The organism is Streptomyces sp. NPDC102514, assembly GCF_055584525.1.
The window spans coordinates 589057-704399 of record NZ_JBVJLW010000001.1; the positions used below are offsets into that span (position 1 = coordinate 589057).

General features: G+C 70.7%; 91 protein-coding genes (2 of these 91 only partly in view). 57 read left to right on the forward strand and 34 right to left on the reverse strand.

Annotated elements, in window-relative coordinates:
* Nucleotides 1–324, reverse strand: the 5' portion of a protein-coding gene (locus ACZ60E_RS02765) for a TraR/DksA family transcriptional regulator (protein WP_469437338.1). Its footprint begins 15 nt before the window's first position; 324 of the gene's 339 nt are visible here — the first part of the coding sequence; its start codon is at nt 322–324; the stop codon falls past the left edge of the window.
* A gap of 306 nt (nt 325–630) precedes the next feature.
* On the opposite strand from ACZ60E_RS02765, the gene ACZ60E_RS02770 reads away from it, so the two are divergent.
* Nucleotides 631–1572 carry a HAMP domain-containing sensor histidine kinase gene (locus tag ACZ60E_RS02770; protein ID WP_384798190.1) on the forward strand — a complete coding sequence of 314 codons (942 nt, stop codon included), beginning with the start codon at nt 631–633 and terminating at the stop codon, nt 1570–1572.
* A 9-nt stretch (nt 1573–1581) separates the two neighbouring features.
* Nucleotides 1582–2247, forward strand: coding sequence for a response regulator (locus ACZ60E_RS02775; RefSeq protein WP_384797080.1), 666 nt, complete (start codon nt 1582–1584; stop codon nt 2245–2247).
* 35 nt (nt 2248–2282) lie between these two features.
* Here the strand turns inward: ACZ60E_RS02775 and ACZ60E_RS02780 are convergent, their stop codons facing one another.
* The 5 genes from ACZ60E_RS02780 to ACZ60E_RS02800 form a co-directional block, all read right to left on the reverse strand.
* Entirely contained in the window at nt 2283–2780 is a 498-nt protein-coding gene (locus tag ACZ60E_RS02780; RefSeq protein WP_384797083.1) for a MarR family winged helix-turn-helix transcriptional regulator, read from the reverse strand.
* Nucleotides 2781–2834: 54 nt separating this feature from the next.
* Nucleotides 2835–3266: an STAS domain-containing protein gene (locus tag ACZ60E_RS02785; protein ID WP_384797086.1), complete on the reverse strand. Its 432-nt coding sequence runs from the start codon at nt 3264–3266 to the stop codon at nt 2835–2837.
* Nucleotides 3263–4396, reverse strand: coding sequence for a cobalamin B12-binding domain-containing protein (locus ACZ60E_RS02790; RefSeq protein WP_469437342.1), 1134 nt, complete (start codon nt 4394–4396; stop codon nt 3263–3265). Before ACZ60E_RS02790 ends, ACZ60E_RS02785 begins: the two co-directional genes overlap by 4 nt.
* A complete protein-coding gene (locus tag ACZ60E_RS02795) occupies nt 4393–6075 on the reverse strand; it encodes a PP2C family protein-serine/threonine phosphatase (protein WP_469437344.1) in 1683 nt (560 codons plus the stop codon). The genes ACZ60E_RS02790 and ACZ60E_RS02795 overlap by 4 nt, the downstream gene beginning before the upstream one ends.
* A gap of 250 nt (nt 6076–6325) precedes the next feature.
* Nucleotides 6326–9772, reverse strand: a complete 3447-nt coding sequence (locus ACZ60E_RS02800) for a CARDB domain-containing protein (protein WP_469437346.1) — start codon at nt 9770–9772, stop codon at nt 6326–6328.
* Nucleotides 9773–10309: 537 nt separating this feature from the next.
* Between ACZ60E_RS02800 and ACZ60E_RS02805 the strand changes: the two genes are divergently transcribed.
* The 6 genes from ACZ60E_RS02805 (at nt 10310) to ACZ60E_RS02830 (ending at nt 21096) form a co-directional block, all read left to right on the forward strand.
* Nucleotides 10310–14596, forward strand: coding sequence for a discoidin domain-containing protein (locus tag ACZ60E_RS02805; RefSeq protein ID WP_469437348.1), 4287 nt, complete (start codon nt 10310–10312; stop codon nt 14594–14596).
* Between the two features lie 91 nt (nt 14597–14687).
* Nucleotides 14688–15701 carry a LacI family DNA-binding transcriptional regulator gene (locus tag ACZ60E_RS02810; RefSeq protein WP_469437351.1) on the forward strand — a complete coding sequence of 338 codons (1014 nt, stop codon included), beginning with the start codon at nt 14688–14690 and terminating at the stop codon, nt 15699–15701.
* 253 nt (nt 15702–15954) lie between these two features.
* The gene (locus ACZ60E_RS02815; protein ID WP_384797103.1) at nt 15955–17373 is read left to right on the forward strand and encodes an ABC transporter substrate-binding protein; all 1419 of its coding nucleotides are present in this window, start codon (nt 15955–15957) and stop codon (nt 17371–17373) included.
* Nucleotides 17374–17447: 74 nt separating this feature from the next.
* The gene (locus ACZ60E_RS02820) at nt 17448–18410 is read left to right on the forward strand and encodes a carbohydrate ABC transporter permease (RefSeq protein ID WP_366783755.1); all 963 of its coding nucleotides are present in this window, start codon (nt 17448–17450) and stop codon (nt 18408–18410) included.
* A 19-nt stretch (nt 18411–18429) separates the two neighbouring features.
* Nucleotides 18430–19305: a carbohydrate ABC transporter permease gene (locus ACZ60E_RS02825; RefSeq protein WP_453790112.1), complete on the forward strand. Its 876-nt coding sequence runs from the start codon at nt 18430–18432 to the stop codon at nt 19303–19305.
* Nucleotides 19306–19479: 174 nt separating this feature from the next.
* Entirely contained in the window at nt 19480–21096 is a 1617-nt protein-coding gene (locus ACZ60E_RS02830) for a glycoside hydrolase family 13 protein (RefSeq protein WP_384797109.1), read from the forward strand.
* 22 nt (nt 21097–21118) lie between these two features.
* Here ACZ60E_RS02830 and ACZ60E_RS02835 read toward each other — a convergent pair whose 3' ends face one another.
* A complete protein-coding gene (locus ACZ60E_RS02835; protein WP_469438313.1) occupies nt 21119–21610 on the reverse strand; it encodes a nucleotidyltransferase domain-containing protein in 492 nt (163 codons plus the stop codon).
* Nucleotides 21611–21708: 98 nt separating this feature from the next.
* A complete protein-coding gene (locus tag ACZ60E_RS02840) occupies nt 21709–22272 on the reverse strand; it encodes a GlcG/HbpS family heme-binding protein (protein WP_469437355.1) in 564 nt (187 codons plus the stop codon).
* A gap of 354 nt (nt 22273–22626) precedes the next feature.
* On the opposite strand from ACZ60E_RS02840, the gene ACZ60E_RS02845 reads away from it, so the two are divergent.
* Entirely contained in the window at nt 22627–23859 is a 1233-nt protein-coding gene (locus ACZ60E_RS02845) for a sensor histidine kinase (protein ID WP_469438315.1), read from the forward strand.
* The gene (locus tag ACZ60E_RS02850) at nt 23856–24488 is read left to right on the forward strand and encodes a response regulator (protein ID WP_453790110.1); all 633 of its coding nucleotides are present in this window, start codon (nt 23856–23858) and stop codon (nt 24486–24488) included. The genes ACZ60E_RS02845 and ACZ60E_RS02850 overlap by 4 nt, the downstream gene beginning before the upstream one ends.
* Nucleotides 24489–24854: 366 nt before the next feature.
* Here ACZ60E_RS02850 and ACZ60E_RS02855 read toward each other — a convergent pair whose 3' ends face one another.
* The gene (locus ACZ60E_RS02855; RefSeq protein WP_469437357.1) at nt 24855–25619 is read right to left on the reverse strand and encodes a FadR/GntR family transcriptional regulator; all 765 of its coding nucleotides are present in this window, start codon (nt 25617–25619) and stop codon (nt 24855–24857) included.
* 246 nt (nt 25620–25865) lie between these two features.
* Between ACZ60E_RS02855 and ACZ60E_RS02860 the strand changes: the two genes are divergently transcribed.
* The 6 genes from ACZ60E_RS02860 to ACZ60E_RS02885 are packed head-to-tail and all read left to right on the forward strand — an operon-like array spanning nt 25866 to nt 31945.
* Nucleotides 25866–27233, forward strand: a complete 1368-nt coding sequence (locus ACZ60E_RS02860; RefSeq protein ID WP_469437359.1) for an MFS transporter — start codon at nt 25866–25868, stop codon at nt 27231–27233.
* A complete protein-coding gene (locus tag ACZ60E_RS02865; protein ID WP_469437361.1) occupies nt 27230–28978 on the forward strand; it encodes a dihydroxyacetone kinase family protein in 1749 nt (582 codons plus the stop codon). The genes ACZ60E_RS02860 and ACZ60E_RS02865 overlap by 4 nt, the downstream gene beginning before the upstream one ends.
* Before the next feature lie 12 nt (nt 28979–28990).
* Nucleotides 28991–29482 (forward strand): ribose-5-phosphate isomerase, encoded by a 492-nt coding sequence (locus tag ACZ60E_RS02870; protein ID WP_469437363.1) that lies wholly within the window; start codon nt 28991–28993, stop codon nt 29480–29482.
* Nucleotides 29482–30261, forward strand: coding sequence for a triose-phosphate isomerase family protein (locus tag ACZ60E_RS02875; protein WP_469437365.1), 780 nt, complete (start codon nt 29482–29484; stop codon nt 30259–30261). The genes ACZ60E_RS02870 and ACZ60E_RS02875 overlap by 1 nt, the downstream gene beginning before the upstream one ends.
* Entirely contained in the window at nt 30261–31070 is an 810-nt protein-coding gene (locus ACZ60E_RS02880) for a sugar phosphate isomerase/epimerase family protein (RefSeq protein ID WP_469437367.1), read from the forward strand. Before ACZ60E_RS02875 ends, ACZ60E_RS02880 begins: the two co-directional genes overlap by 1 nt.
* Nucleotides 31070–31945 carry a phosphogluconate dehydrogenase C-terminal domain-containing protein gene (locus tag ACZ60E_RS02885; protein ID WP_469437369.1) on the forward strand — a complete coding sequence of 292 codons (876 nt, stop codon included), beginning with the start codon at nt 31070–31072 and terminating at the stop codon, nt 31943–31945. The genes ACZ60E_RS02880 and ACZ60E_RS02885 overlap by 1 nt, the downstream gene beginning before the upstream one ends.
* Before the next feature lie 74 nt (nt 31946–32019).
* On the opposite strand, the gene ACZ60E_RS02890 is transcribed toward ACZ60E_RS02885, so the two are convergent.
* From ACZ60E_RS02890 to ACZ60E_RS02935, 10 genes are all read right to left on the reverse strand, one after another.
* Nucleotides 32020–34341 carry a beta-L-arabinofuranosidase domain-containing protein gene (locus tag ACZ60E_RS02890; protein ID WP_469437371.1) on the reverse strand — a complete coding sequence of 774 codons (2322 nt, stop codon included), beginning with the start codon at nt 34339–34341 and terminating at the stop codon, nt 32020–32022.
* Between the two features lie 448 nt (nt 34342–34789).
* Entirely contained in the window at nt 34790–35479 is a 690-nt protein-coding gene (locus ACZ60E_RS02895) for a type 1 glutamine amidotransferase domain-containing protein (protein ID WP_469437373.1), read from the reverse strand.
* Between the two features lie 101 nt (nt 35480–35580).
* A complete protein-coding gene (locus ACZ60E_RS02900; protein WP_469437374.1) occupies nt 35581–36174 on the reverse strand; it encodes a TetR/AcrR family transcriptional regulator in 594 nt (197 codons plus the stop codon).
* A gap of 50 nt (nt 36175–36224) precedes the next feature.
* Nucleotides 36225–37769, reverse strand: a complete 1545-nt coding sequence (locus tag ACZ60E_RS02905; protein ID WP_469437375.1) for a GMC family oxidoreductase — start codon at nt 37767–37769, stop codon at nt 36225–36227.
* Entirely contained in the window at nt 37766–38623 is an 858-nt protein-coding gene (locus ACZ60E_RS02910; protein ID WP_469437377.1) for a hypothetical protein, read from the reverse strand. The genes ACZ60E_RS02905 and ACZ60E_RS02910 overlap by 4 nt, the downstream gene beginning before the upstream one ends.
* A gap of 101 nt (nt 38624–38724) precedes the next feature.
* On the reverse strand, nt 38725–40011 hold the full coding sequence (lysA, locus tag ACZ60E_RS02915) for a diaminopimelate decarboxylase (protein ID WP_469437379.1): 1287 nt from the start codon (nt 40009–40011) through the stop codon (nt 38725–38727).
* A complete protein-coding gene (locus tag ACZ60E_RS02920; RefSeq protein WP_469437382.1) occupies nt 40002–41477 on the reverse strand; it encodes an aldehyde dehydrogenase family protein in 1476 nt (491 codons plus the stop codon). Before ACZ60E_RS02920 ends, lysA begins: the two co-directional genes overlap by 10 nt.
* Nucleotides 41478–41580: 103 nt before the next feature.
* Nucleotides 41581–42822: a metal-dependent hydrolase family protein gene (locus tag ACZ60E_RS02925; RefSeq protein WP_469437384.1), complete on the reverse strand. Its 1242-nt coding sequence runs from the start codon at nt 42820–42822 to the stop codon at nt 41581–41583.
* A 5-nt stretch (nt 42823–42827) separates the two neighbouring features.
* Nucleotides 42828–43274, reverse strand: a complete 447-nt coding sequence (locus ACZ60E_RS02930) for an AtuA-related protein (protein ID WP_469437386.1) — start codon at nt 43272–43274, stop codon at nt 42828–42830.
* Nucleotides 43275–44708, reverse strand: coding sequence for an acyclic terpene utilization AtuA family protein (locus ACZ60E_RS02935; RefSeq protein WP_469437388.1), 1434 nt, complete (start codon nt 44706–44708; stop codon nt 43275–43277).
* Between the two features lie 67 nt (nt 44709–44775).
* Here ACZ60E_RS02935 and ACZ60E_RS02940 point away from each other — a divergent pair, with 67 nt between their 5' ends.
* The 10 genes from ACZ60E_RS02940 to ACZ60E_RS02985 all read left to right on the forward strand — a co-directional run bounded on the left by ACZ60E_RS02940 (nt 44776) and on the right by ACZ60E_RS02985 (nt 57283).
* Entirely contained in the window at nt 44776–46908 is a 2133-nt protein-coding gene (locus ACZ60E_RS02940; protein ID WP_469437390.1) for a S9 family peptidase, read from the forward strand.
* 176 nt (nt 46909–47084) lie between these two features.
* Nucleotides 47085–48638: an ABC transporter substrate-binding protein gene (locus ACZ60E_RS02945; RefSeq protein ID WP_469437394.1), complete on the forward strand. Its 1554-nt coding sequence runs from the start codon at nt 47085–47087 to the stop codon at nt 48636–48638.
* Nucleotides 48639–48687: 49 nt separating this feature from the next.
* A complete protein-coding gene (locus ACZ60E_RS02950) occupies nt 48688–49617 on the forward strand; it encodes an ABC transporter permease (RefSeq protein WP_469437396.1) in 930 nt (309 codons plus the stop codon).
* Nucleotides 49614–50501: an ABC transporter permease gene (locus ACZ60E_RS02955; protein ID WP_469437398.1), complete on the forward strand. Its 888-nt coding sequence runs from the start codon at nt 49614–49616 to the stop codon at nt 50499–50501. Before ACZ60E_RS02950 ends, ACZ60E_RS02955 begins: the two co-directional genes overlap by 4 nt.
* Entirely contained in the window at nt 50498–51484 is a 987-nt protein-coding gene (locus ACZ60E_RS02960) for an ABC transporter ATP-binding protein (protein ID WP_469437400.1), read from the forward strand. The genes ACZ60E_RS02955 and ACZ60E_RS02960 overlap by 4 nt, the downstream gene beginning before the upstream one ends.
* Nucleotides 51481–52464, forward strand: coding sequence for an oligopeptide/dipeptide ABC transporter ATP-binding protein (locus ACZ60E_RS02965; protein ID WP_469437402.1), 984 nt, complete (start codon nt 51481–51483; stop codon nt 52462–52464). Before ACZ60E_RS02960 ends, ACZ60E_RS02965 begins: the two co-directional genes overlap by 4 nt.
* A 59-nt stretch (nt 52465–52523) precedes the next feature.
* Nucleotides 52524–53675: an acyl-CoA dehydrogenase family protein gene (locus tag ACZ60E_RS02970; RefSeq protein ID WP_469437404.1), complete on the forward strand. Its 1152-nt coding sequence runs from the start codon at nt 52524–52526 to the stop codon at nt 53673–53675.
* 82 nt (nt 53676–53757) lie between these two features.
* On the forward strand, nt 53758–54915 hold the full coding sequence (locus ACZ60E_RS02975) for a thiamine pyrophosphate-dependent dehydrogenase E1 component subunit alpha (protein WP_469437407.1): 1158 nt from the start codon (nt 53758–53760) through the stop codon (nt 54913–54915).
* Complete coding sequence (locus ACZ60E_RS02980) at nt 54912–55883, forward strand: alpha-ketoacid dehydrogenase subunit beta (protein ID WP_384797191.1); 972 nt, start codon at nt 54912–54914, stop codon at nt 55881–55883. The genes ACZ60E_RS02975 and ACZ60E_RS02980 overlap by 4 nt, the downstream gene beginning before the upstream one ends.
* A 59-nt stretch (nt 55884–55942) precedes the next feature.
* Nucleotides 55943–57283: a dihydrolipoamide acetyltransferase family protein gene (locus tag ACZ60E_RS02985; RefSeq protein ID WP_469437410.1), complete on the forward strand. Its 1341-nt coding sequence runs from the start codon at nt 55943–55945 to the stop codon at nt 57281–57283.
* 61 nt (nt 57284–57344) lie between these two features.
* Here the strand turns inward: ACZ60E_RS02985 and ACZ60E_RS02990 are convergent, their stop codons facing one another.
* From ACZ60E_RS02990 to ACZ60E_RS03020, 7 genes are all read right to left on the reverse strand, one after another.
* Entirely contained in the window at nt 57345–59621 is a 2277-nt protein-coding gene (locus tag ACZ60E_RS02990) for a family 43 glycosylhydrolase (RefSeq protein WP_469438317.1), read from the reverse strand.
* Nucleotides 59622–59698: 77 nt separating this feature from the next.
* On the reverse strand, nt 59699–61180 hold the full coding sequence (locus ACZ60E_RS02995) for a sulfatase-like hydrolase/transferase (RefSeq protein ID WP_469437412.1): 1482 nt from the start codon (nt 61178–61180) through the stop codon (nt 59699–59701).
* Entirely contained in the window at nt 61177–62154 is a 978-nt protein-coding gene (locus ACZ60E_RS03000; protein WP_384797203.1) for an aliphatic sulfonate ABC transporter substrate-binding protein, read from the reverse strand. Before ACZ60E_RS03000 ends, ACZ60E_RS02995 begins: the two co-directional genes overlap by 4 nt.
* Before the next feature lie 133 nt (nt 62155–62287).
* Nucleotides 62288–63115 carry an ABC transporter ATP-binding protein gene (locus ACZ60E_RS03005; protein ID WP_469437415.1) on the reverse strand — a complete coding sequence of 276 codons (828 nt, stop codon included), beginning with the start codon at nt 63113–63115 and terminating at the stop codon, nt 62288–62290.
* Nucleotides 63112–63930: an ABC transporter permease gene (locus ACZ60E_RS03010; protein ID WP_469437417.1), complete on the reverse strand. Its 819-nt coding sequence runs from the start codon at nt 63928–63930 to the stop codon at nt 63112–63114. The genes ACZ60E_RS03005 and ACZ60E_RS03010 overlap by 4 nt, the downstream gene beginning before the upstream one ends.
* Before the next feature lie 31 nt (nt 63931–63961).
* Nucleotides 63962–65227 (reverse strand): ROK family protein, encoded by a 1266-nt coding sequence (locus ACZ60E_RS03015; RefSeq protein WP_469437419.1) that lies wholly within the window; start codon nt 65225–65227, stop codon nt 63962–63964.
* Between the two features lie 208 nt (nt 65228–65435).
* A complete protein-coding gene (locus tag ACZ60E_RS03020; RefSeq protein ID WP_469438319.1) occupies nt 65436–66326 on the reverse strand; it encodes a formylglycine-generating enzyme family protein in 891 nt (296 codons plus the stop codon).
* Between the two features lie 435 nt (nt 66327–66761).
* Between ACZ60E_RS03020 and ACZ60E_RS03025 the strand changes: the two genes are divergently transcribed.
* The 3 genes from ACZ60E_RS03025 (at nt 66762) to ACZ60E_RS03035 (ending at nt 69157) form a co-directional block, all read left to right on the forward strand.
* Nucleotides 66762–67883: an acyl-CoA dehydrogenase gene (locus ACZ60E_RS03025; protein WP_469438321.1), complete on the forward strand. Its 1122-nt coding sequence runs from the start codon at nt 66762–66764 to the stop codon at nt 67881–67883.
* A gap of 70 nt (nt 67884–67953) precedes the next feature.
* Nucleotides 67954–68514 carry a Dps family protein gene (locus ACZ60E_RS03030; RefSeq protein WP_469437422.1) on the forward strand — a complete coding sequence of 187 codons (561 nt, stop codon included), beginning with the start codon at nt 67954–67956 and terminating at the stop codon, nt 68512–68514.
* A gap of 76 nt (nt 68515–68590) precedes the next feature.
* Nucleotides 68591–69157 carry a type 1 glutamine amidotransferase domain-containing protein gene (locus tag ACZ60E_RS03035; RefSeq protein ID WP_469437424.1) on the forward strand — a complete coding sequence of 189 codons (567 nt, stop codon included), beginning with the start codon at nt 68591–68593 and terminating at the stop codon, nt 69155–69157.
* 203 nt (nt 69158–69360) lie between these two features.
* Here the strand turns inward: ACZ60E_RS03035 and ACZ60E_RS03040 are convergent, their stop codons facing one another.
* A complete protein-coding gene (locus ACZ60E_RS03040) occupies nt 69361–70188 on the reverse strand; it encodes a glycoside hydrolase domain-containing protein (RefSeq protein ID WP_469437426.1) in 828 nt (275 codons plus the stop codon).
* Between the two features lie 264 nt (nt 70189–70452).
* Here ACZ60E_RS03040 and ACZ60E_RS03045 point away from each other — a divergent pair, with 264 nt between their 5' ends.
* From ACZ60E_RS03045 to ACZ60E_RS03060, 4 genes are all read left to right on the forward strand, one after another.
* Nucleotides 70453–70860: a YciI family protein gene (locus tag ACZ60E_RS03045; RefSeq protein ID WP_469437429.1), complete on the forward strand. Its 408-nt coding sequence runs from the start codon at nt 70453–70455 to the stop codon at nt 70858–70860.
* Nucleotides 70861–70866: 6 nt separating this feature from the next.
* A complete protein-coding gene (locus ACZ60E_RS03050) occupies nt 70867–72012 on the forward strand; it encodes an RNA polymerase sigma factor (protein WP_469437432.1) in 1146 nt (381 codons plus the stop codon).
* 124 nt (nt 72013–72136) lie between these two features.
* The gene (locus tag ACZ60E_RS03055) at nt 72137–72880 is read left to right on the forward strand and encodes a TetR/AcrR family transcriptional regulator (protein ID WP_453790076.1); all 744 of its coding nucleotides are present in this window, start codon (nt 72137–72139) and stop codon (nt 72878–72880) included.
* A 108-nt stretch (nt 72881–72988) separates the two neighbouring features.
* A complete protein-coding gene (locus ACZ60E_RS03060) occupies nt 72989–73909 on the forward strand; it encodes an HD domain-containing protein (protein ID WP_469437434.1) in 921 nt (306 codons plus the stop codon).
* 57 nt (nt 73910–73966) lie between these two features.
* Here the strand turns inward: ACZ60E_RS03060 and ACZ60E_RS03065 are convergent, their stop codons facing one another.
* The gene (locus ACZ60E_RS03065; RefSeq protein WP_469437436.1) at nt 73967–75223 is read right to left on the reverse strand and encodes a hypothetical protein; all 1257 of its coding nucleotides are present in this window, start codon (nt 75221–75223) and stop codon (nt 73967–73969) included.
* Nucleotides 75224–75428: 205 nt separating this feature from the next.
* Between ACZ60E_RS03065 and ACZ60E_RS03070 the strand changes: the two genes are divergently transcribed.
* The 3 genes from ACZ60E_RS03070 to ACZ60E_RS03080 are packed head-to-tail and all read left to right on the forward strand — an operon-like array spanning nt 75429 to nt 77711.
* Complete coding sequence (locus tag ACZ60E_RS03070; RefSeq protein ID WP_469437439.1) at nt 75429–76469, forward strand: beta-ketoacyl-ACP synthase III; 1041 nt, start codon at nt 75429–75431, stop codon at nt 76467–76469.
* Between the two features lie 37 nt (nt 76470–76506).
* Nucleotides 76507–76740 (forward strand): acyl carrier protein, encoded by a 234-nt coding sequence (locus tag ACZ60E_RS03075; protein WP_159074146.1) that lies wholly within the window; start codon nt 76507–76509, stop codon nt 76738–76740.
* Nucleotides 76740–77711: an alpha/beta fold hydrolase gene (locus ACZ60E_RS03080; protein WP_469437444.1), complete on the forward strand. Its 972-nt coding sequence runs from the start codon at nt 76740–76742 to the stop codon at nt 77709–77711. The genes ACZ60E_RS03075 and ACZ60E_RS03080 overlap by 1 nt, the downstream gene beginning before the upstream one ends.
* Nucleotides 77712–77819: 108 nt before the next feature.
* Here the strand turns inward: ACZ60E_RS03080 and ACZ60E_RS03085 are convergent, their stop codons facing one another.
* From ACZ60E_RS03085 to ACZ60E_RS03095, 3 genes are all read right to left on the reverse strand, one after another.
* Nucleotides 77820–80099: a M4 family metallopeptidase gene (locus ACZ60E_RS03085; RefSeq protein ID WP_469437446.1), complete on the reverse strand. Its 2280-nt coding sequence runs from the start codon at nt 80097–80099 to the stop codon at nt 77820–77822.
* A 346-nt stretch (nt 80100–80445) separates the two neighbouring features.
* Nucleotides 80446–81462, reverse strand: a complete 1017-nt coding sequence (locus tag ACZ60E_RS03090) for an alpha/beta hydrolase (RefSeq protein WP_469437449.1) — start codon at nt 81460–81462, stop codon at nt 80446–80448.
* Nucleotides 81463–81546: 84 nt separating this feature from the next.
* Nucleotides 81547–81864 (reverse strand): putative quinol monooxygenase, encoded by a 318-nt coding sequence (locus tag ACZ60E_RS03095; protein WP_469437451.1) that lies wholly within the window; start codon nt 81862–81864, stop codon nt 81547–81549.
* Nucleotides 81865–82066: 202 nt separating this feature from the next.
* On the opposite strand from ACZ60E_RS03095, the gene ACZ60E_RS03100 reads away from it, so the two are divergent.
* The 7 genes from ACZ60E_RS03100 (at nt 82067) to ACZ60E_RS03130 (ending at nt 92063) form a co-directional block, all read left to right on the forward strand.
* Nucleotides 82067–83005, forward strand: a complete 939-nt coding sequence (locus tag ACZ60E_RS03100) for an AraC family transcriptional regulator (RefSeq protein ID WP_469437453.1) — start codon at nt 82067–82069, stop codon at nt 83003–83005.
* 180 nt (nt 83006–83185) lie between these two features.
* Nucleotides 83186–83935 carry an SDR family oxidoreductase gene (locus ACZ60E_RS03105; protein ID WP_469437456.1) on the forward strand — a complete coding sequence of 250 codons (750 nt, stop codon included), beginning with the start codon at nt 83186–83188 and terminating at the stop codon, nt 83933–83935.
* A 261-nt stretch (nt 83936–84196) separates the two neighbouring features.
* Entirely contained in the window at nt 84197–84733 is a 537-nt protein-coding gene (locus ACZ60E_RS03110; protein WP_469437459.1) for a hypothetical protein, read from the forward strand.
* A gap of 227 nt (nt 84734–84960) precedes the next feature.
* Nucleotides 84961–86346 carry a Rieske 2Fe-2S domain-containing protein gene (locus ACZ60E_RS03115; RefSeq protein WP_469437461.1) on the forward strand — a complete coding sequence of 462 codons (1386 nt, stop codon included), beginning with the start codon at nt 84961–84963 and terminating at the stop codon, nt 86344–86346.
* Nucleotides 86333–87901, forward strand: a complete 1569-nt coding sequence (locus ACZ60E_RS03120) for a glutamine synthetase family protein (protein ID WP_469437463.1) — start codon at nt 86333–86335, stop codon at nt 87899–87901. Before ACZ60E_RS03115 ends, ACZ60E_RS03120 begins: the two co-directional genes overlap by 14 nt.
* A gap of 71 nt (nt 87902–87972) precedes the next feature.
* Nucleotides 87973–89442 carry an aldehyde dehydrogenase family protein gene (locus ACZ60E_RS03125; RefSeq protein WP_469437465.1) on the forward strand — a complete coding sequence of 490 codons (1470 nt, stop codon included), beginning with the start codon at nt 87973–87975 and terminating at the stop codon, nt 89440–89442.
* Complete coding sequence (locus ACZ60E_RS03130) at nt 89439–92063, forward strand: FAD-dependent oxidoreductase (RefSeq protein WP_469437467.1); 2625 nt, start codon at nt 89439–89441, stop codon at nt 92061–92063. The genes ACZ60E_RS03125 and ACZ60E_RS03130 overlap by 4 nt, the downstream gene beginning before the upstream one ends.
* 98 nt (nt 92064–92161) lie before the next feature.
* Here the strand turns inward: ACZ60E_RS03130 and ACZ60E_RS03135 are convergent, their stop codons facing one another.
* The gene (locus tag ACZ60E_RS03135; RefSeq protein ID WP_469437469.1) at nt 92162–92926 is read right to left on the reverse strand and encodes a GntR family transcriptional regulator; all 765 of its coding nucleotides are present in this window, start codon (nt 92924–92926) and stop codon (nt 92162–92164) included.
* 134 nt (nt 92927–93060) lie between these two features.
* On the opposite strand from ACZ60E_RS03135, the gene ACZ60E_RS03140 reads away from it, so the two are divergent.
* The 14 genes from ACZ60E_RS03140 to ACZ60E_RS03205 all read left to right on the forward strand — a co-directional run bounded on the left by ACZ60E_RS03140 (nt 93061) and on the right by ACZ60E_RS03205 (nt 108342).
* Nucleotides 93061–95004, forward strand: a complete 1944-nt coding sequence (locus tag ACZ60E_RS03140; protein ID WP_469437471.1) for a primary-amine oxidase — start codon at nt 93061–93063, stop codon at nt 95002–95004.
* A gap of 227 nt (nt 95005–95231) precedes the next feature.
* On the forward strand, nt 95232–96899 hold the full coding sequence (locus tag ACZ60E_RS03145; protein ID WP_469437475.1) for an ABC transporter substrate-binding protein: 1668 nt from the start codon (nt 95232–95234) through the stop codon (nt 96897–96899).
* Nucleotides 96892–97809, forward strand: coding sequence for an ABC transporter permease (locus tag ACZ60E_RS03150; RefSeq protein WP_469437477.1), 918 nt, complete (start codon nt 96892–96894; stop codon nt 97807–97809). Before ACZ60E_RS03145 ends, ACZ60E_RS03150 begins: the two co-directional genes overlap by 8 nt.
* Entirely contained in the window at nt 97806–98891 is a 1086-nt protein-coding gene (locus ACZ60E_RS03155) for an ABC transporter permease (RefSeq protein ID WP_469437479.1), read from the forward strand. The genes ACZ60E_RS03150 and ACZ60E_RS03155 overlap by 4 nt, the downstream gene beginning before the upstream one ends.
* 5 nt (nt 98892–98896) lie before the next feature.
* Entirely contained in the window at nt 98897–99586 is a 690-nt protein-coding gene (locus ACZ60E_RS03160) for an alpha/beta hydrolase (protein ID WP_469437481.1), read from the forward strand.
* Nucleotides 99583–100722 (forward strand): ABC transporter ATP-binding protein, encoded by a 1140-nt coding sequence (locus tag ACZ60E_RS03165; RefSeq protein WP_469437483.1) that lies wholly within the window; start codon nt 99583–99585, stop codon nt 100720–100722. Before ACZ60E_RS03160 ends, ACZ60E_RS03165 begins: the two co-directional genes overlap by 4 nt.
* The gene (locus tag ACZ60E_RS03170) at nt 100719–101810 is read left to right on the forward strand and encodes an ABC transporter ATP-binding protein (protein WP_469437485.1); all 1092 of its coding nucleotides are present in this window, start codon (nt 100719–100721) and stop codon (nt 101808–101810) included. Before ACZ60E_RS03165 ends, ACZ60E_RS03170 begins: the two co-directional genes overlap by 4 nt.
* A gap of 6 nt (nt 101811–101816) precedes the next feature.
* The gene (locus ACZ60E_RS03175) at nt 101817–102581 is read left to right on the forward strand and encodes an amidohydrolase family protein (RefSeq protein WP_384797305.1); all 765 of its coding nucleotides are present in this window, start codon (nt 101817–101819) and stop codon (nt 102579–102581) included.
* Entirely contained in the window at nt 102578–103075 is a 498-nt protein-coding gene (locus ACZ60E_RS03180; protein ID WP_469437487.1) for a cytidine/deoxycytidylate deaminase family protein, read from the forward strand. Before ACZ60E_RS03175 ends, ACZ60E_RS03180 begins: the two co-directional genes overlap by 4 nt.
* A gap of 64 nt (nt 103076–103139) precedes the next feature.
* Nucleotides 103140–104024, forward strand: a complete 885-nt coding sequence (locus ACZ60E_RS03185) for a creatininase family protein (protein WP_469437489.1) — start codon at nt 103140–103142, stop codon at nt 104022–104024.
* Complete coding sequence (locus ACZ60E_RS03190) at nt 104021–104653, forward strand: cyclase family protein (protein WP_469437491.1); 633 nt, start codon at nt 104021–104023, stop codon at nt 104651–104653. The genes ACZ60E_RS03185 and ACZ60E_RS03190 overlap by 4 nt, the downstream gene beginning before the upstream one ends.
* Before the next feature lie 2 nt (nt 104654–104655).
* On the forward strand, nt 104656–106155 hold the full coding sequence (locus ACZ60E_RS03195) for a gamma-glutamyltransferase (protein ID WP_469437493.1): 1500 nt from the start codon (nt 104656–104658) through the stop codon (nt 106153–106155).
* Between the two features lie 83 nt (nt 106156–106238).
* Entirely contained in the window at nt 106239–106589 is a 351-nt protein-coding gene (locus tag ACZ60E_RS03200) for a hypothetical protein (RefSeq protein ID WP_469437496.1), read from the forward strand.
* Between the two features lie 157 nt (nt 106590–106746).
* Nucleotides 106747–108342 carry a hypothetical protein gene (locus ACZ60E_RS03205; RefSeq protein WP_469437498.1) on the forward strand — a complete coding sequence of 532 codons (1596 nt, stop codon included), beginning with the start codon at nt 106747–106749 and terminating at the stop codon, nt 108340–108342.
* A 79-nt stretch (nt 108343–108421) separates the two neighbouring features.
* Here the strand turns inward: ACZ60E_RS03205 and ACZ60E_RS03210 are convergent, their stop codons facing one another.
* Both ACZ60E_RS03210 and ACZ60E_RS03215 read right to left on the reverse strand, forming a co-directional pair.
* Complete coding sequence (locus tag ACZ60E_RS03210; protein ID WP_384797325.1) at nt 108422–109300, reverse strand: TauD/TfdA dioxygenase family protein; 879 nt, start codon at nt 109298–109300, stop codon at nt 108422–108424.
* Between the two features lie 74 nt (nt 109301–109374).
* On the reverse strand, nt 109375–115343 hold the 3' portion of the coding sequence (locus ACZ60E_RS03215) for an amino acid adenylation domain-containing protein (RefSeq protein ID WP_469437500.1). The gene runs 3439 nt beyond the window's last position; the window shows 5969 of its 9408 coding nt (coding positions 3440–9408); the start codon falls outside the window, past its right edge — the gene reads right to left on this strand; its stop codon occupies nt 109375–109377.

The window sequence follows — 115343 nt, forward strand, 5'->3', positions numbered from 1 at the left end:
TCGGCAGGGGACGCAGAACCGCGTGTACGGCAGGATCTCCAGTCGCTCGACCGGAATCGGCTTCGCGCAGTCGAGGCAGTCGCCGTAACTGCCCTCCCGGACCCGGGTGAAGGCGTCCTCGACCTCGGCGAGGACCCGCCGGATCGTGCCCTTCTGCGCGGACATCACGTGCTCCTCCACCTCCGACTCCGCGGCCGTCCCCGCCTCGTCGAGGGCCAGCAGTTGTGTGAGGCGGGAGTTGCGTTCGTGTTCGAGGCGTTGGAGGGCTTCGTGCGCCGACAGCCGCTCGGTTCGGGTTACGGGCAGGGGGGTGTCGAGCGACATGGTGGGTTCTCCTTGACGGGGTTGACGAGGTCGACGGGGTTCACGCGGGTCAGGATTTCGGAGGGTTGCTCCACGTCCCACCCTGGCCGGTACGCCGTACGAATCCCATCGGGTGCGATACCCATCCGTGGCCGGTCCCGGAGCCCATCACGCGGTGGGCAGCCCGGATCCGCAAAATGGGCATTGATGCCCATCGACGGTGGAACCGGGAGCAGGCAGGCTTGGGCGGAAGATCGACTCACGAAGCATCGGCACACGATGAATCGGCTCACGAGGAATCAACACACGAGGAAGGGCGTCATCCCGTTGTCCCTGTTCTGGCGGATCTTCGCGCTCAACGCGGTGGTGCTCGGCATCGCCACCGCGCTGCTGCTGCTGGCTCCGGTGACCGTCTCCGTGCCGGTGGTGCTGACCGAGGCGATCATCCTCGTCTCCGGCCTGGCCGTCATGCTGGTCGCCAACGCGGCCCTGCTGCGGATCGGGCTGGCCCCGCTGGGCCGGCTCACCCGGCTGATGACCACCGTCGACCTGCTGCGCCCCGGGCAGCGGCTGCCGGAACAGGGCCACGGCGAGACCGCCGAACTGATCCGCACCTTCAACGCGATGGTCGAGCGCCTCGAACACGAACGGGCCACCAGCAGTGCCCGCGTCCTGGTCGGGCAGGAGGCGGAGCGACGCCGTATCGCCCAGGAACTGCACGACGAGGTGGGCCAGAGCATGACCGCGATCCTGCTGGTCCTCAAGCGCACGGCGGACGAGGCCGACGAGCCCCTGCGCGGTGAGCTGCGTCAGGTGCAGGAGATCACCCGGGGGAGCCTGGACGAGGTACGCCGGGTGGTGCGCCGACTGCGGCCGGGCGTACTGGAGGACCTGGGCCTCATCAGCGCCCTGACCTCGCTGACCACCGAGTTCACGACCCACGCCGGTCTGCGCGTGGTGCGGCGCTTCGACCCCGGCCTGCCCGCGCTGGACCCGCAGACGGAACTGGTCCTGTACCGCGTAGCCCAGGAGGCCCTGACCAACACGGCACGCCATGCCGAGGCAGGCCGGGTCGAGGTGAGTCTGCACCACGTCGGCGGGCAGGTGGTGCTGGACGTCAGCGACGACGGCCGCGGCTCCGGCGTCGCCCGCGAAGGGGCGGGCATCCGCGGAATGCGCGAGCGGGCCCTGCTGATCGGAGCCACGCTGGACGTCACCTCCGAACCGGACGCCGGAACGCAGGTCCGGCTGACCGTGCCCGTCCTCTAGGAAGCAGCCATGACCACGCCCGACACATCACTGATCCGTATCCTCCTCGCCGACGACCACGCGCTGGTACGTCGTGGAGTGCGGCTCATCCTCGACGGGGAACCGGACCTCCAGGTCGTCGCCGAGGCCGGGGACGGCGCGGAGGCCGTCGAACTGGCCCGCACCCATGAGGTCGATCTGGCCGTACTCGACATCGCCATGCCCCGGATGACGGGCCTGCAGGCCGCCCGCGAGCTCGCCGCGCTGAAACCCGGCGTGCGGGTGCTGATGCTGACGATGCACGACAACGAGCAGTACTTCTTCCAGGCGCTGAAGGCGGGCGCCAGCGGATACGTGCTGAAGTCCGTGGCCGACCGCGACCTGGTGGCCGCCTGCCGTGCCGCCATGCGCGACGAACCCTTCCTCTACCCGGGCGCGGTCACCGCGCTGATCCGCAACTACCTCGACCGGGTCCACCACGGCGAGGAGCCGCCCGGCCAGGTGCTGAGCGCACGCGAGGAGGAGGTCCTCAAACTCGTGGCCGAGGGCCACTCCTCGAAGGAGATCGCCGAAATGCTGTTCATCAGCATCAAGACCGTGCACCGGCACCGGGCGAACGTGCTGCACAAGCTCGGCCTGCGCGACCGCCTGGAACTCACCCGCTACGCCATCCGCGTCGGCCTCATCGAGGCCTGAACCCCGCGCCCCCAAACGTGGGAACCCGTGGGCGCTCAGGCGGCGGTGATGCCGCCGGGGACACCGCTTTCGCCGTCGGCCGCGACGAGTTGGGCGTGCAGTGCGGCCAACCCCTCGGCCAGTGAGTGCCGTTCGGTGTCGGACATGGCGTCCATGGCCTGCCGGAGCACGGTCTCGCGCTGCTCACGGATGTGCCGCAGATGGGTTCTGCCCGCCGCGGTCAGCCGGAGGGTGACCTCCCGTCCGCTGGCGGGACACGGCAGCCGCTCCAGGAAACCGATGGCCTGCAGCCGGTCGCAGAGCCGGCTGACCGAAGGGGGCGCGGCGGCGAGCTGTTCGCACACGACCCGCATCCGTACCCCCTCCTCGCTCTCGACGAGGTACATCAGGCGCAGTTGGGAAGGGGAGGCGGGAGCCGCGGCGGTGGTGTGCCTGGTCCTCTCCCACATCAGGTCGAGGAGTTCGGTGACGCCCCCGGCGGAGCGGGCGGCCTCACGCGAGGATCTGCGCGAGGCGATGTCTGGTACTGGCATGGGCTCCCCGTCGGTGTGCGGCTTCCGCGCCGCGGACGGCCGGCGGGAAGGACATCAGGTGGTGCTGTCCGGTCCGGTGGGGCGGGCCGTCATCGCTTCCCCGCTCGTACGGGGATCCTCTCCCGTACCGAGGGAGGAGTTCGCGGTGCCGGTGGGGGACGTCGTGAGGTACTCCAGGCTACCGGTGATGGTCAGCAGCCGCTCCAACGTCGTCGGACGGTCGTCCAGATGCAGCCGGACACCGGCCTGATCCACGCGGCGGCGGATCATCAGCAGGATGGACAGGCCCATGGAGTCGACGTTGTCGAGCCCGGCACAGTGCAGATGCAGGTCGTGCAGCCGCGGGCGCGCGCTGAGGACGGCGGTGGCGGCGGCCAGGAGGCTGTCGGCGGTCTCGTAGTCGAGCTCTCCGTCGAGTTCGATCCGGACCCTGTCCTCGGTGTCGACCGTGGTGAGACGCAGATGGGCGGGGGGCGGCATGGTCATGAGCGGCTCTCGGCGGTGCTGTGGTCGACGGGGGTGAGGGCTTCGGCGCCGCGTTCGAGGACGCGGATGGCCCGCGGGAAGTCCTTGAGCTCACGGGCCAGGACGGCCAGGGTCGGCGGCAGGCTGCTCGCGGGCACGCCGCGGGCGGTGAGGATCTGCGCGGTCCAGGTGAGGAACCCGACGAAGAGGTCCTCGTCACCGAGGTACAGGGCGGTGGCGAGGAACTCCACGATGTGCGCGAGGTCCTCGGCCGTGCGCTCAAGCTGCACTTCGCTGTACGTACGCATGGCCGGAAACGCGTCCTGGAGGGCCGTGAAGACGGCGCGCACCAGCGAGGCGCTGTTGCGGGTGATCAGGGTGTATTCCTGGTCGGCCAGGTGGGGCAGGTCGTCCAGCTGCTGGTGGTCGGCCCGCGGACGGGGCAGCGGCCCCAGGGCGAGCCGGTCGGCCGCGGCGCGGGCGTCGGGCGCCCACGCGTCGGCGTCCAGCAGATGGGCGTAGCGGCCGTCCGGACCGAAGGCCGCGCCTCCGACGAGTACGGGGACGCCGACGGCCTGGCAGGCGGTGATCGCGGCGTGCGCGGTGGGCAGCCGGGTGGCGATCGAGCTGGAGAGGGCGACCGCGTCGGAGTCGGTGCGGTGCAGATGCGCGATGAGGTGCGGGGACGGTACCTGGGCGCCCAGGTAGTCGACCTGCCAGCCGCGCAGGGTCAGCACCTCGGCGAGGAGGCGGGCGGGCAGCGCGTGCCATTCGCCGTCGACGCAGGCCACCGTGATCCTGCCGCGGGTGGGCGTGGTGCGTGCGGCGGGGTGCCGGGAGAGCGCGGCGACGGCCCGTTCGTTGATGGCGGTCGCCGCGTGTTCCTGGGCCACGCCGATACGGTTGGCGGCCCACTCCTCGCCCACCTTGCCCTGTACGCGGGCGATGACGTCCAGCAGCACGCTCTCCGGGTCGACACCGCGGTCCAGCGCGCCCAGCACCACCTCGACGGCCGTGTGCTCGTCGGCCACGGAGACGGCGTCCCACAGTGCGTCGGCCAGCTGCTCGACACAGGGTTCGCCGACCGTCGCGCCGACGGTCGGAGCGACGGTCCCGGTGCCGGGAGGCCGGTGAGGTGTACGGGTGCTCATGCAGTGAACCTGCCCCGGGTGTGGCCGTTCACCGCACTGAGGTGGTGCGTTCGGGGCGCGGAGATCACGACGACGGCCATGTCGTCGTGCCGTCCCTTGCCGACCCACTGGGACGCGAGCATCTGGACGCGTTCCACGATGCTCTCGGACGGCATGCCCACGCACTCCGACAGGACGCGCTTGAGCCGCTCCTCGCCGAACTGGACACCGCCCATCGGCCCGCCCTCCGCCTCCGTGATCCCGTCCGTGTAGAGCACGCACGATTCCCCGGGCGCGAGGGTGAGGGCGGTGGTGTGCGCGGGCGCCTCGGGCATGGCGCCCACCAGGGTGCCCCGGGTCTCGGCCTCCTCCACCGCGCCGCTCGCCCGCACGATCAGCGGGGTCAGATGTCCGGCGCTGGTCAGCCGCAGGTTCACCGCGTTGCCCTCCCGTACGGCGGAGGCCAGGACCAGGGTCACGAACCGGGTGTGGTGGGAGTTGAGCAGCGCGGTGTTCAGCAGACTGATCATCCGCTGATGGTCGTCGGCCAGCGGGAGCAGCGCGTGCAGGGTGTTGCGGATCTTCCCGGTCAGGACGGCCGCTTCCAGGCCCTTGCCGCACACGTCTCCGAGCGCGACCAGCGACGCCTCGCCCTCGACGGCGGCGGGGTGCACGTCGTAGAAGTCGCCGCCCACGCGTTCGTGGTCGGCGGACGGCCGGTAGCCGCCGGCGTAGTCCACGCCCGAGATCTGGTGCAGCGAGGGCGGCAGCAGCTCGCGCATCAGCACTTCGGTGATCGAGGTCTGCTCCGCGTACAGGCGGGCGGCCGACATCGCGGCCCCGGCACGCGCGGCGAACAGGCGGGCGAAGACCTCCTCGCTCTCGGTGAACGCGGCGCCGCCCGAACGGCGCAGCAGGACGAGGGCACCGGCCGGGACGCCGTGGCCGGGCAGCGGGGTGATCACTATCGAGCCGACCGTGCCGAAGCCCTCGGGCACCATCCAGACCGGCGCGGTGGAGGGATCGATCCACCGCGAGGGCACCGGCGGGAACCCGCGCAGCGCCTCACCGAGTCCCGGCACCTCGTCGGGGTCCACCGATTCGTGGGCCAGCACGGGGGTGCCCCCGCGCAGGCAGGTCACCACCGGCAGCCGTCGCCCGTGGGTCGGCGCGATCACCAGTGCCGCGTCGGCGAGATGCTCCGCGGCGAGCTGGGCGGTGACATCCATGCAGCGTCCCAGGTTGAGGGAGGAGAGCAGCGTGCTGGACGCCTCGGCCAGGAACGCGGTGCGCTTCCGCTCCATGCGCAGGGCCTTCTGCGCGAGCAGGTGATCGGTGTCGTCGACCAGCCACCAGGCCACCGTGCCGTCGTCCCGCAGGCTGGGGTGGGCCTCGAAGGTGCGCTCACCGATCACACCCGTCACCGGTGCGTCGTCGGCCTCGGGGGCGACGGGCGAACCGGGTGGTCGTCCGTGGGCCTGCCCGGGTGTCCGCAATGCGTCGTGCGCCGCCGACAGCCAGGCCGGGACCGCGTCCGCGAAGGGAGTGCCGGGCCGGATTCCGGGCAGCAGAACGTCCGCGGCATCATTGAGCAGCACGACCGCGTTCCGGTCGTCAGCGACCAGGACGGGGTACGGGGCGTCGGCCCACAGGGACGCCTGCTGTGCGGCGGCACCGGTTTGCGCTTGGGTGGAGACCAAAAATAGAGGACCCGCTGGGCGAATCCCTCACCTCACAACTCGTGGAAAACATTGCCTCACGGCAACAATCTCCCATGTCGTCGCTCCTGGCAACCACCCATGGTGACGGCCGGGCCGCACGGAACGGGTCTCCGGCCCCTGTCACAGGAGCCGGAGACCCTTTGTTCGGACCTGCCGTTCAGCGGTTCGGCCACTCAGCCGTTCAGCCGTTCGGCGGTCCGGCGGTCGGGCAATTCAGCGGTTCAGAGGTTCAGCGGTTGAGACGGGCGGCGGACGCCCCGACCGGCGCGCCGGTGATGGTGAACTGCGAGCCCGGCTCGATGAGCACGCTCCCTTCGGCCGAGTCGGTGATCGTGACGTTCGTCAGAGCGGCGCTGCCCCGGGCCCCGCTCATCGCGAGGATGCCGGAGCCGTTCTTCGACCCGTCGATCTTCACGTCGGTGATCTTGACGCCCGGCATCGAGCCGCCGCCCGTCTTGAACTGGATGCCGTCGTACGTCGAGTCGTAGATCTCGGTGTCACGGATCGTGACGCCGGGGATGTCCTGACCCTGCGCGAACAAGGTGATGGCGCCGAACTCCTGGTCCTCGTTCCAGAACGCGCCGCCCGTCCGGTGCAGGGCGTTGCCCGCGATGAGGGTCTGCCCGGTGAACGGGAGCGGGTCGTGGTCGGTGGCGAGCATGATGCCGGGGTAGTTCATCGTGTCGGCGATGACGTTGTTCTCGATGGTGTTGCCGTAACCGCCGTACACCGCGATGCCGTTGGCCCGCCACGGCAGCTGGATCGTGTTGTTGCGGAAGTGGTTGTCGTGCCCGATGTCGACCGAGGTGTCCTTCACGTACTTGCTCGACCACACGGCGAGCGCGTCGTCACCGGTGTTGCGGAAGGACGAGTTGTACACGGTGGAGTTACGGGTGCCGTTGGCGAAGTTGATGCCGTCGGCGTAGGTGTTGCGGATGCGGACGCCGGAGAACTCCAGACCGTCGCCGGGGCCCCACAGTTCGGGGATGTTGGAGTAGTCGCGACCGGCCCACACACCGACGTTGGCGTGCTCGATCCACACGTTGGTGATCTTCGTGCCCTTGCCGAAGCGGCCGTTGAGACCCACACCGCCCTCGGCGTTGCCGTCGCCGCCGCGGATGGTGCCCGAGCCGAAGATGGCGATGTCGGAGATCTGGGTGTTGTGGTCGATGTCGAAGCCGAAGTTGCCCTCGTGCGGGTGGTTGATGCCCCCGGCCTGGTGCGGCGGGGTGAGCGTGTAGAGCTGGGAGTGCCACATGCCCGCACCCTTGATGGTGACGTCCCGGATGCCGACCTGGTTGTACTGGCCGCGGTTCAGCGGGTCGTCGGTGAGGATCTTCTGCTCCTGGCGCCACTGCCCGGCCGGGATCCACACGCAGGAGATCGTGCCGTTCTGGTCGGCGGTGACCGCCCGCTGGAGGGCGTCGGTGTCGTCGAGCCCGTCGTTCGGGACGGCCCCGTACTCGGTGATCGAGGTGCAGTTGGCCGGCTTGCTGGTGGCGGGCGCGACCTGCTCCAGGTCGACCAGGTCGATGACGTAGAACGCGGCCGTGTCGCCCGCGTCCCGCTGCAGACGGAACTTGGTGCCGACGGGGTAGGACTGCGCCAGCAGCGCGTGCGACTCGTCGAAGAGCCGGCGGGCGTCACCGCCGGGCGTGTTGGTCAGCCCCTCGGGGTCGTCGGTGGTCCCGTACAGCCAGCTGTGTTTCGACGACAGGTCGAGCTTCTGCACGAAGGTGTCGTCGGCGTACAGGCTGATCGTGGCCTGCGCTCCGCCACCGCTCGCCGCGTCGGGGATCGAGTTGCGCACCACGATCGAGTTGGAGGGCGTGGTCGAGGTGAACTCGACGAACTGGCCGGTGGAGTTGAGCCGGACGGACTTGCGGCCGGAGGACTCGGTGGCGAAGTTGGTGTGCCCGAAGGTCCGCTTGGCGTCGGCGGTCAGGAGGGTGCCCTGGTAGCGGCCGTCCTCGGCCTCCAGTTCGGTGTAGGGGACGGCGGCGCCGCGGCCGACGACGAGGGACTTGGCGAGGACGTTGTTGTTCTCGTTGGTCTCGGTGACGACTCCGGTGGCGTCGGCGGTCGCGGTGAGGGTGGCCCCGCCCGCGGTCGCCGTCCACGTGCCGCTGATGGCCACGTTCACGGTGGCGCCCGCCGCCACCTGGGCGGTCGTGCCGTTGAGCGTGGTGGAGCCGACCTGGAGCCGGGTCACGGAACCGGCCGCCGCGGCGGTGGTGCCGCGGTTGTGCACGGCCACGGTGAAGGAGACGGACGAGCCGACGGCCGGGTTGGCCGGGCTGCTGGTGATGCCGCTGACTTCGAGGTCGGGGCCGGGTGCCTGGCCGACGACCAGCCGGGACGCGGCGGTACGGCTGTTGTTGCTGTCGTCGAGCTCGGCGACCGTGTTGCGCGGGTCGACCACGGCGGAGACGCCGTAGCTGCCGGCCGGCCGGGTGCCCGCGGCGACGGCCACGGTGGCGGACGCCCCCGCTTCGAGCGCGGGTACGTTTCCGCTGCCCGCGACCGTGCCCTCCAGGCTGGCCTCGACGGTCGTGGCGGCCGAGCGTGCCGTGCCCGCGTTGCGGACGGTGGCGTTGACGGTCACCGCGTCCCGCTCGGACGGCGAGGCGGGTGTCCAGTCCAGGCCGGTGACGGTCAGGTCGGGCGCGGGTGCGGCGGTCCCGACGATCTGGAACTCGGCGACCTGGCCGCCGGGCGCCCCGGTGTTGGAGAAGAACCGGAGCCGGACGTCCGACCAGCGGCCGGTGACCGGGATGGTCACCGAGTTGCTGTCCCGGGAGGGGCTGAAGGCGTAGTCGGCGCGGTCGCGCAGCGAGGTGAAGCCGCTCGCCGAGTTCTCCCGGCCGAACACCTGGATGCCCTGGGTCCTGGCGCCCCACGCCTGGTCCGGGTTGAGCTTGACCACCACGGCGGTGATGTCCGCGTCGGCGCCCAGCTTCACGGTCAGGTCGGAGGGGTGGCCCGCCGCCTCCCAGTAGGTGGAGGTGGAGTCGTCGGTGGCGTTGGCGGCCACGTACGACTGGACCGACGAGGTGGCCTCGACCGGCTTGTTACGGGCCAGGTTGGTGCCGGTCGGCGGCGGAGTGGTACCACCGTCGTCGCCGATCACCTCCAGCTCGGAGAGCTGGGCGGCGTTCCAGCCGGTGTTCCCGGTGATGTTCACGCGCACATAGCGGGTCGTGGCGGGGGAGGTGAGGGTGACCGGGACCGTGTTGGCCTGCGCCGGGTTGAACGCCCGGCCCGTCGACGCCGCGAGGGTGCTGAAGCTGGACCCGTCGGTGCTGCCCTGCACGGCGAGCGTCTGACTGCGGCTCTCCCAGGCGGCGGGCAGCTTGAGCACCACCTGGTCGACGGTGCGGGTCGCGCCCAGGTCGACCTGGACCCACTGCGGGAAGGACCCGGTCGGCCCCTCCCAGTAGGAGGCCTGGGAACCGTCGGTGACGTTCCCGGCGGTGTACGAGCCGTTCGAGCCGCCCGCCGTGGCCGGCCGGCCGAGCGCGAGGTTGACGGCGGCTGCCGCCTTCGCGCCCTCGGTGTCGGGGGCGGTGGCGGCCCGGGCGCTCGACGTGAGGGCCAGCGGGATCAGCCCGGTGGTCATGAGCGCGGCTATGACGGCACCGGTCAGTGACCGGCGACCGAGGGGTCTCCATCTCATGGGGGTCCTCTGTTCCGTTGTTCCGTGGGGGAGCTTCGGGGGCTTCGGGGGAGCGGGAACACGGCGGTCGGCCTTGGCACACCGGGCCAGGCACAGGGAGTGCGGGAGAGGGCGGGGAGTGTCCGACGAGGAATGCACCGGCCTTGCACGTAAATTGAGCTGCTCAGTCGATTCTTTGCGGAAACTACGCCCACAGGTTTCTAGCCTGTCTCCACTTTGTCAACGGTCCCGGTACTACCGGTAGTTGACGTGTAAGCGGCTTGCATCGCTTGCGGTCCCACTTGCGTTTTTCGACAGTCCGCACGAAAGCCGCTGGCCCGGTGCCGCAGCAGGTGGGGGCGGGCCGCAGGGTTGCGTTTCGGACATGCTCACGCCATAGACGTACTGCCAGCCGTCTGCAACTCTCTGATCGATCGACGCAAAAGAGAGTGCTCTTCACCGCACATTGAAGCGCGATGCGCCGACCCCCACGGAAACCCACCCACACAGCCGCCCCGGGGCCGCCCACCTCCGGACCGGGACGGAGATCGGGGACATATGAGACCGCAACGCCGGGGATGGCGGGGGATAGCCGCCGTTCTCTCCACCGCCCTGCTCCTGCTGGGCTGGCCGGCGCTGACCTCCGCCGCGGAGGCCGCCGGGCCCAACCTCGCCGCCGGACGGCCCGCCACCGCCAGCAGCGCCCACGCCGAATACGCCGCGAACAACATCACCGACGGCAACCAGGGAACGTACTGGCAGAGCGCCGGGAGCACCTTCCCCCAGTGGGTCCAGGCGGACCTCGGCGTCACCGCCCGCGTGGACGAGGTGGTGCTGCGACTGCCGGCCGGCTGGGAGAGCCGCAGCCAGACCCTGTCCGTGCAGGGCAGCGCGGACGGCACCAGCTTCACCACCCTCAAGACCTCCGCGTCGTACGCCTTCAGCCCCGGCAGCGCCAACACCGTGACGGTGACCTTCCCCGCCGCCCAGGCCCGGCATGTGCGGATCGAGATCACCGCCAACACCGGCTGGCAGGCAGCCCAGCTCTCCGAGCTGGAGGTCCGCGAGGCCGGTGACTCCTCGGCGAACCTGGCCCGCGGCCGTACCCTCACCGCCGCGAGTCACAACGAGACCTATGTGCCGGCCAACGCGGCCGACGGCAACAAGGCCAGTTACTGGGAGAGCCGCAACAACGACCTGCCGCAGTGGATCCAGGCGGACCTGGCCTCTTCCGTGCGCGTCAACCGGGTCGTGCTGCGTCTGCCCGACGGCTGGGGCGCCCGCAGCCAGACCCTGAAGATCCAGGGCAGCGCCAACGGCACCGACTTCACCGACCTGACCGCGTCCAAGGCCTATGCCTTCGCGCCGGGCGACGGCAACTCGGTGACGATCTCCTTCGACGCGACCACCACCCGGTACGTACGCGTCCTGGTCACCGCCAACACCGTTCAGCCCGCGGCCCAGTTGTCCGAGCTGGAGGTCTACGGCCCGGCGACCGGTGACACCCAGGCGCCGAGCGCGCCCGCGGACCTCGCCTACACCGAGCCCGCCACCGGCCAGATCAAGCTGACCTGGAAGGCGTCCGACGACAACACCGGCGTCACCGGCTACGACGTGTACGCCAACAACGAGCTGCTGACCAGCGTCGCGGGCACGGTCACCACCTACACCGACAACCGCCCCGGCAACGCCACGGTCTCCTACTTCGTACGGGCCAAGGACGCCGCCGGGAACGTCTCCGGGAACAGCAACACCGTCACCCGCCGCGGCGACAGCGGGGACACCCAGGCACCCACCGCGCCCGCGAACCTGGCCCTCACCGAACCGGCCGCCGGGCAGATCCGTCTCGCCTGGAACGCCTCCAGCGACAACAGCGGCGTCACCGGCTACGAGGTGTACGCCAACAACAGCCTGCTCACCACGGTCGGCGGCACGGTCACCACGTACACCGACAACCGTTCCGCGAGCGTCACGGTCTCCTACTTCGTGCGGGCCAAGGACGCGGCCGGGAACGTCTCCGGCGACAGCAACACCGTGACCCGCAACGGCACTTCGGGCCCCGGCTCCAACCTCGCGGTCGGCAAACCGATCACGGCCTCCTCGACCGTGCACACCTTCGCCGCCGAGAACGCCAACGACAACAGCACCTCCACCTACTGGGAGGGCTCCGGCCACCCCGCCACCCTCACCGTGAAGCTCGGCGCCAACGCCGACGTCTCCTCGCTCGTCCTCAAGCTCAACCCCGACAGCTCCTGGGGCGCCCGCACCCAGAACATCCAGGTCCTCGGCCGCGAGCAGGACGCCTCCGGTTATACGAGTCTGGTCGCCGCGAAGGACTACGCCTTCAACCCCTCCAGCGGCAACAGCGTCACCGTGCCCGTCACCGCGCGCGTCGCCGACGTGCAGCTCCGCTTCACCTCCAACACGGGTGCCCCGGCCGGGCAGCTCGCCGAGTTCCAGGTGATCGGCACCGCCGCGCCCAACCCGGACCTCGAGGTCACCGCACTCACCGCGTCCCCGGCCTCCCCGGTCGAGTCCGACGAGATCACCCTGACCGCCACCGTCCGCAACAGCGGCGAGGCCGCCGCACCCGCCAGCGCGGTCGCACTGCGGCTGGGCGGCACCAAGGTCGCCACCGCGTCCGTCGCCGCCCTCGCGGCCGGCGCGACACGGACCGTCAGCGCCTCCATCGGGGCACGCGACGCGGGCACCTACCAGCTCAGCGCCGTGGCCGACGAAGCCGACGCCGTCATCGAGCAGAACGAGACCAACAACACCTACACCAGCCCCACTTCACTCGTCGTGCGCCCGGTCTCCAGCTCCGACCTCGTGCCGGTGCTGACCACCACACCGTCCGGCCCCGCGGACGGCGACACCGTCACCTTCAAGGCCGCCGTACGCAACCAGGGCACCACCGCCTCGGCGGGCGGCGCGCACGGTCTCACGGTCACCCTGGTCGACTCCAAGGGCGCCACCGTGAAGACCCTGACCGGCTCCTACGACGGCACGATCGCCGCCGGAGCCACCACCGGCGCCGTCACACTCGGCACCTGGACCGCCGCCAACGGCTCGTACACGGTACGCACCACGGTCGCCGCCGACGCCAACGAACTCCCGGTCAAGCGGGAGAACAACACCGCGAGCCAGTCCCTGTTCGTCGGACGCGGCGCCAACATGCCCTACGACATGTACGAGGCCGAGGACGGCGCGACCGGCGGCGGCGCGGCGACGGTCGGACCCAACCGGACCGTCGGCGACCTCGCGGGCGAGGCGTCCGGCCGCAAGGCGGTCACCCTCAACAGCACCGGTGAATACGTGGAGTTCACCACCAAGGCCGCCACTAACACCCTGGTCACCCGCTTCTCCATCCCGGACTCCGCGGGCGGCGGCGGGACCGACGCCACCCTCAACGTCTACGTCAACGGCACCTTCCGCAAGGCGCTGTCGCTCACCTCGAAGTACGCCTGGCTGTACGGGGCGGAGGCCGGTCCCGGCAACTCACCGTCCGCGGGAGCCCCGAGGCACATCTACGACGAGGCACACCTGATGCTGGGCGAGACCGTGCCGGAGGGCGCGAAGATCCGGCTGCAGAAGGACACGGCCAACACCTCCAAGTATGCGATCGACTTCGTCAGCCTGGAGCAGGTCTCACCGGTCGCCAACCCGGACCCGGCCGCGTACGCCGTCCCGGCCGGTTTCGGGCACCAGGACGTGCAGAACGCCCTCGACCGGGTGCGGATGGACACCACCGGCAAGCTCACCGGTGTCTATCTCCCGCCGGGCGACTACGAGACGTCGAGCAAGTTCCAGGTGTACGGCAAGGCCGTGCAGGTGGTCGGAGCCGGGCCCTGGTACACGCAGTTCCACGCCCCGTCGGGTCAGGACAACACCGACATCGGGTTCCGGGCCGAGAACACCGCGAAGGGATCCTCGTTCAAGAACTTCGCCTACTTCGGCAACTACACCTCCCGCATCGACGGGCCGGGCAAGGTGTTCGACTTCGCCAACGTGTCGGACATGGTCATCGACAACACCTGGACCGAGCACATGATCTGCCTCTACTGGGGCGCCAACACCGACCGGGTGACGATCAGTGACGCACGGATCCGCAACACGTTCGCCGACGGCATCAACATGACCAACGGCTCGACGGACAACCGGGTGGTCAACAACGAGTCCCGGGCCTCCGGCGACGACAGCTTCGCGCTGTTCTCCGCGATCGACGCGGGCGGCGCCGACATGAAGGACAACCTCTACGAGAACCTGACCTCGATTCTCACCTGGCGGGCCGCGGGCATCGCCGTCTACGGCGGCTACGACAACACGTTCCGCAACATCCACATCGCCGACACCCTGGTCTACTCGGGCATCACGATCAGCTCGCTGGACTTCGGCTATCCGATGAATGGGTTCGGCACCTCTCCGACGACCGTCGAGAACGTCTCCGTGGTCCGCTCCGGCGGCCACTTCTGGGGCAACCAGACCTTCCCCGGCATCTGGCTGTTCTCCGCCTCCAAGGTCTTCCAGGGCATCCGCGTCAACGACGTGGACATCGTGGACCCGACCTACAGCGGAATCATGTTCCAGACCCAGTACGACGCCGGCGGGCGGCCCATCAACCCGATCAAGGACACGATCCTCACCGACATCTCGGTGACGGGCGCCCGCAAGAGCGGGGACGCCTACGACGCGAAGTCCGGCTTCGGACTGTGGGCCAACGAGCTGCCCGAACAGGGTCAGGGTCCGGCGGTCGGCGAGGTCACCTTCAACGGCCTGCGCTTCAACGGCAACGCCGTGGACGTACGGAACACCACCTCCACCTTCAAGATCAACATCAACCCCTGACGTGATCCCGGCGAGATAGGGGACGGCGCCCGAAAGGAGGCCCACAAGGCTGGCGCAAGCCGTTTGCGCGGCTTGCGCTAGCCTTGCGCTCATGACGCGACGACTTGCTCAGGTAGCCAAGAAGGTTGGAGTCAGCGAGGCCACGGTCAGCCGGGTCCTCAACGGCAAGCCCGGAGTGTCGGACAGCACCCGGCAGTCCGTGCTCACCGCGCTGGACGTCCTCGGCTACGAGCGTCCCACCCAGCTGCGCGGCGAGCGGGCGCGTCTGGTCGGCCTGGTCCTGCCCGAACTGCAGAACCCGATCTTCCCCCTGTTCGCCGAGGTCATCGGCGGCGCGCTGGCCCAGCAGGGGCTCACCCCGGTGCTGTGCACCCAGACCAAGGGCGGCGTCTCCGAGGCGGACTACGTGGAGCTGCTGCTCCAGCAGCACGTCTCCGGTGTGGTGTTCGCGGGCGGCGGCCTGTTCGCCCAGGCGGACGCGCCGCACGACCACTACCGGCAGCTCGCCGAGCGGCGTATCCCGGTCGTGCTCATCAACGCCCCGATCGAGGGGCTCGACTTCCCGTGCGTCTCCTGCGACGACGCCGTGGCGGTCGAACAGGCGTGGCGCCACCTGACCCTGCTGGGGCACGAGCGCATCGGCGTGGTCCTCGGCCCGAGCGACCACATCCCCTCCCGGCGCAAGCTGGCCGCCGCCCGGGTCGCCGCGGAAGCGGCCGGCGGCTCTCTGCCCGACACGTACGTGGAGCGGTCGATGTTCTCCCTGGAGGGCGGCCAGGCGGCCACCACCCGCCTGCTGGACCGTGGTATCACCGGCGTCGTCTGCGCCAGCGACCCGCTCGCGCTCGGCGCCATCCGTGCCGCCCGCAGGCGGGGCCTCGCGGTGCCCGAGCAGGTCTCGGTCGTCGGCTACGACGACTCCGCCTTCATGAACTGCACCGAGCCCCCGCTGACCACGGTCCGCCAGCCCGTCGAGGCCATGGGGCGGGCCGCCGTGGACCTGCTGTGCGCCCAGATCCAGGGCGCCGAAGTCCAGCCCGGCGAGCTGCTGTTCGAGCCGGAACTGGTGGTTCGCGGCTCCACGACACAGGCTCCTCGGGACTAGTCCGTACGACGCTGAGCCGGCCCTTGCGGCCGAAGCGCGGTGAGGCCGACCCCGGCCTCACCGCGCTTTTGCTTGCGCGCGCACTCCTCCCCTGAGGCTCCCTGAGATCAACCGTATCCATCTTTCTGTCAAACATTTACGAAAGCTGCGCGAGATATTGCGGTCATCTGTTCGCGGTGGTTGAGTGTGCGGCGCCCCACATCGCACCGGCGATGAGGGCGCCTTCCACGTTCATGCCCGAAGGGGACCACCCATGAGAAGAGCTCGGTTCCGCCGCACCCGCCGCGTCGGCGCGGTCACCCTCGCTTCCGCGCTCACGCTGACGGCACTCGCCGCCTGCGGTACGAGCAGCAGCGGCGACGACGGCGACAACGGCTCCGGCAACGGCGCGAAAGCCGATCCCGCCGCACCGCTGGACCCGAAGACGAAGGTGTCCATCTCCATCGACTGCATGCCCCCCGCGGCGAAGGCGGCCGAGCTCAAGCAGTGGAACGAGGACGTCAAGGAGTTCAACAAGAAGTACCCGAACGTCACCGTCAACGGCCGTTCCACGCCGGGCCAGTGTCTGGAACCGCCGCGCTTCACCGCGATGCTCAAGGCGAAGTCCCAGCCCGACGTGTTCTACACGTACTTCACCGACCTGCCCCAGGTCCTCGACAACGACGGCGCCCAGGACATCACCGCGTACGTCAACGACAAGAGCGTCCCGCTGCTGAAGGACATCGACCCCGACGTCCTGGGCTCGCTGAAGAAGGACGGCAAGCTCTACGGCCTGCCCACCAGCAACTACCGCATGGGCCTGCTCATCAACCGCAAGCTCTTCAAGGACGCCGGCCTCGACCCCGACGCCCCGCCGGCGACCTGGGCGGACGTCCGTACCGCGGCCAAGAAGATCGCGGGCCTCGGCGGCGGTGTCGCCGGATTCGGCGAGTACAGCGCGGCCAACACCGGTGGCTGGCACTTCACCGCGCAGATGTACAGCCTCGGGGGCGATGTCGTCGACGCGAGCGGCAAGAAGGCCGCCTTCAACGACGACACCGGCAAGCAGGTCGCCGAGAACCTGCACGCCATGCGCTGGGACGACGACTCCATGGGCAAGACCCAGCTGCTGAAGTGGGGCGACCTCCAGAAGCAGATCGCCACCGACAAGCTGGGCATGTTCCTCGCCGCGCCCGACGACGTCACGTACATGGTCCAGCAACTCGGCGCCAAGTACGAGAACTTCGGCATGGGACCCATCCCGGGCGGAGAGAACACCCTCGCCGGCGGAAACAACTACATGATCAAGCAGGGTATTTCGGCCGACAAGGTCAAGGCCTCCATCGCCTGGCTGAACTTCAAGTTCACCACGGTCGGCAAGGGCCAGTACGACTGGCAGCGCTCCAAGGCGGATGACCTGCCCGTGGGGCTCCCGCAGCCCAACCTGTGGCTGAACGGCTCCAAGTCCAAGGACGACGCGGCCCGCAAGGAGTTCGCCACCATGCCGGTGGAGAACTTCAAGGCCTTCACCGACAACCCCGTCCCGGGCAAGGCCGAACCGCCGAAGGCCCAGGAGATCTACAAGGTCCTCGACAACGTCATGTCGGGCATCCTCACCAACAAGGACGCCGACATCGACAAGCTTTTGTCCACCGCCGAGTCCCAGGTCAACCAAGTCCTCGCCACCCAGTGACCGTGCGGCGGCCGGGCGGGTGACACCACCGCCCGGCCCGCCCGCGCGCCGCCGCAGCACGTCAAGGAGCGAGCATGTCGGCCCCCACCCTCACCAAGGACCCGGCGGTCAAGGACCGCCGTCCCCGCAAGCCCCGCACGGGGGCGCCGCACCTCCCGGACGGCGGGTTCGGCAAGACCCTGCGCCGCAACCTCACCGCCCACGGCTTCCTCATCGGAGCGGTGCTGTGCTTCGCCTTCTTCTCCTGGTACCCGATCGTCCGGGAGTTCCTCCTCGCCTTCCAGAAGACCGAGGACGGCGACGTCAGCTGGGTGGGCTGGGACAACTTCGTCACCGTCTGGAACGACCCGGCCTTCGGCCAGGCCTGGCGCAACACCCTGTGGTTCACGGTGCTGGCCCTGCTCCTCGGCTTCGTCGTCCCGTTCGTCACCGCCCTGATCATCAATGAGTTCCGGCACGGCCAGGGCTACTTGAGACTGCTGGTCTACTTGCCGGTGATGCTCCCGCCGACGGCGTCGGTCCTGCTCTTCAAGTACCTGTACGACCCCGGGTACGGCATGTTCAACGAGATACTCGGCGTCTTCGGCGTCCCCGCCCAGCAGTGGCTCCAGGACCCGGACACCGCGATGCTCTCGGTGGTCGTCGCCTCGACCTGGATGAACATGGGCGGCGCGACACTCATCTACCTCGCCGCGCTCCAGGGCGTACCCGGCGAACTGTACGAGGCCGCCGAACTCGACGGCGCGGGACTGTTCCGCAAGGTCTGGCACGTCACCGTCCCGCAGACCCGGCTCATCCTGCTGCTGATGCTCCTCATGCAGATCATCGCCACCATGCAGGTCTTCATCGAGCCGTTCCTGCTCACCGGCGGCGCCGGCCCCGAGGGCTCCACCACCACCGTCGTCTACCTGATCTACCAGTACGCCTTCAACTTCAACAACTACGGTGCCGCGGCGGCCCTCGGCCTGGTCCTGCTCGTCCTGCTGGCCGGCTTCTCGGCCGTCTACACCAAACTCAACCGCGCCGACCAGGACTAGGACCGGGGGAGACACGCACATGTCCACTCGCACGCTGATCTCACCCGCCCAACTGGCCCGCCCGCGCGGCAAGGCCCTGTACTGGGTGGCCTTCGCGCTCGTCGTCGTCCTGTTCACACTGGCCTTCCTCGGCCCGCTGTACTGGATGGTGTCCAGCGGACTCAAGACCACCCAGGAAGCCGTCCAGACCCCGCCCACCTGGGTGCCGGGCTCCGTCCACCCGGAGAACTACAAGCGCGCCTGGGAGGTGATGGACCTGGCCAAACTCCTGATGAACACCCTCTACTACGCGTTCGGCGCGCTCGCCTTCCAGCTGGTGCTCGACGTCGCCGCCGCCTACTCGCTGTCCAAACTGCGGCCCGTACTCGGCAAGATGATCCTCGGCCTGATGCTCGCCACCCTCATGATCCCGGCGACCGTCCTCGTCGTACCGCAGTACCTCACCGCGCTGGACGTACCCATCGTCCAACGCAACCTGCTCAACTCGCCCTGGGCGATCTGGCTCCCGTCGGTCACCAACGCCTTCAACATCTTCCTGCTCAAGCGGTTCTTCGACTCGATCCCCAAGGAACTGCTCGACGCGGCCTCGATGGACGGGGCGGGCCCCCTGCGCGTCCTGTGGTCCATCGTGCTGCCGGTCTCCCGGCCCATCCTCGGTGTGGTGTCCATCTTCGCCGTCGTCGGCGTCTGGAAGGACTTCCTCTGGCCGATGCTGGTCCTGCCCGACCCGTCGAAACAGACCCTCGCCGTCGGCATCTACTCCCTGGCGACCAGCGTGCCCGAGAACGTCCTGATCGCCTCCCTGACCATCGCGTCCCTGCCCACGCTCATCCTCTTCCTCATCTTCCAGCGCAACATCATGAGCGGACTGACGGCCGGCGGCCTCAAGGGCTGACCGAGCAGAGGCAGTTCACGCACGAGAAGTCTGGGCGCTCCCCGCAGTCCGGGCGCCGTCCACAGCGAACACCACGCAGGTGCCCCCACCGATCCTCCGCCGCCGCCCCGTTCCCGACGCCTCGCTGTCCGGGGCGGCGGCGGAGAACCACCCCTGCCCCGAAAGGACCGACACGTGGCAGCCCCTCAGCCCGCAACGCCCCCCGGACACACCGACGACTGGTGGCGCGGTGCCGCCATCTACCAGGTGTATCCGCGCAGCTTCGCCGACGGCGACGGTGACGGCACCGGGGACCTCGCGGGCGTCCGGTCGAGATTGCCCTACCTCGCCGAACTGGGCGTCGACGCGATCTGGTTCACCCCCTGGTACCTGTCCCCGCTCGCCGACGGCGGCTACGACGTCGCCGACTACCGCACCATCGACCCGGCCTTCGGAGACCTCGCCGAGGCCGAACAGCTCATCGCCGAGGCCCGCGGTCTCGGCATCCGCACCATCGTGGACATCGTCCCCAACCACGTCTCCGACCAGCACGCCTGGTTCAGGGCCGCACTTGCCGCGGGACCCGGCAGCCCCGAACGCAAGCTCTTCCACTTCCGCCCCGGCCGCGGCGAACACGGCGAACTCCCGCCCAACGACTGGCCCTCGCAGTTCTCCGGCCAGACCTGGACCCGGGTCGAGGACGGCGAGTGGTACCTGCACCTCTTCACCCCGCAGCAGCCCGACCTCAACTGGGCCCACCCCGCCGTGCGGGAGGAGCACGAGGAGGTATTGCGGTTCTGGTTCGAGCGCGGAGTGGCGGGCGTGCGCATCGATTCCGCCGCACTGCCCGCCAAGGACCCCGACCTGCCCGAGTTCGTGGAGGGCCGCGACCCCCACCCGTACATCGACCGGGACGACCTGCACGAGATCTACCGCTCCTGGCGGCGCATCGCCGACGAGTACGGGGGTGTCTTCGTCGGTGAGGTGTGGCTGCCGGACTCCGAGCGCTTCGCCCGCTACCTGCGCCCCGACGAACTGCACACCGCCTTCAACTTCAGCTTCCTGTCCTGCCCTTGGGACGCGGACAGGCTGCGCGCGGCCATCGACGACACCCTCGCCGAACACGCCCCGGTCGGCGCCCCGGCCACCTGGGTGCTGTGCAACCACGACGTCACCCGCACGGTCACCCGCTACGGGCGTCAGGACACCGGCTTCGACTTCGCCACCAAGACCTACGGCACACCGACCGACCTGCGACTCGGCACCCGCAGGGCACGCGCCGCCGCCCTGCTCACCCTCGCCCTGCCCGGCTCCGTCTACCTCTATCAGGGGGAGGAGCTGGGCCTGCCCGAGGCGGAGATCCCCCGGGACCGCATCCAGGACCCGATGCACTTCCGCTCCGGCGGCACCGACCCGGGCCGCGACGGCTGCCGGGTCCCGCTGCCCTGGACGGCCGACGCCCCGTACGCGGGGTTCGGCTCGGCGGTCGAACCCTGGCTGCCGCAGCCCGAGGGCTGGGCCGCCTACGCCGCCGACCACCAGGCCGACGACCCCCACTCCATGCTCAACCTCTACCGCGCCGCACTGGAACTGCGCCGCGCCGACCCGGCCCTCGGCGACGGCCCCCTGCGATGGCTGCCCTCCGACGACGGCGTCCTCACCTTCCGCCGCTCCCCGGACCTCCTCTGCGTGGTGAATCTCGCCGACGGCCCGGCCGCCCTGCCGGACCACACGGAGGTGCTTCTCTCCAGCGGGCCACTGGACGCCGACGGCAGGCTGCCCTCCGACACGGCGGTGTGGCTGCGGAGTTGACGGCACCCCGGCCGGCGGCGGGTCAGAAGTGGGTGGCGACGCCGAAGGCCCGCCGTAGCTGAGCCATGTCATGACGGTCGCGGTCGGCCGGCTCGTACCCCTGGTGGAAGTAGACCTGCTGCTCGGCCGACAGACACGGGACGGTCGTCCCCCGGATCGTGCCGCTGACGAAGCACCGGGCGGGGTACGCGAACGGGCGGTGCGGGTCCAGGGAGGCCTGCACCGCGGACCCGTCCGCCGCGAAGACCAGCGGGTGCAGATCGATCTCGCGACCGTGCGGGTCCATGACCACGAACCGCACGGGACGCCAGTCCACCGTCTCGGCGAATCCGGCCTCCGCGAGGGCCGCCACGACCATCCGCTCCTGGTCCGTCCGGTGCATCAGGTCCAGGTCGCGGTGCTCACGAGTCTCTTCCCCGACGAGAGCGTCGATGCCCCAACCCCCGCCCACCCAGACGTCGACGGCTTCCGCACGCAACGCGGCGAGCACGGACAGTACGTCGTCGGCGGTCATCACGCGAGCACGGTAGCCGGTCGACGACCGGGCGGACGACTGGATTTGGGGCCGCCGGAAACCAACCGGCAGTCAGGAGCCCACGGGCAGCCCGGAACCTACTTGTCCAGTGCCGTGACCCCGGCCCGGGCGTACTTCTCGTCGAGGTCGCCCGAGGGCGCGCCCGCCACGCCGACGCCCGCGATCGGCGCGCCCTTCGCGGGGACCGGCGCCCCGCCCGCGAGGAACAGGGTGCCCGGGATGTCCTTCAGGTTCGGGGCCTGCTCCAGGCGCTTGACCAGCTCGGACGTCGGCGCGTTCCACGACACCGCCGTGTACGCCTTCTTCACGGCGGACTCGTACGACTGCGGTCCTGCGCCGTCGCCGCGCAGGGTCACCACGGTGTTGCCGTCGCGGTCGACGACGGCGACGGAGACGCGCTGGTTGTCCTTGCGCGCCGCGTCGAGCGCCGCCTGCGCGGCCCGGCTCGCGGCGTCGGCCGTCAGCCGGGTGGACTGCGTCAGGTTCTTGTTCGAGGCGTCGGCCTTCACCGCTGCCTGGGCGGCGGGCACCGACGTGGCGCTCGCCGACCAGGCGCCGATGCCGCCGAGGGTGACGGCGGCGACGAGGGCGCCGCCGGTGACGACGCGGGTACGGCGGGAGACCTTCTTGACGTGCTTCATGGCTGCCCATTCCTCAAGGTGTGCGGATGGATGTGTAGGGGTGGAGGTGGCGGCCCCTGCTGTGCGGCGGGCCGTCCTTCTCCGTCATCCATCGTGGGTCCGGGCACGGCGCCCGACGGTCGGTGCATCGGCTGCACGCGGCGCGCGGAACGGCCGACACGGGCATCAACCGATCGGTTGACCCCCGGACCGTCCCGTTGGGCAACAATGGAGGTGTTTACCCAGTTCAGAAGCAGATCAGGAGCAGTTCAGGAGGCTCACGTGCGGTCCGATCAGAGCGGTTCGCCCCCGGGGCCGCATCCTGGCGAGGCGGTTCCCGCCGGCGATCCGGACGAGCGCCGGCTGGCCCTGGTCATGCATGTCGTCTTCTTCGTGCTGCTGGCCACCTCCCTGACCCGTTTCGTCCAGCGCCACGCCGAGGAGCCGCGCGCTCCCTGGGTGATCGGTCTGGCCGTCGTACTGGCGGTCCTCTACGCGATCGACACGGTCCTGACCGACGAAGCACCCCGCAGGCCATCTCCGTCGCACGGCCGGGGCTCATGGCCCCCCGCGCCACGGCTGATCCGGCTGGGGGCGGTCGTCGCCACCTGGGCGGTGCTCGTCGTCGGCGCGCCGAGCTTCGCGTGGGTGGCGGTGCCGCTGTTCTACGCCGCGCTGCGCGCCCTGCCGCCCGTCGCCGCGTACCTCCTCGTCGCGTTCCTCACGCTCCTCGTCGTCTCCGCGCAGCTCGCTCTGGCGCCGCGGTTCAGCCTCGACCTGGTCGTCGGGCCCGTGGCCGTCGCCACCCTCGCCACCGCGGTCTTCGTGCACATGCGGCGGCAGGCGGCCCGGCAGCGCGCGCTCATCGACGACCTGATCGGCACGCGCCGGGAGCTGGCGGCCACCGAGCGCCGTGAGGGTGTCCTCGCCGAGCGCCAGCGGCTGTCCATGGAGATCCACGACACCCTCGCCCAAGGGCTGTCCAGTCAGCAGATGCTGCTCCAGGCCGCGCTGCGGACCTGGGACACCGACCCGGCAAAGGCCCGTGAGCACCTCCGTACCGCCACGTCCGTCACCGAGCACAACCTCGCCGAGGCGCGCCGTTTCGTGCACGACCTCGCGCCGGCCGACCTCGCCAGGGGCGGCGGCCTCGAAGCCGCGCTGCGCACGCTCGCGGCGCGTGAGTCGGATGCCGGGCTGAGCGTCCGCGTCCACATCGACGGTGACGACGACCGTGATGGTGATGGTGGCGGTGGCGGTGGCGGACGTACGGTTCCGTTGCCCGACCGCGCGCAGTCCGCGCTCCTGCGGATCGCCCAGGGCGCGCTCGCCAACATCCGGGAGCACTCGGGCGCCACGGCCACCGCGCTCACGCTCACCCGGCTCGACGACCAGGTGGTCCTGGACGTCGCCGACAACGGGCGCGGTTTCGACCCCGCCGCCGTCACCGATGCTCCGTCCGGCGAGCGCGGACACGGGATCCGGGCGATGCGGGCCCGGGTACGGCAGCTCGGTGGCACGCTGACGATCGAGTCCACGCCGGGGGAGGGCGCCGTACTGACCGCCACCGTCCCGGTCGCCCCGCACACCGAGGAGACGCCGCGATGACCGACCTGCCCGTACGCCTCCTGGTCTGCGACGACCACGCCGTCGTACGCGCCGGGCTGCTCGCCCTGCTCGACAGCGAACCCGACATCGAGGTGGTGGGCCAGGCGGGCACCGGGGAGGAGGCGCTCGCCCTGGCCGCGCGGCTGAACCCCGACGTGGTGCTGATGGATCTGCAGCTCGGCGAGGGCATGGACGGCGTGGCGACGACCCGCCGGCTGACCGGCGGGCCCGCCGCCCCGCACGTCCTCGTGCTGACCACGTACGACACCGACGCGGACATCACGCGGGCGATCGAGGCCGGGGCGACGGGGTATCTGCTGAAGGCCGAGCGGCCGGAGGAACTGTTCGCGGCGATCCGCGCGGCGGCGCAGGGGCGTACGACGCTGTCGCCGCCCGTGGCCAGCCGGGTCATGGCCAATCTGCGCACACCGCCGCCCGCGCTGACCGGGCGTGAGCGGGACATCCTCGGGCAGCTCGCCCAGGGGCTCGGCAACCGGGACATCGCCCGTGCGCTGTTCATCAGCGAGGCGACGGTGAAGACGCACCTGGGCCGCATCTACGACAAGCTCGGTGTCGACACACGGGCGGGCGCGGTGTCCGTGGCGAAGGAACGCCGCCTCATCCCGTGACCGGGGGACTGATCGACCGCTTTTCATCCGCGGCCCGACGCTGGCTGACCGCGCAGTTCCCCGCGCCCCTAAAAGCCGGGGGCTGACCGAGGGGTTTTCGTCTGCGGGCTGACGGTGGCTGGTCGCGCAGTTCCCTGCGCCCCTAAAAGCCGGGGGCTGACCGAGGGGTTTTCGTCTGCGGGCTGACGGTGGCTGGTCGCGCAGTTCCCCGCGCCCCTAAAGGCCGGGGGCGCGCCCTTTGAGGGGCGCGGGGGAACTGCGCAATCGTGTACGCCCGCCACGACTTTGCCGTACCCGGGGACGCGCCTCATGGGGGCGCGGGGAACTGCGCGATCCTGTGCGTTCGCCGCAGTGGGGCCGAGGTGACTACGAGGTCTCCGCGTCCACGGACTCCCGGAGCCTGCGGCTGGCCATCACCATGTGGTCGGCCATCGCCCGATCCGCCGCCTCGGGGTCCCGCGCCCGCAACGCCTGCAGCACCGCGTCATGCTCACACAGCGTCCCGCTGACCGTGCCCTCGATGTCGCTGACCCGTTCCATCCACACCTGGAGCAGCGCCCGGATGCTGTGCAGGATGTCGCTCAGCACACTGTTGCGTGCGATGCGGGCCAGTTCCAGGTGGAAGTCGATGTCGGCGTCGATGAAGGCCTTGGCGTCGCCCCCGGCCGCCCGCATGTGCTGAAGATGCTCCTCCAGGCGCGCCAGGTCCTCGTCCGTGGCGCGCTCCGCGGCCAGCCGGGCCGACACCGCCTCCAGGTACGTACGCACCTCCACCAGGTCCTGCGTACGCCGCTGCCCCAGCATCAGTCCCCAGTTGATCGCCCGGGGCAGGAACTCCGACGTGCCCTCGCGCACGTACGAGCCCGAGCCGGGCCGGATCTCGATGATGCCGAGGACGTCCAGCGCGGACAGCGCGCCGCGGACGCTGGAGCGGGCGACGCCGAGTGCCTCGGCGAGCTGGCGCTCGGCGGGCAGGCGCGTACCGGGCTTGATGTCGCCCGCCGACAGGTGGTCGAGGAGCCGCTTGGCGACCTCGCTGACGGAGGACTCGCGCACCACGGGGCGCAGGAGTTGGGCGAGGTCGGGGGCGGCCCCGGAGGTCTGTTCGTCGGGCTGACTGGTCACGGTCACCAGTCAACCAGATACGACGCCCAAGGGGCTGACCAGCCGGTTCTTCAGCGATCCAGCCGTGCCGAAGGACGGGTTTGTCAAGAGTTGCGAGAGGGTCGAAGATGAGACCGTCCTCACATTGGTAAATTGGTGACCAATTTGAGGAGTCGGCATAGCGTGAAACCGTTCCGGTCGGCCGCCCCTGCGGCGAGCCGTCCGGCCTGACCCACCCCGGACGGAGCTGTCCGGGCGAGCCGAGGAGTCGCCATGGTTGCCGACACGCCATCCGCGGCAGTCGAAAGAACTGCCATCAAGAAGGTCTCAGTCCGCCTCGTACCGTTCGTGGCACTGATGTTCTTCGTGAACTACCTGGACCGCACAGCCGTTTCATTCGCCGAGCCGAACGGCATGGGCCAGGACCTGGCGCTCACCGCCGCCCAGTTCGGCTTCGCGTCCGGGATCTTCTTCCTCGGTTACATCGTGCTCGAGGTCCCCAGCAACATGGCCCTGCACCGCTTCGGTGCCCGCCGCTGGCTGGCCCGGATCATGGTGACCTGGGGCATCGTCTCCCTCCTGTTCACCTGGGTGGACAGCACGGGCCAGCTCTACACCCTGCGGTTCCTGCTCGGTGTGGCGGAAGCGGGCTTCTTCCCCGGAGCGATCCTCTTCCTCAGCCAGTGGGTGCCCTCACGGCACCGCACCAAGATCCTCGGGCTCTTCTACCTGGCGCAGCCGCTGACCACCGTCCTCGGCGCCCCGCTGGCGGGCTGGCTCATCGGCCACCACGGACTGTTCGGCCTTGAGGGCTGGCGCGTGATGTTCCTGTTCGTGTCGGTGCCCGCCATCATCCTGGGCGTCATCGCGTGGTTCTACCTCATCGACAAGCCCGCCGACGCGAAGTGGCTCACGCCCGCCGAGCGCGACTGGCTGACCGAGGAGCTCGCCGCGGAGAACGCGCAGAAGACCGGCCAGGACGACAAGCACGCCAAGGGAGACCTCAAGAAGGCCTTCACCAACGGCCGCGTCTGGATCCTGGCGATGGTCTACTTCGGCTTCGTCTACGGCCTGTACGCCCTGGCCTTCTTCCTGCCGACGATCATCGACGGCTTCCAGGAGCAGTACGACACCACGTTCAGCGTGATGGACAAGGCCTGGATCACCGCGATCCCGTACCTGCCCGCCGCGATCGTCCTCTTCTTCTGGACACGCCACGCCACCAAGCACGGCACCCGCGTCTGGCATGTGGCCGGACCCGCCGTGGTCGGCGGTGTCACCATCCCGCTCGCCCTCTACATGGGCTCCCCGGCCGCCACGGTCGCGGTGATCACCGTGACCGCGTGTTCCATCTTCGCGGCCCTGCCCGTCTTCTGGTCCGTACCCTCCCGCTTCCTGACCGGAGCCGCGGCAGCCGCCGGTATCGCCCTGATCAACACCGCGGGCAACGTCGCCGGATTCGCGTCCAGCTACATCACCGGCTGGCTCAAGGACTGGACCGGCGCCTACTACGTGCCGCTCTACCTGGTCGGCTTCTTCATGCTCCTGTCCGCGGTCCTGATGATCTGGCTCTCCGCCCGGGGCGGCACCGCGGAACCGGCCCCCGCAGCAGAGAACAAGCCCATGGAGGCCCTCCGATGACCCGGCTCTTCAACGACCCCGCGGCCTTCGCCGACGAGGCCCTCGAAGGCTTCGCCGCCGCCCACCGCGGCTGGGTGCGCCCCGTCACCGGAGGTGTCGTCCGCGCCGCCGGAACCCCCGCCGGGCAGGTCGCCGTCGTCGTCGGCGGCGGATCGGGCCACTACCCCGCCTTCTCCGGACTGGTCGGCCGGGGCCTCGCGCACGGCGCCGCCGTGGGCAACGTATTCGCCTCGCCCTCCGCCCAGCAGATCCGCTCCGTGGCACGGTCCGCCGACGGCGGCGCGGGCGTCCTGCTGATGTACGGCAACTACGCGGGCGACGTCCTCCACTTCGGACAGGCCGCCGAACGCCTGGCCGGCGACGGCATCGAGGCCCGCACCTTCGCCGTCACCGACGACATCTCCTCCGCCGCGCCGGAGGAGTCCGCCAAGCGCCGCGGCATCGCCGGCGACCTGCCCGTCTTCAAGGCGGCGTCCGCCGCGGCCGAGGAGGGACTGCCGCTGGACGAGGTGCTGCGCACGGCCGAACACGCCAACGCCCGCACCCGCTCCTTCGGCATCGCCTTCTCCGGCTGCACCCTGCCCGGCGCCGACCACCCCCTCTTCACCGTCCCCGAGGCCCGGATGGCCGTCGGCCTCGGCATCCACGGGGAGCCCGGCATCGGCGAGGAGTCCCTGCCGACCGCCGACGAGGCGGCCCGGCTCATGGTCACCGCCCTCCTCAAGGAACTCCCCGAGGGCGTCGGCACACCCGCCGGACAGCGCGCCGCCGTGATACTCAACGGCCTGGGCTCGGTCAAGTACGAGGAACTGTTCGTCGTCTACCGCAAGGTCGCCGCCCTGCTCGGCGACGCGGGCGTGGACATCGTCGACCCGGAGGTCGGCGAACTCGTCACCAGCTTCGACATGGCCGGCGTGTCCCTCACGCTGACCTGGCTCGACGACCGGCTCGAGCAGCTGTGGCGCGCTCCGGCCGACACCCCGGCCTACCGCAAGGGCGCCCCCCTCGCGCAGGAGCCGGCGGCCGAGGCGGCGGCGCCGTACGTCGAGGACATCGACGACACCCGCGTCCCGGACGCCACCGAGGAGTCCCGTGCCTCGGCCGCCCATGTCCTGGCGGCCCTGAACGCCGTCGCCGACATCGTCGACACACACGCCGACGAACTCGGCCGCATCGACGCGGTGGCCGGCGACGGCGACCACGGCATCGGCATGCAACGCGGCACAACGGCCGCTCTGGAGGCGGCAGTTCGCGCCCACGACCTGGGCGCCGGCGCCGGAACCGTTCTCATCCACGCCGGAGACGCCTGGGCCGACAAGGCCGGCGGCACCTCCGGCGCCCTGTGGGGCACCATCCTGCGCTCCCTCGGTACGCGCCTCGGCGACCAGGACGCCCCCACCGCGACCGTGGTCGCCGGGGGAGTCTCCGACGCCTCCGACGCCGTACGCCGCCTGGGCGGCGCCGAGGTCGGCGACAAGACGATGGTCGACGTGCTCGTGCCCTTCGCCGACACCCTCGCCGAGGCCGCGGGCGAGGGCCTGCCGCTCACCGAGTCCTGGCAGCGCGCCGCCGTCACCGCCGAGAAGGCGGCAGCCGCCACCGCCGACCTGCTGCCCCGCAAGGGCCGCGCCCGGCCGCACGCCGAGAAGTCCCTGGGCACCGCCGACGCGGGCGCCCACTCGCTCGCCCTCATCACCCGCGCCGTACACGGCGTCCTGCCCGACCACCCGCTCGACCAGCACTGAGGAAAAGCCGCCATGACCGACAAGCTCCGTATCGTCGTCGGATCCGACGACGCAGGCCACCAGTACAAGGAAGCCCTCAAGCAGGACCTGCTGGGCAGTTCGCTGGTCGCCGAGGTCACCGATGTCGGCGTCGACGCCGACGGCCACACCGCCTACCCCAAGGTCGCCATCGCCGCCGCCGAGATGGTCGCCCGCGGCGAGGCCGACCGCGCCCTCCTGGTGTGCGGCACCGGCCTCGGCGTCGCCATCGCGGCCAACAAGGTCAAGGGCATCCGCGCCGTCACCGCCCACGACTCCTTCTCCGTCGAGCGGGCCGTCCTCTCCAACAACGCGCAGATCCTGACCTTCGGCCAGCGCGTCGTCGGTATCGAACTCGCCCGCCGCCTCGCCGCCGAATGGCTCACCTACCGCTTCGACAAGACGTCCGCGTCCGCGGCGAAGGTCCAGCTCATGAGCGACTACGAGGACGCGTCCGAGGACTCCGAGGCCGGGGCGGCGGCCTGATGCCCGCCCCCACCCGGCCGCCCCTGCTGCTGGGGGTGAGTCTGAAGATGTACTTCGGCCACCACCAGACGCTCAACTGGGCCCGGAAGATCGCCACTCTGGCCGACGAGCACCCCGCCGTGACCTCCGGCGAGGCCCGCCTCTTCGTCCTGCCGGCCTTCCCGACCCTGATCCCGGCCGCCGGAATCCTCGCCCCCTCCGGCATCGCCCTCGGCGCGCAGGACATCGCCACCGAGGACACAGGACCGTACACCGGCGAGGTCGGCGGCCCCCTCCTCAAGGAGATCGGCTGCCGCTACGCCGAGGTCGGCCACGCCGAGCGCCGCCGCCTGTACGGCGAGGGCGACACGGTCGTCGCCGCCAAGACGGCCGCCGCCCTGCGCAACGGCCTCACCCCCGTGCTGTGCATCGGCGAACGTGACCGGGGGACACCCCGGGAAGCGGCCGAACGCACGGTCGCCGAGGCCGCCCGCCTCCTCCACGGCCTGGACGGCACGGTCGTCCTCGCCTACGAACCCCAGTGGGCCATCGGCGCACCGGAACCCGCCTCCGCCGAACACATCGCCACCGTCTGCACGGCCCTGCGGGAGTGGCTGAACACCCGCCCCCGGCACGCCGGTTCACAGGTCATCTACGGCGGCAGCGCGGGCCCCGGCCTGCTCACCCGCCTCGCGGGAGCGGCGGACGGCCTCTTCCTCGGCCGCTTCGCCCACGACCCGGACAACGTGCGCGCGATCCTGGACGAGATCCGCGCCCCGGCCGACGCGGCGGTGGCGTGATGGCCTACGGCATCAGCACGTACGCGTACTTCTGGCGCTTCTCCGGCCGGGCACCCCGGCCGATGACGCTCACCGAGATGCTGCGCGACACCGCCTCACTGGGCGGCCAGGTCTTCCAGATCTGCGACTACGCACCCATCGAGTCGTACGACTCCGCGCAGCTGGCCGACGTACGCGCCACGGCCGACGACCTCGGCCTGCGCCTGGAACTCGGCACCCGTGGCGTCCGCCCCGCCCATCTGCTCAAGTACCTCGACATGGCACGGCAGTTGGACGTCACCCTGGTCCGCTCCATGCTCAACACGGTCGACCACCAACCGGACACGACCGAGGCGGTCTCCCTCCTCAAGGAGGCGGTGCCCTCCTACGAGGACGCCGGTGTGACCCTCGGCCTGGAGACCTACGAGCAGGTGTCGACCGACGACCTGCTGGCTGTCGTACGCGGGGCCGACAGCGAGCGGCTCGGAGTCGTCCTCGACCCGGGCAACAGCGTCGCCCGCCTGGAACGCCCGGTGGACGTCGTGACCGCCACCGCGCCGCACGTGGTCAACATCCACGTCAAGGACTTCGCCTTCACCCGAAGGGACGGCTGGGTCGGCTTCACCTACGCCGGCTGCCCCCTCGGCGAAGGCCTCCTGGACTACGACGCGATGATCGCCGCCGTACGGGCCGCCCGGCCGGACGCGGACGGCATCAACCAGATCGTGGAGCACTGGCTCCCGTGGCAGGACGAGGGCTTCGACGCCACCGCCCGGCTCGAAGACCAGTGGACACAGCACAGCATCAACACCCTTCTGAGGAGCAAGTGATGGCACCCGAGATCCAGACCCAGGCAGACGTCAAGACCGTCGCCGTCATCGGGGCCGCCGGCAAGATGGGCCAGCGCGTCTCCAACAACCTGGTCGAGAGTGACTTCCGGGTGCTCTTCAGCGAGGCCTCGCCCAAGGGCCAGGAGCTGATCCGCGACCTCGGCCGTGAACTGACCGAGTCCGCCGACGCCGTCGCCGAGGCCGACGTGGTCATCCTCGCCGTCCCGGACGTCGTCCTCGGCAAGGTCTCCGAGGAACTCGTCCCGCTGATGAAGCCGGACACGGTCGTGCTCACCCTCGACCCGGCCGCGGCCTACGCCGGACTGCTGTTCAACCGCGACGACATCCACTACGCGTGTGCCCACCCCTGCCACCCGTCGGTGTTCCTGGAGCGCACCACCAAGGAGGAGTGGCAGGACACCTTCGGTGGCATCGCCGCCCCGCAGGAGGTCGTCGCCGCGTACGAGGGTGGCGACGAGACCAAGCAGGAGCTGGCCGACTCGGTCATCCGCGTGATGTACGCGCCCGTGGTCGACGTCCACTGGGTCACCGTCAAGCAGCTCGCCGTCCTGGAGCCGACGCTCGTCGAGACGATCGCCTGCATGGTCGGCGCCCTCCTCACCGAGGCGCTGCACGAGACGGTCCACACGGTCGGCGTCCCGGAGAAGGCGGCCCGCGCGATGCTCCTGGGCCACACCCAGGTCGCCCTGGCGAACACCCTCAAGGGCTCCAACCCGTTCTCGGACGCCTGCCTGATCGCCATGGACTACGGCCGTGAGTCCATCGTGCGCGACGACTGGAAGAAGGTCTTCGAGGACGACGAGCTCGACAAGGTCATCACGCGCATGCTGAAGATCAAGCAGATCAACCGCTGACGCGTCCCGATCCACCGGAGCCGGTGCGGGCCACCTGACGGGCCCGCACCGGCTCCGGCTTGTCCGAACCCGTGTCATATCTCCACGATGCGCCACCGGTTGTCGGCGGTGCCGTCGTCGGGGGACTGGACCGCGAAGGCCCCGAGCGCCGTGGAGTTGCCCGCGACGGCGAGCAGTTTGCCGCTGTTGACGTTACGGATTTTGTGGGTGCCGTCGCCCTGGTCGAGCAGCGTCCACAGGTGGTCCGCGGTGCCGTTGTCCGCCCACTGGAGGACACTCGCGTTGTCCGCGGTGGACATGTCCCGCACCCCGAGGACCTTGCCGCTGTTGACGTTCCGGATACGGACCGCCGCGCCGTCCTCGATCAGCTCCCAGTCGTGGTCCGCGGTGCCGCTGTCGGTCCACTGGAGGGCGAGACCTCCGTCGGCGGTGGACATGTCCTGGATGCCCAGGACCAGACCGCTGGCGACATTGGCGAGACGTACGTACGCGGGGGCGACGCCGCTGGTGTTCCAGTAGACGGTGTAGTTGAAGCCGTGTGCGTCGTGGAAGGGGCCCAGGTCCACGGTGGAGCCGTTCGCGGTCGCGGTGAAGGCGAGTGAACTGCCGCTGCTACGCGTGATGGTGCCGGTGTCCAGCAGCGGCAGCCCGCTCGGTGTGCTGTCGCCGTAGTCGCCCGCCAGCACGACCGGGCCGTAGGTGACCGCGGCGGTGCCCGCGCTGTCGGGGGCGGGCCGCACGACGACCCGCATCGGCAGCCGTACCGTGACGGTGTCGCCGGAGGCCCAGGCCCTGGTCAGGGTGGCGTAGGTGCCGGGGGTTGCGGTGATGTTCTGCGCCACGCCGTTGACACTGACCGTGGCCGCGGTGGTCCAGCCGGGAATGCGGATGCGCATCGCCCACGTTCCGGCGGCGCTGCCGGTGACCTTGAGGGTGGTCGTGTCGCCGGTGGGGAACGTGGTGGTCTGGGTGACGGTGATCCCGCGCTGGGACCAGGTGAGCACCGACGGCACGAACAGGTTCACGGTGAGCGTCGAGCCGCCGTCGTGGAAGTAGACGGAGTCCATGAGCCGGGTGTGTGTCTCCACGCCGGTGCCCTGGCAGCACCAGAAGCTGTTGTAGTCGGTGCTCCACGTGCCGCCGCCCCAGGCCGGACCCACCCCGCGACGGCCGCCCGGATTGAGCGGGGTGAAGTAGGTGACGTGGCCGTGGGCGTCCGCCGGGTTCTGCTGGCCGATCATGTGGTTCAGCCATGCCTGCTCGTAGAAGTCGAACAGCTCGGCCCGGTTCGGCGTCACGGCGAACAGATCCCGGGTGAGCTTGAGCATGTTGTACGTGTTGCAGCTCTCGCAGGTGTCCTGCCGCAGGTACGAGGCGATCGCGTTCGGCGCGCGGAAGTGCTCCGCCTGGCTGTTGCCGCCGATGGCGTAGGTGTGCGAACCGACGGTCATGTTCCATGCGTTGGTGGCGATGTCCCGGTAGCGGGTGGTGCCGGTGGCCTTGTACTCGCGCAGGGCGCCGATCCACTTGGGGACCTGGGTGTTGGCGTGCAGTCCGTTGAGCTGGTCCGAGTTCGCGGCCAGTGGGGTGAACACCGCTGCGTGGTCGAAGCGTTGGGCGACGGTCAGCCAGCGCGCGTCGCCCGTCTGCTGGTAGAGGTCGCACAGCACGTCGTTCATGCCGCCGAACTCCACACCCAGCATCGTCTGCATCTGCTGACCGGTGAGCCGGCCGGTACGGGTGTCGACCCAGCCCGCCAGGGCGAGCAGGACGTCCCGGGCCTGGGTGCTGCCGATCAGACGCCACACGTCCAGCAGCCCGGCGAGCGTCTTGTGGACCGTGTAGTACGGCACGTTGCCGTTGCTCAGGGTGCCCTGTTCGAGGGCGGTGAAGTCCGACTCGGGATAGCCGCAGAGGTATCCGGAACTGAATCCGGCGGCGCTGTTGTTGGCCTGGCACTTGGCCAGCTCCGCCACCGTACGGACCGCCTTGTCCCGGGCGGTCGTGTCACCGGTGACGGCGTACAACTGCGCCCAGGCGGTGAGGAAATGCCCCTGGACGTGGCTGCGGAAGGGGAAATCGGGCGCGTCCCAGCCGCCGTTCGCGGCGGCACCGGCCGTGGAGAGCCTGTGGTTGGCGCGGAAGACGTACAGCAGCCGGTCCACGTCCACGAACCGCAGATACGCGGCCGTACGGTTCTGGTTGTCCAGCCACCGGCTCGCGGTCAGCCGCACCTGACCGAAACCGAAGGAGTACGCGGAGACCCCGACGTCGGCACGGGCGGGCGGGACGGCAGCCTGAGCCGCGGAAGCACCGAGGGCCGGGCCGGCCGCGGAGACGGCGACCGTGGCTCCGGCCGCTTGCAGGAGGCGTCGTCTGCTGAGCGAAGAGGACATCGTGCACCTTTTTCCGATGGGTCGGCGGGCGGGTGGACTGACGGGCGATCGGTGGGCAGGGGACGGCCGGGGCGTGCCCCTGCCGGGGTCGTGATCACGGCGGACATGCCGGATCGGTGCTCACTGCGGGACATGGGTGCGCGCATGCGGCCCTCGGCGCTGAAGCGGATTCCGGTTTCTCGCGGGCGGCTCACCCGCGCACACTGTGCGCTGCTGTTCGTTATATCGAACGATGGTCGACTCTTCGACAAGCACGGATGATAGGCGTGCGAACAACGCCGTCAACACCCTTCGTGCCGCGTTTTTCGCCGTCGGCCGTCAATTCGCTTCATGGAGCGGTGACTGCACGCGACACGGGCGAGGAATGACAACGTCCTCCAACACCCCTTCTGTACGGGGGTGTTGGAGGACGGGGTGGAACCGGCCGGGCCGGATCCCAGGCAGGTGCCTACGCGCCGGCCTTGGTCACCAGCTCCACGAGCGCGTCGGCCGCCGGGCCGGAGGAGGCCGGGTTCTGCCCGGTGATCAGCAGGCCGTCCGTCACCACGTACGGCCCCCAGTCGTCGCCCTTGGAGTAGATCCCGCCCAGGCGCTTCAGCTCGTCCTCCACGAGGAAGGGGACGATCTCGGTGAGGCCGACCCCCTCCTCCTCGGAGTTGGCGAACCCGGTGACCTTCTTGCCCCGCACCAGCGGCGTGCCGTCCTCGTCGACCGTGTGGCGCAGGACGCCCGGTGCGTGGCAGACCACCGCGAGGGGCTTGCCCGAGCGCAGGGTCGTCTCGATCAGCCGCGCGGAATCCGCGTCCTCGGCCAGGTCCCACAGCGGGCCGTGGCCGCCGGGGTAGAAGACCGTGTCGAAGTCGTCAGCCGAGACCGAGTCCAGGCGCACGGTGTCGGCCAGTGCCGCGGTCGCCTCCGCGTCGGACTCGAACCGGCGTGTCAGGTCGGTCTGGAAGTCGGGCTCGTTGCTCTTCGGGTCCAGTGGCGGACGGCCGCCCTTGGGGGAGGCGAGCACGATCTCCCAGCCGGCCTCCTGGAAGCGGTAGTAGGGCGCGGCCAGTTCCTCCAGCCAGAATCCGGTCTTGCGGCCGGTGTCGCCCAGTTCGTCGTGCGAGGTGAGTACGAGAAGAACCTTCATGTCTGCCTGCTCTTTGGTCGGGTGCCTGAGGGGACCGGGTCTGATTAGACCGGTCGTCTAGAAGTGTTCAAAAAAGGGGAGGGGAGTCGGGGTGGTCGGGCCTACAGGTGCAGCAGCTTGCGAGTCATCGCCGTCGTGGTGTCCAGCGGCGCGGGACTGCGGTGGATCTTCGCCATGACGCTGGCGCCGAGCCACATGTCGTAGAGGACCTGTGCCGTGCTGCGGGGATCGCCTTCGATGGTGACAGATCCGTCCGTCAGGCCGTCGGTGATCGTCCGCTCGAGGCGGTCGACGATCGCGTCCGTGCCGCCCTTCAGGGCCAGGCGCATCGGCTCCGACAGGTCGGACACCTCGGCGCCGAGCTTGACCGCGAGGCACTTGCCCTGGCAGTCGTCCAGGCTCTGCGTCTCCCGCCACTGCTGCCAGTAGGCCGTGAGCCGCTCGGCCGCCGACTGGCCGGGCCGCGCGAAGACGCGGTCCATGTCGGCGACGTACTCGTCGAAGTAGCGCCGTAGCAGCGCTTCTCCGAAAGCGTCCTTCGAGGCGAAGTAGTGGTAGAAGGAGCCCTTCGGTACGCCTGCCTCCGCGAGCACCTCGTTGATGCCGACCGCGGAGTAGCCCTTGTGGGCCATGATCCGCTGGGCGGCGTCGAGGATGTTCCGACGGGTGTCGGTGGTGCGTGCGGTGGCTGGCATGTCGGTAACCGTAGCGCATGATTAGACCGGTCGTCTAGCCCGTGAGCCGTTCACGCCGCCGGTCCTGTCCCGAAGGCCGTCGGTCCGGTCATGAAGGCGGCGATCCTCTCCGCGACCACGACGGTCGGGAGCGCCGGGGTGGCCCGCGGGATGTCGGGGAACACCGACGCGTCGGCGATCCGCAGCCCGCTGACGCCGACGACCCGTCCCTGATGGTCGACGACCGTCATCGGATCGTCGGGGACGCCCATGGCGCACGTACCGGCGGGATGCCAGTAGTGCGAGTGGTGACGCCTGATCCAGTCGTCCATGCCCTCGTCGTCCGGCGGGACCGGCTTGTGCAGGGGAGTGCCGAGGTGGCGGTCCATGCGGGGCAGTACGTTCTCGGCCGTCCAGCGCAGACCGTGGCGGACGCTTTCGAGGTCGGCGCCTGCCGCGTCGCTGAAGAAGCGGGGGTCGATGACCGCCCGTACGCCGGGTGCCCGGGACGCGAGCCGTACGGTGCCGCGCGAGCGCGGACGGAGCTGGCTGATGGGCAGGATGCACCGCCAGCCGTACTCCTGCGTCGGATCGGGTTCCACCCACGGATAGACATGGAGGTCGTACGGTCCGTCGGAGACGGGGGAGCGGAGTTTGACGACGCTCTGCTCCTGCGGCAGCCAGCCGCCCCCGGAGAACTCGGCCAGATCCCGTTGCAGTTCGGCGGTGCCGGCGAACTCCAGCAGGGCCGCGGGATGGTCGTGCAGATTGGCGCCGACTCCCGGGCGGTCGCTGACCAGGTCGATGCCCAGGTCCGCCAGATGGGCCGCGGGTCCGATGCCCGAGCGCAGCAGGACCTCAGGACTTCCGTACGCGCCCGCGGTCAGGACCACCTCCCGGGCGCGGATCCTGGAGGTCCGGCCGTGCCGGGTGACCGTGACGGCCTCGACGGCGCCGTCGAGGAACTGGATCCGGTCGACCAGCGCGTCGGCCGCGACGGTGAGGCCGGGCCGGGCGCGCTGCGCGTCCAGGTAGCCGAACGCGGTGTTGATCCTGGTCAGGTCGCGGACGTTCACGGGCGCGCAGCCCACGCTCTGCGAGGCTCCGAGATCGTCGAGGTCGTCCAGGGCCGGTATGCCCGACCGCCGGCAGGCGCGGATGAACTCGCGCTGGAACGGCTGGATCTCCGCCTCGCTGTAGCGGCGGAACCGCAGCAGCTCGGCTGCGGCCGTGAACAGGGGAGCGAGGTCGGCGGCGCCCCAGCCCGGACAGCCCGCGGCGGCCCACGCGTCGTAGTCACCGGCCCAACCGACGCTCTGACTGCATCCGTTGTGTGCGGAACACCCGCCGATGACCCGTGCGCGGTCGTACGTCAATGGCTGCCCGGCCGCCCCCGTGCCCTGGTATCCCCAGTCGTGCGTCGTGGGCAGTTCGGCCGCGTCGAGCAGCTCCGCGGGCCAGTCGCCGTCCGCGAGCGGGCCGTAGTCGGGTCCGGCTTCCAGGACGAGCACCGTCCGCCCGGCCGCGGCGAGCCGCGCCGCGATGACGCAGCCGGCCGTGCCACCACCGATCACGATGGTGTCCGTCCGCTCCGGCAGCGGTCTGACCGAATTCATCGAGGCCTTTCGGGTTCTTTCGTTCCGTCGGAATCGCCGTCGGTGATGCCGTCGGAATTGCTGTCAGGAATGCCGTCGGAAATGGTGTCGGGAATCGGTTCGCTGAACGCGTGGACCACTCCGAGATAGGCGCTCGCCTGGACGGTCCACCCGTCACGGTCCGTCCGCTTGGGAATGTCGGGATGCGTGCGCGAACGCAGCAGATACCCCACGGACAAGGCCTCGATCGCCCAGATCAGGTCCTCCATGGTGCGGTCGGCCCGCAGGCGGCGGCGCGCGTACCGCAGCAGAATGCCCAGCAGGTGATCCGTCGCGTTGACATAGCGTTCGTTCGCGCCCGCCTGGGCGTCCCGCACCATGTCGACCGGGGCCAGCGCCCCCAGCCCGAGGGCCAGGAACAGTTCAGGAGACGCGCTCGTCCACCGGAAATCGGCCTCGCTGATCTGACGGAAGATCTCCTCGGGTGCTTCTCCGTCGGCGACCAGCTCGAATGCGAGCGCCTGGATCTGCCCCGCCCCGGGCGTGGCGATCTCGTCCATCACATGGCTCATCAGTTCCCGCTGGAAAGCGGCCTGATCCTGCCAGATCTGGTAGAAGGCTCCCGTCGTCAGCTTCTTGTCGTCGGGATTGCGCCGGTTCACCTCGACGAGAACGTCGGAGATACGGATGTCCGCGAGGGGATTGTGCAGCTTCGCCGACTCGGGGCGCGTTCGCTCGATGGCGAGGTTCGTCGCCGCGTCGAGCAGCATGGCTCGGGTCTCCTCGCGGGGGCGGTGCCGGCGTTGAGGACGCTTGGGGCCGGTCGACTTCGTGCGCGTCGACTTCGTCGCGCCATCTTTCGGGGTATCCACCATGCGGCCAGCGTACTCCGTATCGCGAGATCGTAAGAATTTTACCATCGGGGGTCGCCGTTCGGCCGGGGCTGTCAGGACCGACCCGGACCTGCGCGTCAGCGTCATGACGCGTCGATCCACTCCGATGTGTCGCGCGCGAAGAAGTCGGTGAGGGTCTCGCGGCGGACCACCTCGCGTGCCTCGCCGTCGGCGCAGAAGACGACCGGTGCCTTGAGCGCCCCGTTGTAGTTGTTCGCCATGGTGTGGCAGTACGCCCCGGTCACGGGTATCGCGATCACATCGCCGACCCGCGGTGCGCGCAGGGTGACGCCGGAACTGATCCGGTCGCCCGACTCGCAGTGCCGCCCCACGATGTCGACGGGCTCACCGCCGCCGACCCGGTCGACCAGGGTGGCCTCGAACCGCTGCGCGTAGAGCGCGACTTCCATGTTGTCCGCCATGCCGCCGTCCACGGCGACGGTCACCCGGTCACCTCGTTTGACGTTGACCACGCGGTACAGGGTCACCCCGGAGCGGGCCACCAGACTGCGGCCGGGCTCGATCATCAGCCGCGCGGAAGCGGGCAGATGACGCCGGGCGGTGTCGACGACCGCGCCGATCCACTCCTCCGGCTCGGGCGGGTGGTCGGTGTAGGTGTAGCGCGCACCCAGGCCGCCACCCAGGTTGTAGGTCTCGAACTCCCCGAGGCCGGCGAGGGCCCGGACGGCGGCGGCGAACGGCTCCACGTCGAGGATCTGGCTCCCGACATGCGTGTGCACTCCGGCCATGCGCAGCTTCGCACTGGCACGTATGCGCTCGATCGCTCGCGGCACCTGGTCCAGGGGGAATCCGAACTTGGACCCCTTCTGCCCGGTGGCCACCGCCTCGTAGGTGTCCGCGCGGACCTCGGGCAGCACCCGCACGAGGACGTCCTGACGGCCAGTCACGGTGTGGTCCAGCGCGCGTTCCAGACGGTCGATGTCGTCGAAGTTGTCCACCACGACCAGGCCGACGCCGGCGGCCACCGCCATCTCGATCTCGGCACCGGTCTTCGCATTGCCGTGCAGGACCAGGTCGCGGCCCTCGACACCCCCGCGGAGAGCGGCGGCCAGCTCACCGAGCCCGGCCACGTCCACGCCGATCCCCGCCTGCGCCATCAGCCGGTACGCGGCCACGCACGGAAAGGACTTGGAGGCGAACACGAGCCGCGAGTCGGGCCAACCGGCGCTCAACGCCTGCTGGTACCGCCGGATCCGTGCGCGCAGACCCGCCTCGTCGACGACGTACGCGGGGGTCGAGAACCGGTCGGCGACCTCGGACAGGGCGACGCCGCCGACGGTCAGGCCGCGGTCCGCCTCGACGGTCGTCCCCTCGGGGAACAGCTCCAGGATGCCGGGGTTCACGCCCATGCGAGCATCACATGCTTGATCCGGGTGTAGGCCTCAAGACCGTACAGCGACAGGTCCTTGCCGTCGCCGGTCTCCTTGAAGCCGCCGTGCGGCATCTCGGCGGCCGTCGTGATGTGGGTGTTCACCCACGCGACGCCGAAGTCGAGCGCGCCGGTGACACGGAGGGCGCGGCCCACATCTCGCGTCCACACACTGGACGCGAGGCCCTGACGTACGTCGTTGGCCAGGGCGATTGCCGTCTCCTCGTCGGTGAAGGTCTGCACGGTCAGCACGGGCCCGAAGATCTCCTCCTGGACGATCTCGTCGGCCTGCTGGACCCCGGTGATGACGGTCGGTTCGAAGAAGAAGCCGGGACCGGCCTCCACCTTCCCGCCGGCGGCTGTCAGGGCGGTGCCGCGTCGGCGTTCGACGAGTCCCGACACCCGTTCCAGCTGCGCCCGGCTGATCAGCGGGCTCCTGCCGTCCCGGGTGTTCCCCTGCTCCACGAGCGCGAACGACCGGGCGTGGTTGGCCAGGGCCCGTACGAGTTCGTCATGGACGTCGGCGTGCGCCAGTACACGCGACGGCGCGGTGCAGTCCTGGCCCGCGTTGTAGAAGGCGGCCTCGGCGATCAGCTGCGCGCAGTGGGCCACGTCGGCGTCCTCGAAGACCAGGACGGGGCCGTTGCCGCCCAGTTCGAGATGCGTGCGGCGCAGGTCGCGGGCGGCGGTGCGCGCCACCTGGCTGCCGGCACGGGTCGAGCCGGTGAGGGCGACCATGTCCGCGCGCGGATGCCCCGCCACCAGCTTCCCCGTCTCCCGGTCCCCGCAGACGAGGTTCACGCAGCCCGGCGGGAGGTGGCGTCCGCAGATCTCGGCGAGCAGCAGCGCACTGGACGGGGTGGCCGCGTCGGGCTTGAAGACCACCGTGTTGCCCGCCGCGACGGCCGGCGCCAGCTTCCAGACCGCCGTCATCAGCGGGTAGTTCCAGGGGGCGATCGAGGCGATCACACCGACCGGTTCACGGCGGACCATGGAGGTGTGGCCCGCCACGTACTCCGCCGCGGCGCGCCCCTCCAGCAGACGGGCTGCGCCGGCGAAGAACCGGAACTGGTCGATGATGGGCAGCAGTTCCTCGGACCGGAAGAGGTCGGTCGGCTTGCCGGTCTCCCCGCACTCGGCGGCGACGAATTCGTCCGCCCGCGCCTCCATCTCGGCCGCTATGGCGAGCAGCGCCGTCTGGCGTTCCCCGGGAGTGCTGTGCCTCCAGGACGCGAAGGCCACGGCCGCCGCGTCGAAGGCGGCGTTCACCTCGTCGGCCCGGGAGACCACGGCGGTGCCGCGGACCTGTCCTGTACGCGGATCGGTCAGGGACGACCGCCCGGCGGCGTCTCTGCGGGCGCCGTCGATGAAGTTGACGACATGATGGGTGCGGTCGGCGTCGTCGCCATTGTCGGCTCGGTCGGCGTGTTCGGCTCGGTCGGTCATGCGGGAACTCCTGTCGTACTGCTTGTACTGCTCGTACTTCGAACACTGGTCGGTACCGCCGTGCACACCGGTCGGTCCTGTGGTGCGAGGAGGTGGCGGCCGGTCATCCGGACCGCGACTCCACCAGCGCGCCGTCCATGTGGACGGCGTCGATCCGGTGGGCCAGGCAGCTGAAGTCGGAGGCGTCGCCGGACACGACGACCAGGTCCGCGCGCTTGCCGGGCTCGATGCTGCCGTACCTGTCCGAGACACCCAGCAGCCGAGCGGCGTCCAGGGTGCTGGCGCGCAGCACCTTCGCGGGGCTCAGGCCGTTGGCGGCCATCAGCTCCAGTTCTTCCAGGTTGCGGCCCGGAGCGAGCCCGACCGCGTCGGTGCCCATGGCGATGGTGACGCCCGCCTCGCACGCCTTCTTGAACGAGGCGAGGTGGGTGTCGGCGACCTCGTGGGCCTTCGCGAGCGTGGCGTCGGTCAGCCGGGCGCCGTTGGCAGCCGCCTCCAGCACACTCCTCGGGGCCAGCAGGGTGGGCACGAGGAACGCCTCGTGTTCGAGCATCAGCTCGATGGCCTCGTCGTCGAGGAAGATGCCGTGCTCGATGGACCGCACCCCCGCCCGCAGCGCGTTCTTGATGCCGACGGAGCCCTGGGCGTGGGCCATCACCGGCAGGCCCGCCGCGCGTGCCTCGACGACGGCGACGGTCAGTTCGTCGAGACCGAAGTGCGCGTGGTGCGGGTTGTCGCGCGGCGACATGACTCCGCCGGAGGCGGCGACCTTGATGACGTCGGCGCCGGCCCGGATGACCTCGCGGACCGCCTTGCGCATCTCGTCGACGCCGTCGACGACCCCACGGGGCCGCCCGGGGTGGGCGATCCTGTTCTCGACGCAGTTGCCCGAGGCCAGCCAGCCGTCCGAATGCCCGCCGGTCTGGCTGAGCATCGAGATGGCGATCTGCAGCCGGGGCCCGTCGATCAGACCATCCTCCAGCGCGGTCTTGACGCCCAGGTCGGCGCCCGCCGCGTCCCTGGCGTGCGTGATCCCGATCCGGCGCAGGGTCCGCAGATGCCGGGCGGCCTGGAAGAACGGATAGGAGAACGGGGTCTGCAGCCGGTCCACGGTGTCGATGCTGCCGATCATCACGTGGACGTGACAGTCGATGAGACCCGGCAGAAGGGACTTCCCCGTCAGGTCCACCTCCACATCGCCGTCCAGACCGGTCCCGACGTCGATGATCCGGGCACCCTCCACGACCACGTCGCCGTGCCGCGGCTCCGCGCCCGTGCCGTCGGCGACGAGGCCGCCGCGAAACAGGATCCGCCGCGGGCTTGCCGGACGTTCGATCGAACCCATCGTGCTTACCTCCGTGTGCCGTGCGAAGTTCTGATCCCCGACCACTCCGACCGCTCCGGTGACTCCGGATTCAGCTCCGGCTCCAACTCCAGCTCCGGCTCCGGGTCATGGCCGTCACCGATGTCCATGCCGAGGAGCAGGGAGCCGAGGCATTTGCCGTGGGTGTCGAGGTTGAGGCTGCGGGTGACCCCACCGTCCAGCGCGCCTTCGAGGACGAATTTCAGCGCGCCCAGGTGCGGCAGCTCGTAACGCCGGACATCGCCTTCACCGCCTTCACCGCTTTCTTCGCCTTCTCCGCGTTCGAGGAAGGCGGAGAAATGTCGCCGGACCCTCTCGGCGGTCACGACCTCCCTCAGGAGGAGGAAGTCCTGTGCCTCGTAGGCGATGACGGTGATGTCCGAGACGTTTCCCTTGTCACCGGACCGGGCGTGGGCGAGTGCGTGCAGGAGCATCTAGACCTCCGCGAACGTGACCGACGGTGTGACGTCGGAGCGGGGAAGGAAGACCGACGCGATGGCGATCCGCTCGGTGACGGACGTGACCACACCACCGCCGCCGGCGGGGCCGTTGAGCCACATCGCGCTCACCTCGTGCGCGATCCGGCGGGCCCCGTCCTCGGAGTCGGTCCGGCCGGCGACGCGGACACGGACCTCGTTCAGCCGGTCCGGATCACCCGCGCCGGGACCGGGGCAGGGGCCGAGATCGGGATTGGTGTTGGGGCTGGGGTCGACGCCGGGAGCGAGGCCGCGGCTGACGGAGTCGACCCCGATGAGTTCGTAGCGCGCCTCCCCCGAGACGATGCCCTGCTTCTCGATCCGCGCGCGCAGGACGTCCAGCGCCAGCCTGGCCCGGGGCAGTGCGTTGGGGCCCGCGTACGAGATCTGGCCCTCGCCGGTGAAGCCGTCGCGGTAGCCGACGGAGACCTTCAGGTCGTCCGGGCGCCGCCGCCCACGCGCTCCTCGGACCAGCACGGTGTCGTGGCCGGACTCGTCGAAGCGGACCTCGGAGAAGTCGGCCACCACATCGGCCGACGGATACGCCGACGGGTCGTGCACTTCGTAGAGCAGCTGTTCCGTGCACGTCGCGGGCGTCACCAGACCGCCCGACCCCGGCACCTTGCTGATCCTGAAGGTTCCGTCGGCGTGCACCTCGGCGATCGGGAAGCCCAGATCGGCGAGGCCGGGAACGTCCTTGTATCCAGGGTCCGCGAAATAGCCGCCCGTGACCTGGGCCCCGCATTCCATCAAGTGCCCCGCACAGGCGCCCTTGGCGATCAGGTTCCAGTCGCTGGTGTCCCAGCCGAATTCATGGACAAGGGGTGCAATATATAGCGAAGGGTCCGCAACTCGGCCCGTGATCACTACATCGGCGCCCTGGCTCAGAGCGTGGGTGATCCCTTCGCATCCCAGGTAGGCGTGGGCCGACACCACGCGGTCGCCGAGGGAGCCGACGGTTCCCTCGCGCTCCAGGAGCGGGAGATCGGGTCGCTCAAGGATGCGATCGAGTACATCGTCGCCCGTCACCACGGCGACCGACAGTCCACGCAGTTCCGTGGCCCGCGCGAGCTCGGCGACGAGCGCGCCCGCCGCCTGCGGGTTGGCCGCGCCCATGTTGGTGATGACGCGGATCCCACGGCGCGCGCACTCCGGCAGGACGGCCGCCATGCGGTCGGGGAGCCACGGGTTGTATCCGCGGGCGGGGTCGCGGCGCCGCTCCAGCTCCGCCAGGGCGACCGAGCGTTCGGCCAGGCATTCGAAGACGAGGTACTGGATGTCGCCGGATTCGACCAGTTGTACGGCGGGCTCGATGCGGTCGTCGGCGAAACCGGCGCCGGAGCCGATGCGCAACGCGCCCCGCTCACTGCCTGAGGCCTGAAGAGTGACCATGTCCAGAGTGTACATACATTTTTTGTAGCTGGTAATATTTTTACGAACTTCGATCCGAGGAGTAGCCATGTCCCCGAACGACACCGGATCCGACCGGACGATCACCCAGGCCGTAGAGGCGATGGAGCTGGTGCACAGTGCCGATCTCAGCCCGGACGGCACGCTCGTCGCGTGGTCCTCGTCCCGTATCGAGGGGGACACCGAGCGGCGCGGTCTGCGCCTGAGTGAAGTGGCGAAGGGCTCGGCGGCCTCCAGTACCGCAGCCTCCGTCGCAGCGGCCTCCGTCCCCGCACCCCCCGCCGCCCTGGCCTCTGCCGCTCTGGCCTCCACCGCCGTCGAGTTCGGCGACAGCGACCACACCCCCCTGTTCTCGCCGGACGGCAGCCGTCTGGCGTTCCTCTCGCAGGACGGACCGGTCACGCGCATCGTCCTCGTCCGCCCCGCCGACGCACCCGACTTCGTGTTCGAGGTGCTTGTCGACCCGAAGGCGCCGGACCGCTCGGTCTTCGGACGGCCGGCATGGAGTCCGGACGGCCGCCGTATCGCCTACGCGGCGACGCGGCGGACGCGCGAGCCCGGGGCGCCGTACCGGATCACCCGCGTGATCGGCTGGGTGGACGGGCTCGGCCTCGTCGACGACGCGACCGCGGACATCTTCGTCCTCGACCTCGACACGGGGACGCACACGCGGCTCACGGACGACGAGTGGGTCAACAGCCAGCCCACGTGGTTGCCGCCCTCGGGGACCGATGAGGACGCTGTTCCTCCGTCGTCCTGGCGGATCGCCTACCGCGCGGGCCTCGGCCCCGACCAGTGGCAACAGAGCGTCGCCGCCGTCCGCTCGGTCGCCGCCGACGGGACCGACGCGACTCCCGTCGAGCACCTGCGCGCACTCGACATCTTTTCCGTGGGGGCATTGGCTGACGGACGGATCGCGGTGACGTCCTCCGGCGCCAAACCGCACTCCGTGGGGCAGTTGTGGACCCTGCGAGCCGTCGACGGTGGGGCCGCGGACCCCGCGCCCTGGCAGTCGACCGACCGCGCCGCGGGTCTGGACCTCGATCTCAACGGCGACGTCCTGGGCGACATAGCCGTTCCGTTCATGGACCCCGACACGAGACTGCTCCTGCACGACGGAGACGCCGTACTGCGCGTACAGGTCGAGGACCGCCTGGAGGTCCACCGCGTCGCGCTGGACGGCGAGCCGAAGGCCGATCCGGTGCTGGCCGGCACGGGCTGCTTCTACCCGCTGGCGGTCGCCGGGCAGCGCCTGCTGTACGGCCACGGCACTCTCACCGGCCCGCCCGACCTGTGGATCCGCGATCTGGACACGGGTGACGACGTACGCGTCACCGACACCGCCGCCCACAACAGGTCCTGCACCGTGCCGTGCACGGTCACCACCTTCCGCGTGCCCATCGGAAGCGGCGCGACGGTCCAGGCCAAACTGCTGCGGCCCGCCCACGCCGTCGGGGCCCTGCCGACCGTCCTGCTCATCCACGGCGGCCCCAGGTCGGCCTACGGCGAGGCCTATGTCACCGACGCCCATGTCCTGTGCGGCGCGGGGTTCGGGGTGCTCATGGTGAACCCCCGCGGCTCGCGCGGCTACGGCACGGACTTCGCCGACGCCATCATCGGCGACTGGGGAAACAAGGACTTCCACGACCTGATGGCCGCGGTGGACCTCGCGGTGGACGAGGGCTGGGCCGATCCGGACCGGCTGGGGGTCTCCGGGCTGTCGTACGGCGGCTACATGTCCAGCTGGATCGTCGGTCACACCGACCGGTTCAGGGCCGCCGTGATCGAGAATCCCGTGACGAACTTCTGGAGCATGTACGGGACCAGCGACGTCGGACTCAGTTTCCTGCCCGCGGTGCTGGACGCGCTGCCGCAGACCGACTTCGAGCGCTACCGGCGGCTGTCGCCGATCACCACGGCTCACACCTGCACGACGCCGACCCTGTTGATCCAGGGTGAGGCCGACCACCGGTGCCCGCCCGAGCAGAGCAAGCAGTTCTACTCGGTGCTGCGCCGGGCCGGTTGCGTCGCCGAGCTGCTGATGCTGCCGGACGCCTCCCACGAAGGGGCGATCTCGGGGCCCGTGCCGTCCCGGCGGGCGCAGAACGAGGCGCTCCTCGACTGGATGGTGCGGCATGTGCAGGGGCGTGATCAGGCCCGGCGGGACGGCACGGACGACTGACGTGCCGATCCCGAAGCCATATGAGCCTGCTGAAAGCCGCAGGTCGGACGGCGGATGTTCATGCGAAGTCCGCCCCGTCGGCACCCGCTTTTTCCAGCCACCTAGACGAGTGACGGAACCCGGCGTAGATTGAGAACGTCACTTGGTAGATAACTTACGAAACTGCGAGGGAAGTTATGCGCAAGTCGACAGCCGGGACCACCGCGTGCGGTACGGCGCTGATGGCCACCGCGCTCCTCCTCAGCGGATGCAGCTCCGGCGGTACGGACTCGGCGGCCTCCGGGACCGCCTCTTCGCCCGCGAAACGGGGCGGCTCGCTCTCCATGTCGCTCAGCAGCGCGATCGACACCTGGAACCCCCAGAAGGCACTGGCGACCCAGAGCTACCGGGTGTTCCCCCAGGTCTATGCCTCGCTCCTGCGCTCCACGCCCGACGGCAAGACCCTCCAGCCGGCCCTGGCCTCGTCCTACAAGGCCGATCCCAAGGCCAGGACGCTGAAGTTCACCCTGAACCCGGACGCCAAGTTCAGTGACGGCAGACCCGTCACGTCCGCCGACGTCAAGTTCTCGGAAGGCCTGTGGAGCAAGGGAGAGCTGTACGGCAGCTACTTCTCCTCCATCAAGTCCGTGGACACGCCGTCCAGGAACACCGTCGTCTTCCACCTCTCCGAACCGGACGAGACGCTCCCCGCCGTCCTGTCGACCGCCAACGCGGCGATCTTCCCCGACAAGTACGGGGGCCGGAGCGCCGCCGCGTACTGGAAGAAACCCGTGGGCGCAGGGCCCTTCGTGATCAGCGGCGAGACCGTGGGACGGTCCATCGCCCTCACCCGCAACCCGCACTACTACCGCTCCGGCCTGCCCTACCTCGACAAGGTCGACTACAAGGTCGTCGCCGACGGGGGACAGCAACTCCTGCAGTTCCAGAGCGGTTCCCTCGACGTCGTCAACGGCGTGGAACTCGAAGCTGCCGCCCAGTACCCCAAGAACAGCATCGTCCGTGCGCCCTCCACCGGCGTCAGCGTCCTCACCATGAACACCAAGTCGGGGCCCCTGGCGGACGTCCGCCTCAGGAAGGCGATCGCGCTGGCCGTCGACTACCGCAAGCTCGTCCGCGGCGGATACGTCGGCGAGGCCGGCGTGGCCACATCCTTGCTGCCGCAGCAGGTGCCCGGCGTCGCCAAATGCCCCAAGTGCACCTGGTCCACCACCGACGTGGACGCCGCGAAGAAGCTGGTCGACGGGTCCGACTACGACGGCCGGACCATCGAGCTGATCGTGCCCAGCGACGGCGGCCCCGGAAAACTCGCGGCACAGGCCCTGACCCCGATGCTGGCCGAGGCGGGCATCAAGGCCACCGTCAGCCCGCTCCCGACCAGCTCCCTGATCGACGATCTGAGCAAGGGCTCCTTCCAGCTCGGCATGGTCACCTACAGCGCGCTCGCACCCACCCCCATCGACCCCCTCGGCTTCCTCGGAGCGACCGGCGTCGTGTTCTCCCAGTCCGACCCCGGCCCGGCGAACAAGGCCCTGGCCGCCGTCCACGCGGCGAGCGACACGTCCGAAGTGAGCGCCGCCGTACAGGACTTCGAAGCCACCGCCAACGCCACTCACGCCGTGCTTCCGCTGGCCGTGCCCAACGCGCTCGACGCGGTCTCCGACCGGGTGCAGGGCTTCGTCGCCGCGCCCTACCAGGCGTACTGCGCGGATGAGTTGAACATCAGGAGCTGACAACCGTGTCCGGCACTCTCCATGGAAGGGAGGGAGTTTCGTGGTAGCGATGAGAACGGTGCTCGCCCGGCTGGTCCAGCTGGTGCTCGTCCTGCTCGCGGTCACACTGGTCGTGTTCGTGCTGACCCAGATCGCACCCGGCGACGCGGCCAGACTGCGCCTCGGACCACGAGCCTCGCCCGAGGCGGTGAGCGAACTGCGCCATCAACTGGGCCTCGACCGCAGCCTCCCGCACCAGTACGTGGACTACGTCACCCGGGTGCTGCACGGCGACTTCGGGACGTCCATCGACGGACAGAGCGTCAGCGGCGTCATCGGCCAGCGCATCGGAGACACCCTGTGGCTCCTGCTCGGCACCCTGGTGCTCGCGGTCACGACCTCGCTCGTCCTCGCCTGGACCGCAGCCTGGTTCAGGGACCGCCCCGTCGACCACGTGATCAGGCTGGGCGTCCTCCTGGCCCTGTTCCTGCCGGCGTTCTGGGTCGGCTTCCTGCTCATCAGACTGGTGGCCATCCCCACCGGCTGGTTCCCCGTCGCGGACCTGGGATCGAGCCCGGCGGAACTCCTCCGCTCGCTGGTCCTGCCCTCCGTGACCGGCGCGATCATCCTCACGCCCGTCCTGGTACGGAGCCTGCGGTCCAGCCTGATCGACGTGCTCGACTCCGAGTACATCGCGGTCGCCAGGGCGCTGGGCGTCGGCGGCCCCACCCTGATCGTCCGGCACGTGCTGCGCAACGCACTCGGCCCGGTCCTCACCCTCCTCGCACTCAACGTCGGCTACCTCTTCTTCGGAGTCGTCATCCTGGAAGCCACCTTCAACATCGCCGGCCTGGGCAGCGCACTGGTCGAGGCGTCCGCGAAACGCGACGTCTACACGGTCCAGGGCATCACGCTGCTGTTCGCCACGGGGGTCGTGCTGGCCAACATCCTCGGCGAGACCGTCGTCTCGCTGCTCGACCCGAGGACGGTGAGCACATGATCGACACGCCTGTCGTCGAGGACGCCGCGCCGCACACCAACCCCTCGCACCGCCTGCGCCGACGCGGCGACGGCAAACTGGCCGTCGGCGCGGTCATCGTCGCACTGTTCGTCCTGGCCGCGCTCTGCGCACCGCTCATCACCAGCGGCCACCCCGCCGAACAGGACCTGCTGAACCGGCTCGCCCCGCCCTCCCGGGCCCACCTCCTCGGCACCGACCAGCTCGGCCGCGACGAATGGACCCGACTGGTCTACGCGATCCGGATCGACCTGCGCGTGGCGGTGCTCGGCTCACTCATCCCCGCTGTCCTGGGCAGCCTGATCGGTATCGCGGCGGGCCTCGGCAGCAAGTGGCTGGACGCGGCGATCATGCGCACCTCCGACATCGTCGTCTCGCTCCCGCTGTTCATCTTCTTCATCGCCCTGGTCGGCCTGCTCGGCCCCGGCACCGGATTCCTGTTCCTGGGCCCCGGCGAACTGCCGCTCATCATCGGCTTCACGGTCATCTCCTGGGTCGTGTACGCCCGGCTGCTGCGCAGCGAAGTACGCAGAGTGCGCTCCATGGACTACATCCGGGCCGCACGACTGGGCGGCCTGCCCCGCCGGCGGGTGATCGCCTGGCACATCGTGCCGAACGCCATCGGCCAGAGCATCGTCTACTTCTTCGTCGATGTCGGGCTGGCCGTCGTCGCGATCTCGACCCTGTCCTTCCTGGGCGTCGGCATCCCCGTCGGAACCCCCGAATGGGGCTCGATGATCCAGTCGGGCCGCAGTGTCATCCAGACCAACTGGTGGTTGATCGCGGCCCCCGGAGCGGCGATCGCCCTGATCGGCATGGGCCTGGCCCTGATCGGGGACGGCCTGGACGATCGGATCAAGTCATGACCCGTACAGAACGCGTGATCGAGATCGAGAACCTGTCGATCGCCGCGGCGCAGGGCGGAGTCACCCTGGTGGACGACGTGTCCCTGCACGTCGACGCCGGTGGCTGCCTCGGGATCGTGGGTGAGTCCGGATCCGGCAAGAGCCTCACCCTGCGTTCCGTGCTCGGGCTGCTGCCGCCCGCGCTGAAGCAGACCCGGGGGACCACACGGTTCCAGCGGAAGCCGGGGGAGGGGATGCGGTCCGTCGCACCGCGTGAACTGCGCGGGCACGGGGTCTCCATGATCTTCCAGGAGCCCATGAGCTCGCTGAACCCGACCATGCGCATCGGCGACCTGGTCGCCGCCGGCCCCCGGGCCCTCGGCATGTCCCGCCGGGTCGCCGCGGACCGGGCCCTGCAGCTCCTGGCCGAGGTCGGCGTGCCGCACCCGGAGCAACGGGCCCGCGCATGGCCGCACCAGCTCTCCGGGGGCCAGCGCCAGCGCGTGATGATCGCCATGGCGCTGTCGGTGGAACCCTCGCTCCTCCTGTGCGACGAGCCGACGACCGCACTGGACACCACGGTCCAGGACCAGATCCTGACCCTCGTCGAGCGGCTGCGGGCCGAGCGCGGGCTGGCCCTGATCTTCGTCAGCCACGACCTCTCGGTCATCTCCCGTATCGCCGGCCGCACCGCCGTGATGTACGCGGGCCGCATCGTCGAACAAGGCCCCACCCACGACCTGGTCGACAACCCGAGCCATCCCTACACGCGTGCGCTGATCGACTCGATGCCCCAACTGCACGGCCCGCCCACGCGGTTGAAGACCATCAGCGGGTCCCCGCCCACCGCAGGACTGCTGCCCCCCGGCTGCCGCTTCGCCCCTCGCTGTCCCCACGTCGCGGACGTGTGCCTCGACGCGGACCCCCCGCTGCTGGCCATCGGCCCGCACCGGGCCACCGCGTGCGTGCGGCAGGCAGTCACGAACGCTGGAGACCAGCCATGAGCGCCCTCGTCGAACTGGACGACATCTCCGTCCACTTCAAGGTCAGGAGGCACAGGTCCGTGCCGCCCACGACGCTGCGGGCCGTCGACGGTGTCAGTCTCGCCGTCGAACGCTCCGAGTGTCTCGGCGTGGTCGGCGAGTCCGGATGCGGCAAGTCGACCCTGGCCGGCGTACTCGTCGGACTGACGGAGCCGACCGCCGGACTGGTCCGCTACGAGGGTCAGGACATGGGGATCCGCAGGTCGAAGGAGCTGCGCCGGCGGATCCAGATGGTCTTCCAGGACCCGGTCGCCTCGCTCAACCCCCGACGGCGGGTCCGTTCCGTGCTGGCCGAACTCATCGACTGCCACGACCTCGTCCCCGACACCGGAATGACCTCCGCGCTGAACTCCCTCATGGAGATGGTGAACCTCCCCCCGCGCGTCCTGGACGCGCGACCGCGTGAACTCTCCGGGGGTCAGCGCCAGCGCGTCGCCATCGCACGGGCCCTCGCGGTACGGCCCGACGTACTGGTCGCCGACGAGGCGGTGTCCGCCCTCGACGTGTCCGCCCAGGCCACCGTGGTCAACCTGCTGGCCGATCTGCGCGCCGAACTCGGCCTGACGATCGTCTTCATCTCCCACGACCTCGGCATCATCCGCACGCTCTGCGACCGGGTCGCGGTGATGTACGCGGGCCGGGTGGTCGAGGAGGGAGCGGCCGAGACGATCTTCGGTGCGGCCCAGCACCCCTACACGCAGGCCCTGTTGAGGGCCGCGCCCGACCTGCGGCGCCGAGGCACCGAACCGCGTCCGCCGGCCCTTGAGGGCGAACCGTCCGGCGCCCTCGACCTGATCACGGGCTGCCCCTTCCGGCCCAGGTGCCCGGAGGCCGAGGCCGCCTGCGCGAAGGCCCCGCCGCCCTACGTCCACGACGGATCGCACCGCACCGCCTGCATCCACGCGCCGTCGAGCCACCGGGCACCGGCCGACACCCCGTAACCACCGCTGCCCACCGGCCACCCGGCCTCGGCACCCGCACGTCACCGAAAGGCATCACTGTGAGCGTCGAGCGTGAACTGCCGTCCGACGAGGCCCATGAACTGATCGGGCTCACCGCCGAGATCGCCGACAAGGAACTCGCCCCGCGCGTGGCCGAGTTCGAGGAGGCCGAGCGTTTCCCCCGCGAGGTCTTCACACTGCTGGGGTCGGCGGGACTTCTCACCCTGCCGTTCCCCGAGGAGTTCGGCGGCGGCGCGCAGCCCTACTCCGTCTACCTCCAGGTCCTGGAGGAGATCGCCGCACGGTGGGCGGCCGTGGCCGTGGGCATCAGCGTGCACGCCCTGTCCTGCCATCCGGTGAACGCGTTCGGGACCGACCGGCAGAAGGCCGACCTCCTCCCCGACATGCTCGGCGGAGACCTGCTCGGTGCCTACGCCCTGTCCGAGGCGCACGCCGGGTCCGACCCGTCCGCCATGCGGGCCTCCGCCACCGGCACCCCGGAGGGCTGGCGCGCCCGCGGCAGCAAGGCATGGATCACCCACGCGGGACAGGCCGACTACTACACCACCTTCCTGCGCACGGGCTCCGACAGCAGACACGGTGTCTCCTGCTTCCACGTCCCCGCGGGCACCCCCGGCCTCTCCGCGGGCGCCCCCGAACGCAAGATGGGCCTGTGCAGCTCGACGACCGCCACGATGAACTTCGATGACGCGCTGATCCCCGAGGACCACCTCGTCGGACGCCCCGGACAAGGCCTGTCCATCGCGCTGTCCGCCCTCGACGCCGGGCGCCTGGGCATCGCCGCCGTCGCCACCGGCATCGCGCAGGCGAGCCTGGACTACGCGGTGGCGTACGCGAAGGAACGCGAGGCCTTCGGACGCCCGGTCATCGACCATCAAGGAGTCGGTTTCCTGCTCGCGGACATGGCCGCCGCCACCGCGTCCGCCCGCGCCACCTATCTGTCGGCCGCCCGCCGCAAGGACGCGGGCCTCGGCTACAGCCAGGAGGCCAGCATGGCGAAACTCGTCGCCTCGGACACCGCCATGTCGGTGTCCACCGACGCCGTCCAGATCCTCGGCGGCGCCGGATACGTCCGCGACCACCCGGTCGAGCGGTACATGCGCGAGGCCAAGGTCACGCAGATCTTCGAAGGCACCAACCAGATCCAGCGCCTGCTCATCAGCCGCGCACTCGCCCGCACGGCACGCTGATGCCGCGCCGGCCCGCCGCAGGTCCGCCGGCCCCGCCCATCGCCCAGGGCCGTACGGCCGACATCTCGAAGGAGTCCGGAACATGCCCCGCACGTCCGCGAAGACGAAGGACCGACTGGACCCGATCCAGTTGCTGACTCCGCAGGGCGAGGCCGTCAGCGACGCCCGGCTGCCGTTCGACCCCGCCGACGCCGATCTCCCCGCCCTGTACCGGGACATGGTGCTGGCCCGCCGCCTCGACACCGAGGCCATCGCCCTCCAGCGGCAGGGCGAACTGGGTCTGTGGCCCTCCCTCTTCGGCCAGGAGGCCGCGCAGATCGGTGCCGCCCGCGCCCTGCTCCCCTCCGACATGGTCTTCCCCACCTACCGCGAACACGGTGTGGCCTGGTGCCGCGGACTCGACCCGGCGTCCCTCCTCGGTCTCTTCCGGGGCACCACCCTGGGCGGCTGGGACCCGAGGGACGTCAACTTCAACCTGTACACGCTGGTGATCGGGGCCCAGACCCTGCACGCCGTCGGCTACGCGATGGGGATCGTCCGCGACCCGGTGGGCCCCGCCGTCCCCGCGGCCTCCACAGCAGACGCCCCTGCCGCCCCCGCCGTCCTCGCCTTTCTCGGCGACGGCGCCCTGAGCGAGGGCGAGACCAACGAGGCGTTCATCTGGGCCACGACCCAGTCCCTGCCCGTGGTCTTCTTCTGCCAGAACAACCAGTGGGCGATCTCGGCTCCGTACAGCGTGCAGAGCACCGTCCCCGTCGCGCAGCGCGCCGCCGGATTCGGACTGCCGGGCATCCGTGTCGACGGCAACGACGTCCTGGCCTGCCTCGCCGCCACCCGCAGCGCACTCCACACGGCCCGTACCGGCGGCGGCCCCACCCTGATCGAGGCGTTCACCTATCGCCGCAACGCCCACACCACCGCGGACGACGCCTCCCGCTACCGGGAGACGGCGGAGGAGAAGGAGTGGGCGGCCAAGGACCCCATCGCCCGGCTGCACGACCACCTGGTGACCACCGGGGCCGCCGACTCCGCGTACTTTGCCGGGATCGAGGCCGAGGCGCAGACCTTCGCGGAAAGCCTGCGCGCCCGCTGCCGTGCGCTGCCCGAGCCCGATCCGGACCTGCCGTTCGAGCACACCTACGCCGAGATGACCCCCGAGCTGAGCCGCCAGCTGGCCGAACACCGTGCCCATCTCGCCTCGCTGCAGGAGATGCCCGACCCGAGCGGAGAGCGCGCATGACCACGACGACGCTGGCCAGAGCGATCAACGACGGACTGCGGCACGCGCTCACGACCGACCCGGCGGTCCTGCTGCTCGGTGAGGACATCGGCCGCCTCGGCGGCGTCTTCCGCGTCACCGACGGACTCTGCGCCGACTTCGGCACGTCACGCGTGGTGGACACCCCACTGGGCGAAGCCGGGATCGTCGGCACCGCCGTGGGTCTGGCGATGCGCGGATACCGCCCCGTCTGCGAGATCCAGTTCGACGGATTCGTCTACCCGGCCGTCAACCAGATCATCAGCCAGCTGGCCAAGTACCGGCACCGCTCGGGCGGCCGGATAGCCATGCCGGTGGTCATCCGCATCCCGTACGGCGGTGGCATCGGCTCCATCGAACACCACTCGGAGTCCCCGGAGGCCTACTTCGCGCACACCCCGGGACTCAAGGTCGTCACCTGCGCCACCCCCGACGACGCCTTCAGCATGATCGGCCAGGCCATCTCCAGCGACGACCCGGTCATCTTCCTGGAGCCCAAGCGCCGGTACTGGACCAAGGGCGAGGTCTCCGGCGCACCCTCACTCGACCTGCACCGGGCCCGTACCGTCCGCACGGGTTCCGACCTCACCCTGGTCGCCTACGGGCCGTTGGTCGCACCGGCGCTGGAGACGGCCCGCATCGCGGGGGAGGAGGGGCACAGCGTCGAGGTCATCGACCTGAGAAGCCTCGCACCGCTGGACACGGACACGGTCATGGCCTCCGTGCTCCGCACCGGCCGGCTCGTCATCACCCACGAGGCCTCCCGCACGCACGGCATCGGTGCCGAGATCGCCGCCCGGGTCCAGGAGGAGGCGTTCTACGCGCTGGAGGCCCCCGTCCTGCGGGTGACCGGGTACGACACGCCGTACCCGCCGAGCCGCCTCGAGGAGGACTGGCTGCCGGGCGTGGACCGCATGCTGGCCGCCGTGGACCGGAGCCTCGCCCACTGAGAGCGGTCGCCGTGGCCCGACGAACGACCGGTGCGAACACCCTGAAAGGCAGGACCGCCATGCCCACCACCGAAGATTTCTGCCTGCCCGACGTCGGGGAAGGCCTCACGGAGGCCGACATCCTCCAGTGGACCGTGGCCCCCGGCGACACGGTCGAGGTCAACCAGATCATCGTCGAGATAGAGACGGCCAAAGCCGCCGTCGAACTGCCCTCTCCGTACGCGGGCATGGTCGCCGCACTACACGCCGCCGAAGGCGACACCGTGCCGGTCGGCGCTCCCCTGATCACCATCGCCGTCGGCACACCCGACGAGCGTGACGCGGCGGCGGGACCGGCCGCCTCCGACCAGGGTGCCGAAGGAAAACGCACCGCGCTCCTCGTCGGCTACGGTCCGCGCGACGCGGGTACGGCCCGCCGACGTACCGCTCGCCCTGCCGCATCCACCGGGACCGCCGTGGCCGCGCCGGCTCCGCCGCGCGCCGAATCCCTCACTACTGCGTCCGCACCTGCCGCTCGCCCCTCGGCCAAGCCGCCGGTGCGCAAGCTGGCCAAGGACCTCGGCGTCGACCTGCGCACGGTGCCGCCCACCGGACCGCACGGCACCATCAGCCGCGAGGATGTCCATCTCGCCGCCGCACCGGTGAAGGCGCCCTCGGGCGAGTCGCCCTCCCGAAGCGCCGACGTCAACTCGCGCGGAGAGACCCGGATCGCGATCCGCGGCGTACGCAAGCACATGGCAGCCGCGATGGTGGCTTCGTCCTTCACCGCCCCGCACGTCACCGAGTTCGTCACCGTGGACGTCAGCGAGACGATGAGACTGCGCGAACTGATGGGCGCCCGCCGCGAGTTCGCCGGGATGCGGATCTCGCCGATGCTCTTCGTGGCGAAGGCCCTGCTGCTCGCCCTGCGCGGAACACCGGAGCTGAACTCCGTCTGGGACGAGGCCCGTCAGGAGATCGTGCTCAAGCACTACGTCAACCTCGGCATAGCCGCCGCGACCGACCGGGGCCTGGTGGTACCCAACATCAAGGACGCGGATCTGCTCTCGCTGCCCGAACTGGCCACATCCATAGCGCAGTTGGCGACGACGGCCCGGGAGGGGCGGACGGAACCACGCGACCTGACCGGCGGCACGGTCACCCTCACCAACGTCGGTGTGTTCGGCGTGGACACCGGTACGCCCATCCTCAACCCGGGAGAGGCCGCCATCCTCGCCCTGGGGGCCGTGCGACGCACCCCGTGGGTGGTCCAGGACCAGGCGGGAGAGCGTATCGAGCCGCGATGGGCGGCCCAACTCGCCCTGTCCTTCGACCATCGGCTCGCCGACGGCCGGCAGGGTTCGCGCCTGCTGGCCGACGTGGCGGACCTGCTGCGGGAGCCGGGGCTCGCCATGCTGTGACACCGGTGGTCCGCACCCCCAGGAACTCGGGATGCGGACCATTTCCGTGTCAGCCGCCGTGTCAGCCGCTATGCGAGCCGCGATAGGTGCGCACGTAGCCGAAGCGGGCTGTCGCCCCGGCCGTGTTGAGCGACACCAGGCCGATCCGCAGGGCCTGCTCGTCCGGCAGGGCCCACACACCGGTCCAGGTCCAGTGCACGCCGTCGGTGCTGGTGGCGGCCCGTACCTCGTGCTCGCCGCCCGCCCTGTCGGCGTGGTACGCCAGTCGCATCCAGAGCGTCTGCGCGGGCGGCCCGCCGAACATCGGGCCGTAGGCCACGGCGGTCGGCGGTGTGGTCGTGGGCCGGGCGCCCTCCTTGGCGAACTCGGTGACGTGGGTGACCTTCCCGTCGGTGTGGCTCACCGGCAGCACCGCGTGCACCAGCTTGAAGTACCGGTCGTCGTTCCCGTAGAGCACCAGCCCGGCCTGCTGATTGCCCGGACCGTTCGCCAGATCGAGCTTGGTCTCGACGGTGAAGTCACCGGCCGGTGCGGGGCGGGTGAGGACCGACGCGGTGTTGGTGCCGAGATGCAGCTCGGCGTTCTGCGTCGGCCAGGACAGGACACCCTCGCCGGTCGTCGCACCGGCGGCAGGACCCCGTACCCAGCTCCAGTCGGAGGACAGGATGGCGGAGTCGAACTCGTCGCTGTAGGAGTGCAGTTGTGCACCGGGCCGGGGATCGGCGACGCGTCGCGTGACCGGCTCGTACAGCTTCACGGCGCCCACGTTGTCGGCTGCGGCTCCGTCCCCGAGGGCGGCGGTGCCGACCTTCCCGGCCCGCGCGGCAGCCGCCGGTACGGTACGGGTCTGGGTGGCCACGGCGTCGCGCAGCCGGTCCGCGCTCACCTCGACGGTGAGGCGGTTGCCGCGCAGCTCGGCCGCCACATTGCGCCAGGCGTTCCACTGGTAGCCGGACGGGAGAGCGGTCACCTGTTGCCCGGCGCTGACACCGTTCACCCGTACGTCGGTGACCAGGGCGTTGCGGGTCCGGTCGAGCCACGCCACGACATGGTTCGCGGGGTTCTTGTAGGCGAGGACCAGACCGGCCGACCCGCCCGCCGAGGTGACCCGGAGATCGGCCTCGGCGCGTACCCGGGCGGGAGCGTTGCCCGAGGAGACGAGGAAGGCCGGGTCGGTGGCGCTGCCGGAGTGGGTGACGAAGGTGCCGGAGTCCTGCTCGGTGGCCATCGCCCAGGCCTTCGTACCGGAGCCCTGCGCCTGCCAGCCGTCCAGCGCGCCGTCGTCGAAGGTGCCGCCCGCCTGCCAGGTGGTGACAGGTGCCTCGGTGCCGTCGGAGGAGGGACCGGCGCCGGCCCGGACGACGGGCCAGCCGTCGATCCAGTCGAGCCGGTCGACCAGCATCGGACGCCTGCTGAGGGTGCGGTCGATGCCCGGTACGAGGTCCAGGTCGGGGTCGGCGGCGGGTATCGCGTGGTAGACGAGCCAGTCCTGCCCGGCCAGGTCGGTCTGCAGCGCGTTGTGTCCGGGCCCGATCCAGCGGTCGCTCGAACCGACCACTATGCCGCCCTTGCTGACGGGGGACATCAGGTCGACACCGCGGTCGTCGGTGAAGGGCCCGGTCGGTCTGGTGGAGCGGCCCACCTTGACCTGGTAGCCGCTGTACGCGCCGTCGCAGCAGCCCGCGTCCGAATAGAAGAGGTAGTAGAAACCGTCACGGCGGACGACGAAACCGCCCTCCATACGGCGGCCCTGGGCGACCTCGGTGACCGTGCCCTCGATCCGGGTGCGGTCGCCGTTCATGCGCGCCACGCAGATGGTGTCGTAGCTGCCCCAGTACAGGTACGGCTGTCCGCCGACGTCGGTGAACTGCGCCTGGTCGATGTCACCGGTCGCGCAGCCGCTGTCCGCCGGGAGCACGGCGCCCGCGTCGGTCCAGGGCCCGGTCGGCGTGGGCGCGGTGGCCACTCCGACGGTGTCCTGGTTGGGCACCGAGTAGAAGAGGTTGTAGTGGCCGTTCGTGTAACGGATGTCCGGCGCCCACAGTCGCGAACCGCCGTGCCAGGCCGGCTGGGTCTGCGGGGTGAACACCTCTCCCGCGTACGTCCAGTGGGTGAGGTCGGCCGACTTCAGGATCGGCAGCATGCGTTCGGCGGTCTGGCCCTGGGTCTGGAAGACGGGGTTCTGGGTGCCGTAGGCGTACCAGAAGCCGTCCTTGCTGCGGATCACCGCCGGGTCGGGGAAGGTGTCGACGGTGTCGGCCGTCACCGGGTTGGTGTACGTGGACGCCCGCGCGGGGGAGGCGGTGGCGGTCCCGGCGGGCGGGAGGACCGCGAGCAGGAGGCCGGCGAGTGCGGTGACGACCTGCGCGGTGCGACGAGCTCTTGGGTTCAGGCGGTTCAGGCGGTTCGCTCGGTTCACGGGGGCGAGACCTCACTGCTCGAAGGGGATTCGAAGGAGCTCAGGGTCGGGTCGTAGTCGGAGGCGCCGATGTCGTACATGGACGTCATCCAGTGGTGGAAGTTGTCGCCGCGCTCCCGCAGCAGGTCGTACAGACGGCGCATCAGACGCAGCCGGACGGACTCCAGTTCGGGGTCCGGGTAGCGGTTGGTCAGCTCGTGCGGGTCGCTTTCGAGGTCGTACAGCTCGTTGACCGAGTCGGGATTGACGACCAGCTTGTAGCGGCTGTCGCGCAGCATGCGCTGGGGGTAAGGGAAGTGGTGGCCGTGGAACTCGGCGAGCAACTCCTCGGGCCACTCGGGGTGTTCACCGCGCACCAGCGGCAGCAGACTGCGGCTGTCGGTGGCGGGCTCCGGGTCGCAGCCCGCCAGTTCGAGGATGGTCGCCGTGCAGTCGGTGAGGCTGACGAACTCCTGCCGGACCTGGGAGGCTTGGCCCGGCATGCGGACGATTCCGGGGATGCGGTAGATGTCCTCGTACATCGCCGGACCCTTGTCGTGCAGCCGGTGGGCGCCGGTGAACTCGCCGTGGTCGGCGGTGAAGAAGACCGAGGTGTCGTCCTCCAGGCCGAGTTCGTCGAGCCGGGTGAGGATGCGCCCGATCTGCTCGTCGACGAGGGTGACGTAACCCCAGTAGACGGCAATGAGTTTGCGGGTGACTTCGAGCGGCATGGTGTCGAAGGTCCAGTGCGCGCTGTAGTTGCGCTGCACGGGCGGTTTTCCCTCGAAGGTCTCCGCTATCGACGCGGGCAGTTCGACGAGTTCCGGGTCGTAGAGGTCGTAGTAGGAGTCCGGCAGCAGATACGGCAGATGCGGGCCGAAGAAGTGGGTGGCCAGGTAGAAGGGGCGGCCGTCGGCCGCGTACTTCTCCAGGAGTTCGATGGCGCGGGTCGCGAGGTAGTACTCGAAGGTCGCCTCCACCGGCTGCTGGAGGCGCGCGGCGAGGAGGTTGCCCGGGTTGCCGTTGGGTGTGGTCCCGCGCACCGGATCGGTGATGCGGTACGGCGGCAGGTCCCGTTCCTTGAGATAGGCGAGGTAGTCGGGGTGGTCGACAGGGTTGTGCCAGCCCGGCAGGTCAGGCCCCTCGAAGCCGTAGGAGGCGGCGTTGCGGTGGGTGCCGACGTGCCACTTGCCGACGAGGCCCAGTTGGTAGTCGCGTTCGGCGAGCGCGGCGGGGAAGGTGAAGGCGTCCTCGGCCAGGTCCTCCAGATAGCCGACGTTGCGCTCGTGGTTGGCGAGCAGCTTGTGCCGGAAGGGGGCCTGGCCGGTGAGGAGACTGGCCCGGGCCGGGGTGCAGATGGCGGTGGGCGTGTAGAAGCGGTCGAAGCGGGTGCCGGTGGCGGCGAGCCGGTCCAGGTTCGGGGTGGCGACATGCGGGTTGCCGTAACAGCCCAGCGTGTCCACGCGGTGCTGGTCGGTCATCAGGAAGAGGAGGTTCACGCGGCGGCCTTCGTGTAGACGTCGCCCGCGTAGAACGAGGTCGCGGCCGGAGCCTTCTTCAGCTGGCCGGTGCTCACGAAGAAGTCGCTCATGCCGTCGAGCCACGTGCCGACCGTGCCGTCCTTCGTCTTCGCGACGAGTTCGGCGGTCGTCAGCGTCTCGACGTGACTCGCGTCCGCCTTCACCTTGTCCTCCGGCAGCTTCAGAAGCGCGGCGGTGAGCTTGACCGACTCCTCGGGGTGCGCGGCACGCCAGTCGTTGGCCTCCTGGAGCACCTTGACGACCTTCGCCTCGGCGGGACCCTTCTTCCCGCCGGTGACGAACGCCGTGGGGAACGAGCCACCGATGTCCTTGGTGCTCGCCACCTCGACCAGGTCCGGCACCTTCTGCTTGATGGTGTCGATGAGCGGGTAGTTGATGCCGGCCCCGTCGATCTGCCCGGAGGAGAAGGCCGAGACGATGGTCGGCGCGTCCATGGCGACCTTCTTGATGTCGTCCATCGTCATCCCGGCCTCACGCAGGGCGAGTTGAAGGATCATCTCGCCGGACGTCCCTTCCGGAACACCGACCTTCTTGCCCTTCAGCCCGGCGATCGAGGTGATGCCCGGCTTGGCGATCACCCGGTCGGCATAGGTCAGCGTGTCGATCGCGACCACCCGTGCCTTCCCGGAGGCGGGCAGCCACAACGCACCGGGACCGATGTACCCGTAGTCGAGATCCCCACTGCCCAGCGCCTGAATCTGAATGGGCCCATTGACGAAGGTCTTGTACGAGGCGGACACCCCGTGCTTCTTCCACAGCCCCTGATCGTCGGCGATGGCCAGCAGACTGGCCCCGTTGTAGTCGGCGATGTACCCGAACCGGATCTTGGTACCACCACCACTGTCACCGTCACCGGAGGAGCAGGCAGACACGGAGAGCGTGAGTGCTGTGGCGGAGAGTGAGGCAAGGAGGGTGCGACGGGACATGCTCATGGCGCTGAGCCTTTCGTTGTCTACGGCCCGCCCCGGAGTCTGAGGGCGAGCGTGTGAGTTTCAGCCCGTCCGGCGTTTGAGGACGAGCGCGAAGCGCGATCAGGGGGCGAGGGAATGCGCAGCCGACAGCCGGTCAGCTCACCGGGTTCACAGAGGCCACCGGCTCCTGGTGATACACCGCATGCCAGACCTCATTCCGAATGCGAGCGAACTCAGGGGACAACCGCAACTCCTCGGTCCGCGGATAGGGCAGATCCACCTCGACGACCCGATGGACCCGCCCCGGCCGAGCCGCCATCACGACAACGCGCCGCGCCAGATAGACCGCCTCGTCGACGTCATGCGTGACGAAGAGAACGGTCCGCCGCTCCTGCGTCCAGGTGGACAGCAACTGGTCCTGCATCTGCACCCGCGTGAGGGCGTCCAGCGCACCGAACGGCTCATCCATCAGCAGGACTTCGGGGTCGACCGCGTAGGCGCGGGCGATCGCACAGCGCTGCTTCATGCCACCCGACAGCGTCTTGGGCAGCGCGTCGGCGAAGTCCTTGAGCCCGACGAGTTCGATGGCGTGGTCGGCCTTGCGGCGCCGCTCGGCGGCGGACAGGGAGGTGAGCTTGAGCCCGAACTCGACGTTGCCTCGTACGGTGAGCCAGGGGAAGAGCGCGTACTGCTGGAAGATGACTCCGCGCTCGGGGCCGGGGCCCGTCACGACGGCTCCGTCGACCAGGACCTGCCCGGTGGTGGGTTCGGCGAGACCGGCCGCCAGGTTCAGCAGCGTCGACTTGCCGCAGCCCGAGGGACCCACGACCGTGACGAACTCACGGTCGGCGATGTCCAGCGACACCTCGTCGAGGGCCGTGAACTCCCCCTGCTTCAAGGGGAACGTCTTACCGGCACCCCGGAAGGAGATCTTGGCGCCGGACGCGCCGGGCGCGTCCGACTTACCGAGTGAGGGCTTCATCGTCGCTCCTGCCAGGCCGTCAGATGGCGTTCCGCGCGCAGCAGCAGGCGGTCCATCACCAGGCCGATCACTCCGATGCTGATCAGCCCGACGAAGATCGTCGGCAGGTCGTAGTAGGTCTGCGCGTGCATCATCTCGTAGCCGAGGCCCTTGTCCGCGGCGATGAGTTCGGCCGCGACGACCGTGGCCCAGGAGGCCCCGAGTCCGATGCGCATACCGACGAGCAGGAACGGGGTGGCGGCCGGAACGACCACCTTGAGGAAGATCACGCGGTCCCGGGCACCCAGTACACGGGCCGCGTTGACGAGTGTGCTGTCCACGCCGATCACCCCCTGGAACGCGGCCACCACACTGGACAGGAACGCGGCCAGGAAGATGACGAAGACCTTGGGTGTCTCACCGATGCCCATGGTCACGATGGCGAGAGGGATGATCGCCAGCGGTGGGACGGTCCGGAAGAACTGCACGTACGGTTCGAGCAGACCGCGGGCCAGCGGGTACCAGCCCATGAGGAACCCGACGGGCACGGCGAGCAGGGTGCCCAGGGCGAAGCCGAGGAAGACCCGGCGCAGGCTCGCCAGCGCGTCCTCGCCGAGTGTGCTGTCGCCCGCCATCTCCAGCGCTCGGGAGCCGACCGACAGGGGACCCGGCACATCCACCAGATGGGCCGAGGTGGCCACGGCCCACACGGCGATGCCCAGGGTGAGTGCCGCCAGGTTGAGCACGAACGGGGGCACGGTCCGCGACCGGCGTCGCCGACCGGCTGCGGCGGGCGCCCTGTCGGGCCGTTTGTCGGGTGCGGTGAGCACGGTCATGGCGACCTCGGCGGTACGGGGACGGTCACGGTCACTCCACGGAGTTCGGTGTGTGATAGCGGGTGAGCAGGGGGGAGTCGTGCAGGACCAGTGCGATGGCGCCGAGCGCGCCGCCCACCTCGCCGAGCGTGGCCGGCCGCAGGTCGATGTCCGGCCGGGAGACCGGCATCAGATGGGCGGACAGGGCGCGTTCGACGGGTTCGAAGAGGGCGGGTCCGGCCTCGGCGAGTTCGCCGCCGAGCACCGTGACGTGGGGGCCGACCGCGTTGCACACGGCCGCGAGGACGGTCCCCACCCGGGTGCCGACGTCGTCCAGTACGCCGCGTGCGGCCGGGTCCGTGGGCAGCGCCGCCAGGAAGCCGTCCAGATCGGCGGCACCGGGGTGGGCGTCCAGTACGGCGCCGATCGAGGCCACCGTCTCCAGACAGCCGTCCTTGCCGCACGAACATCGGCGCCCGTCCGGTTCGGCCGTGATGTGGCCGAACTCGCCGGACAGTCCGCGGGCGCCCCGGTGCAGGGCGCCGCCGACGACCAGCCCTCCGCCCACGCCGTGCGACAGCCGCAGATAGAGCACGTCCTGCACACCGGCCGCCGCTCCCCAGGTCGCCTCGGCCAGCGCCGCGAGCCGGGTGTTGTTGTCGAGCAGCACGGGTACGCCGAAGTGCTTGCGCAGCAGGACCGGCAGGTCCTCGTGGGGCCGGGGCGCACCGGCAGCGGGGGAGTCGCCCGTGGGGGAGCCGGGCCGTTCGGCGGCGCGGCTGCTGACGGCCGAGGCACCGGTGACCGGGATGCCGGTGGTCGAGGCACCGGTCGCGGGGGCGTCGTGCACGGGTCCGACCACACCCACGCCGATGCCGCTGAGCGCCCCCAGGCGCAGGGTGCCCCCGGCGAGTCCGCCGACCAGCCGTGCGGCGAGGTCGACCCGCTTCTCCCAGGACAGACCCTCGCCGTGCGCCGCGCTCGCGGAACCGATCACCTCGTGGGCGACGTTGACCGCGGCGACGTGCACCGCGCGCCGCGCGAAGTCGATCCCGATGGCCTGGCCCGCGTCCCGGTGGAGGGTCAGGGTCTCGACCGGCCGGCCGCGGCGGCGCTCGGCGGGGGCGGGAGCCGTGGCCACGACCGCTCCGCTGTCCACCAGCGCGGACACGATGTCGTACAGGGTCGTCCGGGACAGCCCTGTCAGCCGCCCCAACTCGGCCCTGTTGAGCGGGCCGTGGGTGCGCATCTGCCGCAGGACGAGTTCCTCGTGACCACGGCGCAGCCGTGCCAGCGGACCCTCGTGGTCGTGTGCCATGGGGCACAGGATGCGGACTCGGCAGCTTTTACGTCAACAGTCCGGAATAAATCAGTGAACCCGGGACCGAGCTCCACAGGGCCATGAACGCGCAGTTCAGAGCGGTGTTGGAGGCCGTCCCGTGAGGCGGTCACGTTTCATGAGGCTGCAATGTTGCGGTCACCGGGCGCGGGTCGGCCGCGCAGGACGGTCCACCGGGCGGGGTTCCTCAGGCGTCCCACGCACAGCGGAAGCCGAGGTTGCCCGTGCTGCTGTCGGGCGTGTTGGCCGTACGGGCGGCGACGCGGTAGCGGTTGCAGTACGAGCTGTGGCAGAGGTACGAGCCACCGCGCATGACGCGGGACGCGCCCTGCGGCGGGCCCTTCGGGTCGGTGCGCGGGCGCTCGGAGTGCCGCGTGCCCCACCGGTCGGCGCACCACTCCCACACGTTCCCGGACATGTTGTACAGCCCATGGCCGTTGGGCTCGTACGTGTCCACCGGCGCCGTGCCCCGGTAGCCGTCCTCGGCGGTGTTCTTGGTCGGGAAGTGCCCCTGCCAGATGTTGCAGCGGTGCTCGCCCGCCGGCGTCAGCTCGTCCCCCCACGGGTAGCGGTTCTGCACCAGGCCGCCCCGCGCGGCGTACTCCCACTCGGCCTCGGTGGGCAGCCGGGCGCCGGCCCAGCGGCAGTAGGCGGCGGCGTCGTTCCAGGAGAGGTGCACCACGGGGTGGTCGCCGCGGTCGGCCACCGAACTGCCCGGCCCTTCCGGGGTCCGCCAGGTCGCGCCCTCGACCCCGCACCACCAGGGCGTCTGCGGCGGCCTGGCCGCGCCGCGCCGCAGGGCGGCGGGCAGGAATCCGGCGAAGACGAACGACCAGCCGAAGCGCTCCGCCTCGGTGACGTGACCGGTCGCCTCGGCGAACCGCGCGAACCGGTCGTTGGTCACGGCGTGAGCATCGATCCGGAAAGGTGAGAGGACGACTTCGCGCACCGGTCCCTCGCCGTCGTCGGGGAAGCCGTCGGTGTCCCGGGTTCCCATCAGGAAGGAACCGCCACCCAGCAGCACGCTCGCGTCCCGGTCCCGGCCCGGGGCTCCCCGGCCCTGGTCGCGGTCCCGCATCCCGTCCGGCACGTGGTCCCGCGCTCCGTCCGGCACGTGCTCCCGCACCTCGTCCGGCACGCGGTCCGCGGTGGCGCGGACCGTCGGCCCGAGGGGGAGTCCCGCCGCGCCCCGGTCGACCGAGGGCGCGCAACAGCTCCCGGACTCCGCCTCGTCCACCCGGCCTCCCGCAAGAAGTGATCTCTGTTCGAGGCTACGGCACCTGAGGGGAGGTGATCATTGCGGCCTCCGCCGAGGCCGTGGGCCGGGAAAACACCCCGGACCTCGCGAAGGGACAGAAGTGGCAGGGGTCCGGACGCTGCCCGATGCTGGGCTCTACAGGCCACCCAGGTGCGTTGTCGAGTCATCTTCTGGCCGTTTGTCGGCAGATGTGCCGGGCAATCGGGACGAAGCGTTTCAGTCGGACGATGTGTGCAGGAGGCCCGTGTGAACGCCATGCCCCCCGAAGTGACCGACGCCGTGCGCTCTCCGGAGCGGCGGACGGCTGACCTGTTCACCCACTTCGTCGAGCGCGAGGCCTCCGGAGTGCCGCTGCCGGGCCGGTCCACGGCCCATCGCTTCGCCGTCCTGAGCGCGCTGGGACGCCGGGACCTGTCCCTGGCGCGGCTCGCGGAAGGACACCTGGACGCGACGGCGATCCTGCACGAACTGGACGACTCCCTGCCCGCCGAAGGCGAACGCTGGGCAGTGTGGGCCGCGCGCCCGCCCGGCCCCGGCGTCCACGCCACCCGCGGCGAGCAGGGGTGGCGGATCAGCGGAGTCAAGCCCTACTGCTCGGGTGCCCGCAGCTGCACCCACGCCCTGGTGACCGCGGACGCCGACGACGGCCACCGCCTGTTCGCCGTCGCCCTGGACCACCCGGGCGCCCGGGCCGTGGAAGGGACCTGGCCGGCGATCGGCATGGCCGGGAGCGACAGCCTGGACATGTCGTTCACCGACGTACCCGCACGAGCCGTCGGCGGGGTGGACGGCCATGTGCTGCGCCCCGGCTTCCAGCACGGGGGCATCGGGGTGGCGGCCTGCTGGCTCGGCGGTGCGCACGCCGTCGCCGCGCCGCTGTACGGGCGAGCGGCGGCCGGGCAGCTGAACGGCCACGCGGCCGCCCACCTCGGAGCGGTCGACATGCTGCTGCACACCGCCGACACCGTGCTGCGCCGGGCGGGCGACGACATCGACGCCGACCCCTTCGACGTACGCGAGGAAGCACGGGTGCGCGGCCTGCGGGTGCGGGCCCTGGCCGAAAAGGTGTGCACGGAGGTACTGGAGCACGTCGGACGTGCCACGGGCGCGGGGCCGCTGTGCCGCGACGAACGGCACGCCCGCGCGGTGGCGGACCTGACCGTCTACGTGCGCCAGCACCACGCCGAGTCGAACCTGGCCGAACTGGGCCGCCTGGCCACCACGGACTTCCCGGCCGCCACGGCTCCCGCGACCACCACGGGCCCCGCGGCCTCGGTGCCCAGTGGTCCGGATGGGGCCCGGGTGGATTGCGTTCGCACACCAGGGGTACCGGGAGGGGGCAAATCCGTACGAGACATACCCGTACGCAACCTATGAGCCGTACGTGATGCGCACGCTGCACAGGCTGTACCAACGGTACAGAACGCACGAGACAGGAGACATGAACATGGCTTCTCAGGCCACCCCCCGCTACACCGTCCCGGGCCTCACGGTGGAGAACGCCTCCACACTCATCGAGCTGCTGCAGCTGCGGCTGCACGCCCTCAACGATCTCCACCTCACGCTCAAGCACGTGCACTGGAACGTAGTGGGGCCGCACTTCATCGCCGTACACGAAATGCTCGACCCGCAGGTCGACCGCGTACGTGACATGGCCGACGACGTCGGGGAGCGGCTGGCGGCCCTCGGAGGCGTCGCCCACGGCACTCCCGGCACGCTGGTCGAGGAGCGCACGTGGAAGGACTACAGCGTGGAGCGGGCCGACGCGATCGCCCACCTCGGCGCGCTCGACGTCGTGTACACCGGTCTGATCCAGGACGTGCGCGCCGCGGTCGAGACGTCGGGCGACATCGACCCCGCCACCGAGGACCTGCTGATCGGGCAGCTGCGTGACCTGGAGCAGTTCCAGTGGTTCGTCCGGGCGCACCTGGAGACCGCGGGCGGCACGCTCAGCACGGCCGACGCCACCACCGAGGCAGGCGCCGCCGAGAAGGCCTCGAAGGCCTGACGGAACCACCGCACGGGCACACCGCGCCACCTTCGCGACAAGCCCCCTTCGCGCATCGAGAGAAAGGCTCACCGAGATGTCCGACAAGCCGCTCAACGGTCCCCGGGTACTGGTGCTCGTCACCAACTACGGAGTTGAGCAGGACGAGTTGGTGGTGCCGGTCCGCCGGCTCCGGGAGAACGGGGCGGACGTCACCGTCGCGGCCGTCAGCTCGGATCCCATCGAGACACTGGTGGGCGACAAGGACCCCGGAGAGACGGTGGACCCCACCACGACGCTCGACGCGATGGACGCCGACGCGTACGAGCTGCTGCTGCTTCCCGGCGGCACCATCAACGCCGATCAGCTCCGTCTGCAGGACAAGGCCCTGGAGACGGTCAAGGCGTTCGCGGCGTCGGGCCGTCCGATCGCCGCGATCTGCCACGGCCCCTGGGCCCTGGTGGAGGCCGGCGTCCTGAACGGCAAGACGCTGACGTCGTTCCCCTCCGTCCGCACCGACATCCGGAACGCGGGCGCCAAGGAATGGGTGGACGAGGAGGTCGTGAGCGACAGCGCGAACGGCTACACCCTGGTCACCTCCCGGACACCGAAGGACCTCGACGCGTTCGTGGGTGCCGTCGGCAAGGCCCTGGTCGGCTCCTGAACCCCACCCGACATCCGCCCCGTGGCCCCGCCCGATCAGGCAGGGACCACGGGGCGGGCCACGTGACGCAGCGGCGCCGGTCAGTCGAGACAGCGCGCGGCCCTACCGGAACGCGGCGAGCCGTTCGGGGTCGGTGGCGTCGATGACGAGGGCGTCGATCCGCGTCGCTGAGTCCGCCACGCCCCCGTCGTCCCACCGCGGCGTCAGCCGACGAGGGCGACGGGCGCGTCCCAGGCGTTGCGGTCCACGGTGATCGCGTAGCCGCCGCGGGACTCCTTGCTGTTCACCATGTACTGGTGGGCGCGGCTGTGGCCGGTGTACAGCTTGGGGTCCCAGGGCCAGTCCGCGGTGGTGGTGTTCTTCTTGTCCCACAGCGCGTACCAGAGGTTGCCCGGCAGGTCCGTGCGGTCGGTGGCGGTGGCGATCGCCTTGGCGCTGGAGCTGCTGAAGCCGTAGTAGCCGCCGCGGTAGGTCTTGGCGCGCAGCGTCTTGGTGAAGGAACGCACGTAGGTCAGGACCGCGTCGTTGCACGCCTTGTTCGTGACGTCGTACGGCTCCATGTCGAGGTAGACCGGGCTGCCGGCCTTCATGCCGAGCGCGGAGGCCTTGGCGACCGCGTCCTTGGCGTTGCTCGCGCCGACGGAGGCGGCCGTGGCCGCGGTGAACTTCTCCGGGTTCGCACTCGTCTGGCAGGGCGGCTGCGCGCCGACGTACAGGGGGATGAGCTTCCAGCCCAGGGTGGAGACCGACTTCGTCCAGGACGCGGTCAGGTTGGGCTGGGCACAGCCGCGGTTCCTGCCGCCCATGTAGACCGCGGCGGCTCCGTAGAAGCCCGTGTTCCAGGCCTTCATCGCCTTGAGCGAAGGCGCCGTGCAGGCGTCGAACGCCCGGCCGGTGTACGTCTTCTGCGCGGGCCACGTCGTGGCCGCCATCGACGTCTGCGCCATGACCCCGCCACCCGCGACGACGACGGCCCCCGCCGCCGTCCACGCGATGTAGCGCCCCTTCTTGGACAACCGATGTCTGGACATCCCCACCCCATTCACTGCACGGCCCACCGCCGCAACCGACACGCCGGGCATGCGCGACATACGCCGCGGCCCGACGGAGAGAAGGTTAAGCCGCCTCGGGCGCACGGGTTCACCCGCCCGGTCGACGGCCGGTTGTAGCCTCCTTCCGCGGTGTCCCCGAAGCCCGGGAAAAGATTTTCCGGGGTGATGTCGAGAACCCGCGCGCGGCTCCGTCCTCGCAGTGAACACGGCCGCAAGGGGCCGTACCGCACCAGGGAGAACACGATGGCCAAGTACTTGCTTCTCAAGCACTACCGCGGCGGGCCGGCATCCCTCAACGACGTGCCGATGGACCGGTGGACGCCGGAGGAGGTCTCGGCCCACATGCAGTACATGAGTGACTTCGCGGAGCGCCTCGAAGGCAGCGGCGAGTTCGTCGACAGCCAGGCCCTGTCGGCGGAGGGCACGTTCGTGCGCCACGACGGCGAGGGACGGCCGCCGGTCACCGACGGTCCGTTCGCGGAGACCAAGGACCTGATCGCCGGCTGGATGGTGATCGACGTCGAGACCTACGAGCGGGCGCTCGAAGTGGCCGGCGAGCTGTCCGCGGCGCCGGGTGCGGGCGGGAAGCCGGTGCAGGAGTGGCTGGAAGTGCGGCCGTTCCTGTCCCCGTGCGTGACCGTCACGGACTGACACACGGTGGACGAGACCCTGCTGCGGACGCTCACGCCCGCCGTGCTCGCCGTCCTCGTCCGCCGCGGAGCCGACTTCGCGGCGGCCGAGGACGCCGTGCAGGACGCCCTCGTCGAGGCCGTGCGCGTATGGCCGGACGATCCGCCGCGGGACCCCAAGGGCTGGCTGGTCACGGCGGCCTGGCGGAAGTTCCTCGACGCCGTCCGCGCCGACACCTCCCGGCGGCACCGGGAGGTACGCGTCGACCGCGAGCCCGTGCCCGGCCCGGGCGAGGCGGCCGACGACACGCTCCAGCTGTACTTCCTGTGCGCGCACCCGGCCCTGACCCCGGCCTCGGCCGTCGCCCTCACCCTGCGCGCGGTCGGCGGCCTGACCACACGGCAGATCGCCCAGGCCTACCTGGTGCCGGAGGCGACCATGGCCCAGCGGATCAGCCGGGCCAAGCGGACCGTCTCGGACAGCCGCTTCAACCGGCCCGGCGACGTCGCCACGGTGCTGCGCGTCCTCTACCTGGTCTTCAACGAGGGCTACTCCGGCGATGTCGACCTGGCCGCCGAGGCGATCCGGCTCACCCGCCACCTCGCCGCCGGGACCAGGCACGAGGAGGTGGCGGGTCTGCTGGCGCTCATGCTGCTGCACCACGCGCGGCGCCCGGCACGGACCGCCGCCGGCGGCAGGCTCGTACCCCTCGCGGAGCAGGACCGAGGCCTGTGGAACACCCGGCTGATCGCGGAGGGTGTCGACATTCTCCAGGCGGCCCTCGCGCGTGACCGGCTGGGCGAGTTCCAGGCGCAGGCGGCCGTCGCCGCGCTGCACGCCGACGCCCGGTGCGCCGCGGAGACGGACTGGGTGCAGATCGTCGAGTGGTACGACGAGCTGGTGCGCCTGACCGGCAACCCGGTGGCGCGCCTCAATCGGGCCGTCGCGGTGGGCGAGGCCGACGGCCCGCGTGCCGGCCTGACCGCCCTGGCGCAACTCGACGCCTCGCTGCCCCGTCACACGGCCGTCGCGGCCTATCTGCACGAGCGCGACGGCGACCTGGCGACCGCGGCACGGCTCTACGCCGAGGCCGCCGGGTCGGCGCCCAGCCTCCCCGAACGGGACCACCTCACACGCCAGGCCGCACGGCTCAACGCGGAACTGCGCGGCTGAGCGGCCGGACCGGCCGAGTGATGGGGCGGCCGAGCGGGGTGCGGTCCGCCTGACAGTGTTAGATTTTCTTCTCGGTTTCCAAATTTGGCATACACGGGGGGAGTTGACGCCGTACGGTCGGCGCATGCCCGTCGACGAACACAAGGCCGCCCTGCCCTCTCTGCGTCAGCGGCGCCGAGCGGCCGCCACCCAGGAGATCCTGGACGCGGCCGAACGCCAGATCGCCGAGAACGGCCCCGCGGCCCTGTCGCTGCGTGCCGTCGCCCGGAGCCTGGGCATGACCGTGCAGGCGCTCTACCACTACTTCCCGAGCCGGGACGAGCTGGTCACGGCCCTCATAGCCAAGGCGTACGAAGCCCTGGGCGACGCCGTGCAGGCCGCCGTCGACGCCTCACGGGAGGACTCGGCCATGGAACGGGTGGTGACCGCGGCCGAGGGCTATCGCCGGTGGGCCGTCGACCATCCCGAGCGGTTCCAGCTGCTGTACGGCACACCGTTGCGGTACTACGAAGCTCCCGTCGAGGGTGCGACCACCCAGGCGGTGCGCCGGATGGGCGCGATCTTCGAGCGCGAGATGTTCGACGGCTTCACCCCGGCACAACTGGCCGCGGTCGACGCCTCCGAGCTGTCGCCCGCGTTCGTCGCGTATCTGGACGCGTTGCCGCCGACCGGTCAGGACGCTCTGCCGCCGATCCTGACCGCACTCGTCATGAGCGCGTGGGGGCACATGCACGGCCTGGTCGTGCTGGAGGTGTTCGGGCACACCACGTTCCTCGGTGAACACCCCGCGGAAATCTTCCGCATGGGGATGCGGAACACCCTGAAGGACATCTTCAACCGGATACCACCGGTGGAACAGGCCGGTTGACCGCCGCGCCGGCGAGAATCCGGAGTTGCTCGGCATTTTCGCCGCTGTTTGCTCCGCGGAAGCGTCCATAGGCTCGTGGCATCAATCGCCGACGAGAAGGCTGTCCGCATGTCCGACAAGAGCAACGACGGCACGAGCAATTCCCGTACGAGTAGTTACCGTACGAAGAATTCCCGTATCGGTAATTCCCGTTCCAGCGATGCCCGTTCGAGTGATTCCGGCGGGAGCGGCGGGGGGAAGGGTGTCACCCGGCGCACGGCACTCGGGCGCGGGGCCGGTGTCGCCGCCATCGGCGCGGTCTCCGCGCTCGCCACCGCGGTGTCCGGTTCCCCCGCCGCCGCGGCGGGACCGGCGACGCGCGGCAACACCTCGGCCCCCGGTGCGGAGGCGCTGCCCAGGTCCGTGGCCGGAGTGCGCATCCCCACCAGCGAACTGGCTTTGAAAACCGCGCAGTTCGTACGGAGCGTGTCCTCGGTGACGCTCTACAACCACGTCATGAGGACGTACCTTTTCGGCTCCCTGCTGTGCGACCGGCGCGGCGTCCCCTACGACAGGGAACTCGCGTTCGTCGCCGCCGCTCTGCACGACCTCGGGCTGGTCACGGCGTACCGGACCCCGGACGAGCGCTTCGAGATCGACGGCGCCGACGCCGCACAGCGGTTCCTGCGGGAACAGCACATGCCGGCCGAACGTGTGGCGGTCGTCTGGGACGCCATCGCGCTGCACACCAACGCCGGTATCGCCACCCGCAAGAGGCCGGAGATCGCGATGGTCTCCGTGGGCTCGGGAGTCGATTTCTCGGGGAACGAGCTGGATCGCATTCCGCCCGACACCCTTGAGGAGATACTGGCGGCCTTTCCCAGGGAGGGTTTCAAGCAGGACGCGCTCGACAACATTCTCTCGCTGTGCCGCACCAAACCGATGTCGGTGCTCCTGCACCCCTTCGCCGAGGTCGGCCGCCGTCACCTCCCCGATTTCCCGGTGCCCACGGTGGAGGATCTCCTGCTCGCGGCGCCGTTCGCGGAGTGACGGCCGCCGCGGAGCGACGGCCGACCGACCGGGTCCCGCCCCGTCAGGGCGTAACGCTCACTTGCCCGGCGCCGCCTTGCGCAGGGTGGTGATGCAGCTGCTGATGGCCTCCTGGAGCTCCTCCAGGCGCTGCAGCATGTCGTCCTCGTAGAGAGTGTCGAGGTCGTCGGCGTCGTCGAAGGTCAGGTCCTCGAAGACCTTCGTCGCCTTCTGCAGGCTGCTGTAGAACTTCGTACGCCGCTCCTGGAGGCGGAGTTCGGGGTCCGCCTGGATGGTCTGGGCGACGATGTCCTTCATCGAGTCGAACGCCTCGGAGGCCCACTCGCTGGTGTCCTCGGTCTCGTCCAGTTCGTCGATGAGCGAGAGGTGGCGTTCGGCCTCGGCGCGCAGCTCCGCGGGGGCGTCGATGGTCTGCCCGGCGGGCGTCTTGACCTGGCCGTTCTCCACGATGTCACGGACATAGCCGATGCGGCTGGCCGCCTGCGTCTCGGTGGCCACCGCCTTCTTCAGGTCGTCGGTGCGCGCGATGTCACGGGCCCACTCCGTCTGCAGCGCCGGGTCCTCCTGGAGCCGGTCGAGGAGCGCCGCGCGGGCCGCCTTCGCCGTGGAGGGGTCGGCGAGGATCGCCGCCCGCAGCGCGGTGGGGTTCTCGGCGACCTCCAGGGCCTTCGTCGGCCGGATGCCCTCGGCCTCGGCCGCCGCGGTGATCGCCGTGCCGCGCTCGGAGGAGGCGCTGGACCGGGAGACGTAGTACGAGTGCCACACGTCGGAGTCCGGCAACTCCACGTCCTGCCCGGGCGCCAGCGCCTCGAAGTACGGGACGAGACCGTCGTCGGCCGCCTTGTCCCACGCCTTGTAGTAGCGCATGACCCGCTCGGGCGAGCACCCGGCCAACTCGGCGAAGGCCTTCGCGGAGACCTTCCGCGTCTCGCCCGGCGTCTCGCCGCCGGGCCGCACGCTGCGCGCCACCTTCAGCGCGAACGTCCAGCCGCCGGCCCGCACGTACGCCCCGAAGTCCTGGGCGTCGCGCGCGACCTCGGCGGGCACGTCCTCCGGTGTGACGTCGGCGTGCGCCTCGTCATCGGCGACCTCGGCGTCCACCCCGTCGGCCGGAGCCTCGACGTGCGCCGCGTCCGCCGGAGCCTCGACGTGCGCCCCGGCGTCCGGAGCCACCTCGTGCGCCCCGTCCGCCGGAACCTCGTCGACGGACGCCTCGGGCTCGACCCAGAACTCCCCGGGTTCCGCGGCAGCCTGCGCGGGCACCTGGTCGACGGGCGGAACGGCCGGTTCGGTTTGAGCGGTCACTACGGTCACTGAAAGACTCTCCCGGGGAAGGAACAAGGCGGCAAAGGGCAGCGTACGCAGCCTATATGAACCCGTTCATGATGGTTCGAACTCCCTTGCGCGGACCGCTCCGACGCGCCCGCCGCCGCTCCCGCCCCGCCCTCGCCCCCCTCCCGCCCCGTGAGGTGCCGGGCCCGCAGATAACTCTCCGCCTTCACTCAAGTACGCTTAGTAAATGAACGTTTCGAGTGCGGAACTCCGTGAACCGCAGGGGCCGGCCGCGGTGGTGACGGGCGTGGGCTCCCATCTTCCACCCCGCCGCGTGACCAACGACGAGCTGTGCTCCCGGCTGGACAGCAGCGACGAGTGGATCCGGGAGAGAATCGGCATCCAGGAGCGTCGCCGCGCGGACACAACGGTGTCCACGGGAGATCTCGCCGTCGAAGCGGCGCGACGCGCGATGCGGTCGGCCGGGGTCACGGACGTCGACGCCCTCGTCCTGGCCACGACCACCCCGGACCACCACTGCCCGGCCACCGCGCCCGCGGTCGCCCACCGGCTCGGCCTGCGCGACACGATCGCCTTCGACGTCACCGCCGGCTGCGCGGGATTCGTGTACGCGTCGGCCGTCGCCGCCGGCCTCATCAGCGCGGGCAGCGCCCGCAGGGTCCTCGTCGTGGGCGCGGAGACGATGTCCGCCATCATCGACTCCGACGACCGCGCGACGGCACCGCTCTTCGGCGACGGCGCCGGAGCCATGGTCCTGGAGGCCGGACTCGCGGGACAGGACGGCAGCCTCGGATCGTTCGCCTGGGGAAGCGACGGCTCGCTCGCCGACGCCATCGTCATCCCGGCCGGCGGAGCCCGCGAACGCGACCGGCGGGACACCGCGCCCGCGGGCGACTTCTTCGTTCACATGCGCGGTAACGAGGTCTTCCGGCACGCGGTGCGCCGGATGAGCCAGGCGGCCCGGGACGCGGCGCAGGCCGCCGGCTGGACGCTCGACGAGGTCGACCGGCTGATCGTCCACCAGGCCAACGGGCGCATCGCCGCCTCCGTGGCCGACGCCCTCGGCATCCCGCCCGAGCGCACGCCCTCCAACATCGCCCACGTCGGCAACACCGCGGCGGCCTCCGTCCCGCTGCTGCTCGCCCACGCCGCGGACGAGGGGCAGCTGAAACCTGGGCACCGCGTGCTCGTTGTCGCTTTCGGCAGCGGGCTCGCCTGGGCCGCCACCAGCCTCGTATGGCCCCCGGGCATCACCGCGGAGCTGTAGAGATCCATCTGCCCAGGAACGTAAGGAAACCAAGCACGTGCTGGAAGAACTCAAAGGCATCCTCACGGCGCAGGCCGGACTGCCCCCCGCGCCCATCACCGCCGACGCCACCCTGGCCGACGCCGGCATCGACTCCATGGCCGTGACCGTGCTGTCCATGCAGCTGGAGGACCGCATGGGCCTGTTCCTCACCGAGGACGAACTCTCGTGCGCCCCCACCGTCAACGCCCTGGCCGACCTCATCGCGAGCCGAGCCGCCGGGAACCCGTGATGGCGACCGTCCCCTCCGTGTGGAACCCGCCCGAGTGGAACGCGCCCGAGGAGACGAGGGAGGAACTGGTACCCCTGGAATGGCGCGGTCTGCGCTACACCTGCCGCGTCATCACCTCGGACCGGCCCCCGGTCACCGAACCCCTGCTCCTGCTCGGCGGCGCCCTCCAGGACATGTACGCGTGGCCCCGGCTGGAGCGCAGGCTCAGCGCGCACATGCCGCTGGTGTTCGTCGACCTGCCCGGCGTCGGAACGGCCGACGACCTGCCCGCCGAACAGGGCTTCGACGCGCTCGCCGAGGCCGCCCTGCGGGTCACCGACCGGCTCGGGTTCGACCGGATCAACCTCCTGGGGGCCTCGTACGGCGCGCCGATCGCCTACCGTGCCGCCCTGAGCCGGCCGGCGCGGGTCGCACGGCTCGTCCTGGCGGGTGCCACGCACCGGATGAACCCGCGCCTGGTCTCCGACTGCGAGCAGGTGTGGAGTGCCCGCGCCGCCCTCGCGGACGACGTCGACGGGTCGCTCTCGGCCTCCGGCTCGGACGAGATCGCGGGCCGCGCCGTCGCCACGCTGCTGAACACCGCTCTGCGGGACCAGGTCTCCCAGGCGGCCACCGTGGCACGGATGCTGCACCGGCAGTTCGCCCGCATCACCCCGGCCGCGGCCCGCCGCCACGCCGTCTGCCACCGCCGCCTGCTCGCCGCGGACCCGCTCCCGTCCGAGACCATCGACGCCGTGCGCGCACTGGTGTTCACCGGCGAGCACGACGACGTCAGCACTCCGGACGAGTGCCGTGCCGTGGCAGCCGCCATCGCCGATTCGACCTTCCTGCTGGTCCGCGACGCCGACCACATGGTGCATCTGGAGCGGGAGGCCGAGTACGCCGACCTGGTTCTGCGCTTCCTCACCGACCTCCCGCTCGACGGCCTGCCGTACACGACCGCACCGGAACGGCTCGGGCCGCGCCGGTAGGACCGCAGGCCCGCATACGGCACCGCCCGCCCGGACCATGGCACGGTCCGAGCGGGCGGGCTGTCATGTCGACAGGGCGTCAGAAGGCGTCCAGGCTGTCGGGGAGCGTCACGGAGTGATGCGCCACTGCTGGATGTAGCCCACGTCGATCGCCGCCACGTCACGTACCCGCAGCTTCCACGTGCCGTCGACCGGCTGCGCCGAGGCGTTCACCGTGAAGGTCTGGTCCACGTTGTCCGCCGAACCCCCGCTGCGGTTCAGCAGCGAGTACACGGTCCCGTCGGGGCCCACCAGATCGACCGTCAGGTCGCCCCGGTAGGTGTGGACGATGTTGACGTACACCTCGGTGGTCGCCGAGGCGTTGCCCGGGCGGCCCGTGATGGTGATGGGCGACTCGACCGCGGCACCGTTGTCGGGGATGTCGACACGGGTGGAGCTGCCGTAGATGTTCGCCACGCGCCACTCGAAGGTGTCCGACGCGGTCGAACCCGTGCCGTCGGTGACCGTCACGGTCACCTCGCTGGTGCCGGTGGCGGTCGGGACACCGGAGATCAGCCCGCTGTCGCTCGCGGTCAGACCGTCGGGCAGGCCGGTGACCTCGTAGGTCAGGCCCGAGTCCGAGTTGGTCGTGTAGGCCTCGATCTGCAGGGACACGTCCTGGCCTACGCCGGAGAGCTGGTCGGCGATCGGGGAGAGGTTGGTCCCGAGCGCGATGCGGTCACCGACGTTGATGCCCGCCCAGGCGGCGGCGACGGCGAGGTAGGTGTCGCTGTAGGCCCCGAAGAGATCGGTCGCGGCCTGCAGCGTCGCGGTCCTGGCAGCCGCGTAGTTGGTCGTCGAGGTCATGTACGTCGACAGCGCGCGGTACCAGATGTCGGCCGCGTTCTCGATGCCGATGCCCGCCACCGGCACGCCGTCGACGGTCGGGCTGTCGTAGGCGACCCCGTTGACCGTCTTCGCCCCGCTGCCCTCGGAGAGCAGGTAGAAGAAGTGGTTCGCGGGACCGGAGGAGTAGTGGACGTCGATGCTGCCCAGCGAGGCGTCCCAGTAGTCGCGGGAGCGGCTGTCCTTGGAGGGCTTGTCCATGTACCGCAGCGGCGTGCCGTTGCCGTTGATGTCGATCTTCTCGCCGACCAGGTAGTCGGGGACGTCCGCCTCAAGATTGGCGTTGAACTCGACGGCCGCGGCGAAGATGTCCGAGGTCGCCTCGTTGAGGCCGCCCGACTCACCCGAGTACACCAGGCCCGCGGTCGCGGCGGTGACGCCGTGGCTCATCTCGTGGGCCGCCACGTCGAGCGACGTCAGCGGCGCCGCGTTGCCCGCGCCGTCGCCGTACGTCATGCAGAAGCAGGAGTCCTGCCAGAAGGCGTTGACGTAGTTGTTGCCGTAGTGGGCGCGGCTGTAGGCGGCCACACCGTCGTTGCGGATGCCGTTGCGGCCGTGGACGTCCTTGTAGTAGTCCCAGGTCGCCGCCGCGCCGAAGGCGACGTCCACGCCGGCGGTCTGCCGGTTGCCCGGAGTGCCGTCACCCCAGACATCGTTGTCATCCGTGAAGAGGGTGCCCGTACCGGACGTCCCCTGGTTCAGGTCGTACGTACGCTGCCCGGCGCGGTCGCCGTCGACGAGCTGGTACGAGGAACCGGAGAGCGTGCTGCCGACGGACACGTCGCCGTTGTACTGGCCGTGACCCGCTCCGGTGTGCACGCCCTCGTACTCGGCGGCGACCTTGCCGGTGCTCGCGTCGGTGACGACGTGCAGTTCGCTGGGCGTGCCGTCGTCCTGTACCCCTTCGACGACGGACTCCCAGGCCAGGACCGGCTTGGCGGACCCGGCGGCCCACACCACGAGCCGGGGCTTGCCCTCGATCGCGGACTTCTCCACATCGGCGGCCTTGCCGACGGCCAGCGCCTTGTCGGCGGCGCCGGTCGCGGAGATCTTCGGCGTGGTCGTCGGCGCCGTGATGGTGGCGCGGGTCGCCTTGGACGTGGTGGTGCGGCCCTTCTTCACATGCAGCACCAGGTCGCCGCCGAGGACCGGAAGCCCGGCGTACGTGCGCTCGTACCGGGTGTGGGTCGTGCCGTCGGCGTCCTTGACGACATCCTTGACGACGAGCTTCTCGTGGGAGCCGAGGCCGAGTTGCTTCGCCGTGTCACCGGACTTCGCGGTGGCGCTCTTGAGCAGCGCGGTACGCGCGGCGGGCGACAGGGCGGGCTGGGCGGCCCCGGCGCGCGGTGTGGCGACGATCTTCGAGGGGCCGGAGCCGGGGTCGGCGGGCGCGGCGGACACGGGTGCGCCCTGGACGCCGAGGACGAGCAGCGAGCTCGCGGTGGTGAGGGCGAGAGCCGCGGCGCGTCTGCGCCGGTGGGCAAAGCGATGGGGCCCGGACAATGTCTTCTCCTCCTGCGACGGCCGACGTCTGGTGGACGCCGACGGTGAGCGGGCCGACGGGGTACGGCCGGCCCGAAAGGGGGGTGGAGCGGGAAGAAGCGCAGCACGAGGTGCACACGAAGGCGCCGGAGAACTCGGCGGCGCGTGAGACGTGGGGGTACGGGGGATGTGTGGGTGGGGGGTGTGACGCTGTGAACGAAGGGTGAACGTTCGACAGCAGAGTGACATCCGATGCACAGGTTGTCATGGATGTGACAAGACAACGGCTTGAATTGACCATTGCTTGCTGGGAGTTCCTCACCCGTGGCACATGTTTTCGGCCGTGCTCACCCGGGACCGTCGACGACTATGCCGTACGACTCCGGCCGAGGTGCCGGGCAAGCCAGTCTGTACGGGTCCGGCGGGCCGTGACCGAGATGGGCGCCTGTGGGAAGAGGGCGTCGAATCCGTGGAATCCGCCCGCCCAGACGTGGAGTTCGGCCTGGCCGCCGGCCGCCCAGATGCGGGTGGCGTAGTCGGTGTCCTCGTCGCGGAAGACCTCCGCCGAGCCGGTGTCGATGTAGGTGGTCGGCAGGCCCGAGAGGTTGTCGGCCAGGGCGGGGGAGACGTACGGGGACACATCCTCGCCGCCGGGGTCCGGGAGGTCCCCGAAGTTCCCGAGGTCCCCGGCGCCGTCGAGGTGGCCGAGGACGGCATGCCAGCCGAACTCGTTCATCTCGCGGGTCCAGACGCCGGGACCGTCCGCGTACTGGCGGCTGGAGACGCTGGTGTTGCGATGGTCGAGCATGGGGCAGATCAGTATCTGCGCGGCGATCGCCGGGCCGCCGAGGTCACGGGCGAGCAGCGCGACCCCGGCCGCGAGGCCGCCGCCCGCGCTGGCGCCGGCGACGATGATCCGGTCGGGGTCGATTCCGAGTTCCCCGGCGTGCTCGGTGATCCAGAGCAGGCCCTGGTAGCAGTCCTCGACCAGGGTCGTGCCGGTGGCCTCCGGTGCGAGCCGGTAGTCCACGGAGACCACGACCGCCCCGAACGCGTCCAGCCACTCCAACGGGATGTCGAGCTGCGAGAAACGGTCGCCCATGACCATCCCGCCGCCGTGCATCCAGTAGACGCAGGGCGAGGCCGTGCCGCGATCGGCGTTCGCGGGGCTGAAGACCGACAGGGGGATCGGGACGCCGTCCTTGGCGGGCGTGGTGACCTCGCGCCGGTCGACCTCCCGATGGGCGAGCAGCAAGTCGACCGGTGTCGGCGGGAGTTGGCGCAGCTGGGCGAGAACCTCCGGGGTGAGCCGCGGGATCAGCGGCATGTCGGCCAGCAGGGCGCGCAGTTCGGGGTCCAGGTCGGGTCGGGGGGTGGTGGTCATGGTCGTTGCCTCTCGTGAGGGGTGGGCCGGTGGGTGGTGACAGGCGGGGCTGGGCTGGATGGTGTGGGGCGTGGCGGGGTCGCGTCAGAAGGTGACTTTCCCGCGGACCGGGACGTAGTCGGTGTACGCGGACTCCTGGGCCAGCAGCCCGTCGATCTCCGCCACGATGGCCTGCGCGGCCTCACCGGCGAAGATCCGGTGATGGTCCTCCTCGCTGCTCCATCCCTCGGTGACCTGGACGACATCGGGGTCGGACGCGGAACGGGAGACGAGGTAGACGAGGCAGTGTTCGCTCGCGCCGGGACTGCCCTCGTCCAGGCCGGTCAGCAGCAGGTCGACCAGCCGGTCTCCCATTCCGGGCCTGGCGGTCAGTACGGCGTTGAACCCATAAGTGGCGATCATCGGACGGCTTCCTCTCGGTTTTCTCAGCCTTTTTTTGATCTTCTCGATCTTCTCGATCTTCTTGGCTGATGGAGCGCGATGTGGTGCGGTGATTCCATTGAACCGATCTGACCTGCAGAAACGTTAGACCGATGCTCGTCGCTGCTTGCACAATCCTCGCGGTGGCCGGAGCGGAGAGGCCGAATGGTGCTGCAATGGACCCATGTGTTTCGAAGAGCTTCGAACTCTGCTGGCCCGGCACGCGCGGCCCGACTGGACCACCGCCATCGACGGCGTCCTGATCTCGAAGGTCGACCGGCCGGATCCGCCGGCGGCCTCCACGTCGGGCACGGTGCTCGCCGTCATCGCCCAGGGCGCCAAACGCCTCGCGCTGGGCGACCGGGTCTACGAGTACGGCGCCGGGCAGTATCTGGTCGCCTCCGTCGACCTGCCCGTCACCGGACAGTTCCTCCAGGTCGAACCCGAGCGGCCGGCCCTCGGTTTCGGGCTCACCCTCGAACCGTCCGCCGTCGCCGAACTGCTCCTGCGGGCCGGCCCCGGGGGCAACCCCCGCCCGGAAGGCGGGGCGCCGTCGGCGATGGCCGTCAGCGACGCCTCGCCCGCGCTGCTCGACGCGGTCGTCCGGATGGTGCGCCTGCTCGACGAGCCCCGCGACCGCGCCGTACTGGCCCCGCTCGTCAAGCGCGAGATCCTGTGGCGCGTGATCACCGGCGAGCAGGGCGCCACGGTCCGCCAACTCGGCCTCGCGGACAGCCGGTTGAGCCATGTCTCCCGGGCCGTCGGCTGGATCCGCGAGCACTACGCGGAACCCTTCCTGGTCGAGGACGTGGCGCGGATGTCCGGCATGAGCGTCTCCGCCTTCTACCGCAACTTCCAGGCGGTGACGGCGATGAGCCCCATCCAGTTCCAGAAGCAGATCCGGCTGCAGGAGGCCCGGCTGCTGCTCGCCACCCACCCGGGCGAGGTCACCGGAGTCGGCCGGCGCGTCGGCTACTACAACCCGTCACAGTTCAGCCGCGAGTACCGCCGTCAGTTCGGCGCGCCCCCGAGCCAGGACGCGGCCCGACTGCGCGACGCCGTGCGCACTCCGGGCGCTCCGGTGGGTGCTCCGGCTGGCCTTCCGGTGGGTGTCCTTCCCTGAGTGAGCATGGCCTGGGGTGACACACGGCCTGAGGTGACCGGGAGGATCGTGCAAGAGGGAGCGAGGATACTTCTAACATCTTCGCAGCTCACAGCGCTTCACTGGGTATGTCGGTTCTTCCGCCGGGAGCAGGAAAATGCCTCTCTCGCGCGGATCCCATCATCCCGCAGGGAGCACAGCATGAAGACAGTACTGATCACCGGTGTCTCGTCCGGCTACGGGCGGGAGACCGCCCTGTACTTCCACTCGCAGGGGTGGAACGTCATCGCCACGATGCGTACCCCGAGGACGGACCTCCTGCCCGGTTCGGATCGCCTCCGGGTCGTCGAACTCGACGTGACCAAGCCCGAGACGGTCACCGCCGCGCTGGAAGCGGCGGGGCCCGTCGACGTCCTGGTCAACAACGCGGGTGTCCCGCTGATCGGCGTGTTCGAGGGGACGCCCATGGCCCGGGTGCGGGAGGTCTTCGAGACCAACACGTTCGGCGTGATGGCCGTGACGCAGGCGCTACTACCCCAGTTCCGTGAGCGCGGCTCCGGCGTGGTGGTCAACGTGACCTCCAGCGTGGTGCTGGGACACATGCCCCTCTCGGCCGTCTACAAGGCGAGCAAGATGGCCGTCGAGGGATTCACCGCGTCCCTCGCGCTGGAACTCGCGCCCTTCGGTGTGCAGGCGAAGACGGTCGAGCCGGGCGCCTGTCTGACGACGAACTTCGCGGCCAGGGCGACGGGCGGCGGGGCACTGGACGAACTGATCCCCGCGCCCTACGCGCCGTGGGCGGAGAAGGTCATGGGCGACTTCACGGGCCAGGACCTGTTCACCAAGGAGAGCGACGTCGCCGAGACGGTGTGGCGGGCCGTGCACGACACGACCGGGCAACTGCGCTTCCCGGCAGGGCCGGACGCCGTCCAGCTCGCCCAGGCGAAGTGACAGCTGTTACCGCTGAGAAACAGGAGCCGGTCGGGGTACGAAACATGTATCGCTCAGGTTTGTCCGTATCTGCGAGGGCGTCGTCCCGCGCGAGTGACATCAGGAGGACCGTGAGCACGTCATCCCCTTCGTTCCTTCTCCGGTGCGGCAGCGAACCTCCCTGCCGGAGCGCCGCCCGGCCCGGGGCGCGTACCCCTCTCCGTCGGCCGGTGTCCGCCGAGACCGTCACGGGGGTGGACCAGTCCGCCCGGTGCGCACCCCATGCATGAGGTGCTGTGGGTGACAGGGCTGGTGGGCGGGGTGCTGTGCCTCGCCGGGCATCTGCCGTCCCCCGTGCGGCAATGGCTGCCGCACGCGGTCGCGCTGGCCTGTATGGCGGCGATGATCCCCGGAGCCGGTGACCGGGGACTGTGGGTGGCGGGTGCCGTCGCGCTCGGCGGTGCCACTCTGTGGGAGCTGCGGGCGGGATGTGTGTTCCGCAGAGCCGCCGAGGCGGTGAATCTGGCCGCGATGGCGCTGCTGACGGCGGTCGCCGCGGTTGTAGGACAAAGCCACCACGGCGGGGCAGGTGTCGCAGGCCTCACGTCGGCCGACTTCACGCCGGCCGAACTCACGCTGGGGCCGGTGCTGTTGTCCGTCGCGTGCTGGAGCGTGGCGCGGGCGGGCGTGGTGCTCGTCCGGCAGGCCTGGCCGCCCCGGATCACCGCGCTCCCGCCGGGCAGACGTGCGCGTCTGCTGGGCGAGGCGGGCGGTGCGCTCATGGTCACCGCGATGGCCGTCATGCTCGGGCTCCCCTGACGCGGGAGCCCGGGACGCGGGAGCCCGGGCGACGGTGACTCGCCCACTCAAGTTGCGTGCCTGGCAACGGAGTTGAGGGGCCGGTGGTCCGGTCGAGGAAGACCGTGATGTGGCTCTCGAAAATTTGACCCTGTCGCTTTGGATCTCGATGTGTAAGTATTGGATCCAATCAATAAGCAATCGGATGCACGAGGTGAGCGATGCTGAGACGCGAGGACAACGAGCGCGTGACGCGCACTGGTCCGGGCACGCCCCTCGGGCAGCTCATGCGCGCCTACTGGCAGCCGGTCGCCCTCGTCTCGGAGATGTCCGACGAGCGACCGGTCAAGGCGATCCGCATCATGAGCGAGGACCTGGTCCTCTTCCGCCGGGACGACGACGCGCAAGATGACGACGCTCAAGATGACGACGCTCAAGGTGGCCACGCGCCAGGTACGGGGGAGGAGGCGGCCGGGACCGGCGGGTGGGGGCTCGTCGGACGGTTCTGCGCCCACCGGGGCGTCGACCTCTCCTTCGGGCGTCGGGAGAGCGGCGGGCTGCGGTGTCTCTACCACGGCTGGCTGTACGGGCCGGACGGCCGCTGCCTCGAACAGCCCGCGGAACCGGAGCACAGCAACTTCGCCGCCAAGGTGCGCATCCCCAGCTACCCCTGTGTGGAGCGCAACGGCATCGTCTTCGCCTACCTCGGCACCGGCGACCCGCCGCCCTTCCCGGCGTACGACTGCTTCCGCGCTCCCGAGGAGTACACCTTCGCCTTCAAGGGCTGGTGGGAGTGCAACTGGCTGCAGGGGGTGGAGGGCGGGATCGACCCGAGCCATGTCTCCTTCCTGCACCGCTTCGTGGGCGAGGACCCGCGCGAGGTGTACGGGCAGCAGTTCAGCGAGGAGGTGGAGGGCACCGGGAAGAAGCTCTCGGAACTTGTGGGGGCCAGCTTCCGCCCGGACATCGAGGTGGAGAGTGCCGAGCACGGTCTGCGGGTCTTCGCGCTGCGCGACCTCACCGAGGGCGTCCGGCATGTGCGGATCACCAACCTGGTGTTCCCCAACGCCTTCGTGGTGCCCTTCGGCAACGGCAAGGCCTTCTGCCAGTGGCACGTCCCGATCGACGACGAGAACCACTACTGGTTCATGATCCTCTACGACTTCGAGGAGGTCACCGACCAGGAAACACTGCTGGCCCAGCGCCTGGCCGAGGTCTCGCTCCCCGACTACCGGCCGCTCCGCAACCGTACGAACGACTGGGGCTTCGATCCCAGGGAGCAGCGGGAACTCACGTACACCGGCATGGGACTGGACATCAACGTCCATGACCAGTGGGCCGTGGAGAGCATGGGGCCCGTGCAGGACCGGACCGTCGAGCGGCTCGGGGTGTCCGACCGTGCGGTGACCGCCAACCGCCGTCTCCTGCTCAAGGCGATCACCTCGTTCGAGAGCGGCAATCCGGTGCCAGGTCTGCCGCTCGACGCGCGGGAGGCCGAGGAGCTGACCGGGCCCCTGGCCATCGACACCATCACGCCCGCGGACGGCTGGGAAGAGGCGTGGCGGCTACGGGAGTCGGAGCGGCGCGCGCGATCCCCCTGGGCGGGGCGGGAGGTGCCCCGTGCGCAGCGCTGACGAGCGGCCGAGGGCGCAGGGCGGCGACGGACCCGGTGCGCGCCCGCTGACCTCCGCCGGAACGGGCGGGTTCGTCGAGCGGCACGGCCTGTGGGACGAGCGGCAGTACGTGGCCGCCGGACACGTACGCCGGGTGATCGACGAACTCGGCCTGGACAAGGTGCGGTTCTCCTTCGCCGACCAGCACGGTGTGCTGCGGGGCAAGACGCTGACCCGGGAGGCGGTGCCCGGCGCACTGCGCTCGGGCGTCACCGCGCCGTCGTCCCTGCTGCTGAAGGACAGCTCCGGCCGGACGGTCTTCCCCGTCTTCTCGGGCGGCGACGGCTTGGCCGACGGGCGCTTCGCCGGGGCCGGTGACATCGTGCTGGTGCCGGACATGACGACGTTCCGGGTGCTGCCGTGGGCCGAGCGGACCGGGTGGATCCTGTGCGACCTCTACCACCCCGACGGCACCCCGGCGGCGTTCTGCTCCCGCGGACTGCTGCGCGACAGGCTGGCCGCGCTGGCGGACACGGGGTACGACCTCACGGTCGGTGTGGAGCTGGAGTTCCATGTGTACCGGCCCGCGTCCCGTCCTTCAGAGGGCGGGACCATGCCGGTGGGTGTGGGGCGCCCTGGCGCGCCAGGACCCGCACCGGAGGTCGAGCCGCTGAGCGGCGGCTCGCAACTGCTGCACGAGGAAGGGCTGGACCGGCTCGACGAGCTGGTGGACCTGCTGTACCGAGGGCTCACCGGACTCGATCTCCCGTTGCGTTCCCTGGAGTTGGAGTTCGGGCCCAGCCAGCTGGAGCTGACTCTCGACGCGCGGGGCGCGGCGCGGGCGGCGGACGACGCGCTGCTGGCCCGTGCGGCGGTGCGGCAGATCTGCCGCAGGCACGGCTACCACGCGACGTTCATGGCACGGCCCGCCGTGGCGGAGACCGCGTCGAGCGGCTGGCATCTGCACCAGTCGCTGCGGTCCCGGTCGACCGGCGAGGCCGCCTTCGACCCGGCGCCCGGCCCGCGGCCGGGGGAGTCGGCGGGGGTGGCGCAGGGAGAGGTGCTGTCCTCGGTCGGCCGCCACTACCTCGCCGGACTGCTGGAACACGCGCCCGCCGCCACCGTGTTCACCACACCCACCGTCAACGGCTACAAGCGGTACCTGCCGATGTCCCTGGCCCCCGACCGGGTGGTGTGGGGCATCGACAACAAGGGCGCCATGGTGCGGGTCGTCGGCGCCCAGGGCGGAGGAGGCGCCCGGCTGGAGAACAGATCCGGCGAGCCGGCGGCGAACCCGTATCTCTACATCGCCTCGCAGGTGATCAGCGGGATGGACGGGATGGCCCGGCGGCTCGACCCGGGCCCGCCGACCACCGATCCGTACGACCCCGCGGCCCGCGGTCTGCCCGGTTCGCTCGCCCAGGCGCTGGACGCGCTCGACGCGGACCCGGTGTTCGCCGAGGCGCTCGGCGAGGACGTCGTCTCCTGGCTCACCACGATCAAACGCGCGGAGTTCGCGCGCTACCTGGCGCATGTCTCGGACTGGGAGCAGCGCGAATACTTCGACCTCGTCTGAGCCGCATGCCGGCCTCCCCTCCGTACCGAACCCCGGCCCCCGCGGTCGGCTCACACCTCACGGAAGACGCCATGACCACGATCAAGGCCCGACCCGCGTTCAACGCCCGACCCGTGCCGCTGGAACCCTTCCTCGTCGACGGACGGTGGATCGCTCCCGGCGAGCGCCGGACGTTCCCCGTCGTCGACCCCGCCTCGGAGACCGAACTGAGCCGGGTCGCCCAGGCCACCCCGCAGGACGTCGACGACGCCGTGGCCGCGGCCTCCCGGGCGCACGAGGACGGCCGCTGGCGCGGTCTGCCGGTGGCCGGGCGCAGCCGCGTACTGCACCGGATCGCCGAACTGATCGAGGAGCACGCCGAGGAACTCGCGGTACTGGAGACCCTCGACAACGGCAAACCGATCGAACGCTCGCGCGCCGACACCGCGATGAGCGCCAGGACGTTCCGGCACTTCGCGGGCGCCCCCGCCCGGCTGGCCGGCACGGTCGTGCCCCTCGACCAGGGACACCACGTCTACACGGTGCCCGAACCCGTCGGGGTGGCCGCGCTGATCCTGCCGTGGAACTTCCCCATCATGACCGGCTGCTTCAAGCTCGCCCCCGCACTCGCCGCGGGCTGCACCGTCGTGGTCAAGCCCGCCGAGCAGACCCCGCTGACCATGCTCCGCGTCGCCGCCCTGTGCGAGGATGCGGGGCTGCCGGCAGGTGTGCTCAACGTCCTCACCGGCGACGGCGAGGTGGGTGCCGCGCTCACCGCGCACCCGGGGGTCGCCAAGGTGTCCTTCACCGGCTCCACCGAGGTCGGCAGGATCGTGATGGGCGCCGCCGCCCCCACCGTCAAGCGCCTCACCCTCGAACTCGGCGGGAAGAGCCCCAACATCGTCTTCGCCGACGCCGACCTGGACGCCGCTGTCGTCACCGCGATGCGGGCCGCCTTCGGCCACTCCGGACAGATGTGCACGGCCGGCAGCAGGCTGCTGGTCCAGCGTTCCGTCCTGGCGGAGATGGAGGAGCGACTGGCCGACGCGGTGCGCAAGGTCCCCGTCGGCAACGGCCTGGACGGCGGGATCACCGTCGGCCCGCTGGTCTCGGAGGAACAGCGGACCCAGGTCCTGTCCTACGTCGAGGCCGGTGTCGCCGAGGGCGCGAAACTGGTGACGGGGGGTCAAGTACCGGACCGGCCGGGCTACTTCGTCGAGCCGGCGCTGTTCACGAACGTCACCAACAGCATGCGGATCGCCCGCGAGGAGATCTTCGGCCCCGTGGTGGGAGTGATCCCCTTCGAGGACGACGACGAAGCCGTCGCCATCGGCAACGACACCTCCTACGGACTCGCCGCCGGTGTGTGGACCAGGGACCTCTCCCGCGCCCACCGCATGGCAGCGCGCCTGCGCGCCGGAACGGTCTGGATCAACACCTACAACATCTTCGACCCGGCGCTGCCCTTCGGGGGAGTCGGCGACTCGGGCCTGGGCCGGGACCTGGGCGACGACGCCCTCTACTCGTACTGCGAGCGCAAGGCGGTGGTCGTCGCACTATGAGCACCGACACGACTCCCGGCACGGACACGGCCTCCGGCACGGACACGGCCTCCGGCACCGACACAACTCCCGGTACGGGTACGACCGCGCTCACCGTCCCGCCTCCGGTCCCCGGCGGACCGGCACTCGACGTCGCGGCACTGCGCGCCGCCACCCCCGGTATGCGCCACGCCCATCACCTGAACGCGGCCGGGTCGGCGCTGCCCAGCGCCGCGACACTGGCCGCCGTCACCGACCATCTGCGCCTGGAGTCGCTGCTCGGCGGTTACGAGGCGGCCGAGGCGCTGGCCGACCGCACGGAGGCGGTGTACCACTCGGCGGCCCGGCTGATCGGCGCGGAGCCCCAGGACATCGCCCTGATGGACAGCGCCTCCACCGCCTGGCAGCGGGCGCTCGGAGCCCTCCGGCTCAAGGCGGGCGACCGCGTCCTGGCCTCGCCCTCCACGTACGTCAGCTCCGCCCTGCACCTGCTGGAGATGCGGGACTCGCACGGCATCGTGCTGGAGGTACTGCCCGCCGACGCGAGCGGGCAGGTCGACCTCGGCGCTCTGGAGACGGCCCTGCGCGAGCCGGCGGCGCTCGTGACCGTCGCGCATGTCCCCACGTCGTCCGGACTCGTGGAGCCGGTGGCCGCCGTCGGCGCGCTGGCGGCCCGCGCGGGGGTGCCGCTGCTGCTGGACGCCACGCAGTCACTCGGCCAACTCCCCGTCGACGTACGGGAGATGCGCTGCGGCATCGTCGTCGCCACCGGCCGCAAGTTCCTGCGCGGACCGCGCGGAACGGGCCTGTTGTACGTGGACCGGGAGCTGCGGGAGAGAGCGCGGCCCGCCGCTCCGGACGTACGCGGTGCCCAGTGGTCGTCGGCCTACGGGTACGAGGTGGTGCCGGGGGCGCGGCGGTACGAGACCTGGGAGGCCTCCCACGCCCTGCGACTGGGCCTGGGTACGGCCCTGGACGAGGCGCTCGGCCTCGGCGTCGCCCGGATCCGCGACCATGTGACGGAGCTGGCCGAGCGGTTGCGGGCCGGGCTGTCGGGCGTACCGGGCATCCGGCGGACCGATCCGTCGGCGGCGGCCTCGGGCATCGTGACGTTCCTGCGCGAGGACGAGGACCCCCGCCAGACCGTACGGGACCTGCGGGCCACCGGTTTCAGACTGACGACCGTGCCGGCCTCGCACGGTCAGTGGGATCTGGGCAGACGGGGTCTGGAACGGGTCGCGCGAGCCTCCCTGCACGTCTACAACAGCGAAGACGACGTGGACGCGCTCGTCGCGGCGCTGACCGCACGGGAACGGCGGCGCAGGGGGGCCGGGACGGCGGGCCACGGCTCGCCAACCGCAGCCGCAGCCGCAGCCGAAACCGCAGGCGCCACCGACGCATCGGCGCCCGGCGTCGAGCCCGTCCCCTCACCCGCACCGGCGGCTGCCGTCGAGCCCCCGTCCGGTCCGGTGGCCCTCTCCCGGCCCGCCCCCTCAAGGCCGACGGGACCCGTCGGTGACCGGGCCGATGTGATCGTCGTCGGGGCCGGCATCCACGGCTCGTCCGCCGCCTGGCAGTTGGCGGCGCGCGGAGCGAGCGTGATCCATCTCGACCGGTTCCCCGCAGGTCACACCGAGGGCTCCTCGCACGGCCGGACGCGGATGATCCGGCGGGCCTACCCCGCCGAGGTCTGGGACGGCCTGGTCGACACCGCCTACCGGGCCTGGGACGAACTCGAACTCGCCGCCGGGCAACGGCTGGTGACCACCACGGGCGGCCTGTACGCCAGGCCGGTCGACGCCCCCGCCACCCTGCGCGGCCCCGGCTGCGAGAACGTCGACCACGTCCGCGCGGCCGGACTCTTCCCCGGGCTGCGGCTGTGCGAGGGCTTCACCGCGGTGCACGATCCGGCCGCCGGTGTCATCGACGCCCAGGCCTCGCTCACCGCCCTGGCGGCACTGGGCCGCGCGCACGGCGTGGACCGGCGCGACGGCTGCACGGTCCTCGGCCGGCACCGGGACGGCGAGGGCGTACGCGTCGACACGGACCAGGGTGTCCTGCACGCGGACCGGCTGGTCGTCTGCGCGGGCCCCTGGACCGGTGAACTGTTCCCCGCCTTCGCCGCGCCGCTGAGCGTGGTGCGGATCGTGAACCTGCACCTCGGCTCCGCACGGCGCCACCTGCTGGAGCCACCGCTGCTGGGCGCGTTCTCCGTCGACGTACCGGACGTCGGGCTGCTGTACGGCATCCCGGCCTTCGGCGGAGCCGGTGTCAAGATCGGCCTGGACCACGGGCCGCCCGAGGACCCGTCGACGACCGCCGGTCCGGTCACCGAGGCCGAGCGGGACCGGCTCCTCGGCCTGGCCTCACGGTTCCTCCCGGCGGCCGACGGGCCGGTGGAGGAGACGATCACCTGCCGTTACACCATGGCACCGAACAACCGCTTCGCCGTCGGCCGACTGCCGGGCGAGGACCGGGTGTTCGTGGCGGCGGCCTGCTCCGGGCACGGCTTCAAGTTCGGGCCCGCGCTGGGCGCCGCGCTCGCGGACCTGGCGGAGGGCAAGGAACGGCCGGACCTGGACTTCCTGTCCCCGGCCGCGATGGGCATCACCGACCGCCCCGGACCGGGAGCCACGCCATGACCCCGGGCACCCGCGCGGCCGGCCGATCGGCAACGGCAGGTCGATCGGTAACAGCCGACCGATCAGCAGCGACGGAGCGATCAGCAGCGGCCGGGCGCTCAGCCGCGGAAGACCGTGGCCGACCGCTGCTCGTACCAGCGCGCCAACTGCTCGCCCGCGCTGATCACATGGGCCTTCATTTCACTGCGCGCCCGCTCCGCGTCCTCGGCGGCCAGCGCCTCCACGATCCGCTCGTGTTCGCGGAGGTTGTCCTCGCGATGACGGGGGTTGTCCTGGAGGACGAGGGCGGAGACGTTACGGGGGAACGCCTCGTTGACGTCCTTGATGGCCCGCGCGAGACGCCTGTTCCCGGCGACCGTGTGGATCAGCGTGTGGAAGCAGTCGTTCGCGGAGGTGGAGGGCGAGGCGTTCGGGGCGGGCGAGGCCTGCGTCGAGGCGGAGGGCCCGGAGCCCCTACCCGGCTTCGGACCGCCACTCACGGCGCGTACCGTCTCGTTGGCCTCCCGCAGTTCCCGCAGCACCTCCGGGGTGACCGCGCGGACCGCCCGTACGCAGGCGAGTCCTTCGAGTTCGGCGCGGATCTCGTAGGCCTCGCGGACCTCCCAGGGTGCGGGGACGCGGACCACGGCACCACGGTTGGGCAGCACCTCGATGAGACCGCCCGCCTGGAGCTGACGCAGCGCCTCCCGCACGGGAGTACGGCTCACCCCGAGCAGTTCCGCGAGTTCGACCTGGCGCAGCTGCGCCCCGATGGGGATCTCGCCGGACAGGATCCGTGCCCGGATCGCGGCCGCGGTGTCGTCGACGAGCGCCTTGCCCTTTCCGGCCGGCGAGTCCGCGTCGGGGAGCGGGGCGGTGTCCATGAGGTCTCCGTCTGGTCGGGAAGGGCGAAGGCAACGGCGCGGGCCGGCGGTGACCGCCCCTCACAGCTTTATGTATCCATTCTAAAGGTTGCAGGATCCAAGGACTGCGGCCGTGCAGATGAGCGGAGCACACCATGCACAACCCGCCCGGAAGTGTCAGTACCCGTGTCCATGCCCGGCGTGCGCGCACCCATCCTCTCGACCCGCTGTCTCCCGCGGAGATCGGCGCGGCGGTCGCCGTGGCGCGGGCCGACGGCCGGCTCGGTGAGCGGACCAGGTTCTGGGGCGCGGTGCTGGACGAGACCTTCGCCCGCGAGGTGATGGCCGGCCGGCAGCCCGCGGGCGAGGTGCGGGTGGGGCTGGTGGCCATGGACCACGATCTGCCCGGCGCCTGGGAGATCGACGTCCACCTGGGCGCCGAACCGCGCTGCCTGGAGTGGCGGCCGGTGGACATCCGGCGGCCCGGCATCACCTCGACGGAGGCGCGCGCGGCGGCCCAGGCCTGCCGGGCGAACCCGCAGTTCCGCGAGGCACTGGCCAAGCGGGGCATCCACGACGTGTCGCTGACGGTGATCGACGCGGAGTCCATCGGCGGCTTCGTGCCGGAGAAGTACAAGGACCGCCGGATCACCTGGGGTTCGGTCTGGCACCGCGTCCAGGAGGACGACAACGCCTATGTGCGCCCCGTGCAGGGCGTCATCCCGATCATCGACATGGCGACCATGGAGGTGCTGGAGGTCGAGGACCACGGTGTCGTGCCGGTCTCCGAGGAACCGGGACCGCTGGCGGCCGGCGGATTCGGCCCGGACCGCGCGGGGCTGAAGCCGCTGGAGGTCGTACAGCCCGAGGGGCCCAGCTTCACCGTCGACGGGCATCGGGTCAGCTGGCAGGGCTGGGAGTTCCGCGTCGGCTTCACCCACCGCGAGGGCCTGGTCCTGTACGACCTCGGCTTCCTGGGCCGCTCGGTCCTCAAGCGGGCCGCCTGCAACGAGATGTACGTGCCCTACCTCGACCCGAGCAGCACGCAGTTCCGCAAGAACTTCTTCGACTGGGGCGAGTACGGCGCCGGCCCGCTGACCAACTCGCTCGCGCTGGGCTGCGACTGCCTGGGTGTCATCCACTACTTCGACGCGGCCTACCTCGGGGGTGACGGCGCCGCGCAGGAGATCGAGCAGGCGATCTGCATGCACGAGGAGGACGACGGCATCCTCTGGAAGCACAACGACCTGCGCCGCGGGGTGAGCGAGGTGCGCCGCTCCCGGCGGCTGATCATCTCCAGCTTCGCGACGGTGGCCAACTACGACTACGGCTTCTACTGGTCGCTCTACCAGGACGGCCGGATCGAGCTGGAGATCAAGCTGACCGGCATGCTGTCGGCGTCCGGCATCGAGGAGGGCGAGGAGGTGCGGCACGGCCGGGTGGTCTCGCCCACCGTGCAGACGCCCACGCATCAGCACTATTTCGGCCTGCGCCTGGACGCGGCGGTGGACGGGCCGCTCAACCGCCTGGTGGAGGAGAACGCCCAGGCGGAGGACGACCCGCGCCACGACCCGTACGGCAACGCGGTCCGTATGGTCCGCACCCCGCTGCTGTCGGAGTCGCAGGCCGCCCGCCGGACCGACCCGGCGACGTCCCGGCACTGGCGGGTGGAGAGCGCCGACCGGCAGAACCGCTACGGGGACCCGACGGCGTACCGGCTGCTGCTGCCCAACACCACCCGGCCCTTCGCGCGGCCCGACTCGGTGATGGCCCGCCGCGCGCCCTTCGTCCACCAGCATCTGTGGGCGACGGTCTCCGACCCCGCCGAGAGTTACGTCGGCGGGCAGTATCCGAACCAGGCGGAGCCCGGCGAGGACGGCGTACAGGTGTGGCAGCGCAAGGACCGTTCGCTGGACGGGGCCGAGCTGGTGCTGTGGCCGGTCGTGGGCAGCCATCACTTCCCCCGGCCCGAGCAGTGGCCCGTGATGCCCGTCGACCGGGTGCGGCTGGTCTTCGAACCCGACGGCTTCTTCGACCGCAACCCGGCCATGGACATCCCCGACCCGTCGGCCGGCGCCGACCACTGCTGCGGAACCTGACAGCCGGTCATGGGTCCTGCCTGTCAAGAGATGTAGGCAGATAACACCCAAGATCCCGGTTTCATGTGCTCGTAACACACGGGACACGGCTCGGACTCGCGAGCCGGACACGATGATTTTGGATCCAATCGGTACGAGATTAGATCCATTCCCCCAGATTTTCAGAGTCTCAAGAGTTTCAAGAGTCTTCAGATTTCTCAGAGGAACGGCGCCCCAAGGAGGCCCTCATGCCGGATCAGTCGCAGGGAACGCCCGCACTCCGCCCGGCCGAACCGCAGGTCGCCCGCCGGACCGTGCTGCGCGGCGCCAGTGTCCTCGGTGTCGGAGTGGGCTTCGGGCTGACCCCGCTGCTCGCCGCCTGCGGGGTGGCCGACGACGGGTCTGAGGAGTCCGGCGGTGGATCCAAGAAGGGCGGCACCCTCACCCTCGCCATCGACTCCACCAGCGCGGTCAACGACCCCGCCTTCTACACGACGCTGGGGGACTGGATGGCGGTCGACTGCGTCTGCCGCGGTCTGACCTTTATCTCCTTCGAGTCCAACGAGCCCGCACCGGACCTGGCCGAGAGCTGGAAGATCTCCGACGACCGGCTCACGTACACCTTCGTCCTCCGGGCCGGCGTGAAGTTCCACGACGGAACGACGCTGTCCTCGGCCGATGTGCTGGCCACCCTGAACCGGCAGTTCGACCCCGAGAACAAGACCCTGCCGAAGGGCGCGTCCAGACCGCTCGCCTCCCTCGGCAACAACGTGGCCTCGCTGACCGCGGAGGACGACCTCACGGTCAAGCTGGTGCTCAAGGCGCCCGACCGGACCGTCCTCGCCCAGCTCTCCGACATCGGCGGGCGCGTCATCTCCAAGGCCGCCCTCGACAAGTACGGGGACGCCATAGGCAAGCACCTCGTCGGCACAGGACCCTTCAAGTTCGCCTCGGCCACCTCCGGCCAGTCCATCACCCTTGAAGCGTTCGACGACTTCCGGCTCGGCCGGCCGCCGATCGACCGGCTGGTGCTGCGGCAGGTGCAGGACCCCTCCGCGATCGTCAGCTCCCTGCTCAGCGGCGATGTGTCCGCGACCCAGTTCACGCCCTACTCGGCCGTCGCGCAGCTGAAGTCCGACCCGTCGGTCACCGTCCACGACACCAAGGAGGGCTTCGACGCCATCCTGATGATCGACGCCCGGCGCATCCCCGAACTGAAGGTGCGCAAGGCCATCAACCTGGCCATCGACCGCAAGGCGATCGTCCAGCAGGCGTTCTTCGGCGTCGCCAGCGAGCCCGAGGGGTACGCGATCCCGCCCGCCCAGAACGGTTACGACACCGGCCTCGCCGACCTCAGCACCAAGAACCTCGCCCAGGCGAAGAAACTCCTCAAGGAGGCCGGAGCGGTCGGCCGCGAACTGGGACTGATGGCGGCCAGCGACTCCTGGCACCCCAAGGCCGCGCAGATCGTCAAGCAGAACCTGGAGGACGCCGGCTTCAAGGTGAAGACCACCTCCGTCGACCCCGCCTCGTACTTCAGCCGGCTCAGCGACGGCAAGGACGACCACCACGACCTGATGATCTGGGAACGCAACTCCTACGTCCCCGACCCCAACAACATGGTCGGCGCCATGGCCAACCCCGCCGGTCTCTACGGCAGCACCATCACCGGCCTGGACACGCTGGACGGCGTCGACACCCTGGCCGAGGACCTGCTGACGGCCAAGAACCTCCCCGTCGGCAAGAAGCGCACCGCCGCCTACTCGAAGATCCAGCGGCGCTGGGCGGAGGAGTACATGGTGATCGCCATGCTGGCCTGCTCCACCAACCTGGTCGTCAGCGGAGCCAAGGTGAAGGGCATCAACACCGCGGCACTCGGAAACCACCGCTGTTTCATGGAGAAAGCCAGTGTCTGACCACGCGGGGGCCCACGCGGGGGCCGTCACGGGCCCGAGCGGCGGCCCCACGACGGCCCCCGCCGGTCCGGGCCGGTTGGCCAGGCTGCGGCAGCGCGGGATCGGCACCTCCTGGCCCGCGTTGGTGTCCTGGGTGTTCCTGGTCGCGATCGTCCTCGTCGCGCTCGTCGGGCCGCTGCTGATCTCGGCCGACCCGGTCCGGCAGACCTCCTCGGCGATGCTGCCCTTCGGCTCGCCCGGCCACCTCCTCGGCACGGACGACCTGGGCCGGGACGAACTGGCCCGGCTGGTGCACGGGGCACGGCCGCTGCTGTTCGTGGCGTTCGCCTCGACCGCGCTGGCCGCCGTGCTCGGCACCGGCATCGGGCTGCTCGCCGGCTACGCGGGCGGTGTCGTCGAACAGGTGCTGATGCGCGTCGTCGACCTGGCCCTGGCCTTCCCGTCGATCCTCCTGGTCATCCTGCTGGTCGCCGCGGCCGGACCAGGCACCACCAGCCTCGTCATCGGCGTCGGCGTGTCCCTCGCGCCCGGTCTGGCGCGGCTGGCCCGGGCCCTCGCGGCCAGGGAGACGGCCCGGGACTACATCGTCGCCGCCCGCCTGGGAGGCACCCGTACCCCGCGCATCCTGGCGCAGGAGATCCTGCCCAACATCGCCGGGCCACTGGTGGCCCAGGTCGTCATGACCCTGTCGGTCGCGGCGGGCTTCGCCGCCGGCCTGTCCTACCTCGGCCTCGGCATCCAGCCGCCCACCCCCGACTGGGGCTACATGGTCCAGGCCGGACAGGAGTTCCTGTACTCCGCGCCCCGCCTGGTGGTGCTGCCGGCGGCCCTGACCCTGCTGTTCGTCGTGGCCTGCAACTTCGTGGGCGACGACCTGCGGGACGCGCTCGACCCGAAGGGCTCCGCATGAGCACCCTCCCACTGCCACGCCTGCGGCGCCCCGCCCGGCCCCGGTCCGAGCGCGCCGACACCCTGTGGGCCATGACCCGCAGGCTGCTGGGCATCCCGGTCGTCCTGTTCGCCCTGGCGACCCTGGTGTTCGTCGCGATGCGCCTGCTGCCCGGCTCGCCCACCGCCTCCCTCGCGGGCGGCGGAACCAACCTCACGGCGGCGGAGATCGCGCAGAACGAGGCCAGGGCCAGCGAGGCACTCGGCCTCGACCAGCCGCTCCTCACCCAGTACGGCACCTACCTCGACAACCTGGTCCACCTGCGCTTCGGTGAGTCGTTCTTCGGGTCCAACAGCGTCCTGAGCCTGCTCGGCGACGCCCTGCCGGGCACCATCGAACTGACCCTCGCCGCGATGACCGTGGCCGTGATCCTGGGCGTGGTCACCGGCGTGGTCGCCGCGCTGCGCAAGGGCACCTGGATCGACACCGCGACCCGGACCGTGGCGACCGTCAGCTTCTCCCTGCCGTGGTTCGCGCTCGGAGTGATCGCCATCGTCGTCTTCGGCGTGTGGCTGCGCTGGCTGCCCGTCCTGGGACGGCTGCCCAGTTCGCTGGACTACCGGCCCACGACCAACTTCGTCGTCCTCGACGCGATCCTGCAGAACCGCTTCGAACTGATCGGCCCCTGGATCCAGCACCTGATCCTGCCCGCCACCACCCTGGCGCTGTCCATGGCCGGATACATCACCCGCATCGTGCGCGCCTCCGTCCTGGACGTCCTCGGCGACGATTTCGTCCGGACCGCCCGGATGAAGGGGCTCGCCGAGTCCGCGGTGATCCGCCGCCATGTCCTGCGCAACTCCTGGCTGCCCATCGTCACGGTCCTCGGCCTGCAGTTCGGGTCCCTGCTCGGCGGGTCCGTGATCACCGAGACCGTCTTCTCCTACGGCGGGGTGGGCCGGCTGCTGGTGCAGGGCGTGCTCCAGCGCGACTACCCCGTCGTCCAGGGAGCCGCGCTCGCCATCGCCCTGCTCTTCGTCCTCGTCAACTACGCGGTGGACGTGCTCTACATGATCCTCGATCCACGTATACGGAAAGGCTGAGCCGCATGGACATCGTGCTGGTCCACGGAGCGGGCGGACGCCCCACCACCTGGTCGGAGGTCGAGCCCCTGCTCGCCGCCCTGGGACACCGGACGGTCGCCGTCACCAACCCCCTGACCTCCCTCGACGCGGACGTGGCGCACACCACCGCCGCCGTGGCGGAGCTGCCGGGACCGGTCCTCCTGGTCGGCCACTCCTACGGCGGCGCGGTCATCACCAACGTCGGCCACCACCCCGCGGCCCGGGGCCTCGTCTACATCGCGGCCTTCGGGCCCGACGAGGGCGAGACCGTCAACGGCATCGTCGAACGGTACGAGCCCGCGGAGATCTCCAAGTACATGCGGCGCGGCCCGAACGGGGAGTGGAAGTCGGAGACGAGCGAGGAGTTCTGGGCCGAGATCGGCCCCGACCTGTCTCCCGCGCAACGGGCCGTCGTCGAGGCCGAGGGACGCAAGGCGGAGAACCTCATCTTCACCCAGCCGACCGGCAAGCCTGCCTGGCAGACCCTGCCCAGCTGGTACATGGTCGCCGACGACGACCGCACCCTGCGCCCGGACGCGCAGCGCGACATGGCCGCCCGGATGGAGGCCGTCACCGAGCACGTACCGGGCAGCCACTACACGACGCTCGTGCATCCGCGCCGGGTGGCCGACCTGATCCACACCGCGGCCACGGCCGTGAGCGGCACACCGTGAACGGGCCCGCGCCCGCCGGAGTCCGCGGGCAGGAGGGGCAGTCGCCTGTCGTTCTGGAGGTGCGCGGGCTGCGGGTCGGGTTCGACGTCCCCGCGGGCCGGCTCCCGGCCGTCGCCGGCGTCGACCTGACCCTCCACCGGGGCGAGATCCTGGCCCTGGTCGGCGAGTCCGGCTCGGGCAAGTCCGCACTGTCCATGAGCCTGGTCGGCCTCAACCGGGGCCCGCGCACCCACATCAGCGGCGACGTCGCCTTCGACGGCCGCAACCTCGCCGAGGCGTCCGAGCGCGAACTGCGTTCCATCCGGGGCAAGGACATCGCCGTCGTCTTCCAGGACGCGCTGGCCGCGCTCAACCCGCTGCACCGGGTCGGCGCCCAGGTCACCGAGATGATGCGCGCGCACCGCCGGATGCCGTACGCGACGGCCATGGACCGGACGGTGGACCTGCTCGGCGAGGTCGGCATCGCCAATCCGCGCGCCAACTCCCGTGCTCTGCCGCACCAGTTGTCGGGCGGCATGCGTCAGCGCGTGATGATCGCGATGGGCCTGGCCAACGACCCCGCCGTCCTGATCGCCGACGAACCCACCACGGCACTGGACGTCACCATCCAGGCGCAGGTCCTCTCCGTGCTCCAGCGGGCCAGCGCCGACCACGGCACCGCCGTCCTCCTGATCACCCACGACCTGGGAGTCGTCGCAGAGGTCGCCGACCGCGTGGCCGTGATGTACGCCGGCCGCATCGTCGAGCAGGGCTCACGCGACGAGGTGCTGTTCAATCCGCAACACCCTTACACCATCGGCCTGTTGGGCTCGGTGCCGCCGATCGAGGGACCGGTCGCCGACCGGCTGCCCGCCATTCCCGGCAGCCCGCTGACCGGTGTGGACCGCCCCGAGGGATGCGCGTTCGCCGCGCGCTGCACCCACGCCCACGACGCGTGCGCGGAGCAGCCCGAACTGCTTCACCGGCACGGCGAGCCCGGCCACCTCGACGCCTGCGTCCTGACCGGGCCCGTACGCCGTACGGCACGAGATGCCGGATCGGACCCGCAGCCGACAGGGGCGAAAGGGAACGTGACCCGCCCGGTGGGGCCGGTACACCCGGCGGACCTGGTACGCAACGAGAAGGGGCGCTCATGACCTCGCCACCGGCCACCCCGCCGACCTCGGCCGACGCCGTCTCCGCCCCGATACCCCCGGCGCCGCCCGGAACCCCGCTCATCCGGGCCGAGAAGCTGCGCGTCGAGTACCGCGGCCGTTCCGGCGGCAAGGTACGCGCACTGCGTGACGTCGACCTGGAGATCCTGGAGGGCGAGACGCTGGGCCTGGTCGGTGAGTCGGGCTGCGGCAAGTCCACCCTGGGCCGGGCCCTGCTGCGGGTCATCGAGCCCGTGTCCGGCACCATCGACTTCCTCGGTTTGAACATCACCCGGCTCAGGGGTACGCGGCTGCGGCGCACCCGGGCCGACCTGCAGATGGTGTTCCAGGACCCGTTCGGTTCGCTCAACCCCCGGCGCAGGATCGCCGACATCGTCGCCGAGCCGCTGCGGCGGGCGCGCGGCGCGAGCCGGGCCGAAGCCGGGCCGGTGGTGGGGGAGTTGCTGGACCGGGTGGGTCTCGGCGCCGAGGCTGGCCGCCGCAAGCCGCACGAGTTCTCCGGCGGCCAGCGTCAGCGCATCGGCATCGCCCGGGCGCTGGCCTCCTCGCCCAAGTTCGTCGTGGCGGACGAGGCCGTGTCCGCGCTGGACGTCTCCATCCAGGCACAGGTGCTGAACCTCCTGTCGGACATGGTCCGCGAACGCGGTCTGACCATGCTGTTCATCTCCCACGACCTGGGCGTCGTACGGCACATCGCCGACCGTGTGGCCGTCATGTACCTGGGCCAGATCATCGAGGTCGCGTCCCGGGACGACTTCTTCGCCGGTCCCGCCCACCCCTACTCCGAGGCGCTGCTGTCCTCGGTGCCGTCCCTGCACCCCGGCGGGCGGCGCGAACGACGGGTCCTGGAAGGCGAACTGCCCGATCCCGCGAACCCGCCCGAGGGCTGTCTGTTCCAGACCCGCTGCCCCTTCGCCGAGGACCGGTGCCGTACCCGTATGCCGGAACTGCGGACCGTCGCACCCGGCCGCACCGTGCGCTGCCACCTGCCTCTGGTGCCGAGCGACGGCCAAGAGCAACAGCAACAGAAACAGCACGTGCACCAGCACAGCTCAGTTCAGAAAGGCTGATCCCGCGTGATCATTGATGCGTACAACACCACCCAGGACGTCCGCGGACGCTCGGACTACCTCACCGGCGTCCGCAAGGGGGAGGCGCCGCCGCCCTACACCCCGTTCGAGCCGCGGCGCATCCTGGACCGGATGGACGCCGCCGGCGTCGACATGGCGATGGTCTGCTCGCTCGCCCAGCGCATCGAGAACGACTTCATCAGCTCGCTGGTCGCCGCCCACCCCGACCGCTTCTTCGGCTTCGGGCAGGTCCTCCCGCAGGCCGACGACGCCATCGAGGAGATCGACCGCATGGCCGACGCCGGTCTGGTGGGCCTCAAGCTCCACCCCAGCCTGCACGGCTACCACGTCGCCGACCACGGTCTGCTGGACCCGCTGTTCGAGGCCTGCGCCCGCCGCGGACTGATGGTCCTCATCAACGCCCTGGACGACTCCTTCTGCGCCCCGCTGTCGATCGAGGAGATCGCCCGCGACCACCCCGGCGTGCCCACGATCATCGCCCACATGGGTGCCGTGTGGAACGTCCCCGAGGCGATCATCGTCGCCGAGCGCCAGCCCCACGTGTATCTGGAGACCTCGGCGACGCTGATGAGCGACGTGAAGCGCGCCTACGCCCGACTGGGTCCGGAGAAGATCCTCCTGGGCAGCGAGTGGCCCGGCTCCGACTTCGACCTGGAGCGTATGAAGATCGCGAAGGCGATACCGGACGACAAGGACCGCGCGCTCGTCGAGGGCGGCAACATGGCCCGGCTGCTGGGGATCACCGCGTGAGTGGCCCGTCCTCCGGCGAGGCGCTGTCCGGCACGGCGCTCGCGGCAGGCCCGGAGCGCGTCACCGTGCCCGCCTCCATGAGCGAAGCTGACGCCGAACTGCTGGCCCTGGCGCAGGAGTTGCTGGCCCGCGTCTGGCGCGACGGCCGGCACGAGGTGGCGTCCGCGGTGCGTACGGCCGACGGAGCCGTGCACACCGGCGTCCATCTCGAAGGCTCCTGCCGGCGCAGCTCCATCTGCGCCGAGGGCGTCGCCCTGGGCGCGGCCCGAGGGGCGTACCCCGGCGACCGGCCGCTGGACGTCACCTCGGTCGTCTCCGTCCAGATCAAGCCCGCCGGACGGTTCCGGGTGATCGCGCCGTGCGGTGTGTGCCGGGAACTGATCAGCGACTACAGCCCGGACGCGACGGTCTGGATCACCACGGTCGAGGAGAACGAGGTCGTCCCGGTACGGGCCCTCGACCTGCTGCCCGACAAGAGCCGCCGCGCCTGGTGACCACCGGCCGTGCGGCACGCCCGCTTACATCTGGCCGCGAGGCCGCGAAGAAGAGGGAAGCACCATGACACCAGCCGTCCCCGGGCCCGACACACAGCCCGTCCCCACCGGCCCGGACGTACCCACCGGCCTCGACGTCCCCGCCCTCGCCGCCGAACTCGGCGGCTCCGGACTCCCGGTGCGATGGGAGGAACTGACCTGGCAGCAGGCGGAGACCACCGCCGCCGCACGGAACGCCGTGATCATCCCCGTCGGCGCCACCGAACAGCACGGCCCACACCTGCCGTTGGCCGTCGACACCCTCATCTGCCGAGCCGTCGCCGACGGCGTCTCGGCACTCACCGGCGTACCGGTCGTGCCCCCGCTCAGCTTCGGTGTCTCCGCCTCCCACGGCGACTTCGGCGGCACGGTGGCGCTCCGCCCCGAGACGATGATCGCCGTCGTCGAGGACGTCATCGACTCCCTGTACGCCTCCGGAGTACGGCAGTTCATCCTGCTCAACGGGCACATCTGGAACAACGGCGCGCTCGACGTGTCCGCGGAAAAGCTGCGGGTGCGCCACCGCGACGCCCGCGTACGGGCCCTGGGATACGTGACGATGTACCCCGGACCCGAGGTCGACGGCCATGTCCAGTACGGCCGGGCGCTGATGCACGCCAACTTCTTCGAGACCTCGGTCATGCTCCACCTCCACCCCGACCTCGTGCGGATGGACAAGGCCACCTCGCACATCGACGTGGACTCCTTCTGGGACTACCGGATGGACCAGGTCAGCGAGACCGGGGTCTGGGGCCGCGACGTGGGCGACGCCGACGCGAAGCACGGCGGCGAGGAGTTCGACCGCTGCCTGCTCACCACCGCCCGGGCCGTGTCGGCCGCCGTCGGCGAACCGTGGCCCGACCCGACCCACCGTCCTGGAAAGACCCACCGTCCTGGAGCCACCGCGTGAAGATCTACGACATCACCCTCCCCATCCACCCCGAGATGCTGCACTGGGGACGCAAGCCCGAGGTCGAGATCGTCGAGTCCCTCTCCCACGGCGACGCCTCCAACGTCACGCGCTGGCGGCTCGGCGCCCACACCGGCACCCATGTCGACGCCCCCGCACACTTCCGCGACGGCGCCACCCCCATCGACGAGGTGTCCCTGTACTCGCTGGTCGGACCTGCCCTCGTCATCGACCTGACTCATGTGGAGGGCGACGTGGAACCGCACCACCTGGAGGAGGGCGGGGCCGCCGGGCACACCCGGATCCTGCTCAAGACCTCCAACTCCGCGGGCCCCCTCAAGGAGACCGAGCGGGCCCCGCAGTGGGTGGGCCTCTCCCCGAAGGCGGCCGACTGGCTGATCGAGCACGAGGTCGACCTCATCGGCATCGACTACCTGACCATCGAGAGCCACCACCGCACCGACACCTGGGACGTCCACCACTCCCTGCTGGGCGCGGGTGTCCTCATCCTGGAGAACGCGGACCTCGACCAGGTGCCCGGCGGCACCTACGACTTGACCTGCCTGCCCACGAAACTGGTCGGCGCCGACGGTTCCTTCGCCCGCGCCATCCTCACCACCCGGGACTGACCGTGGCCACGATCGCGATCGCCGCGCCCCATCCCGCCGCCGTCGAGGCGGCACGCCAAGTGGCCGCCGAGGGCGGCGGGTTGATCGATGCCGCGCTCGCCGCCGCGGCGGCGCTCACGGTGGCGTACCCGCACCAGTGCTCCATCGGCGGCGACCTCGTGGCCCTGGTCCGTGACGGCGTACGCGGCACGGTCCGCTCGGTGCTGTCGGCAGGGGCCGCGGCGGCGGCCACCGACCCGGCACGGCTGCGGGCGGCGGGGGACCGGATGCCGCCCGGCGGCCCGCTCACGGTGACGGTCCCCGGAGTGGTCGCAGGCTGGGCGGAACTCGCCCGTCTCGGCGCACGCCTGCCGCTCGCCCGGAGCCTCGCGCCGGCCATCGCCCTGGCCGACGGTGGCGTCCCGGTGAGCGAGGGTCTGGCCCGGGCGATCCGCAACCGCCTCGACGTCGTACGGGCCGACGCGGGCCTCTCGGCGCTGCTGCTGGACAAGGCGGGGGACCCGCTGCCCGTCGGAGCCACCCTGCTCCAGCCGGCGCTCGCCGCGACCCTGCGGGAACTCTCCGACGACTGGCGCCACTTCTACACCGGGCCGACCGCCCGGCGCCTGGTGGCGGGCCTGCGCGAACGCGGCAGCGTCTTCGACGCGACGGACTTCGCCGACCATCGGGCCGAGAACACCGCCCCGCTGAGCGCGACCGCGAACGCGACCGGTGTCACCTGGTGGACGGCCCCGCCTCCCAGCCAGGGAGCCTCCCTCCTCGCTGTACTGGGACACGGGACGGACCCGCTGACGGCAGCCCGGCAGGCGGAACTGAGCCGGGACGCACTGCTCGGCGACCCCCGCTCGGGAACCGTGGACCTCGACGGCCTGCTGCTGCGCGCGGAGCGTGACGTCACCGCTCTGCCCGCCGGCCCCAGACCGGCCGGGGACACGGTCGCCGTCACCGCCGTCGACGACGAGGGCAACGCCGTATCCCTGATCCAGAGCGTGTTCCAGAGCTTCGGATCGGGCATCGCCGAGCCGGCCACCGGCATCGTGCTCCACAACCGCGGCTCGGCGTTCAGCCTGGACCCGGCGCACCCCGGGGCGCTGCGGCCCGGGGCACGGCCCCCGCACACACTGTGCCCGGCGCTCGCCACCGCCCCGGGACACGTGGTGGCCCTGGGCTGCCAGGGCGGCAGGGCCCAGGCCTGGATCCTGTCGCAGGTGGCCCAGGACCTGCTCGACGCCCCGGCCCCGGAGGCCGTACTGGCCCGCCCCCGGTGGGTCATCGGCTCCCGCGACCTGAACCGCCCGCACCCCACCCTCGTCCTGGAACCGGGCACCCCGGACACCGACCACCTGACCGCCACCGCACACCGCCTGGGCCTGGAGGTGTCCGTGACACCGGGCCCGCACGACGAGGCGGGCCACGTACAGACGGCCCGCCTGCGTGACGACGGACTCGACGCGGCAACGGACCCCAGAGCGGACGGCACGACAGCCGTACTCGCCCTGTAGACAGCCCAGTTGACGAGGCGCGGACGCCGGGCGCGGAGCACCTAGGATCTCAAGCCGACTGCTTCATCTGCGGAGGGCTGGGGATGTTTCCTCGAACGCGTACACATCGGCTGCAGGGCGGCTCCGAACGGCGAAGACGTGACGCCGTGGCCGTCGCCCTGCTCGTCGGGGTCCTGGCGGCCAGCGGTTGTTCGGCGCAGGATTCCGAAGAGCCGAAGCCCTCCGCTCCGGCCGGGGCACGCTCACTCGACCAGCACCAGTTGGAAGCAGCGAGGCTGACGAAGCCGGAAGCGACCGAGTACGTCAGCGCCACCGGCAGTTTCGGCTCCACCCTGTCGGAGGAGAAGAAGGCGGAGTTCATGCCGGTGCTGAAGGACGAACTGATCTCCCGGCAGGTCACCAAGGTCGAAGCGGCCCTGAAGACGGCCTCCTAGGCCGCTCGCCGATGGCATCGCGGACGGCGTGGCGGTCCCCAACTGCGCTGTGGGCGAGGCTCGTTGTCAGTGGCGGCGGTTAGTGTCCGGGACGACATGGAGCACTCGCCGGTCGCCCGACCGTGTGCGGTGCAGTGGACGCTCGTGAGGAAATGCAATGGACCCTGTCTTCGTCGATTTCGCCACCCGGCCCGCCAGGCTGTCGAACGCCGTCGTTCGCCAGCACCGCTGCGCAGTCGCCCCGACCTATGTGGTGGTGGCGTCCGGCGGTCACCTCACTGTGGACTTCATGGTGCCGGACGGGGAGGAGATCGCCGAAGCCGAGCTGCGGATGTCGGTGCTCGGTGTCGCCGCGCCCCTCACCGCCGAGGTGAACGGGGAGCCGGTGGCCAAGAGCTTCCTGCTGCCCGGCGCCGAAGGGCCCGACACCGTACGGGAGTACGTGCTGACCGTGCCCGGTACGGCGCTGCGGCCGGGCGCCAACGTCCTGGCGGTCCAGAACGCCGCCGATGAGGACGAGGGCGACGGAGACGGCCACGGTGTGATTCGGCTGAGGGCCCTCACGGTCGAGTCCGTCGGACACGACGGCCGGGCACGGCGGGCGGCCGGGCGCGGGGCAGGTGAACGATCCGGGTGGGTCTTCGCCACCGAGCGCCGCCGTCTGGGAGCCTCCGCCTGGCAGCCGGGGGCGGATCTGCGCCTCCAGCTCGACCGGAGCGAGACCCGCGACGCGGCGGGCGAGCGGGAACCCGTCACCCGGCTTGCGTGGCGCGGGGCCACGGGAGCGGAGTCCTCCGTGGCGTTCCGCACGGACCTGTCAGGGTTCCACGGTCACTTCAGGGACGCCGACGGCTCCCTCGGCGAACTGCGCGGCACCCTCACCGGACCGCTGCCCCATGATGGGCGCGCCGCCGGTGCCGTCGCCCAGCACTTCACCACCGAGGAGGAGCACGACGGTGTGTGGAGCCCGGCCGGCCTGCTGCGGCTGCTGCTCGACGACGGCGGCGCCCCGGTGGACCGCGTGACGTGGAGCGACCGCGCCGGCGCGGCCACCTCGCTCTCTCTGCTCCTCCCGGTCGTAGCGGGACGGCCCGTGGCACCCGGCGAGCGGCGTGACGTCACCGAACTGGTCTCGCAGGTGTGGGCCAGCGACGAGTTCACGGACTTCGGGGAGGTCGCGGAGAACCTGGTGAAGTCGGGCGGCAAGTGGCTCGCTCACGAGCAGGACCCCGAGCTGAGCTTCACCTTCGACCTGCCGGTCGCTGTGAGTGCCTACAGCCTGACCTCCGCCAACGACGTCCCCGAACGGGACCCGGCGGTCTGGGCGCTGGAGGGTTCGTCCGACGGCCGGTCCTGGACACTGCTGGACTCCCGCGCGGGTGAGGTCTTTCAAGGGCGCTACCAGTGCAAGGAGTTCACACTCGCCCGCTCCGAGGCCTATCGGTACTACCGTCTGCGGATCACCGACAACCACGGTGCGGACGAGACCCAGTTGCTCGATGTGCGGTTCTTCGACGGGGGTGCCGAGGCCGCCGCTCCCGGCGACAGCGACTTCGTCGGCTACCGCCAGGGTGCGGACGCGCAGCCGGTGGGCTACCGAGGGACGAGGATTCCCGCTCCCGTGTCCGGGGCCGACGGGCAGGAAGGCGACGAGACCGGCGAACTCCTCGCCGTGGACTTCTCGGACACCGCCCGCAACCTCCAGGATGCCGCGCGCCTGCTGGATCAGCTGACCCGGTACCTGCGTCCCTGACACCCCGACACGGGCAGGGACACAGACAGGCGGGCCCGCCCCGGCAGTCCGGGGTCGGGCCCGGCCGTATCGCCCGGGGTCATGCCTGGGGTCGGGTCCCGTCGATCGCGATGCGCTGCCCGTAGCGGGAGTACGGGAAGTAGTCCCAGGTGGCGTGGTGCTGTACACAGCGGTTGTCCCAGAACACCAGGGTGTTGGCCTGCCAGCGGACCCGGCAGTGCAGCAGGTTCGTACGGGTGACATGGTCGTACAGCATGTCCAGGACGGCCTTGCTCTCGCCGGTGGACAGCTGGGTGATGTGCGAGGTGTACGGCCCGTTCACGAACAGGATCTTGCGTCCGGTGTCGGGGTGGCGCACCACGACCGGGTGCTCGTTGCGCGGCACGTCGTACTCCGCCGGGGGCAGCTGCCCCAGCGTGAGCCAGGGGCGGGCACCGTCGTGGACGGCGGTCAGTCCGTCCAGGAACGTCTTCATCGCCGGGGACAGCATGTCGTAGGCGAGGTGCATGTTGGCGAAGAGGGTGTCGCCCCCGCTGCCGATCTCCGGAACCTCGGTCACATAGAGCATCGAGCCGAGCGAGGGCTCGTCGTCGGCGGTCCCGTCGGCGTGCCAGCCGTTGCCGACGACGACCTTGGAGTCCTTGTTCGCACTGACCTTGAGGATGTACGGGTCACCCCCCTCCTCGGGCAGGGAGTCCAGGTGCAGCGGCCCGAACAGCGCGGCGAACCGCTTGTGGTCCTCAGGGGTGAGGTGCTGGTCGCGGAAGACGAGGACGTGGTGGGTCAGGAAGGCCGTCCGGATGTCCTTCTGCTGGACCGGAGTCAGTTCCTCGGAAAGATCGAGGCCGGCTATCTCCGCACCGAGAAGCGGTGTCAGCGGATCGACGGTGAAGCTTTCGTAGGTCTCACGGGGCGCCGTCGTGATGCGCGCGATGGCGTCGAGGGTGAACTGATCCATGGGTGTCTCCGATGTTCCGGTGTTCCGATGTGAGGGGCGGAGGAGGGGCAGGCAACGGCTGGCGTCGGCCGTGGCTACCGGTCGGCGTCGATCGCGCGGGCTATGTCCTGTACGTGCCGTCCGGTGACGATCTCGTAGTGCGTGGCGTGTACGTGGTGCACCTGGGCGGGGTGGGCGAGCAGCGCCGTCCACTCCTCGGCGGCCGTCGGCGCGGGCGGGGCGAGGGGCAGGTCGGGCGTGATCTCGGTGGCCAGCCACAGGGCGCTGGGCGTGCGGGTCAGACGGGGTGCCGTATGGGTGGTCATCGCGGAGATGTTGGCCCGGCAGCAGTGGGCGAGTCGTTCGGCGTAGGTCGTACCTGTTGTACCTGCCCCTGTTGCCCCTGTCGACGGGGACGCCGACTGGGCCTTGTTGCCCTGGAGTTCGAGCTCGAAGACGGCACGCAGGGCGTTTTCATCGAGACTGTCCGGGTCGTCCTGGGTTCTTGGTTGCGGCGCGGGCGGATCCAGCAGATACAGCCGGTCGACAGGCTGGCCTGCCGCTTCGGCGCCCGCGGCCATGGAGTGGGCTATCAGCGCGCCGAACGACCAGCCCGCGAGCCGCAGTCGGGTCTGCGGGCCGGGGAAGCGGGCGCGCAGCGCGGCGAGATAGCGGTCCGCCCGCTCGGCGACCGACCAGGGCGGCAGGCCGGGATCGTGCAGAGCGGGGTCGGGGACGAGACAGACCGTGGTGCGCGCGTCCAGGGCGGAGACCAGCGGCCGATAGGCCTGGATGTCGCCGCCGACCGGGTGGATCACACACAGGACGTCCTGGTCGTCGCCGTTCTGCCAGGTCTCGATGGTCACCGGGTCGTCGGTGGGCTCCTCCGTCCGCGCGGGTCGGCCGAGGCGGGCGAGGAGATCGTTGACGCTCACCTGATGGCTGAGATGAGAGAGCTCGATGTCGACCCCGTACAGCCGCTTCACCTCGGAGAGCAGGTCGAGCAGGGTGAGGGAGTCCGCGCCCAGGTCGTACAGGGACGCTGCCGGGTCCAGCGTGGCCGTGCCGAGCAACTCCCGTGCCGCCTCGACGAGTTCGGTCGCGTCGGGTGACGTCACTGCCCCGGACGGTTCCTGGGTGACCTCATCGGCGGTCTGTGCCTCGGGCTCGTAGAAGTACCGGGAAGCCTCCAGCGGCGTACTGGACACGAGCAGGTGCGGCAGCTGGAGTTCCATGGCGTCGGCGAAGACGCGCAGTCCCTCGGCGGTCGACAGCCCTGTCCGCAGATGTGCCTGGTGGCGTGCGTCGGTGCCGAGCGCGTCGAGGGCCATGCCGGCGTCCCGCCACACGTCCCAGCCGATGCTGAGGCGCACGGTCGCCGAGGAGGCCTCGCCGCCGTGGTGGGCGAAGGCGTCGAGCACCCCGTTCGCGGCCGCGTAGTCGAACTGGCCGACCCCGCCGAACAGGGCCGACAGGGACGAGCAGTAGACGGCGTAACGCGGCCCGTGGCGGGCGATCAGCCGCTCGGTGAGCAGGACGGCGTCCAGTTTCGCCCGGTCGGCGTCGCGCATGGTCTCGCTGTCGCGGCGGATCAGGAGGGCGCCGGACGCGCTGCCCGCGGCATGCACGATGCCGTGGAGGCGACCGGTGTGGGGTGCGAGCCGATCCAGGATCCCGTCGAGCGGCTCCTCGGCGAGATCGGCCGCCACGAGGGTGACACGGTCGGACCAGCGGGTGAGAGCGGACGGCAGTCGGGGCCGGCGCGCGAGCAGCACGACCCGCCCACCGGTGTGTTCGAGCAGCCAGGTGGCGATGCCGGTACCGATACCACCGGTGCCGCCGAGAACGAGGTGTGCGCCGTCGCCCTCCATGAGCCCGGCGCCTCCCACGAGCCCGTCGGAGTGGGGGAGCGGGCGCGGTACGGACCGGGCGACCGGCCGCCACCAATAGCCCTGGCGCAGGGCGATACGGCGCTCCGGGGCGGCCCCCGCGGTCGTGTCCGCGAGGACGACCGGCAGCAGATGGGCCCAGCCCGCCGGGTCGGCGCCCGGCAGGTCGATCCAGCGCGTGTCCAGGCCGAGTTCCTGGCGCGGCACCTCCACCGCCGCGGCCAGCAGGCCCAGTTCGGGACGCGTCACCTCGCCCGTCACCGGCTGCGCGCCGTGGGACAGCCACCACAGGCGCGGACGCGCGCCGGGCGGCAGGCTCGCCACGGCCTGGCACAGGGCGGCCGTGTGGTCGAGGCTGACGCGCCGCGCGTCCTCCAACGACCTTTTTCCGACCGGTCCTTCGACACCGAGAGGCAGCGTGTGCAGCCACTCGAACCCGTCGGGCGCGTCATGTCCGACGTCTTGGAGCAGCCGGGCCAGCGAGGCGGGATCGGCGGGGTCGACCTCGTACCGGTCGGTGCCGGACCGGGCGTACGCGGCACCGGTCGTGACGTGGACGATGCGGCTGTGCGCGGAGTGCAGTGCCTTCCAGTCGACCGGTGTCGAGGTGCCGTCGGTGACGACCACGACCGGGCGCCCCGACAGGGAGCCGGTGTACGGGACGGCCCGTCGCAGCCGCGCCCACTCGGTCTGGTGCAGCCACTCGCCCTCCGGCATCCGCACCGGCGGCGTGGCGGCGGCGGGGTCGGCCGCCGTGACGGTCTGCCCGGGTTGCCGGGCGGCACGCGGGAAGTCGTGGTCGGTGAGAGCGAAGGCGGGGGGCGGGAAGTCCCAGGGCGGCGGAGCGGAGTGAGCACCCGACTGCGGGCCGCCGCTCGCGTCGGCCGACCCGGCCGAACCCTGCGCCAGCTCCACGACCGCGCCCGCAGCACGCTCCGAGCCGTCCGCGACCGTCCGCAGCCACGCCACGGCCGTCGCCGCGTCGGGGCAGTCGGCCGCGACCCGGTGCGTCCGCGTCGGGCGACCGTTCCGAAGATGGCGCAGGACCTGGTCGTACGTCTGCGGAGCCGCGGCCAGATGGTCGGCGATGCGCCGGGCATCCGTACGCAGGGACTGCTCGCTGCTGCCGGACAGCACCAGGCGCTCGGTGAAGGCGTTTCGGCCGGTGCCCTTCGGCGTCCGCGCCGATGCCGGTACGGGGGGTGAGTGCTGTTCCAGGATCAGATGGGCGTTGGTGCCGCCGATACCGAAACTGCTGACGGCCGCCACGCGCGGACGCCCCGTCGGCCAGGGCTGCGCGCTCGTCGGAATGTGGAAGGGGCCCGGGTCGGCGCCGATCTCCGGGTTGAGACGCCGGAAGTCGACGTTCGGCGGGATCACCCCGTGGTGGACGGCGAGCGCCGCGCGCACCAGGCCGACGACGCCAGCGGCGGCGCCCAGGTGACCGATCTGGCTCTTCACGGACGACAGGGCGCACGAGGCGGCGTCGGGCAGGTCGAGAGCCTGCCGCAGCGCGCCGACCTCCACGGGGTCGCCCAGCCGGGTCCCGGTGCCGTGCGCCTCCACGTAACCGAGGTCGGTGGCCGGGCGGCCACTGCGGCGCAGCGCGGTGCGGATGACCTCCCGCTGCCCGGAGACGGAGGGCGCGCTGTAGCCGAGCTTCGACGCGCCGTCGTTGTTCAGGGCGGATCCGGTGACGACCGCGTACACGGTGTCGCCGTCGCGCTCGGCGAGGCTCAGCGGCTTGAGGACCACGACACCGACGCCACTCGCGCCGACGGTGCCCGCGGCGTCGTCGCTGAACGGCCGGCAGTGGCCGTCGGGCGAGAAGATGTGCTGCGGCCGGTAGGTGTACCCGTCCGTCAGCAGCGTGTCGACCAGTACTCCGCCGGCCAGCATGACGTCGGCCTCGCCCTGCCGCAGCAGTCCGGCCGCGATGTGCACCCCCACGAGGGAGCTGGCGCAGGCCGCCTGGACCGTGAAGGCGGGGCCCGTCAGGTTCAGGTGGTACGCGGCCTTGGTGGCGAGGAAGTCCTTGTCGTGGTGGAGGGCCAAGCGGAAGCCGTCCGGGAGGGCGGCGGGGTCGGCCTCACGCAGCATGGACTGGAAGTACGTGTTCTCGCCGCAGCCCGCTATCAGGCCGACGCGGCTCTCGGCAGGGTCGGCGATGCCCGCGTGGGCGAGCGCTTCGACGCAACTCATCAGCAGGTGCCGCTGCTGCGGGTCCATCAGCCGTGCCTCCTGGGGGCTGATGCCGAAGTGCTGGGGGTCGAAGGCCAGCAGCCCGTCCAGCTGGCTGCGGGCGCCCACACGCCCCTCGGCGGCCGGGAAGTGCTCGATGCCGCGTTCCCCCGACTCGACCATCCGCCAGAACGACGCCAGGTCGGGGGCGCCGGGCAGCCGTACGGCCATCCCGATGACGGCGATCGGCTCGGCGTGCGCGCCGCTGTTCCGTTCGACCGGTTCACGCGCCGCAGCCGCAGCCGCAGCACTAGCCGTGGCCGTGGCCCCAGTGCCGGCCCCGGACGAAGCCGGGTCCGACGTGTCGAGGAACCGGCTCAGGCTGCGGACGGTGACGTGCTCGAAGAGGTCCGCGACCGTGAAGGACAGGCCCAGGTCGACACCGCACCGCAACTGGAAACGCATCAGGTCGAGGCTGCCCGCGCCCGCGTCGAAGAACCGCTGGTCCGGAAGTACCCTCTTGCCCGTCACCGTGGCGAACAGCTCGCAGAGCCGGGTCTCCCGCATGGACACGGCGGCTTCCAAGGCCCCCGGACCCAGCAACTGAGGCGATTCAGGCGACTCGGTCGGCTCGGACGGCTCGGACGGCAGCCCACTCCCCAGTTCACGGCCCTGGGTGGCGACCGCGCGGCGGTCGAGCTTGCCGCTCGGCGTGCGCGGCAACGCCTCCACCCTGCGGAACGTGCGGATGCGGGCGAAGGGCGGCAACTCCCCGGCGAGATGCGCGTTGAGCTGCTTCAGATCCGGGTCGTCGCCGCGGCACTGCAGCAGCGCCACGAGGGAATCGCCGTCGCGGGACACCAGGGCGCCGATGACCGACGGGTGCCCCAGCAGCGCCGCTTCCAGCTGCCCCAGCTCCAGCCGATGACCGCTGATCTTGATCTGGTCGTCGTCCCTGCCGTCGAAGTGCAGCAGCCCGTCGGCGTCGAAATGCGCCAGGTCGCCGCTGCGGTAGAACGTTCCCCTGCCGGGCAGCTCGGTGAACCTGGAGCGGTTGAGCTCGGCGTCGCCGAGATAGCAGGGCGAGGCCATCGGGCCTCCGATCAGCAGCTGGCCGACAGCCCCGGGCGGGAGCGGTTCGCCGCTGTCGTCGGCCACACGAAGGACCGCGTTGGCCACCGGGCGACCGACGGCCGGGCGGGTGGGCCACAGCATCGGGTCGCCGTCGAGGCACAGACCGCTGACGACATGGGTCTCCGTGGGCCCGTAGTGGTTGAACAACCGGGCGTCCGTCAGGCCGGCGAACCAGCGGCGGATGGCATCGGTGCACGTCAACTGCTCGCCGGCGGTGACCACCTCACGCAGCCGCGACGGGAACTGCCCCAGGTGCACGGCGTGTTCGGCCAGCAGCTGCAGCGCCACGAACGGCAGGAACAGCCGCTCGACACCGGCCTGTTCCAACTGGTCGAGCAGGGCGGGCAGATCCTGCCGCCACTCGGGGCGCACGAGGTGCAGGCGTCCGCCCGAGCACAGCGTGGTGAAGATCTCCTGGAAGGAGACGTCGAAGGACAGCATCGAGAACTGCTGGGTGACCGCGGCCTCCCCGAGGCCGCCCGCCTCGGTCTGCCAGTGCAGCAGGTTGCACAGGGTCAGGTCCGGTACGTCGACACCCTTGGGCGTGCCGGTCGAGCCAGAGGTGAACAGCGTGTAGAGCGGTCTCAGGCCCGCGTGGGGAACCGGTCGCGGCGCGGACGGCACGGCGGCGGCCAGGTCGATCGGGTGCCGTGGCAGCTCCGCCGGCGCGATCCCGGCCACGTCCTCCTCCGCGCCGACCGCGGTCAGGACGCACAAGGGGGCCGCATCCACCAGGACCCGGCGCAGCAGCGAAGGCGGATAGGCGGGATCGAGCGGTACGACGGTCAGGTTGAGCTGCGCGGCGGCGAGGAGCGCCACGATGTGCTCGGCCGACGGCGTGAGATGCAACGCGACCCGGG

Bases quoted from the DNA above. Each gene is read 5' to 3' on its own strand.
- ACZ60E_RS03185 (WP_469437489.1), top strand. From the start codon at position 103,140: ATGACACCAGCCGTCCCCGGGCCCGACACACAGCCCGTCCCCACCGGC.
- ACZ60E_RS02965 (WP_469437402.1), top strand. From the start codon at position 51,481: ATGAGCGCCCTCGTCGAACTGGACGACATCTCCGTCCACTTCAAGGTC.
- ACZ60E_RS02775 (WP_384797080.1), top strand. From the start codon at position 1,582: ATGACCACGCCCGACACATCACTGATCCGTATCCTCCTCGCCGACGAC.
- ACZ60E_RS03080 (WP_469437444.1), top strand. From the start codon at position 76,740: ATGGCGACCGTCCCCTCCGTGTGGAACCCGCCCGAGTGGAACGCGCCC.
- ACZ60E_RS02985 (WP_469437410.1), top strand. From the start codon at position 55,943: ATGCCCACCACCGAAGATTTCTGCCTGCCCGACGTCGGGGAAGGCCTC.
- ACZ60E_RS03040 (WP_469437426.1), bottom strand. From the start codon at position 70,188: ATGTCCAGACATCGGTTGTCCAAGAAGGGGCGCTACATCGCGTGGACG.
- ACZ60E_RS02935 (WP_469437388.1), bottom strand. From the start codon at position 44,708: ATGGTCACTCTTCAGGCCTCAGGCAGTGAGCGGGGCGCGTTGCGCATC.
- ACZ60E_RS03055 (WP_453790076.1), top strand. From the start codon at position 72,137: ATGCCCGTCGACGAACACAAGGCCGCCCTGCCCTCTCTGCGTCAGCGG.
- ACZ60E_RS02860 (WP_469437359.1), top strand. From the start codon at position 25,866: ATGGTTGCCGACACGCCATCCGCGGCAGTCGAAAGAACTGCCATCAAG.
- ACZ60E_RS02980 (WP_384797191.1), top strand. From the start codon at position 54,912: ATGACCACGACGACGCTGGCCAGAGCGATCAACGACGGACTGCGGCAC.
- ACZ60E_RS03005 (WP_469437415.1), bottom strand. From the start codon at position 63,115: ATGAAGCCCTCACTCGGTAAGTCGGACGCGCCCGGCGCGTCCGGCGCC.
- ACZ60E_RS03015 (WP_469437419.1), bottom strand. From the start codon at position 65,227: ATGGCACACGACCACGAGGGTCCGCTGGCACGGCTGCGCCGTGGTCAC.
- ACZ60E_RS03170 (WP_469437485.1), top strand. From the start codon at position 100,719: ATGACCTCGCCACCGGCCACCCCGCCGACCTCGGCCGACGCCGTCTCC.
- ACZ60E_RS03160 (WP_469437481.1), top strand. From the start codon at position 98,897: ATGGACATCGTGCTGGTCCACGGAGCGGGCGGACGCCCCACCACCTGG.
- ACZ60E_RS03010 (WP_469437417.1), bottom strand. From the start codon at position 63,930: ATGACCGTGCTCACCGCACCCGACAAACGGCCCGACAGGGCGCCCGCC.
- ACZ60E_RS02900 (WP_469437374.1), bottom strand. From the start codon at position 36,174: ATGCCAGCCACCGCACGCACCACCGACACCCGTCGGAACATCCTCGAC.
- ACZ60E_RS02890 (WP_469437371.1), bottom strand. From the start codon at position 34,341: ATGTCCTCTTCGCTCAGCAGACGACGCCTCCTGCAAGCGGCCGGAGCC.
- ACZ60E_RS03035 (WP_469437424.1), top strand. From the start codon at position 68,591: ATGTCCGACAAGCCGCTCAACGGTCCCCGGGTACTGGTGCTCGTCACC.
- ACZ60E_RS02790 (WP_469437342.1), bottom strand. From the start codon at position 4,396: ATGAGCACCCGTACACCTCACCGGCCTCCCGGCACCGGGACCGTCGCT.
- ACZ60E_RS02800 (WP_469437346.1), bottom strand. From the start codon at position 9,772: ATGAGATGGAGACCCCTCGGTCGCCGGTCACTGACCGGTGCCGTCATA.
- ACZ60E_RS02945 (WP_469437394.1), top strand. From the start codon at position 47,085: ATGCGCAAGTCGACAGCCGGGACCACCGCGTGCGGTACGGCGCTGATG.
- ACZ60E_RS02835 (WP_469438313.1), bottom strand. From the start codon at position 21,610: ATGACCGCCGACGACGTACTGTCCGTGCTCGCCGCGTTGCGTGCGGAA.
- ACZ60E_RS02850 (WP_453790110.1), top strand. From the start codon at position 23,856: ATGACCGACCTGCCCGTACGCCTCCTGGTCTGCGACGACCACGCCGTC.
- ACZ60E_RS03095 (WP_469437451.1), bottom strand. From the start codon at position 81,864: ATGATCGCCACTTATGGGTTCAACGCCGTACTGACCGCCAGGCCCGGA.
- ACZ60E_RS02805 (WP_469437348.1), top strand. From the start codon at position 10,310: ATGAGACCGCAACGCCGGGGATGGCGGGGGATAGCCGCCGTTCTCTCC.
- ACZ60E_RS02960 (WP_469437400.1), top strand. From the start codon at position 50,498: ATGACCCGTACAGAACGCGTGATCGAGATCGAGAACCTGTCGATCGCC.
- ACZ60E_RS03070 (WP_469437439.1), top strand. From the start codon at position 75,429: ATGAACGTTTCGAGTGCGGAACTCCGTGAACCGCAGGGGCCGGCCGCG.
- ACZ60E_RS02885 (WP_469437369.1), top strand. From the start codon at position 31,070: ATGGCACCCGAGATCCAGACCCAGGCAGACGTCAAGACCGTCGCCGTC.
- ACZ60E_RS02785 (WP_384797086.1), bottom strand. From the start codon at position 3,266: ATGACCATGCCGCCCCCCGCCCATCTGCGTCTCACCACGGTCGACACC.
- ACZ60E_RS03100 (WP_469437453.1), top strand. From the start codon at position 82,067: ATGTGTTTCGAAGAGCTTCGAACTCTGCTGGCCCGGCACGCGCGGCCC.
- ACZ60E_RS03130 (WP_469437467.1), top strand. From the start codon at position 89,439: ATGAGCACCGACACGACTCCCGGCACGGACACGGCCTCCGGCACGGAC.
- ACZ60E_RS03025 (WP_469438321.1), top strand. From the start codon at position 66,762: ATGCCCCCCGAAGTGACCGACGCCGTGCGCTCTCCGGAGCGGCGGACG.
- ACZ60E_RS02955 (WP_469437398.1), top strand. From the start codon at position 49,614: ATGATCGACACGCCTGTCGTCGAGGACGCCGCGCCGCACACCAACCCC.
- ACZ60E_RS03210 (WP_384797325.1), bottom strand. From the start codon at position 109,300: ATGGATCAGTTCACCCTCGACGCCATCGCGCGCATCACGACGGCGCCC.
- ACZ60E_RS03110 (WP_469437459.1), top strand. From the start codon at position 84,197: ATGCATGAGGTGCTGTGGGTGACAGGGCTGGTGGGCGGGGTGCTGTGC.
- ACZ60E_RS03000 (WP_384797203.1), bottom strand. From the start codon at position 62,154: ATGAGCATGTCCCGTCGCACCCTCCTTGCCTCACTCTCCGCCACAGCA.
- ACZ60E_RS03145 (WP_469437475.1), top strand. From the start codon at position 95,232: ATGCCGGATCAGTCGCAGGGAACGCCCGCACTCCGCCCGGCCGAACCG.
- ACZ60E_RS03125 (WP_469437465.1), top strand. From the start codon at position 87,973: ATGACCACGATCAAGGCCCGACCCGCGTTCAACGCCCGACCCGTGCCG.
- ACZ60E_RS02875 (WP_469437365.1), top strand. From the start codon at position 29,482: ATGCCCGCCCCCACCCGGCCGCCCCTGCTGCTGGGGGTGAGTCTGAAG.
- ACZ60E_RS02895 (WP_469437373.1), bottom strand. From the start codon at position 35,479: ATGAAGGTTCTTCTCGTACTCACCTCGCACGACGAACTGGGCGACACC.
- ACZ60E_RS03205 (WP_469437498.1), top strand. From the start codon at position 106,747: ATGGACCCTGTCTTCGTCGATTTCGCCACCCGGCCCGCCAGGCTGTCG.
- ACZ60E_RS02870 (WP_469437363.1), top strand. From the start codon at position 28,991: ATGACCGACAAGCTCCGTATCGTCGTCGGATCCGACGACGCAGGCCAC.
- ACZ60E_RS02865 (WP_469437361.1), top strand. From the start codon at position 27,230: ATGACCCGGCTCTTCAACGACCCCGCGGCCTTCGCCGACGAGGCCCTC.
- lysA (WP_469437379.1), bottom strand. From the start codon at position 40,011: ATGGGCGTGAACCCCGGCATCCTGGAGCTGTTCCCCGAGGGGACGACC.
- ACZ60E_RS02925 (WP_469437384.1), bottom strand. From the start codon at position 42,822: ATGGGTTCGATCGAACGTCCGGCAAGCCCGCGGCGGATCCTGTTTCGC.
- ACZ60E_RS02825 (WP_453790112.1), top strand. From the start codon at position 18,430: ATGTCCACTCGCACGCTGATCTCACCCGCCCAACTGGCCCGCCCGCGC.
- ACZ60E_RS02880 (WP_469437367.1), top strand. From the start codon at position 30,261: ATGGCCTACGGCATCAGCACGTACGCGTACTTCTGGCGCTTCTCCGGC.
- ACZ60E_RS03090 (WP_469437449.1), bottom strand. From the start codon at position 81,462: ATGACCACCACCCCCCGACCCGACCTGGACCCCGAACTGCGCGCCCTG.
- ACZ60E_RS03135 (WP_469437469.1), bottom strand. From the start codon at position 92,926: ATGGACACCGCCCCGCTCCCCGACGCGGACTCGCCGGCCGGAAAGGGC.
- ACZ60E_RS02905 (WP_469437375.1), bottom strand. From the start codon at position 37,769: ATGAATTCGGTCAGACCGCTGCCGGAGCGGACGGACACCATCGTGATC.
- ACZ60E_RS03045 (WP_469437429.1), top strand. From the start codon at position 70,453: ATGGCCAAGTACTTGCTTCTCAAGCACTACCGCGGCGGGCCGGCATCC.
- ACZ60E_RS03155 (WP_469437479.1), top strand. From the start codon at position 97,806: ATGAGCACCCTCCCACTGCCACGCCTGCGGCGCCCCGCCCGGCCCCGG.
- ACZ60E_RS03060 (WP_469437434.1), top strand. From the start codon at position 72,989: ATGTCCGACAAGAGCAACGACGGCACGAGCAATTCCCGTACGAGTAGT.
- ACZ60E_RS02840 (WP_469437355.1), bottom strand. From the start codon at position 22,272: ATGAAGCACGTCAAGAAGGTCTCCCGCCGTACCCGCGTCGTCACCGGC.
- ACZ60E_RS02930 (WP_469437386.1), bottom strand. From the start codon at position 43,274: ATGCTCCTGCACGCACTCGCCCACGCCCGGTCCGGTGACAAGGGAAAC.
- ACZ60E_RS02920 (WP_469437382.1), bottom strand. From the start codon at position 41,477: ATGACCGACCGAGCCGAACACGCCGACCGAGCCGACAATGGCGACGAC.
- ACZ60E_RS02820 (WP_366783755.1), top strand. From the start codon at position 17,448: ATGTCGGCCCCCACCCTCACCAAGGACCCGGCGGTCAAGGACCGCCGT.
- ACZ60E_RS02845 (WP_469438315.1), top strand. From the start codon at position 22,627: ATGCATGTCGTCTTCTTCGTGCTGCTGGCCACCTCCCTGACCCGTTTC.
- ACZ60E_RS02950 (WP_469437396.1), top strand. From the start codon at position 48,688: ATGAGAACGGTGCTCGCCCGGCTGGTCCAGCTGGTGCTCGTCCTGCTC.
- ACZ60E_RS02910 (WP_469437377.1), bottom strand. From the start codon at position 38,623: ATGGTGGATACCCCGAAAGATGGCGCGACGAAGTCGACGCGCACGAAG.
- ACZ60E_RS02975 (WP_469437407.1), top strand. From the start codon at position 53,758: ATGCCCCGCACGTCCGCGAAGACGAAGGACCGACTGGACCCGATCCAG.
- ACZ60E_RS03200 (WP_469437496.1), top strand. From the start codon at position 106,239: ATGTTTCCTCGAACGCGTACACATCGGCTGCAGGGCGGCTCCGAACGG.
- ACZ60E_RS02810 (WP_469437351.1), top strand. From the start codon at position 14,688: ATGACGCGACGACTTGCTCAGGTAGCCAAGAAGGTTGGAGTCAGCGAG.
- ACZ60E_RS03140 (WP_469437471.1), top strand. From the start codon at position 93,061: ATGCACAACCCGCCCGGAAGTGTCAGTACCCGTGTCCATGCCCGGCGT.
- ACZ60E_RS02780 (WP_384797083.1), bottom strand. From the start codon at position 2,780: ATGCCAGTACCAGACATCGCCTCGCGCAGATCCTCGCGTGAGGCCGCC.
- ACZ60E_RS03030 (WP_469437422.1), top strand. From the start codon at position 67,954: ATGGCTTCTCAGGCCACCCCCCGCTACACCGTCCCGGGCCTCACGGTG.
- ACZ60E_RS03020 (WP_469438319.1), bottom strand. From the start codon at position 66,326: ATGCGGGACCGCGACCAGGGCCGGGGAGCCCCGGGCCGGGACCGGGAC.
- ACZ60E_RS02815 (WP_384797103.1), top strand. From the start codon at position 15,955: ATGAGAAGAGCTCGGTTCCGCCGCACCCGCCGCGTCGGCGCGGTCACC.
- ACZ60E_RS02940 (WP_469437390.1), top strand. From the start codon at position 44,776: ATGTCCCCGAACGACACCGGATCCGACCGGACGATCACCCAGGCCGTA.
- ACZ60E_RS03105 (WP_469437456.1), top strand. From the start codon at position 83,186: ATGAAGACAGTACTGATCACCGGTGTCTCGTCCGGCTACGGGCGGGAG.